Genomic DNA, 115,343 nt, shown 5'->3' on the forward strand with positions numbered 1-115,343 from the left:
TATTGTTTATGAGCTACCCGAAGGCTACGATACTTTTTCGGCCACCGGCGTTGTGACTAAAGACGAAGGATCGGTGGTATTTGGTGTTTTTGTAGATAAGGGGAGCATTGATCTGCCGGCAAAAGCCCATGTATCCGTCGATTTCAATGCTATTGGTATGAAAGGTAAAATCAAAGTGAGGGATCTGTGGGACCATAGGGACCTCGGGGTTTTTGACAAAAAATTTGGACGCGATCTACCATTACATGGTGCTGGTCTGTATCGCCTTACACCGGTAAAAAAATAAAGGTGTACTTCCGGCTGCAATCAGGGTACCGGTTTAGATATTGCAATGATCGCAGTATTAACGCATCTGCTTAGAGAAGTATTAACTATGAGGTTTTCATTCGTGTTTTTGTTTTTAATGAGCGCTTTTGGTGCACTTACCTACAATGCAGGCGCGCAGCAGGCGGTAGTGACATCTCCCAATCAAAAAATCGCAGTAAGCTGCATTACACCGGCCCGCCAGGATGACGGGTTGTGGAGTCTTAAAATTGATTATAAAAAGGGTGACAGAATAACTCAGGCAATACCGGCAATAGAATTAGGATTAGTGCTGAATGGAATGGATTTTTCGCTTGGGCTTCGCCTGGTTAAGGTAACCAAGCCTGTTGTCATCACCGATAAATATGCCGTTCCGCATGGTAAGAAACTGGAAAGAAACAACTCGGCTAACCAGGTAACAATGTCTTTTGAAAACAGGTCGAAAAAGAAGCTGAACGTTATTGTTCGTGCGTACAATGACGGAGTTACCTTCCGTTATGAACTGGATGAAAAGCAAGGGAATTATATAGTTAACGACGAACTGACCGCTTATTCTATAACGCCCGAAACCAACCGGTGGCTTGAAAAGTGGAATCCGGCTAATGAAGGATTGTATGTCAATATGAGTAATGATAAGGTAAGGCAGGACGAGTGGTGCTACCCGGCGCTGTTTAGTACCAGGGATAGTTCCTGCTGGTTTCTGTTACATGAGTCAGATGTAAATAAAAATTACTGCGGTACCAAACTAAGCAACACGGCTGAGAAGTCAAAATACAAACTTACGTTTCCTAACCCTAAGGATGGCAGAGGCACAGGGGAACCATTGCCTGCTGTAACCCTTCCCTGGCGGTCTCCCTGGCGCGTAATTATTATGGGTAGCCTGGCTGATGTGGTAGGTTCAACGCTCGTGGACGACGTGGCAGCACCCTCAAAAGTTGCCAATACAGATTGGATAAAACCCGGGCTGGTGTCATGGAACTACTGGTCGGACAATCATGGTACGCGGGATTTTAAAACGGTATGCGCCTTTGCTGATTTGGCCGCAGCAATGGGTTGGCCCTACACCTTACTGGACTGGGAATGGGATGCGATGACCAATGGAGGAAACCTGCAGGATGCCTTAAAATATATACATTCCAGAGGTGTAAAACCGCTGATGTGGTATAACTCCGGGGGTGACCATACCTGGGTGGGCGCTACTCCCAAAGATAGAATGCTCACACACGAGAACCGGGTAGCAGAATTTAAAAGGTTGAAAGAATGGGGTGTGAAGGGGGTAAAAATAGATTTTTTCGAAAGCGAAAAGCAAAGCATGATCCAATACTACCTCGATATACTGGAGGATGCGGCCTCTTTCGAAATCATGGTTTACTTTCATGGATGCATCGTTCCCCGCGGATGGGCCAGAACTTATCCGCATTTAATGACTTATGAAGCGGTAAGAGGTGCTGAATGGTATAATAATGGTCCTGAGTTTACCACATCAGCTCCCGAACACAATACGATACTTCCTTTTACGCGCAATATAGTGGGCGCAATGGACTACACACCTGTTACTTTCACCAATTCTCAATTTCCGCATATTACTTCCTATGGCCATGAAATGGCATTGTCCGTCTTATTTGAGTCAGGATTGCAGCATCTCGCAGACAGGCCTGAAGGTTATTATGGTTTACCCGACGCGGCCAGGCATTTTTTAAGAAATGTGCCCGTAGCATGGCACGATCTGAAATTGTTGGACGGGTATCCTGGAAAGGATGTAACGCTAGCCAGGAAAAGGGATCATAGCTGGTATATAGGTGGGATTAGCTCAGAAGGACGGGAGAAGCGAAAGAATATCAAACTTGATTTTTTAGAGCAAGGTGTAAAGTACCGGCTCACATTGATTACCGACGGTAAACACGATAAAGAATTGATAACTGCTTATTCTGTTGTGGATAATAAGGCAAGCATCAATGTAAAAATGTTGCGAAGGGGCGGTTTTGTGGCGGTGGTAACCCCCCTGTAGACGAATGTGTGTGTAGCTAATATTTAATTATTATAAAAAATGAATCTGTTAAAAAGGCGTTGTTCGACAAAGATGGCATTGTCGATAGCCGTGTGTTGCCTGTCTCTCTTGCTGCGGGCGCAGTCTTATCAATCACATGTGATGCAAAAGGGAAAGCTCTCTATTCAGTTAACCGGGGGAGTGTTATCTGTTGCACCCGTTACTGAAAAAGCTATCAGGGTACAATGGCATAAAGATTTGAAGGAAGAACGGGAATTTGTTCTGATACATACGCCCGCCGCTGTTGCCGCCAGGTTTTCGGAGACGCCGAAAGTGTTAAAACTAAGTACCAGTGCGGTTTCTGTCATTTTTGATAAGAAAAACGGCGCTCTAAGCTTTACTGATAAAACGGGTAAGGTCTTCTTGAGTGAAAAGGGGGGGAGCCGTTTTTTAAAACCCAATACAGTCGAAGGGCAGGCCTGCTATGTGGCAGAGCAATCTTTTTGTTCACCGCCCGATGAATCTCTTTTTGGTTTAGGGCAGTTTCAGGACGGGCATTTTAATCTTCGTAATGTATCCCGTAAACTTACTCAGGTCAATTCGCAAATAGCGATACCATTTTTATATTCCAGTAAGGGTTACGGCTTATTGTGGCACCAGTATGGTCTTACAGAGTTCAATCCGGCTGACCGGTTAATATCCCTTCAAAAGCAGGATACGACTTCGGGAGACAAAGGTCAGATAGAAGTAACTACCACCTCCGGTACCCAGCGTGTATCGCGCCAGCAGGCCGTATACAAGGGAAGTTTTACAGTTGAAAAAGACGGAGACTATACAATGATGCTTGACCTGGGAAATATGGAAAGCCGCCATTTGCTGGTAATTGACGGCATTACGCACATCGATCAATCCAACCAGTGGTTACCTCCCGCCGCAAGTAAAATAATACCCTTAAAAGCAGGCCGGCATACTGTACAGCTTATCTGTAAAGCCAGCAATACACCCAAATTATCCTGGAAGCCGGCAGGCAACGAAACGGTTTTTCGTTCTATCAATGCTAAGGCGCTGGATTATGTGGTTTTTTGGGGCAAAGATGCCGACGAAGTAATTGGCAATTATCGCAATGTGTCCGGTCATGCTCCCATGTTACCGTTATGGGCCTATGGCTTCTGGCAATGCAGGGAACGATATACTTCAGATAAGCATCTGATACAGACCGTTGAGGAGTTCAGGAAAAGAAAGTTGCCGCTCGACGTGATTGTACAGGATTGGCAGTATTGGGGTAAGTATGGTTGGGGAGTGCCAAAATTTGATGAGGCCAGTTTCCCCGATCCCGATAAATTCATTAAAAAATTACACGATCTGAATGCAAAATTCTCGGTTTCGGTTTGGGAGAATCTGGATAAGAAATCAGAAGTGGCTAAGCCATATCTGGATAAAAATCTGTATATCGCTAATAGCCCGTGGATTGATATTTACAATCCTGAAACACGGCAAACCCACTGGAATGCGCTAAATAATAACTTATTTAAAGAGGGAGTTGATTCGTGGTGGATGGACGCTACCGAGCCGGAGAATGATGCACTGGTGGGGAAACAAACCTATTACGGGTTGGGCGATTTTTACCGGTTAACCTATCCTCTTTTTGTAAGCCAGGCCGTGTATGACGGGCAGCGAAAAACAGATCCGGGTAAGCGGGTAACCATTCTTACCCGTTCGGCATTTGCGGGCCAGCAGCGTTTCGGCACTATTAACTGGAGTGGTGATATCGGCTGGGACTGGGATGTGTACCGGCGCCAGATCGTTGCCGGGCTCAACTTTTCTCTTACCGGAATGCCATACTGGACTACCGATATCGGAGGTTTCTTCCGCCCCGGGAGAGAGCAATACACAGATAAAAATTACCATGACATTTTAACCCGTTGGTTTCAGTGGAGCACCTTTAATACCATCTTTCGCATGCACGGTTACCAAACGGAAACGGAACCATGGAAATATGGAGCAACGGTAGAAGCGAACATGCGTAGCATGCTCAACACCCGCTATCAGTTGCTGCCCTATATCTATTCCTCGGGATGGCAGGTGTCGAGCAAGGGTTCAACTATTTTAAGACCATTGATTATGGACTTTAAAGAGGATGCAAAAGCTATCCTCCAGCCCTATCAGTATATGTTTGGGAAAGCCTTGTTAGTAGCCCCGGTAACAGAAGCAGGTGTATCCCAATGGGAGGTCTATCTGCCCAAAAATCAGGGGTGGTTCGATTTCTGGACGCATCAGCATTTTACCGGGGGACAAACGGTGAAAGCAGCTGCTCCCCAGGATAAAATTCCGGTGTTTGTAAAAGCGGGCGCCATATTGCCAATAGGAAAAGTAATGCAGCATAGTTCAGAGAACCCAGGTGATACACTGGAGCTCCGCGTTTATAAAGGTGCTAACGGGCAGTTTGAGCTTTATGAAGACGAGGGGGATAATTATAATTATGAAAAAGGCCAATATGCCACTATCCCTTTCCAATGGGAGGAGGCGTCTGGTACGTTAACAATAGGCGCCTCTGCAGGCCACTTTAAAGGGCAGTTGAAAACGAGGATCTTCAAGGTAGTTTTCTTCGGTGGGCGGAATACCCCGGGCAAACCTGCAGCCAGGCATATTATTTATAAAGGCAAGCCCATACAGATCAAAGGATAAAGCGGATTATCATAAAATTTAATTGGTAACAATACATATATAAGTATGACAAAAAATAGATCTTTTTTTAGTACAATAGCGTTGCTATTAGTGGGCGGGTCTTTAACGGCTCAGAACCCCGTTGTTCAAACGAATTATACACCCGATCCGGCGCCCATGGTATATAAGGGACGCGTTTACATGTATACCGGCGACGATATACCCGGCTTTGATTTTTATTATATGACAAAGTGGAGAGTATATTCTTCTGCCGATATGGTAAACTGGACAGATCATGGAGTGCCTATCGCCCTGGAGTCTTTTACATGGGCAAGGGACAGAGCCTGGGCTGCGCAGTGCGTGGAGCGCAATGGCAAATTTTACTGGTATATCTGTGCACAAACCATCAATAATGATATGGCTATCGGGGTAGCGGTAGCCGATAGTCCCACAGGTCCTTTTAAGGACGCCATCGGTAAACCACTGATCAGCACCGGCAGCTGGTCGAATATCGATCCTACAGCGTATGTCGACAATGACGGCCAGGCCTATTTATACTGGGGTAACGGAAGCCTTTCTTATGTTAAGCTGAATAAAGATATGATATCTTATTCGGGAGATATTGTAGAAGTGCCACAAACGCTCGAAACATTTGGCGGCGTAAGAAGACCCAGAGGTGGACAGAACAATCAGAATGCCCAGGCAGCGCCGGCGGTACCCAATAAGGATATGTTTGTAGAAGGTCCATGGTTTTATAAACGCAATGGCACCTATTACCAGATGTTTGCCGGCATGGATAAGGGAAAGGAGACCTTGTCTTATTCCATTAGCAACGGTCCGATGGGTCCGTGGAAATACCAGGGCAGGATTATGGCAGATCAGCCAACCAATAGTTTTACCAATCACGGCGGCATTATTGATTTCAAGGGCAATTCATATCTTTTTTATCATACAGGTTTGTTAAAGGGAGGGGGCAGCTATGGCCGTTCTTCTGCAATAGAAACCTTTAAATATAACAGCGACGGTACCATACCCCCGGTTACCATGACTAAGGAAGGCGTTCAACCGGTGGGCACACTCAATCCCTATAATCGGGTGGAGGCCGAAACCATCGCCTGGTCGGAAAAATGTACGACAAGCGAAATGGGAAAAACGGGCGTATATGTTTCCGGAATTCGCACCGGAGGCTATATAAAGGTACGTTCAGTTGATTTCGGAAAAACAAGTCCCAAAAGTTTCTCGGCTGCTGTTGCCGCAGGGCTTGATGGTGGTATTCTTGAAGTACGCATTGACAGTGTGGGCGGAACCCGGCTGGCCACTGTGAAAATACCGCGTACCGGCGGCTGGAAAACATGGAAAACGCTTACAGAAAACGTAGTAACACCCGTAACAGGTGTCCGTGATGTGTACCTGGTGTTTAAGGGAGAGAATATCACTGCGGGGCGGGAACTGTTTAATTTTGACTACTGGATGTTCAATAAATAAGCTATACTAGTGTAAAGAATACTAAGTTATATTAGTATATTTGATTTAAGAAGATGGCCAAACGTCAACCTTTAGAGATAAGCGAAGAGGAGTTATTGGAATTAGAAACGATATCCCGCAGCAGTAAAGCGGAGAAGCGTATGGTCGAAAGATCAAAGATTATCCTGCTATGGCAATCCGGGAGTAGTTTTGCACAAACACAGGCAATTCTTGGAGTAAGTCAAATGGTTGTAAATAAGTGGCGCAAGCGATTTATTAAATACCGGATAGAGGGTCTGCGAGATGCTCCGCGGAGTGGTAAGCCCCCGGTGTTTTCAGCAGCGACAAAGGCAACAGTAATTAAACTGGCCACTCGTAAACCTAAAGACGGATATACATCATGGAGTCAGCGTCGCATAGCAAAGGAAGTGGGTATGAGCCAGGGCAAAGTGCAGCAAATATTAAAACAGGCCGATTTAAAACCCCACAAGGTGGACTATTGGTGTGGGAAGAGTACGGATGTGGAATTTGAGAACAAAATGTTGAACATTGTTGGCCTGTACATGAATCCGCCTGAAAATGCCCTTGTATTGAGTGTTGATGAGAAAACACAAATACAAGCTTTGGATCGCACTCAGCCCTTGCTGCCACTAAAAACAGGACGGCCTAAAAGATTGACTTCAACTTACAAACGTAATGGAACAGTTGCTCTATTAGCTGCCTTGTCGGTACATAAAGGAGAAGTTACGGCCAGAACAGTAGATAAAAATAACGCACAGAATTTCCTTTTGTTTTTGAAGGATTTGTACCGCAAGTACCCAGGTAAGCACCTTCATGTAATTGTAGACAACCTCACGGTTCATAAGCACAAAATGGTTGTGCAATGGGTGACCTCCAAGAGGAGGATGACCCTACACTATACACCAACCTATTCATCCTGGTTGAATCAAATCGAAATATGGTTCAATATTCTGACAAAAGATGTATTAAAGGGAGGTGTTTGGAAATCAAAAAAACAGCTTGTTGATCAGCTAATGGAATACGTGAAAACTTATAATGAGCAGAGAGCAAAACCTTTTAAATGGACTTATACTGGACAACCCCTCGCTATTTAATACTAAACTAATTTAATGATCTTTACACTAGTTCACCCTACAATAAAAAAACCGGTTGTAACCGGGTACCGGCAGTGGGTAGTTAATCTTGGTTATTTACTTGCAAATTGGCAAGCATTACTAATTGAAATAGCAATCAGCCTTTGCGATTGCCGCAAAAGTGTAACTGAAATTTTTAAAAAATAAATATAAGATGATGCGTTTTTGGAGTAAGATAGTGATAGCCGCAACGATAATGTGTTGTGGACTACCCGGCTTACGGGCTCAAAACCCGATTATACAAACCATGTACACGGCGGATCCGGCGCCAATGGTATATAACAACCGGTTATATGTGTACACCACCCATGATGAAGATGCTTCCACCTGGTTTACAATGAATGACTGGAAGGTGTATTCAACCAATGATATGGTTAACTGGACCGACCATGGTGTGATCCTGTCTTATTCCGATTTTGAATGGGGTAAGGGCGATGCCTGGGCTGCACAGTGCGTAGAAAAAAACGGTAAGTTTTATTTGTATGTTCCGATGATTTCGAAAATCAATAACCGGGGGGCTATCGGCGTTGCCGTAGGCGACAGCCCTATGGGGCCCTTTCACGACCCGTTGGGAAAACCTTTGGTGCAAAGTGAATGGGGCGATATCGATCCGACGGTTTTTATTGATGATGACGGGCAGGCGCATATGTATTGGGGCAACCCCCAACTCAAATATGTGAAGCTAAACGAGGATATGATCTCTTATTCGGGTGAGATTGTGGAAGTACCTATGACCGAAGCGTCTTTTGGAAAGCGCGACGGAGATCCCAAGCGGCCTACGAAATATGAGGAAGGTCCCTGGCTTTACAAACGCAACAGTCTCTATTACCTGTTTTGGCCGGGAGGCCCCTTGCCCGAATTTATTGGTTATTCTACCAGCAAAAGTCCGCAGGGCCCCTGGAAATATGGCGGCACCGTAATGCCTGCGGAGGGAAAGTCTTTCACCAATCATCCTGGAGTCATTGATTTCAGAGGTAAAACCTACTTCTTTTACCACAACGGGGCTTTACCGGGCGGCAGCGGCTTCACCCGTTCGGTTTGTGTCGATGAATTGAAATTCAATAAAGACGGTTCCATAACTCCTTTTAAAATGACCGAAGGCATTACAAAAAGCATTGCGCCATTAAGCCCTTACCAGATGGTGCAGGCAGAAACGATATCCTGGTCTGAAGGGGTCAAAGCCGCCCAGAATCAAAAGGTAGGGGTTTTTATCACCGCTACGAAGAACGGCGCTCACAGCAGTGTTAAAAATGTGGACTTTGGTACTACCGGAGCCTCGTCGTTCTCAGCAAGGGTAGGTACCACACATAACGGGGGTGTTACAATGGAGATCCGGCTCGACAAACCTGATGGTCCGCTGGCCGGAACTTTAAAAATACCCATGACAGGAGGAAGCGACCGTTGGGCGATAACCGACCTGAAGCTCGAGAACAAAATAAATGGGGTGCACGATCTGTTCTTTATTTTCAAGGGCAAAGCGCCTGTAAATATCATGTATATCGATTACTGGCGGTTTATACAGTAATCATAATCAGCCTTTCGGGTGAAAAAGCATCTATTTTAAAATTTATTGAAATCGATATCATTTTATTAAATATTAATCTTGCTTACTGTGCGTTATTATACCTATAATTTAATGTTTTCTAAAATTGCAATCGATTTCTATTTTTATAGAGAAACGGGCGAAGGGATTGGCAGGTTTCAGCGTCAAACCGCGTAACACAAATTTTATGAGACTTGCTGGATTTTTCTTGTTTATGATGCTTGGCATTAGCGGATATGCGCAAACTATAAAAGGTACTTTGATGGATCCTGTGGAAGGGATTGCGGTAAAGGGCGTAACAATTCAGTTACTGAAAGCTTCAGACAGTGCTACGCTGAAGACAACAATGTCCGATTCTTCGGGCACCTTCCTGTTTGCTAACCTCGAACCGGGTAATTATGTGTTAAGGACAACAGCAATAGGCTTCGAAGCGTTTGCCAGGGCTGTTTCATTAACAACGGCCGAGCCATCGGTTGATATGGATGATGTTTATATACCCAAAAAAACAACAACACTGGAAGGAGTGGTCATAGTAGCGAGTGCGCCGGCAGTAAGTCAGAAGGGCGATACCACCCAGTTTAGTGCATCTCAGTATAAAGTAAATCCCGATGCTACCGTTGAGGATCTCATTAAAAAAATGCCGGGTATAACGGTAGGCAGGGATGGAACGGTAACAGGGCAGGGGGAGCAGGTCAGGAAAGTAACCGTTGACGGTAAGGACTTTTTTGGCGATGATGCCAATATGGCCTTACGGAACCTGCCTGCAGAAGTAGTAGATAAAATACAGCTTTTTGACCGGCTAAGCGATCAGGCACAGCTTACCGGGTTTGATGACGGCAATACCCTGAAGTCTATCAACATTGTTACGCGCGGAGGCATGCGCAACGGGCAGTTCGGGCGCATTTTTGCGGGCTATGGTACCGATAATACTTATACCGCCGGAGGAAATACCAGCTTCTTTAAAGGCGACCGGCGTTTTACCCTCATCGGGAATTTCAACAATATTAATATTCAAAATTTTGCACAGCAGGATTTATTGGGTATGATGAGCGGCGGTGGACGCGGTGGACGTGGCGGATTTGGTGGAGGAGGCTTTGGCGGCGGTTTGGGTGGCGGTATGTTTTTTGGCCAGGCCGGCGGCATCAATACTACCAATGCATTCGGTTTGAATTACTCCGACAAATGGGGTAAGAAAATAAATGTAAGCGGTTCTTACTTTTTCTCGAATGGAAGAAATGTAAATGAAACCGAGACCTTTTCACCTACAATTACCCGGGACGGAAGGGTATTGAATCTTACCACCAGAAACGCTTCTGAGTCTAATAGTAACAATCACCGGTTCAATATGAGGTTTGAGTATAAACTCGATTCGAGCAATACGATTACATATATCCCCAGCTGGAACTTCCAGGATAATACCAGCCGCTCCACGAATTATACTTCGGCTATCTATGCCGATGGGGATAGCTCTTACATCAGCGATGCCTCCGGCAATTCCAACCGAAATGGTTTTAATATCGGGAATAACCTGATGTATCGCCGCGCTTTCAAAAAGGCAGGAAGAAGTTTCTCTTTATCATTGCAGGCTAATTTCAGTAAAAACGATGGAGAGAATTTTAATCTGACTAATATAGACAAATACGAAGAAATTAACCTGCCCAATGTGCGCGATCAGTACCGTACCAATCCAACCAACAGTGCCAGCTATTCAGCCCGTATGAATTTCACCGAACCTTTAGGCAAGAATGGTATATTGGAATTGAGCTATACACCCGCTAAACGTATTAATAAACGCAACCAGGAAACTTTTGATTATGATGGCGCCGGTTATACTTTACCTAATATACCTCAGTCCAACCAGTTTGAGAATACGGTGGTGACGCATAACGGAGGCTTTAATTACCGCCTGGGCCGCGGAAGAGATAATCAGCTTTCGGCAGGATTCGATCTCCAGTATTCAAACCTGTATAGTGAAAGGACAAGACCTACTATAGGTAAAGTGGATCAGAATTTTTTCGCTTTTCTTCCGAACCTGATGTGGAATAAAAAGGTAGGCAAATATGGCAATGCCCGCGTTTTCTATCGTTCGGGCACCGATTTTCCTTCTATAGACCAGCTGCAGGATGTTATCGATAGTTCCAGCCAAACCAGCATTATTGTGGGTAATCCCAGTTTGCAGCAGGCTTACAACCACCGTGGTACCCTGCGGTATATATATGCTAATACAAAAAATAGTAACAGTATCACGGCTAATGTATCGTTCAACCTCATCGATAAGTATATTTCTACGGATGTGGTAAATGACAAGGGTATTACTAATACGACCTATATTAACCTGGACGGATACCGTAATTTTTCCGGTTTGCTGGTGTACGCTTTTCCCGTTAGGTTCATCAAGTCAAATTTCAATATAACCAGCAATTACAGTTATGGAAAAACGCCCAGCAAGTATAACGGCGTTACGGGCTTCGTAACCCGTAATACCTTTGGCGGCGGCGTTGTGTTAAGCAGTAACGTTAGTGAATTCGTAGACTTTACAGTGAATTACGATATTAACTACACGCAAACCTCCAGTACGCTCAATAATGCGAGTGCCGGTCAAAATTATCTTCAGCAAAGTCCGGGCGCCAACCTGAACCTGCTGTCAAAATCAGGTTGGTTTTTTAATTCAAGTATTGCTTATCAAAATTATAAGCTTGAAAATGCGGAAGGGGTGGAATATACCTTGTGGAATGCCGCAATAGGTAAAAAATTCCTGTCCAAAAAACAGGCGGAGCTAAAGCTTTCTGTATTTGATATCCTAAAACAGAATAATAATTTTAGCCAGACCCTTAACAATTTTAACCTGATTCAAACAACAACAACGCGTGTGTTACAACAATATTTTATGCTGACGTTTACCTACAGCCTGCGCAACTTCGGTAAAGCTAATACTGCTGCACCAGGCGGTGACTGGAGGGGCGGGAGTAGCCCATTTCCCGGAAGGCCACAGGGAGGACCGCCATCATTCCGGGGTCAATAAATATTTCTTCATATAGCAAAGCAAAGGGCCGGGGGTTTTCTAATCAGCGGCCCAATTTTTTATACATACATAAGTACGCACTTTCTCAATGGGAAAAGCAAGGAATAAAAAAATCAGCCTCAATAATGCAATCGATTGCATTATTGTTTTATCTTTATTTGTCTGTAATACAATTAAAGTTGTTGCGGAAGGAAGAACGATGTTGATGCAATATGTAGTACAGCAGCTGGTCGATCGCATGCGACCTTGTTTGCATCCGGCAGTTTTGAAGTGAATGCGGCAAACGTTAAAGATTAAGATAACACGATACAACAATATGAAAAGATTAAAATTCCGGTTTAAAGAACCAGCTACAGGTATTCTCTTTGCAACAGCGGTTTTGTTTTCTGCCGCGCCTACCCACGGTCAAAAAGCCCCTGCCTCTAAGAATACTCCCGCCAAATTTGTGCATAAAGCTGCAGGGAACCCGTATTTGCCCCTGTGGGAGCATCTACCTGACGGTGAGCCACGTGTATTTGAAGATCCTGATAACCCCGGAAAATTCCGTGCTTATATTATAGGATCACATGACCTGAGGGTGAATAGTTACTGTGGCCCCGATATCAGGATATGGTCAGCGCCGGCAGAAGACTTAAGCAGCTGGAGGGATGAAGGCCCGGTTTTTACCTATCCGATCGACGGGCAATGGGATGTCATGTATGCCCCCGACCTGGTGGAGGTAAAGAGAAAAAACGGCACCAAAGAATATTACCTGTATCCGCACAGCCGGGGCCGTAACCGGGAAGCGATGGTTGCGAAAGGAAGCCGCCCCGATGGCCCTTTTACGCCTGTGAATCTGACACCTGATGGGAGAAGTACTGTTGCGGGAAGCATTTTAGGTTTTGACCCTGCGATCTACATCGATTATATTACCGATCCCAAAGACCCTGATTATGAAATTGGCTTCAGAGCCTATGGTTATTGGGGCTTCCAGGGATCGGTAGCGGCTGAGTTAGACCAGAATACTATGTATTCTTTGAGACCCGGCACCACTATTTCAAGGCCTTTTTTGCCTGCAAGCGTAAGATATGGAGGGCCTCTTCGTGAACCCGCCGGTACGCAGTATCCTCATATTTTTCCCGGCGAAGACCTGGGCACCTTTAATTTCTTTGAAGCTTCTTCTATACGTAAAGTAGGCAATAAATATGTTACCGTATACAGCGGCTACTCCGGTCCGGACTACGGTATGGGGAGTTCTAATTCTACCTTACGCTATGCCTATGCTGATTCTCCTTTGGGCCCCTGGAAGAGCGGGGGTGTGCTGGTTGATTCCCGCGCCCCGGTACTGAATCAGGATGGTACTGCTATACAGGGAACTAACGCCGGACATAACACGCATGGAAGTATACAGGATATCAACGGCCAGTGGTATGCGTTTTATCACCGCCCTCCAAGAGGATTTGGCTTTGCACGCCAGGCCATGGTGGCTCCGGTCACGGTGACATGGGATGAAAAGAAGGTAGCTGACGGCGGTACTGTTAGCATCAGAGCTTATGACCCTTATGCAAAAGATAATTTATGGACTGCAAAAGATAAAGAGGGGCGGGAATACAAAGGTGCAGAAGTAACATCAGAAGGCTTTCACTTTTACGGACTTAATCCATATGATTATTACTCGGCGGGTTATGCCTGTTATCTTTCCAATGTTGGTCTTCAACAGGATTCATGGGATGTATGGGACAACCATATGCCAGTGGACAAAGTAAAGAGTGGTCATATTATCGGGTACAAGTATTTTGGCTTTGGTGGATTGAAGCAGGATAAAAATGGATTGAAAGCCTTTGAAGGAACAAAGGCGGGAAATCAAACTGCGTTCAACCTGTTTCTGACGCCTAAAACAACGAAAAGCTTCAAGGTAAATGTTTGGCTCGACGGTCCCTGGGATAATGTAACCTGGAAGGGTAAGAAAATAGGCGAAATCATTGTACCTGCTAATGCAAAGGCTGAAGTGACCAAATTTACCATAGATGTAGCCAAACATGTCGACCATCTCGGTGGAAAACATGCTATTTTCTTGGTAGCCGAAGGTGAAGGTGTTGACGAACTTTTTGATTTGGCTGGTCTTGGATTCAGCTCCGGCAAAAAGAAAATAAATCGGCCTGTTGTTCCGGCTGTGAAGATCGCTGTCAATGGAAAGGATATTGTTCTGCCTTCTACTCCGGTCCGATCTACCAATGCAAACGGTATTACGGGATATGATATTTACGAAGCTGTTTATAAGGTGCCATCCGATGCGACAACGCTACCTAAGGTAACCGCGTCTTCCAATAATCCCGCTGTAAAGGTAAACGTTACGCAGGCTTCAGCAGCTTTGGGCAAAGCAATTGTAAAATTTGATTATAACGGTGTTGTAAAAACTTACAATGTGTTATTAAGTTCTGAAGGATAAGGTTGAAACCATACCCTGCAACTGCTTGTCGTTGCAGGTAGCAGGGTATAATAAGTATTTTTCGTATAGCAAAGCAAACAGGGCGGCGATTGTCTAATCATTGCCCTTTTTTATTTGCCTGATAGAAGCGATCGATACTTTGTTAAAACGGGTTTTGAAGAAGTATCAATAGTGGATATCACTGACCATTCAGAGGTGAAGTTCAAACTTTATTCTATTAACTACCACTCTGCCGAATGTTTCCCGGCCTCCATGTTTTTTCTTTACTGTAGTTAATGATGTTTACTGCGTTCATATCTGTTACTTTTGTATTATCTTCTTTGAAGGTAGATGAATAAAAATAATAGTTCAAGTTGTGGGGTGTCCTAAATATGAAGTCAATACTGCTTATTAAATCTTTGCTGATTTCCGCATTAAGCCTGGTATTATGTCATCCCGGTTTTGCGCAGCAATTTGTTTTTTCTCCTTTTGAACGCAGCGCTGATTTAAATGAAGATCAGATCAGGTTAGTGAACCAGATACCGGACGGGAGGTTGATCATCTTGACGGAAAGTTCCACGAACTTATACAATGTAGGATCTGTAAAAAATATCCCACTCGATACCGTCAATTTTCTGCCGGTTAATGATTATACCAATAACCACTTTTGTTATGTCGATGATAAATGGGTCTGGATAAAAAATCAGCGGAGTTTAAGTATACTAAATATTGTATCTGAGAAATATGAGGATAGTCCTGGTAAACTCTTACAAGAGTTGGGCTTTTCTGAAAAGCCAAAAAATCTGTTCCTGGATGAACAAAAGAACATCTGGTTGCTATCGGTAAACGATGAACTGTATTGCTATGATCGCGGCCTTAAGACAGTAAGTCTGGCTTTGCCTGGCGTTAAAGTTCGTCGTAATAATGACCTGGTGAATAATGTAACCAGCTGGGGTGAGCAGGTTTTTCTCATTTACAGGTCGGGTCTGGTGAAGTGCTATGCACGGACTGATTTTAAGGAACTGTACTCCATCAATATTAATGAGCAAAGAAAAATTGCATCTTGGTTGAGTTTTGTGGTTGCATCCGGAAAGTTTTTGTATTTAACAACAGATGACTCTGGAGGCGGTTGCAGCCTGATAAAACTTGATGTCCAAACCCGGCGGCAGACTGCTTTGATCAATAACCATAAGCAAAGGGTGAATGGCCTTACGTTTGATAAACGTGGCGGGCTATGGGTTGCCGGTACAGAAGGTTATTGGTATTTTGAAGCCAGCGCTGTTTCGGGTCAATTCTTTTCAGGAATTCTACTTAATGACGGGCAGCAGGTGCATAGCGGCGTCTCGAATGTTTTTTGCGACAACCAGGAGGGTACGTGGATGAGCACCAACAAGGGACTATATTATTATAACCCACATAGGTTTAGCTTCTCCGGCTTTAATACATCTTTTTTTCAGTTTAGAGGAACGGACGATCTGAAAGTGTTTTGTTTTGAAGAACAGGCAGACAGGTTGCTGATAGGTACGCTGAACGGCATTTACACAAAAGATGTTGATAAGAACAATGAGTCGAAAATCAGGTTGTTGGTTCCCGGTTTAAGATGTCACGCATTATTCAGGAGTAAATCGGGCATTGTTTGGATTGGTGCCGAAGATGGTTTGTATGCCATGCGGCCCAATGGTTCTGTAACCAAAGTGCTGGATGCATATGCCTATTCAATTATGGAGCCGGTGCCGGGAACGCTGGTAATCGGGACCTCTAATCAGGGGTTATTACAATTTGAAGAGAGCTCGCAACGTGTAACAACGCTGTTTGCTCATAGTTTTTTACCTGATATAAGGCAGGTTTTAAGTTGGAACGGGTATTGGGTGGGCTTTTGTAATAACGGGTTGTTTTTTATTGATCCATCAAAAAAGGTATTAAAATATGCGAATGAAGATCGCAGTCGTTTAGCCGCAGATCTGCCGCCAGATGTGCGTATTTTGGTTTGCTTATTCGCAGATAAAGAGGGCCTTTTGTGGCTGGGCACTTATGGCGGATTGTATGCCTGGGATCCCGTGAGCGCACGGATGTATCGATTTGGCACACCCGAAGGACTGGTGAACAACAGCATTAAGGCCGTCATTCAGGATGCGGATCATTCGATATGGGTCACCACATCAAAAGGGATCAGTCGTATTGAGAAGAAACGCCTGGGGGCCGACTATAAATTTACGATCCATAATTACAACGAAAATGATGGAGTCAGCAAACATGCTTTTGTTGGAAGAGCCAGTTTTCTGTCGAAGACTAACCAGCTGTATTTTGGTAATTTGGACGGGTTGAATTATTTAAAGCATTCCATTGAGCCGGACACTCCGAAAATTCCGGTAGTTATCTTTAATTTTAAACTCTTCGGCAGACCTGTTGAAGAGAATATGTTGTATGATGGAAAGGTTTTATTGAACACCTCCTTGTCGCATACCGGTCAGATCACTTTAAATCATCATCAGAATTTTATCAATATCCAGTTTTCGGGATTAAATTATATAAATCCCGAAAAGACATACTTTAGATACCGGTTGTCGGGTGTTGATAAGCAATGGAGGGAGGAGTTGCCCGGCAAGCATTTTGGAGAAGCCGTTTATACGAACCTCGCGCCGGGCGAATACAAATTCAGTGTGATGGCAAGCTTCGACGGCCATCGTTGGCCGGTAACTGCTAAAGAGCTGATTATTTCGATTCAGCCACCGGTATGGGCAACGATTTATGCCAAAATATTGTACACACTTTTACTGATCGGTATATTATACTGGCTGGTTAAAAGATACAATACAAGGCAGAAAAAGATCAGGTCGCAGCAGCAGGCCGAAGCTATAGAAAGGGAAAAGTCACGATTTTTAACCAATATCAGCCACGATCTGAGAACACCGTTAACATTAATTATAACTCCTTTACGGTCTTTGATCCGGAGCATATCCGATACTGAAATAAAGGAAAATTTGAAGCGTATTGAAAGCAACGCCGACCTGTTATTGGACACCGTCAATCAGTTGCTGGAATTTAAGAAAATTGACGAATCGGGTGAGCTGCTCCATGCAAGCTATGTTGAGAATCTGTCATTCTTATCTGGGGTCGGACTAAATTATGCCCAGCTTGCAGCGGAGAAGCAAATTGATTTCAAAGTAAATGTAGCTGACACAGCAGGTGTTTGGCTTGATAAAAAAAAGGTGATTCGTATGGTGATGAACCTGCTATCTAATGCCTTCAAATTTACTCCTGATGGAGGAAGTATTGTATTGGATGCATTTGTGAGGGGAACGGATGAACTGATAATAACTGTAGCTGACACCGGTATTGGCATTCCCGCATCCGAAAAACAGGCAATATTTGACAGGTTTTACAAAGCCCGTAACCAGGACGAAGCGAATACCGGAAGCGGTATAGGACTTTACCTCGTTAAAAAATATGCAGAATTGCATGATGGATATGTAGTCATTGATGACGATGAGCAGTATTCAACTGTTTTCAAGGTTGCTTTAAATGTAGGACGTCTGGAGCAAAAAGCAAATGAGCCTGCTTCGGATGTTAAAAAATCCATCCTTATTGTTGAAGACAACAACTCTTTTTTGACCTTTTTAGAGACAGAATTGGCAGCCTATTATACTGTTTTTACTGCCAATAATGGTAAAAAGGCGTTGGAGCTTGCAATAGATAAACAGCCCGATCTCATCATTACTGATATGATGATGCCTGAAATGAACGGTATCGACTTGTGTTTGTCTATAAGGAAAAATATTAATATATCTCATACGCCTATTATTATGCTTACTGCCCGTGCTTCTGACGAGGCGCAATATGAAGGATATGAAGCGGGGGCAGATGCTTATCTGGTAAAACCTTTTGATATGGAGATGCTCAAATTACGTATTCGTAAGTTGATGCAGATGTTTTTAGACAGGCAAAAGCTGTTCAGCACTGAAAAAGATGTAAAATCTGACACAATCACGACCAATGCCCTTGACAGAGACCTGCTGGATCGTGCGTTAAATTGTGTAAATGGCAACCTGGCCAATACAGAATATACCGTCGAGAAATTTAGTGCTGATATGCATATGGATCGTACCGGCCTTTACAGAAAACTGATGGCTTTAACCGGGCAGTCTCCAAGAGACTTTATAAGAACCATTCGCCTCAATAAGGCTGCCGAATTATTAAGCCATCCCAATGCTATAGTAAGCCAGGTGGCAGAGGAAGTTGGCTTTAGTAGTGTCTCTTATTTTTCTAAAAGCTTCCAGGAGAAATTTGGGGTTTCTCCCAGCCAATATGGTCAATAGCCTGATTTTTAGGTTGTTTAAGTAGAAAATCAACATGAGTTACAATTGTTTCAACATGGGTTTTTCAACTTTTTGATGTGGTCCTGCACTTTTGTTGACAATAAACGATTCGACGTGTCAAACAAAAGCCATATCACTCAACAACCCCAAGTTGCAGTTTTTGATCTTCTCAATCTGGTACTTAGTGAACGTAGTGTTGGGAGGGACTGCAAATTTCAACCAGCCAAACCCGGGCGGCGTAAAAGAAGTCGCAGAGCCATTTGGTCAGTTGGCGGTCAACCCGCAGCTCTTGCTTCTGCCGGTGCTCCGTTAGGATCTCCATCAGCCAGAATTGCTGTATTGGTTGAAAGCCTTTCAGATCATCATACAACTAAAATTATTTCGGGTATTGAAGTGGCGGCGGAAAAAACGGGGTATGAAATTGCGATCTTAAATGTATTAGGCAAGCGGCAACCACTGATCGGCCTGGATAGTTTTGAGGGATTTATTGCCTGCTGTTCAGACGAGACCGCTGTTGATCCCGATTTCTTCGAAAAGCTCGGCAAACCTGTTATCGTGGTGGGTAATGTAGAAAATGTCAGGGGGGCTCATTGTATAAAAACCAACTATCAAAAAGGAGCCCGGCTGGCTGTCAATCATTTAATCGACCAGGGTTGTCAGAATATTTTAATGATCGCACCCGCGGGAAACAGGGCAGTCGACCTGGACAAATACCTGGGTTATCGCGATGCATTGAAAGATTTGGGGAAGAACTGGATGGAGCCGCTAAGTGTTAGTGAGGCCAGTATAGAAGCAGGAATGAATATGGCAGCCCGGATGTTTGAAAAAGGCGAACTGCCAGATGGCGTATTCATTACTAACGATTGGATAGCAGCAGGCTTTGTAAAATATTTGAAAAAAAAGAAGGACTGCCTTGAAGCAAAAACAGTTGTAGTAGGTTTTGGTAATGAGTCATTATGCGAAATCATCGAGCCTGGTTGGTCTTCAATAGATTTTCGCAAAGAGGTGGCCGGCTCAACGGCGCTACATGTTTTATTTGAGCACTTAGGTGACCTACAGCGGTCAGCCGGAGACGGGCTTACAGTAATTGAACCGGTTTTGGCAATAAGGGTTTGAAAAATAAGATCATCTTTAATTAGCCAAACTGCTTCCGCCTGTTGTGGCGATGCAATTTGGAAAAGGGTCCTTATCGTATAGAGGATTCCCTTATAACTAACCGGGCGGGTAAAACAGTTTTAGATATTTTCGGCATTTCAGGGTTTTCGATCTGCAGCAATATATTTTGAGCGGCTACGCGGCCGATCTCATATCCCGAGTAGCTGATACTGGAGAGATTGGGATCGATAAGGGTAGCAACGGGCTCGTCATTAAAACCTACAACCGCTATGTCTTTGGGAATATTGAGTCCTCCTTTTTTCAGACCGGCTATGCAGCCGGCTGCACAATGATCATTTTCAAAAAACAAACCATCCGGGGGCTTGTTCATTTTTAAGATATGATCAGCTACATGTTTACCAGATTCGATGCTGCCCAGATCTTCGAAAACTAAAAGTTCTTCTTTTAGTCTTTTATTGCTTTCCAACAGTGCTTTTTTATAACCGGCGTATTTGTCTGCACAAATACCATGGCTGATACCGGTAGTTACATGAGCGATCTTCTTACAGCCAGCTTCGATCAAATGCTTAGTGGCAATATATGCAGCCTGGGCATGATCTATTACAATGACAGAACTATCTGTAATGTCAGGTACGCTATCAAAATATATTAAAGGTATTTTCTTTTTGGTAAACGGATCAAGATGTTCGGGGCTTTTAGTTTGGTCGGACAAAGACACGAGCAATCCATCAACCCGGTTGTCCATTAACATTTTTAAGGCCGAAATTTCTTTATCAATTTGTCCGTAGGTTTGACCGATAATAATATTGTATCCTTTGATACTTAGCATATCTTCTAAACCTGATATAGCGGAGGATACAAAATGATTGGTGAGTCGTGGTATTATAATCCCAATCAGGTAGCTTCTTTTATTCCTCAGGCTGCGGGCAAACGGGTTACTCTGGTATCCCATTTTTTGCGCCATCTGGTGAACTTTATTACGTGTTTTGAGCTTAACTTTTGGGTCGTTCTTTAAAGCACGGCTAATGGTTGAAGACGCCAGATCCAATTCCCTTGCGATATCGTATATAGTTACATCTTTTTCTTCCATAAAAACTTATATATAAAAATACTCTTTTTTCCATGTTCTCGAAACAGAATTATCGGGAATTGAGCATCCGGGACCGGATCAAGGGGTTTTTAATAATTGTGAAATTAACAATTATTTTTGTTGTTTTGGATAAGTTTAAAGGTTGAAGGGGGGAAGTTAGTCCGATGAAAACCGATGCTGTCGGCTTGCTCTATTTGCTGATAGTAAACCCCGGAATATTACTCAGGCTATTTTACTTTAAACTGATGCCGGGTTCTGAAAGGACGTTTACTTCAATTCCGTTGTCCCAAATATTGAAAACAATCTATAACTATTAAACTTGTTTAAGCTTTTGGAATAAATGATAATATGTCGCCTCTATGAGGCTTAATGTTCTTAAATGGTTTTTTGCCAATATATGTTTTTTTCGGGACTTTACATTGGTACAACACTACTAAACGAGTTCATTAGAGTCCCGTAGGTACAGGATACAGGAAGTTGTAAACAAGTTCCTTATATATTCACCTGACGTTCCCTTTATTTTTCAGGCAGGACCCATCAGGTAGTAAGACACTTTGCCATAGATAATTAAAACTGTCTTATCTTGGAAGCTTTAACGATAAGCAAAGCTCCGGATATTGTATGACTTTACAATTACGTTTTCAACTTTCCCTGATGATGTTCCTGGAATTCTTTATGAAAGGCTCCTGGTTCGTTACACTGGGCACTTATTTAAAAAACAACCTGGGAGCTTCAGCGCTGGAGGTTTCAAATATTTTTTCAACGCAGTCCCTGGGTGCTGTGGTGGCCCCGTTCTTCATTGGTTTTATAGCAGACCGTTACTTTAATGCAGAGCGTGTCATGGGGGTGTTGCATCTTATAGGGGCCGGTTTATTGCTGATGATGTACAGGGCCGGTAGCGCTGCTGCTATCTATCCCTACGTACTGCTTTATTTTATCGGTTATATGTCTACCCTGGCCCTTACCAGCTCTGTCGCGTTCAGGAATCTAAAAGATCCTCAAAAACAATATCCATCCATACGTATTTTTGGTACCATCGGGTGGGTGGTTGCAGGCTTCGCCATCAGCTACCTTTTTCACTGGGATGCTAAAGACGCCGTTGCAGCGGGGGCATTGCAACAGACCTTTTTGCTGGGTGCAGCCTGCTCAGTAGTGCTGGGGCTGCTTTGTTTTCTGCTGCCGGCTACACCACCTTTAAAGAAAAATCAATCGTCTTTTCATTGGCAGGACGCCCTGGGTTTACAGGCGCTGAAATTATTACGTCGAAAGAGCTTTCTGATCTTTTTCCTGACGGCCATCGTTATCTGTATACCTATTTCATTTTACTACCAGCATACCAACCCCTTTCTGGTGGCAACCGGTTTGCCGAACCCTACGGCTAAAATGGCATTGGGGCAGCTTTCCGAAGCTCTGTGCCTCTTATTGATCCCATTATTATTTGCAAGACTCGGGTACAAAAAAATGATCCTGCTGGGTATCGCCGCCTGGGCGTTGCGTTATCTCTTCTTTGCCTATGGCAACGGTCGGGATCTTTCATTCATGCTGATCCTGGGTATTGTATTGCATGGGATCTGTTATGATTTTATGTTTGTGGTAGGACAGATCTATACCAATAAGATTGCGGGTGAACAATACCGGTCCTCTGCCCAGGGCCTGGTTACCGTGGCGATGTATGGGGTTGGCATGTTGATCGGATTCTGGATAGCTGGTTTTGTAGCAGAGGCGCTTAAAGCGTATGGAGGAGCCCGGTATTGGCGTTACCTGTGGTTAACCCCGGCAGCAATGGCAACAGTGTGTTTGCTGCTTTTTGCCGGATTGTTCAAAGAGCAACAGCCGGGGGCACGATGGCTGAATACAAAAAGGAGAAGATAGAAATCCCCTCCGTGACTAAACATGAGAAAGTGTTAAATATCCTGGGTTAGCAGCAACCTTTATTGATAAGTTTTAGCGGTTGTCCGCTAGGGATGTTCTATAATAATGGGGACGATCCACCAATTGCCATACCAGGCAAGTATTTCCGGGTCGCCGGGAATAAAACTAACCTGGGCTGTACCTGTAGCTTGCTTGGGGTGCATACCGAATTGAGGCTTGAGGTTTATATTTTCTCTCATCAGTACAGGAGCTCCGTTTTCAAGTTTGATTTCAATCTTATACCTTCCAAGTGGAATATTATTGATGTAAAGTTCAGTACTCTCAATAACTTTTCGTATCGTAAAACTTATCTTTTCATCTGCATGAACCAGGTCGAGTGGGGTGAGCGAAATAACTATAATCGATCCTACAGGAAAGCTGCCTGGCAGCGGTAAAGATTGCGTACGCAGGATGTAAGACAGGTGAATAGATGCGCCAAGATAGCTGCTGGGCCAGTAGGGGCCCTTGCCGATCTCATCCGGTCTTCCCTGTCCGTATGGTAATAATATAAAATTTTTTACAGCGCCGCTGGTGGAGTTAAAACTATTGAGATTACTATCTGCCGGGAAAAGCGACACCGGGGCTTTTGCAGATTCGTAGTCCATAAGATATTTAGCGCCCCAGATCTCTATATTTCCAACCGGTAACAGAATTTCATAGAATCCGTTGACATCGCTGATAGCACTGGCTGAGCTGTAGCTGCCACCAATAATTGAAGATCTTACGCCTATTTGTGCACCCGCTAATGGCCTGCCGTATATGTCTTTTACATGGCCTTTTAAGGAACCTGGCTTAACGTTAGTCCGTTTAAATGCCGGCAGTTTCGGGCGCTGCCTGCCCATAAGATCTACATAAAACTGAGGACCCAGGATAGTAAACTCCCGGCTGGTGGCTGGAAGTTTATCATAGGGTATGGGGGACCTGGTTTCATTGCCTGGATTTTCATCTCCATCTTCAGCAGTTTTATCGGCTTTGGAACACGCCACTAAAAGCAGCGACGCGAAAAGCGCTCCTATACAAAGGTAAAGAGGTTTCATTTGCGATCTTTTAAAATGGTAATAATTTGAAGTGTGAATTGATATTAGCTGAGTTTAAATAATAATATAAGTCTGCGTTTATGGCCTGAAAGAGCCATTATAAATAGGGGCAATAGGATCAGAACGATTGCCGGGTTTACTTCGTCAAAAATGTGGTATAAGACGATGCTTGCAACTATAGGGGTGAGCGCCAGCAAAGCAGCAAATTGCATTTTACCGGTCAGCAATAATATAGCAGATATAAATTCTACTGTTTTTTGAAGCAGGAAAATATATTTTGTGTTGGCAAGTGCCAGTGCCAGTTCGGATCCGCGGTTCACCGGGAAAGGTGCTTTAAGGCCCAGAATGTACATTACGCCGTTAAACGCGCCAAACAGAAAGACTAAACCCAGCAGTAACTCAGCGCTTTTGGAGAGTCTCTTCATTTTTATTGTCATTGGGGTTGAATGGCTTTTAGTAATTCCTCAAGGTCGTCCTGGTTCAGGCCCGTACCATCTGTCAGTTTCCAGAATTTGTCTTGTATTTCGCTGTAGGGCTTCATCCATTCCGGCTCTTTGTAGTCTTCATTCATCCTCTCCCATGGATTGTAATGACGGGTGAGCTTGAGATGTTTTTTATCGTTTAACAATGATAAAAACTTGAGCACTTCTTTATTCGTGGTTATTACATACGGCTTATGTGTACCTTTGCTGATAGGGTAATAGCGATCATCTGTGCCAAAGTTATCGGCCCATGGCATTCCTTTTCCTGCATTCATACAAGCTACTCCAAGATATATAGTAATGGTGTCTCCTCCGCTGGATGGGTTGTGAGGAGGAGCTGTCACCGGTTCTCTGTCTAAAAGCATACCGTTCTGTATACGGCTGGGCGCGACATTTAGTACCACCAATCCTTCCGGGAATACAAATTCTCCTCCGCCCCAGGTGCTGTCTGTAGCAATGTGCACGTCTATGTAAAACGTGTTTATAATACCCTTTAGTTTACTAATGTCTGGATTAAATGGATAATTAGGACGGTTTACTAAGTGCAGACCTTTAGGCAATTCAAAAGGCCTGCCTTCGGGCAGCCCGTCGCTGTCTCCAAAGCCGGGCAAATGGCTGACACTTTCAATCCGGTTAAAAGAAAGTTGTTCGTCCTTAAGCCGGGTATCTTTTTTGCTGCACCCCCACAGCCCGGTAATGGTCAACCAACCTGAAAATATAAGTAAGGTCTTATTCATATCCGAAATTAGCATCGGGTACTCCCTGCAATATTAATAATCGCCAAACGACTTAACAGAGCGGTGAATAGCTAATAGAACGGATGAATTGCAGCGGCGTTTCGGATAAGGGAGTGCTGGCTGTTGAATGAACAGGGTAGCGAGAACTGTACTTTTACGTCGTTGCCTTCGGTAGCAACCAATAAGGTTTCATTAAATTGGTTTTTCAGTCGTTTTGCTGTATTAGGTAAACCCAACCCGGCACCTGTAAACATTTGCTGAATGGTCTTCATGCATGGAGCGCCCGAACTCTGTATCTCTATAACCAGCCTTTTATTTTCCAGTGAACAATTGATGGAAATGGTACCTCCGACTACCGAAGGTTCAATGCCATGACGGATAGCATTTTCAACCAAAGGCTGCAATAACATAGGCGGAATAAGCGCGTGAGCAATATCTGGTGTTATATCTATTTCGTACCGGAGCCGGTGACCAAAACGCTCTTTTTCAAGACTGAGGTAATTGGCGATAAATTCCAGTTCCTTTTCCAGGGGCACCAATTCCTGTTTAATGGAATCAAGCCCGTAGCGGAAAATGCCGGCCAGTTTTGCAATCAGCACCCTGGCGTGTTCTTCGGTTGGAGGAACCGAAGCGCTGATACTGTTTAGTGTGTTAAACAAAAAATGCGGCTGGATCTGTGCTTTTAAAGCATTAATCTCTGCTCCATGTGCCAGATCCTGTAATTCCCGCTGCTTTTGGAACTGGGCTTCCCTTTCCCTGAAAAACAGGTCAATATGTAATGAACTAAAGACTTGAATATAAAAAAGCAGATTTGGGCCACTGTTTTGAAGTATTTGCGTGCCGGTCATTCGGGGAAGTCCTGCCATTTGGTTATAGACCATGTAAAGTAATATCCATAGTATATAATATAAGGGCGCTGTCAGCAAGTGCAGCATAAACCTAAGCTGCATTTTAAGTTGAGCCCATTTCCTGAAATGGAGCCACCATACCGGGAGGCAGGCCATCGTCATGATAATGCAGTCAATGAATATTTCTTTTAGAAAAGCAGCGGTGATGCCATGAGAAAATAAACGGGGGGTACCGTAGAGGATACTCATTACCAGTAGTATGAATATAAAAAGACTAATCTCTCTTCCGGCGATTTTCTCTTTTCGTAACGGTAAGTTCATCTCGAAGGATATTTTTAAGTTTGATTATGGGAATCAAGTCCCGGCCTGGTAATGAAAAATCTTTGCAAATCTATGTATCTTGTAGCACTAACTAAAGCCATGGTTTATGTCTAAACGGTCCGTATTAATTATTGATGATGAAGAGCCTGGAAGAAGGCTGGTCAGGCAGTACCTTGAGCCATACGCTAATTTCAGGGTAATAGGAGAGTGTGCTAATGGTCTGGAAGCCGTACGTGATATTAACTTCATGGAGCCTGATCTAATTTTTCTTGATGTACAAATGCCAGGCGCCGGTGGCCTCGAAGTGTTGAAGCGTGTTGAACATATTCCTCATGTGATATTTACGACTGCTTATGACCGATATGCCATAGATGCTTTTGAAGCGAATGCCGTCGATTACCTGCTAAAACCTTATACCAGGGAGCGTTTTGAAAAGACGATGACCCGGCTCGAGCAACAGGATTCATCTCCGGCAATTGATGTTATTAACAACCTGCTGCCCCAGGAAGGGTTTGCAGATCGTATACTGGTAGAACATCGAAAGCGATACAAAAATATTCCGGTCGCTGAAATTTTATATCTTAAGGCATGTGGCGATCATACAGAAATATATACTAAAACGGTGACCTATTTAAGTTCAATGGGTATCAGCTCTTTGGCTGAAAAGCTCAACCCCAGGTCATATGTGAGACTGCATCGTTCAACCCTGGTAAACATGAATCATGTAAAAGAAGTATACCGGGATTTGGGAAAGATATTTGTGGTGATGCAAAACGGCGTAGAATTGAGTGTTGGCCGCAACTATCAACCGCTAATCAAAGAACTCATGGTATAATTCTCTACGCAGCCCTTATTCCCTGTGTGATTTCGGTGCACCGGCTTCTGAAAAGGAAGTATGCTGAGATCCTGGTGCAGGTGTAACCATAAGTTTAACCCGATTCCGATTGTTGCCTGTGAAACCCTGGGCGTTAAGATAACGGCTGCAGCAGTTGCTACAGCTTATCCTGATTGTTTCCGTACCTGCTAATGCAATTGCGGAGTACATGATTCCATTATTTTTCATCATTTACATTTCTTCCAAAACTAGTTGGGGCATGTATTAGGTTCGTTTATAATCGATGAACAACCTTATCGGCCTGCGAGATACTCAGAAAGCAGCTGAAATTGAATCCCGTTTATGGGGCAACATACTTTAGCCTGTACTCTTTAATGGCTAGTGTATCACGCGCGCCCAGTGTTTTTATAAACAACTCATTGAATTGGTTGTGCACCTTGCCAAAAGCCAGGTCTTCGCGTTCACCCTGATCATTATAGCGAACCAGTTTATAATAGAGTAATGAAACTTCAAGCGATTGATCAGTTTCATTTACAACATACTGGTAATTATAAGTACCGTTTGAATTGATGTCAAATTGATATTTGAAAAGTTCAGACTGTACAATCGGATCCAGATCCACCCGGTTGGTAACCTTGGATTTCAGGATAGTAATATCATTTTGTCTTTTGATTTCAATGATATCAACCACATATTTGACTTGCTCATAGCTGTTGTAGGTAAAAGAGGTATTCTTGTAATTGTTGGCATCGGGTTCTATAAAGCCAGATTGGTAGTGAATCGTCCCAGTCCCGGTGTTGGTAGTGTATTTTCTTTCCAGGAAACTTTGCAAACTCTGTTGATTACTACCCCCATTAAGTTCTACACCTCCGACAAAAAAGCGCATCTCGGATACAGGACTCAGCTGATCAAATGATAATTGCACCGGGAAGTCGGGAGCTGCAATTTCTTTCTCTTCTTTGCTGCAGGAATTTACGGCAAAAGTCAGGCATAAAAAGAATGATATTAAGTATAAGTAACGAAATGATGCGATCAAAAGTGAATTCATGTGTAATAATTTTGAATCTATTATTGGGAACCCGGTAAAAATAACATAATTATCCTTTACCATTGGTTCAGTCAGTGGAGAGTGATTATCGATGTACAGGAAGCGTCTATTATATGTTTTATTGGAGTTAGCAATACCGACGGCGTTCTTTGAACTTAAGAAAGTGTAAGCTTTATTACAGTGTAAGGCTTTAATAACGGTTCGTTAGCACCGGCCTGCACTTATTTATCGGGAACTTCGTAAGACTGATTATCAAGAATAGCGAAAATGGCGTTGTTGAGACGATTTAAATCAACATCGAAGTTATTGCAACGCAAAATAATTAGCCGGTCCTCGCTAACTGCGACAGGAAAGTGGTTGAGAAAAATAAGACTCACACACATTTAACAATTCTACAGGGCAATGCATGCATTCTTGGTATACCTTTGGATTACAGCCTTTTTTGTTTTCCTTCATTAGTCCTTGACTGATGATGCAGGAGAGATACTTGAATCGTAAAACCAGACTATTGAAATTACTATTATGATTTTATTTTGGCTAACCTTGCTGTTGTTGGTTACAGTCTTGATAGCGTTTCTTATTTACCAATACCGGCAATTACAGCTGGCGCGCGTCCGTATCCGTCTGTTGGAAGCTTTAGAGTCAGAAAAGGACAAATTATTTACTGTAATTGGGCACGACCTCAATGGATTTGTTAACATGGGGCATGCGGGTTTACAACTATACCGGTTGGGAAATTTGACGCAGGATGATAAGCAAGCTCTATTGGATGAACTGGAAGAGAAATTCTATACGGCTTCCGTAACGCTCCAGAGTCTGCTCAACTGGGGGAAATCACTTTTTAAAGGCTTAACTATTAATCCGGGTGTATTTGATGGCACTGAGTTAATAGAAGCTGAACTCAATCTGGCAAAAGCAACCATAAAAAACAAAGCTATTAGGGTAATCAACAAAATGCCCGTTCCACAGCCGGTATATACAGATATGGATCATTTTAAATTTATCATCCGGAACCTTGTATCAAATGCTGTAAAGTTCTCCCGAACAGCCGGGGCAATTACTATTGGTACGATTGATAAAGGTCAGGAGGGTTTTGTGGTGATCGTAGTAACGGATAGCGGCATTGGTATGGCAAAGGAAAAATTAAAACAGGTGTTCTTTCCTTTTGGACCCAGTACAGAGGGAACCGCTAAAGAAAAGGGGAATGGTATAGGACTCATGCTGTGCAGGGAGTATGCCCGGCAGAACGGGGGCGAACTGTGGGCGGAGAGCAGGGATGGGGCGGGTACTTCGTTTTATTATGCTGTAAAAGTTCATTTGCACCACCTGAAATACCCGGTTCGACTGGATTAGTATACACATGGAAACCCAGATAAATAAAAAATCTTCAGCATACTACTACAGTGTGTTGATAGCTTGCCTGGTGTATATTATAAAATTTCTTTAGTTGTGGCACGATATTGTATATATTCAAAACAGTGGTAATCTTGTGGAATTGACGGATGTTATTGGTTATTTTCAAGACTACAACATGAGACTTCTCTTTAATCAGACTTAAACATTCAAGATATCAAAGAGCGTGTTAGTAGGGCTAATACGAACCCGGCATGTTGTTGCCGGGAGGGCTTATACCTCCTGTTTCTACAGGAGGTCTTTTATAAGAATATCGCCGGCCTGATTCATTATGTTGCGTTTAAGAATAGAAACCGGACTAAGAGCAATGGCACATAACATACAAAACTGACAATCCCAAAACAATAAAACAAGCTGCATAAGAACCGTTTTTTCATTTTTCAAGCCAGCCCCATCAATCGCAAAATAAAATCCGATAAACTTGCCGGCTCCAAAATCAAAAAACCGTCCCAAATACTTTTGAGACGGTTTCGTTGAACCTCATTTGCTAGCAGGGCTTGCTATGAAACTACATAAGGCAGTTTCCACGAGATCCTGTGTTAAGGGCTAATCCTCGGGCTATACCAATTAAGGTTATATAAATTATCAAACTATGTTTTATATATTGGTCTCAATCTATGCGCCAGCTTAATTTCAATCATATGCAATCCTATTGATGGTGGAGTACTCCGGTATCTTTCTGCATACAAAGCCTCCATTATTATGCCATACCTCGGTTTTTAAATAATTTATATGCAATAATGATAAATATATAGGCTATAAATATATCGGGTTATAAAAAATACCAAAAATGTGTCCCCAAAATTCTATTGATACGGTAAATGCTTACATCAATAAAAGCAACTTATGTTGTAAGTAACCCGAATTATATCTTGCATTGGCTTAATACTTATCCGTTTACTTCCTGTTTTGCAGGGTAATACTACTATTCCGGCAGCCCATCATGTAGTGGCCGTTACAAACTTATTATTTCATAATTCCACAATTATAAGATGTTACAAAACATTCACATATACTGCGCGCTTTTGCACAATCTTTGCAAATAGTATATTATCACCAACCTTAAAATTTAATATTATGGCAGACGACAAAAACAAAAAATGATGCCCGCGATCGAAACCAGGTAGCTGGTGGTGAGTCTTACGAAGTTGACTATATCGCGAGGAAGCATGGTGTAACGCGGGAACAGGTGGAAGAAGCTATCAAAGCAGTAGGTAATCAACGCGATAAAATTGAAGCTCATTTAGCTTCCGGTAAAAAATAAAGTTGGCTTCAAAGTAAATAAGAACCACGAGGGTGTTAAACGGTAGCACTCTCTAACCGGTAAGGCGACAAGCTTTTTCATTAATATGAGAAAGCTTGTTTTGTTGTATGCTGTTTTACTCACAGAAAGCAAAATTTCTTTTATCAACCGAGTTTGGTATGGTTTTCAGAGGTTATACGCAAATTTCGTTTATGGTTCAATTCAATAGATTATTCTTATTCATGTGCTGTAGTGCGGGTATACTCTTTATATCAGCAGGCTGCAAAGATAAACTCGGGAGCAGCAATAATTATACAACTGATGAAGTGAAACAGGCAGCAGCTCTACCCTCTGCAGACAATATTGCTTTTACCTTGCCGGTACTGGACGCATTATTTTTTGAAGATGGATTTGAGGCGCAGATAAAAGAAGAATTGAAATTAACGGATGATCAGTTGCGTCAGCTAAAATCAGTGTCAGGATCTTATGTAGCGGCCCTTACGGAAGAGGGTAATAATTTGGGCTCGGCGAGGCAGGCAAATAGTTCGGCGCTCGCTCAACTAAAGAAGATTATTGGGGAGCAGAAAGCCAGCACTCTGTTGAATATAGTAGCTGCGCGATATGCCAACGGTGATATCGCAGCTCTGTTACCGGTAAAGCCAAACGCAGTGCCTTCAGACACAAGAATTGTCGTCAATGCGCCTGCCTTTCGTATGGACGTTTATGAAAATGGTGAATTACTAAAAACCTACCGGATCGGAATCGGTTATCCTGAATTCCCGCTTCCAACAGGCATGAGAGCCATTACTAATATTATTTTTAATCCTACCTGGACACCTCCGGATGAAGCCTGGGTGAAGGGTAAATTTAAACCGGGCCGCAAGGTTTCGGCTGATAGTAAGGATAATCCTCTCGGTGTGATCAAGATTCCGATTGGTATGCCTTCATTAATTCATGGGGGAAAAGTAACAGAAAAGCTGGGCAATTTTGCATCGCATGGTTGTGTAGGGCTTACCAATGACCAGGTTCAGGATTTTTCAGCATTGGTGGGACAGATTTCCGGTACGCCAATTACATTAGACAGTATAAAAAGCTTCGAAAAAAATAGGGCAAAAACAAAAACGGCTAAACTTAACAGGTTAATACCGGTAGAGCTGCGCTATGAAACCATAGTTGCAGAAAATGGCCGGCTTATTATTTATCGCGACGTTTATGAACGTGGCACCAATACGCTGTCTGAAGTGGAGAAAATATTAGGAATCTATGGTATCAGTTTGCAAAGCCTCCCTCAGCCCGAGCAGCATGCTATACAAACAGCGCTGCAGGAAATGAATCTGGATGCGAATGGAAAGCCCATAGCAAACCTGGGTATCAATCCTGATAGCACAAAAAACATTTCGGATTCAGACACAGAGCACAGCGTAAAAAAAGGTAAAGTAACACGTTCTGTTAAAGGGAAGACACAGGTAGTGGTAGCTGTTGCGGCATTACATTCAAAAGGATATCCCGCTCCTGTAAATCTGGATGCGGGGAAGCTTACTCATCAGTAAGGATAATTAGCACCCAAAAAGCTTAACCAGACGAATTAAAAAGATAATACACCACGACCCCAATAAGAATGTTGGTAAATCAGATCTGCCAAGGATCTATTGTTGCACCAAATTAACCCGGCAAATCAAGAGCTCTAAATTTTCATTGGCTCTTTATTCAATTTTATGTAGGTTTGCTGAAACATAGCACGGGGTGCCTTTGAATGGCTGAGATCATACCCGTTACCTGATTTGGATAATGCCAACGTAGGGATGCAAGTTGAAATATCTGTTTCAAGCTCCATCGTTTGATATCTGTCAGGTGATGGTCTTAAAAAAAAATGAAATGGATATCAAAAAATTCTCCACAGACTTAATACCGCGGGAACAGCAGAACTGGCAAGGCAGGCCAGAATGGTTTTTCAATCGTGAACATACTGATACCTATGAGCAATGGTATGAAGGACGCTATAAACGCGCTGAACTGTGGCAGAAAAAAGTTATGGAACAATTGGTTGGTGCCGATCGGCGGGTAAAAACATTGCTGGAGTTTGGCTGCGGAACAGCTCGTTTTACCCGGTGGTGGCAGCAAATAGGTATAGAAGCCACCGGAGGCGATCTTTCTCCGCTGATGCTCTCGCAGGCTAAACATCTTTTTCAGGGCGACCTGGTTATGGCAGACTCCCATCACATGCCTTTTAAAGACCATAGTTTTGATGCCCTTGCATTTATTACCACATTTGAATATTATAAAGATCCTGTGAAAGTTATTCGCGAAGCAGCAAGGGTGGGCAGGTATGGTATAGCAATGGGCATGATGAACCGTAATTCTACCAAAGTAGCAAGACGTCGAGTTCAGCAATTATTCGGTAAAAACCCTTTTTATATCACAGCTACTTTTTATACCCCAAAAAAATTAACGAATATTATTCATAGAGCCCTGGAAGGCCGGGAGTATGTTATTCGCTGGACCTGTACCGGGCTCCCGGGTTGGTTTCCAGTTCAGCAATGGGGGCTTCCCCTGGGTGATTTTTTTGGCTTGTATGTACAGTTTAAAGATGTAGCCTGATGAGTGAACAGCAGGGTAAGGTAAACCAGCAGGTGTTTGAAACATTTATTCATCACAACTGCGGCCGGCAGCGTGAAGAAGTTCTCACAGGCCCCGGATTTGGTGTAGATGTATCTGTTATAGATTTAGCTGCAGGCATGGTTCTGGCACTTACCAGCGACCCTTTGTCTCTAATCCCTTCACTTGGATTGCAGGAGTCGGCATGGATGTCGGTTCATTTAATGGCCAATGACATGGCCACTACTGGTCATGCACCCATGTATGGACAATTTGTACTTAATCTTCCGTCCTCCTTCTCAAAAAGCGACTTTAAAATTTATTGGGAATACATTCACCAATTTTGCCTCGAAATAGGAGTCGCCATAACCGGTGGACACACAGGTTTCATTGAGGGTCAAAATTCTTCTATTGCGGGAGGGGGTACTTTGGCAGCGGTGCTACCTAAGGATCGGTTACTATTGTCTCAACTGGCGACGCCGGGAGATGTTATTTTAGTAACCAAAACCTGTGCACTGTCATCGTCGGCTATACTGGCAATGAGTTTTCCTGAAACAGTCAGGAACAGGGCTGGAGCGGAGCTGTACCAAAAGGCATGCGAATCGTTTTATCACACCTCATCATTGCCGGATGCTTTATCGGCTGTAAACTCAAATGGCGGTAATGCGGGTGTTACTGCTATGCACGACGTAACTGAAGGCGGTGTGTTGGGTGCTATTTATGAACTATGTGTTGCGTCCGGATGCGGAGCGGTTATATACAATGATAGCCTGCCTGTGGATGATGCTCCTGCCCGTATCTGCGAAGTTTTTGATTTGGACCCGCGTTATTGCGTAGGTGCGGGAGCAATGATCATTGCCTGTAAGAAAGAGTCGTCGGGCGAGGTTATTGCCAGGTTGGCCAGTCGTAATATTCCCTGTGTGGAAGTTGGTGAACTGCGCGAAAAGCAAAACGGCATCATCCTCGTCGAAGGTGATGAAAAAAACAGGTTGACATATAGAGAAGCTGACCCATATTGGGAAGTATTTTATAAAGCATTGAAAAGCGGCTGGAAATGAATCGGAAAATTCAAGGCGAGATTTATCTTATTGTTGATCCCTCAGGCAACCAGGATAAATTGTTAAATAACCTGGAAAAAATTGTCAGTGAGAAAATTGCAGCGGTTCAGATATGGGATAACTTTCTTCCCAACGAAACTCCGCTACAGTTGATAAAACAGGTGCGTCATTTGTGCCATTCCCAAAACATACCGGTGCTGATCAATAACCGGTGGGAATTATTAAATAGAATCAATCTGGATGGTGTTCATTTTGATAAAAAGCCGCATGATATTGTTCATTTAAAGCGGAAAATAGGTCGGGACCTGATTATTGGTATTACATGCAACAATGACCTGTCTACTGTTCGATGGGCAGATGAAAACCGGCTTGACTACATTTCATTTTGCTCTATGTTTCCTTCTTCAACCGCTAATAGTTGCGAGTTAGTAAACTTTGATACAATCAGAAGCGCACATGCGATAACTAATATGCCGTTTTTTCTGGCAGGCGGTATCAATCCTGACAACATACATACACTGGCTGCATTGAGTTATTCAGGTATTGCTGTGGTCTCAGGAATAATGAATGCCGCAGATCCCCTGGATCAACTAAAAAGCTATCAGGTTAAAATTAAAGAAACTAAAAATGCGATTAAGTACTATTGAAAAACTATGTTGTTCCTTTGATAAAGCTGAACTCGAGTTAACAGTCATTACCAGGGACATCGAAGATCAGGTTATAGAAGGTATATTATGCTGCAGGCATTGCAGGAGAGTCTATCCCATTGTATCTGGTATACCTATTATGAGTCCGGATGAATACCGGGAGCAAAAGCTGGAGCAACCTTTACTGGAGCGTTGGGGGAAAGGTAATGTCATGCATAATTTCCGGCTCCCCGGAAAAGCTGAAGATGATATGTCTGAGGGAGATCCGGCCGTGTTGGTGGGCTAAATACGGTTATAAGTTAGCGGTATGGAGATACAATTGGTTGCCTGCGATCGTTTGCCATAAAGAGTAAGCGATTTTTAAACCGACCAGCTGCGCCATCGTGGTCCGCCTGGTTGTCTTTGATATCTGGTTTGCTGCTTTTGGAACATTAAAGTGTTCCTTATCGTGGATTTGCATAAAAAATGCAGGGATAGTAACTCGTTAAGTTTTTCAGATTTCTGGCTTGCCGGTATATGAATTTTATTGATCGGTATATTCTCATATCAGGCCTGTCTGAGGTAATGTGCAGAGACGTTGTTTATTGAATAGACACACAATCTCCGTTGTCCTTGTAGGGCGAGGCAATACAGCTTCCGTTTGCAATTGCTCAGGGCTTGAGAACAGCTGCAATACGCGGTTTATATAGCACTAACCTTGACGTCAGAGCAGAATATAAACAGCTGTAGTCACTACTACAGATCAGGCTTGAGATGAAAACAGGCTTATGTTACGCGCCTGCAACCGCATAGGATATAACGGGCTTTAACCGGAATCAACGATTAATGCTTTATCACGGCGCTGCACACAAACCTCTCTGGATAATTTTCTATAATTACGGTTTAGCCGATTGGCATAATTATCCAATTCAGAATTAAATTACCAGGTATTTAGTTTCTTGAATATTATAGTTTGTTTTAAAATTCATTATTGATTTAAGGGCTTTTCTTGAAGAATTTTGATAGTTGTATTAAAGAGCACTAAACTTCGCTGTTGATTAATAGAGCAAAGCTTGTTTGAAATTCGCCTTATTAGTATTCGCTGGTTGTTCTCGGTTCATGAGGGCTTTCATGTGGTTAGAGATACCTGCGGCTAACAGATTCAAATATACAAATTGTCGGCGAACAAAAAAAATGGTGTGGGAAAACAATAGCTAAATTATTGTAATCATGCATATTGTCACTATTGGGTGAGTTGTATATGGATAGCTTTTTTTTGGCGGATGCTACATGCATCGGTTACGATAATTTATAAGCAGGTAAGACACTATAATTCCAGAAAGCTATTCAGTTTCCAAAAGGATTAGAACCTGAGTTAATCATTTTCATTCTGTCGGGTGATTGGAGATGTGAAAATATCGCGGATCGGGATACACAAACTCGTACCCCATCTCGTCAGTTATTTTTTGAGACAGGACAAGTTTACCGCCCGGCTTTGGCAATGGCAGGACATTGAGTTCTGTTTGCCAATTGATGACAGCTCTCTTCGAGGGGTGTAAGGGAGCTACAAGATTGTAAAGCCCCGAACGCGTAGCATTCACAATGAGCAGCTCAACCACCTTGCAGATATCGAGAAAGTGTATATGATTGACTTCTGTGTCTAAGTCAGCGACTTTATATTTATGAAGTAAACGTTCATCGCCCATTAATCCTCCCAATCTCAGTATATTTACCTGTTTGAATAATTGTTTGATTTCCTTTTCTCCTGTGCAATTTTCAGCCGGCAACCTTTCTTCTGTAACTTCACCGGTTAAGTCTTTATATACCCCGATCGAACTCATTAAAATAAGCGTTCCTTCAAATTTTAATATAAAACCGGATAGGTTCCGTATCCTGGTATTTAACACTTGCTGTTCCGCTCTCTTTGAAAAAATGGGTACTGTAATAATGATATGATCGAGGTGCGATAGCTTCTGCCAGGGACTTTGTTGGGACTCCCTGTTATGTGTTTCAAAGTTGACAATTTCAGGATGAAATCCTTCTGCCCTTAAAAGCTCGACTTTATTTTCGGTAGTCACCGTGGTATGTATCTCGTAATCATTGCTCAGGTGTCTGGCTATCCGGTATCCCAGCCAACCACATCCTATGATGCCCACTTTTCCCTTTAGCATAATCTGTTTTTTGAGTCAATATTACGTATGAAATTGGACGCATTGCGACAATAGTCTTCCGGAGCAGCAAATTATGCCTGGTGTCTCGTAACCTGGCTGATGATCATACGCTAATTTGAAGCAGCACTGGTTCCTAAAACAAAGCTAACTGGCTCCGGGTCTGTGGTACCCTTATGGCAGCTGACTTATTACCGGAAATTGCATAAACAGGTGTTTCCTGGTAACGGGATGCGACTATGATATTAGTACCACCGGCCTGTTCCATAAACAGATCCCGAACGAGATCCGGATGATTATTATCGGCAGAAAGATGAGAAAGAAGCAGGTGGCTCATATACGCTGGTTTACAGGACAGAAAAAGAGCCAGGGCTTCTTTATTGGACAGGTGCCCGCGACCACCGCGGATTCTGTTCTTTAAATGATAAGGATAACGTCCGTTCTGTAACATTACTTCGTCATAGTTGGCTTCCAGAAAGGCGGCATGACATCTTTTAAAGTGTGTACTTAGATTATTACAAACTTTGCCAATATCTGTGAATACCCCAACACAGGTGGCGCTGCTCTCTACAGTAAAACTGTGTGGGTCTGCAGCGTCATGATTTTTTAAGAAAGAATTGATCAACAAACCGCCAATAAGAATAGCGGTGCCTGCTACCAGTGGGCGGACCAGGTTGGGATCCAGCTTTAAACCAGCGTGCTGAAATGTAGTGGAAGAAATGTATACGGGCAGCTGATGTTTTCGGGAAAGTACTTCGAGGCCGCGTATATGGTCGCTATGTTCATGAGAAATAAATATGGCTTTAACTTTTTTCATAGCGAGGCCCAGCCGGTGCATTCTTTTTTCGGTTTCTCTGCAGGACAGGCCGGCATCAATTAATACGGCATCTTCATCGTTACCGATATAATAACAATTACCATTACTGCCGGAGTTGAGAGATGTTAAATAGAGACTGGACACGCTGCAAATTAGTCTTTTTATTGAAACAGGGTAAACTAAAAATGGAAAAAAGCCGCATACCGGCTTACAATGTATTCATAAAACTGATAACTAGTAAAAATCACCTCCAAAAACAAAAACCGCCTTATAGCGGCGGTCTTTGTGAGCACGTCTTACGTCTCAATACTTTTTACCCGGCATAACCTCATATTCCCTTTCACTGTAAAAGTTACGATCTTGTAAGCGCCGCTTCGTTCAGGGAGAGCATATTTTTGAATCTAAATCTCCCTGTTTTCTTCTTTCTTTGGAGAAAACTCTTTGGAAGTGATGAATTCTTCACCAGTAATAGCATACACCGTTGGAGAGATAGAAGTCCAACGGGAATTTAAGATGGCAGTGGAATTGTTTCCTTTAACAACCCGGTTTAAACTGTCTTTAGGCATTTTCCTGTCTTTTTTAGATCTTTTTTTGTCCCTTGGCATTCGGGTCGTATCGTCGGGTATCGGCCTGCCCACTGTGTCGGGTACCGGCCTTCCGGTTGTATCAGTTTGAGCAGAAGCTGATCCTGCCAATAACAGGGTACAGGCCACTAGCGCCATTTGAGTTGCAACTTTTTTCATTGTACAAAATGTTTAGATGTTATTAATAGGACAAGATTGTCCGGTTTAGATCAGGTATTGTAGGTTTGACGTAAAGGATTAATTTGTTTTAATACACGTCCGGCTTCCTCAAATTATAGAAGATAGAAACTTGTTGTAAGATCGCCTGTCGTTGATGATGTTCTTGATCTTAACTGCAATACCTGTGCCCGCCGCTATTCGATTTATAAATAATTGAAAAGTAATAAAGCAGATTTTGAAGGCGCGATATTAATCTATGTAGTGTGCATATAATTACTCTGCTTAGTGGAATTTAATATACGATCCCATGTCATTATCTAAGAAGCAACCAATTGTATACTTGAGGCACTACTGAAAAATATAAGAAGGTAAAATGACCCTTAAAACCTGGTATAAATCAATAAATAGATATGTTGTTAAAGGCTTTTGTTGAAGCTGATGTACTTTCGATTTGTCTTCGAAAGGGTACCATAATGTTAGATTTGACTGAAAATAGCGGTAAGTATCGATAAAAGGAGGCACCTGGTAAATCATCAGTAAAGAACCTTCTAAGTCAAACCTGGATTAGTTACGAAAGCTGCTGTTGCAACTATATTAACTGAGGTGCTGTACCAGGAACGGACAGTTGCGGTTAGCGCAGACTCCATTTTTAGAAATTTGGAAAAGTGATCCCGTGCAAACCGGTTGGAGGCTTTCATCCGCAAAGGTCAGGAAATCGGGGTCATGAATGTAAAAACAAACCAACTCACGGATAGTAATGCTGTCCCCGCGAAAAAATTTGCGGTACAAAAGGCACGGTTAGTACCGCTACTCAGGAAATTACCTTCCTGTAATTAAGCTAGTAAAACAGAATGAAGATTTATACAATCTATTGGTTGTTATAAAAAAGGTAGCTCATTAAAAGCTACCTCTCTCTTCGAAATATTTATCTGTTTAATTTACTTCGAGTTTTCTATAGTTTGTACATGGTCCAAATGAGTTCGTAGTACAGGAAGCGTTTTGTCGATGAACGCCTTCAACTCAGCATCTTTTACATTTTTTTGTCCATCCTCAAAAAGTTCGACAGTTTTTTTGTGGTCTTTTACCATTTGGTCAATATAAGCTTTGTCGAAGTCCTTACCGGTCTTTGCATTAATGTCTGCCGCCTCTTTTTGCATTTCTTCACTCGGTGCTGCAGGCAGTGTAATACCTTTAATGCCCGCAAGCGATTTTAATTCGTCATTGGCTTTTGTATGATCGGCGACCATCATAGCGGCAAATTCTTTGACCTTAGGGTCAGTTGCTTTAGCCTGGGCTGATTGTCCCAGCTGTACTTCAGCTAATCCCCCGTTAGCCGCTTCTACTGCAAATTTACTGTCGGCTTCGGCAACGGCAGGTTGAGTGCCCGAAGTAGAAGCGTCTTCTATTCTGGCCTCATTAGTGCTATCAGCCTGTTCTTTGGGATCTGAGTTGCCTGCGTTGCCGCAGCTTGCCAAAATAAATGCCAGCGCAACAGCGGGTATTGTTAAACGTTTCATAGAATGTTATGGGTTTTAAAATGAATAAATACAACTAATTACTATCTTAAAGAATATACCTCCGACCTGTCATGCACGAGTAGTTCCAATCTTTTTTCTCTCGCTTTCCGCTTTGCCTCAGTGACTGTTTCACAGTTGCCAGTCAGGTATTCTTCCAATTGGTCTGAGAGAATCAAACGGATATGCCCTTCTGTACGATCAATTTTGAAAATAAGAGACCTGTCTGTGGCTATTTCTATAGAGCCATGGCGGCGCCAGTTTAACGGAGATATATGGTCATTTTTCATAAGACGTGATTTTGTAACGATTCATTGATACTTACAGAGACGCCGGTTTAGTTTTCTGTCTCAGCAATTCCAAAAACATGCCATACTGGTGGTAAAAAAGATGAGATAAGCCAGTGTGCTCAGTGCCAGAGCTATTATATCGTATAACGCTGCGTGGAGTCGTTCATATAATTTTCTTCTTAACCCGTTGATGTGGCAATAATTTCCAATATGTAGAACCGAATACACATTGCGGCTTAAACTGCCTCCAAAATTCCATATTAATTGTTTGCTGATTAGAATTTGCCAATGTACCTTTAAGTTCAGTAATCGAATAATAATCCGCCTGAATACATATGACCTATTATTCCAAGGAGATAAGCAGAATAAAAAAAATATGCTACCATAACAAAGCCCAGGTGAACGCAATTGTAAATGTTAAACAATATATTGACAGCAATATGAGCCACGAGTTGAATCTGGATTTACTGTCGCAACACCAGTTCATATCAAAATTTCACCTGCTTCGCCTTTTTAAAAGATATTATGGTCTGTCGCCCAGACAGTACCTGCTTAACAAGCGGTTCAGTTATGCCAAAAAGTTATTGTTTGATGGTATAGCTATTTCCGAAGCGTGCTATGCTGCAGGCTTTACAAGCCCGGCTTCTTTCAGTACCCTTTTTAAAAATACGTTTGGTTATACTCCTGGTGAATTTCAAAAAAGAGCAATATTTACAAAGTCCTCACGTTGCTGAATCCCGAGCTTTATGGCACATTTAAATTCAACAGCATGAAAATAAAGATTATCAGTATTCCCGTAAAAAGCCAGGAAAATGCGCTGAAGTTTTATACCGAAAAGCTAGGGTTCATAAAAAAAGTCGATGTACCACTAAGTGAGAATAATCGTTGGCTAACAGTGGTGAGTAAAGAAGAACCGGATGGCACGGAAATATTGTTGGAACCTTCACCACTTCATTTTGAACCTGCAAAACAGTATCAAAAAGCACTTTTCGAGGCCGGGATACCTTACACACAGTTTGATGTAGAAAGTGTGCAGAAGGAGTATGAAAGACTCAAAAGCCTGGGGGTTGATTTTAGCGTGAAACCCACTGATATGGGTACCGTTATGATCGCCGTCTTTAATGATACCTGCGGTAACAATATTCAGATAGTAGAAATGCTGTAATGGGTTTGCCAGGAACGCTTCGAAAAACAGTAAATCCGTACAACCGTTTCTTAATCCATTACGCATATCATTATATATCATAGTTTGTGGCGCATGCAAAGCCCGATGATTTAGCAATACCGGCGAAGCACGCGCTAGTATAGGTTGCAGCGTTCAGAGCTTAGTCCTCGCTATCCCGGGCTGGCTGAGGTTTACTCCTATTTACCTATTTTTGAATGCAAACATTGAATATGACCTTACCTGTACTTTCTATCCGTTTAATCGACGCGTATTCCGGTAGAGGAAAGTTGGATAACCAATTTCATGTTACCAGAACAGATGAATTGCCTTTTCCAATACATGATGTACCGGTTAAAGGTGATCATTTTGTAATTGTACTTTCTTTGACGGGAGAAACCAGGGTAAAGTACAATCTAAAGGAATATATACTGAGGCCACACGATATGTTTATACTGTCTCCCGCAGTAACACATCAGTTTGAGGCCACAGACAGCGGGCTCCTGCTAGGCGCTGGTTTTACTAAAGATTTTTTTTCAGAAGCGCTGATCCATCAAAAGCAGGTAAACTTATTCGATTTTCTTTCACCTGATATGGATCCTCATTACCGTCTCAGTGCTGAGGAAGCCGAAAACATGCACCGGCTGATGCTAATGTTGCGAAATTACTATTACAATAAAGAGCATGCCTTCCGGAAAGAAGTTTTATTTCATAGTTTCAACCTGTTTATGCTTGAAGCAGCCGCAATCATCAGGAAATACCGGCTTGAAAACGATGGTCACTCCACCCGAAAGGGAGAACTGCTTACTTCTTTTCTGCAATTGTTGTCCGTGCATTACAAAGACCAAAGAAGCGTTCAGTTCTATGCCGACAAGATTTTTGTCAGTGCAAAACATTTGACCAGAATGATAAAACAGCTGACCGGCAAAACAGTTTCGCAGCTGATTGACGAAATGGTTCTTGCTGATGCCAAAATACTTTTGGACCTGCCGGATCTAACCGTTGCTAACATCGCCGGTCAGCTCAATTTCAGCAACCAGTTTATATTTTCGAAATTTTTCAGGAGAAATACCGGGATGTCCCCCTCACAGTTTCGGTCTAAAGTGAAGTAGGCGGTTGCCTGCTTTGAGTAGCTTTGCAAAAGGTGCCAGGCTATAATGTTCAATATGCTCCGAAGGTTTACCGGTTAAGTTAACAGGAGCAGGGCCTGATGCCGAATTGCTGTTACCCGGTACTTTAGCCCTATAGTACCAATAACCTCTAAGAATGAAATGAAAAGCGTAAATTGGACATATTTATGCCTCTTTTAGCCATAGATTTTTGCGGTTAATTGTTAAATTTTGGCGCCAGAAATTCAGAGATGGTTGAACGGGAGATATAAGGGTCTATACTCTGTCCGTTCGGATATCAGATTCATATAAGACAAAAAACTACAGGAGATCTCACAATGCTTGATATCGTTATACAGGCCCGCGAAGCTAATATAGTTCCGGGATTTGCTGTCCGGCGTATACTGCCTTACCAATTAAGAAGAATGGTTGGCCCGTTCATCTTCATGGATCATGCCGGACCCGTTAATATCAGTTCGAAAGAGGTCCCCGATCTTGACGTTTTACCGCATCCGCATATTGGACTTTCAACGGTAAGCTATCTGTTAAGTGGTAATGTTACTCATCGGGATGGTCTCGGTATTGAACAGGTTATAAAGCCGGGTGAAGTGAACTGGATGACTGCCGGTAAAGGCATATCCCATAGTGAGCGCTTTGAAGATCCGGCTATGCTGGCCGATGGGGCGCTCGAGCTAATGCAAACATGGGTGGCGCTACCCGAAAGGGATGAGGAAGCCAACCCCTCTTTCATGAATTATAAGGCGGAAGAATTACCCGTGTTTACAGAGAAGGGTATATGGATGCGTCTGATTGCGGGCGAAGCTTACGGGCTGAGCAGCAAAGTACAAACCTCTTCTCCATTATTTTATGTTCATGTGGTACTTGACAAAAACACGCGTTTTGGACTACCAGTGGGACATTCTGAAAGGGGTGTTTATGTAGTAAAGGGGAAGGTAGAGGTAAACGGTGTTAGCTATGCCAGGGGGCAGCTGCTGGTTTTTTCAGTGGGCGTTGATCCTGTTATTACTGCCAAAGAAGCTTCAACTTTAATGATGTTAGGTGGAGAGCATCTGGGCAAACGTCATATCTGGTGGAACTTTGTATCGAGCCGCAAAGAGCGTATTGAGCAGGCGAAGGAAGATTGGAAACAGGGGCGCATCATACTGCCTCCCAATGACAATCATGAATTTATACCGCTACCGGAAGATCAATACAGGCCGGGAACTGAGCCGCCACCCAATACATTATCATAAATAAAAGAATAAATATATAATACCCATGGAAATAGGAATAGACAGTTTTGCCTCTGCAATGTATGGAAATGATGAGTTGAACGCGGCAGATGCTATGGAGCAGTTGCTGGACCGCATTGTAGCCGCGGATGAAGCAGGGCTTGGTTTTTTCGGCATTGGGGAGCATCATAAAAAAGAATTCCTCGATTCTGCACCGGATGTGATTCTTGCAGCAGCAGCAGCCCGTACCAAACAGATCCGCCTGGGCAGCGCGGTCAAGGTCTTGAGTACCGATGATCCGGTAAGAGTTTATCAGGGCTTTGCTACACTTGATTTAATCTCTAAGGGCAGGGCGGAGCTGGTTGTAGGCCGCGGCTCCTCGGTTGAAGCTTATCCGCTTTTCGGCTTTGATCTGAAAGATTATGATGCGCTCTTTACCGAAAAGCTGCATTTGTTACTCCAGGTGCGCGATCATGAATTTACGACCTGGTCGGGTAAGTACCGGCCGCCGATACCCAACCGTCCTGTTTACCCCAGGGCTTTACAGGAGAAATTGCCGGTATGGCTGGGTGTGGGAGGCACGCCGGAATCTTTTATAAGGGCCGGTTCTTTAGGCCTGCCGTTAATGGTAGCGGTTATCGGAGGAGAGACGGAGCGTTTTCGCCCGCTTGTCGACTTGTACCGGGAAGCAGGACATAAAGCGGGCTTCCATCCCGGGCAATTGAAGGTCGGTTTACATTCGCCTGGCTATGTGGCCGGTTCACGAGAGCAGGCCATAGCCGATTATTTTCCGGGCTATGCTGAATTATGGACCCGATTAGGCAAGGAGCGGGGCTGGCCGCCGGTTACACGGTCGCAATTCAATTATTTGACAGCACCGAAGGGATCCCTTGTGGTAGGTGGGCCAGAAGAAGTAGCCGAAAAGATTTTGCGGCATAGTAAAGCTCTCGGAGGTATCGACCGGTTTGCATTCCAGATGGATAACGCCGGCCTTTCGCATCAGCAATTGCTACAATCTATTGAATTGATTGGCAAGAAGGTTATCCCTCTTATTCAACAAGCACTGTAGTGAATTGTATCAGGCATTCGGCATTTGATATTTCAGGATTGTTTATTCACATGAATTAAAATATGGGGAATTAATGTTATGGAAGTTATTGTAAAAGAGTTGGACGGTAAAGGATATGCTATGGCGAGGGAAAATGGAAAAAGGGCAGGGATGATGACCTACTCCATCGCCGGGGAGGCCTTGATCATAGTTGATCATACCGAGGTAGAACCCGACTTCAATGGCAAAGGGGTTGGTCAGCAAATGTTGTATAAAATTGTTGATATGGCAAGGGAAAAGCAGATAAAAATAATTCCGCTTTGTCCGTTTGCCGCAGCCATGTTTAAACGGACTGATAATATCAAAGACGTTTTAAAAGGGTAATTGTGAATAATGATGGAAATACTAAAGAAGATACCAGAAGCGATTGTAGCATCATTTAGCAACCGCGGTTCTGCACGCTTCGGTATCTGTTAAAAAACATTTCCGCAAGTGTACAAGAGTGATCGCTCCCTTACGCCACTCCGGGTTAATGCATCTGTTGAAGAATTAAGGCCCCGGATTGCAACCTGTCCCTTGGTAGCATTGTTGTCTAAGCTTTCCTAAACGTTTTTTTACATTGCCAGTTAGTTCAGGAAATCAGCCAGGTTAGAAAATGCTGAAGTTGACCTCAGTTGTAGGCATACGCTGCTCTAATGCAAATCAATATACTTCCGGTTTAATAACCCTAATGTTTATCTCAAAGAGCGCAACGTTTTTGCAGAGCTTCGATGGTACCGGTAATATTATATCTCCCTGACTATATAGAAAATAATACAAAGATCATAACGCTTATCTTTATGCCAATACCGACTTGGGGAACGGGAGATAAGCGATTATTTTTTATAAAGAATAAATTGAGTTTTGCAAAAAAAATAAATGAAAATCAGATTTATATGCAATAGAGAAAAACCTGTCGCCTGGCCGTTGACTACAGTTCTTTTGCTGGCGGTACTTTTATTATCAACAGGATTTTGCAGCTGTAAATCTTTAAAACTGCGGAAGAGCGATGAGTATCATATTTCCGCTAATTTAAAACTAGGCTACCCAACCCAGATCAAATATTTCCTGGTAGGTAAACAAAAGATACGGTGCTTAACTACCGGTAACCCGGATGGAAAAAATCTGCTGCTGGTTCATGGATCTCCCTCTTCCTTATCTTCCTGGATGCCGCTGTATGCTGATTCTGCATTTATGAACGCCTTTAAAATGATCGCGGTTGACAGGCCGGGCTATGGCTATTCCGATTTTGGAAAGGTGGAAACCAGTATTGCCAAGCAGGCTGAACTGGTAGAGGCCGTCATGGATTCATTGAAGCTATCGGCTACAATATTGTTAGGTAATTCTTATGGCGGACCCATAGCCGCGCAAATTGCCATGCGGCGACCCAAAAAAATAACGCATCTGGTACTACTCTCTGCATCAGTAAAGCCTACAGCCGAAAAGACTTACGGCATCAGTCACTTAATGATAGCGCCTGTTGTAAAGTATCTGTTCCCTGCCATTTTCAGGATGTCTTCTGAAGAGAAATTTTCGCACGCCGCAGAGCTGGCCTTGCTTAAAAACTGGGACTCGATCGGGTCACCCACATCGATCATTCATGGAGACCAGGATCGCCTGGTATATTTTTCCAATGCCGAGTTTTTAAAAGAAAAGATACCCCATTCCAAACTATATGTAATGGAGGGTAAAGGACATGCGCTGATGTTTACGGATCCGGTATATCTAAAGCAGATATTGTGGAACGTATTGAATATAAATGACTGATTTTAAAACATGAAGCTTACCGTACATAAAAATTTTTGTAAAATATGTAAATGCTTTTAGATCACTTGATTAATAAAATTAAATAAACTTATTGTTAATATAAATAGACTTCTTATTGGCTATTAAATAACCACAAAATGGCACCAGCATTCCCGCTGATATGCCGGCAAAAACCTATTGATTGCTATAAAGGTTTAATGATCGGTTAAAGTCTTTAGAATAAATTACATATTGTTAACATTTGCAGCTTTTTCACCTTCCAGATACTGAATAAATGTTGAGGGAGACAAGCCAGTGTAAGTTTTGAAAATATTAGTAAACTTACTATGAGAAGAAAAGCCGGCTTTTTCAGCAAGGATGCTGATCTTGTACTTTCTCCATTCGGGATCTTCTTTCAGGCTTTTTATGATATAGTTAATACGCAGATCGTTGATATAGCGGGTGAAGTCTTTTTGTTTATACTGCCTGAGTATATAAGAGAGATACTTAGAATTGGTATTCAGATGCGTTGAAAGAAAAGATAAGGAAATACTGGCAGCGGTAAAGAGATGTTGTTCTTCAAACAAATTCAGGCCTGCCAGTATTCTTTGCTGGGTTTCTTCCGGCATAACCTGTTGATTTGCCTGTTTCCTGGCCAGTGGCTTTGCTACCTCGTTCTGCAGATCATTTGTAGCATCGTCAGCTGCAACAGTTGTTAGCTCCGGCTGCAAAAGGGGGGGGATAAAATCGGGCACTGATGAGCCCGCGCCCCCGGTTTTTCCTTCTCTTTCAAAGTCGGCCATGAACTGGCTGAATCTTCTTTTTTGACGTCTTCGGTAAAAGTAAAAATAACTCGTGCCTGCGATAATGAAGATCGCTCCTAGGGCAATCGGAATGTTCCTGGCTTTGATAATGCGCTGAGACTCCAGGTTTTTGTTTTCCATTTTGATAAGGGCGCTGTCCAGGAACTTGGCACGGCTCGAACTGATTTCATCTCTTACCGAATCCTGCTGTTGCCTTACCTTCTCGTAACCTGACAGATCTTTTACCTTTAAATAATATTGTTGTGAGGTTTTGTAAATCTCATTTTTTAAAGGCAAATGCCGGGAGTCTCCGGCAACTTTCCCGGCGCTGTCCAGGTACGGTTTTGCCCTGGAAAGGTTTTCCTTTTGGATATATACTGCTGCAATACCATTATAGCAAAGGCCCTTGGTAATATTATCCGGCATATTGCTCATTAAGTTCAGGCTTTTTTGATAATGATGCAGCGCCCGTTTATAATCTGCCAGGTGAAAATAATTAAGGCCTAATAACTGTTCATTATCGGCAGTAAGGTACTCCTTATTCTGAGAGATATGGTCAAAGTTCTTTTGCGATTCCCTGATATATTGCAGGGATGCGTGATAGTCCTTCACCGCAATAGCATTATAGGCCAGCTCCTGGTAAATGAGGCCCATCGTACTTTTTACCATTTCGGGGTTATTGATTCTGGGAACCATGGCAAGTGCGCGATCACAGTATATTTTGGATTTGCCATAGAGCTGCAGCATCCTGTATTGCGTGGCCAGGAACCCGCTGATCCGAACCATCCAGTTATAGTCGGATGTCTTGCCGATGATTTTATAGGCCTCTTCCGCCAGTTCAGCAGCTTTGGTCAGGCTTTGCTGCTGCTGGTACAATGATGCGGAAAGCATCAGGCTTTTTGTTTTAAATAACGGTGTCGTTGAAACAGCAAAAAGCGAATCTGCCATTTGTAACGCCAGCTGCATGTCTTTTGGAGAGATCTCCAGGTACACTTTCGTATATAATTTGTTATAGGCATCAGGATCCTGGGCTGCTGCTTTAATTGAAAAAATACTGCAAACAGTGAGAAGCAGAAGGTAGAAAAATTTTTTCATAAGATGAGTGAAGTGGCAACGCTATTGTTGCCAAAGAACATGTTTAGATCGTAAATGTAGAACTTTGTTGGGGTTAAGTATTGTCAAATATTTAAAAGTCAATTAGTTGTCTGTTCGTTTTCCGGAATTTGACAAACGGGAAGAAGTGAAACTTCCATTTATCATATAAATGTAGTCACCCTACATTCTAACCCCGGCATATTTATTTTTTTAAATTAATATTTATACTATCTGTTTTCCTGAATACAGCCACACAACTATTTTTTTCGCAGGTAACCGGTTTATACTTTCGCCTCCGCCAATCAGAGTGGCTGTAACCTGATATAGCGTATCCCCCATGTCATAGAATAAGGTCCCAGTTAAGTCTGTAAACAACAGGAATTTAAATAAATTCTAAACAATAAATACCTCTCAAATGCGAATTAAAATTCTGGCACTGATGACGTTATTATGCGGAATTCAGTCCCAAGCACAGAACCCGACACCTGTAAATTGCCTGGACGGACTGGCTTATATACTAACCAATGGAGAAGGTGGCCCCAGCCTGTATTCGATGGCCCTTTCAGCTACATCTCCAACTTTGGTTGGATCCCTTGGCACAACCGCCTTTAATGCTATCGGTTATAATGCGTCCGATAATTTCATGTACGCCATCAACCAGGCTGGCGAAGTATACCGGATCGGCGCCAATAGTTCCCGTACTGCTATCCCTGTATCTGATCCTAATAGCCTGTTAGGTCCGGGTTATACGGCCGGCGATATTTCGGCTAACGGTGTATATTATATTTATAGCAATACCTTACAGCGATTTGTATCCATCGACCTTGCTTCGAGCACTCCCGTTGCCAATCTGGTCAATTATACTATTGCTGCGGGACAAACATTAACAGGAACTATCGACGACTTCGTTTTCCATCCATCCGATGGTAATATTTACGGGGTAACCAGTACCCGACAGTTGTTCACCTTTAATGTTACCACGAACCTGCTTACGATCAAAGGCAATGTAAGCGGTACACTGACTGCTACCGGAACCAAAGGCACCACTTTTATGGATGCTGCCGGTAATATGTACGTTGGTCAAAACAGTAACGGCACCTTATATCGCATAGGGAACCCGGCTGTCGGCAGCTCCTGGACATCTACCTCTTTTTCTACTGCACTTGCCAGCCTTGATGGTCAACCCTTTGATGGCGCCCGTTGCGCCAGCGTAGTACCGCCGGCAGCGAATAACGACGAAAGAGAGCTGACCGAATTTGCTCCGGTAACACTGGATGTTATCAACAGCAGCACCCCGGGTATGGGTAAAGACGGGCAGGGAACCTATCCACTCGATGTTACTTCAGTTGTTCTTTACCCATCAGAAAACGGGGCCGCCGCAGGATCAAACACTATAGAGCTTACCGGCAAAGGCACATTTACTCTCAACCCATCTACCGGTATTGTAACATTTACGCCGCTGTCAGGATTTACCGGTGAAGCGGTTATCTGGTACACTGTTGAGGATACCAATGGTAACATATCCAACCGGGCATTTGTCAGAACTTTTGTAGCTGACGGAACAGTGTTGCCCGTTCGCTTCGATGCTTTTTCGGCCCTCTTAACACAGGGACATTTACAGGTAAATTGGACCACCCTGTCTGAAACGGAAAACAGTCACTTTGATATCGAAGTGTCAGCAGATGGCGACCATTTTAAGTCAATCGGTACTTTGAAAAGCCAGGCCCAAAATGGCAACTCAGATGCTGCATTACAATATCAGTTTACGCTAGATTCCAATCAAACAGCTGCATTGTTAGGTGTATCCCTTTCACTGTCCATTCTCGCATTTGCCACTGGCAGAAGCCGGAAGAGAAAATGGGTATTATCCGCTCTTACAGCCATTATGCTCATAGGCTATGCATCCTGTTCAAAGCAAGACACCACGGTTACCGGCGATCAAGCCTTATTCGTGCGCATCAAACAAGTAGATAAAGATGGAAAATATACTTATAGCAAGGTAATCCGCGCGGCGATAAAGTAGCCGGCCGTTTGCCAACCCTAAAGCCGTTTCAAGAAATTGAGACGGCTTTTTCGGGGTGCTATACAGTTCATTTCCTGTTTTAAAATATCAGCCACGAGTATAGTAAGTTTATAATGGCACTGTTGCTTGCCGGCACTATACAATTGTCATCTTTTTGCACAAAAAAACTCAAAAGCTCAATACTTTTTGTCTTTTGAATACCATAGTTATATAATTTAAGTAATAGAAAATATTTACAGAGCAAAGCAACTAGTAATTGACAAAAGTGAGCATGATCAGTGGCAGGAAATAAACTGACAGCCATCATTTTCAGTTAACTGAGAAATCCAGAGCCTTCTAAATTGAATGAGCGCCAAAAAATTGATCCTTATCGTAGACGATGATTACGTTTACAAGCTGGTTACTTCGCGGATGATACATCTTTGCTGTACCGAAGCTAAAATTATATGCGCGACAAACGGGCTGGAAGCCCTGGAAATTATTGAGTCCCCACTACACAATAATTCTGTTCAAATGCCGGATATCATTCTGCTGGATATAGAAATGCCCGGGATGAACGGGTGGGAATTTTTACACGCCCTTTCATCTTTTTCGCAGCGACGTGTGGAAAAGCCCGATATATACATAGTTAGTTCATCTATCGATGAGGTAGATGAAGAAAGAATGCGAATTTATCCGGCGGTAAAAGAATTGCTCGTTAAACCATTTTCAGCGGCTAAACTGGGATGGATCTTAAATCAAAAAACTTGATGGATCCCGCATCCATACCAGTCTTTACTATAAGACCGAATGCCTGGTAAAGTATTGATCCGGTACTTTATCTGATGGTGCTTATACTTCGTAAACAGGCTTGCAGGCTATGTTAATAATTTTATGCAGATACACACTACTATCACCGGATCTATTTTAAGGTAGGCTCGTTAGGATAAAGCTACTACCTATTATTGTTGTTAGCTGACGCTATAGCAGTTTTTGCAAAATTATAATAAATCAGCTGCATCAGGCTACAAAACCGGTAATGCCGAATTAAATAATTGTTGCCCGCCCTAAAAGGCCAATCTGATTTTTGGTTTATAAAATAAAAAATGCAACTTTGTGGCAAATTTTGAAAAAGCCTGTTTTGTATAATAATGTATGGATAAAAAAAGCAACGGGAATATTGTTCCTGGTGGTGCTGCTTTTTTCATACAGTGTACAGGCCTTGCACCATCATAGTGAAGCATCCCGAAATAATACCACAGGTTATAAGATCTCGTTTGTTAAAGGAGACAGCAATCGACATTGCGACATTTGTGATCAAATCGAGCATCAGCCAACTTTTGACCTGGCCTTTAATGCTTCATTAATATGCTCTCTGAGTCCCGGAGACTCCGTTCATGGCGGACGCTACCGTATCGGGTTTAATACATCCATCTTACAGGGATTCTCCAATAAAGGGCCACCCTTTACCCTGACTTCATAGAGAGTGCTCATAGAAGCGGTCACTCCGGTATTTTAGCGAGGCTAACTAAGGCGGAGAGCTGTTTAGGTTTTTTTTGAAGACTGCTTCCAACCCAGTGGTTATATAATTGTGGTGGCCATTATAGAAAGTAGTTTGAAATGTATGGCTATGCAAGCGGCTTTCAGTCTTTCGAGCCTTCCTGGCAGATGCGGCAAGGCTCCTGATTCCAGTTGTTGATCCAGCCCAATCATTCACATCAAATATAAGCCGTAGATGGGCGTTAGTGTACTGAAGCGTGCAGCGAGCGATAATATGTAAGGATTTCCTAACGGAGCACAAGTCCTTACAAATACCACACAGGGTAACTTCCCTGTATACAATTTAGAATTCGATCAGACCGGCAAAACCATGTTTTATCAGTTGCATTTAGACATGTAGTGGTTTTCATTTAACAATGTTATTGATTCATCTGCTCAACAAATTATACAGACGGACAATAAAATTCTAATTCAGAAAATATAAAATGAAAAGAAAAGATTTCTTTAAGACTTCATCCCTCGCGTTTTTAGGAACAGCGTTAACTCCGTCAATTTCCGCCAACTCCCGTACCGGAAAAAGGAGCTTTCAAACCGCGAAAAATATCATATTTCTTGTAAGTGATGGTATGAGTAACGGTACCCTTTCTATGGCCGACCTGTTGATGCAGCGCCAATACGGGAAAAGAAGTACCTGGTTAACTTTATACGACGAGCATTTGGTATCCCGCGCATTGATGGACACAGCGTCAGCCAATTCCTTTGTAACTGATTCAGCGGCCGCCAGCAGTTCATGGGGTGGTGGCATAAGAGTCAATAATGGCGCATTGAATGTGAATGCGGATGGGTCGGAAAATAAGCCCATTCTACAGAAATTTAAAGACGCCGGAAAATCGGTGGGTTGTGTTACAACCGTGCCGATAACCCATGCAACACCTGCCGGTTTTTGTGTTACCAGTAAAAAAAGAGATGACCAGTCCGAAATCGCCTTAAAATATTTATCGCTTCGTTTTGATGTTATGATGGGAGGCGGGTTGGAATACTTTAGTAAGGAAAAAAGAAGCGATAGACAGGATGTATTCAAGCTTTTTAAGGATAGCGGTTTCGCAGTAGTGCGTGACAAAAAAGCAATGCTTGAATTGGATCATAACAAACCGGTATTGGGCGTTTTTCACGAAGCAGGCCTTCCCTTTGCTTTGGATGCAGCCCATCAGCCGGAGAAGAGCAATCTGCCTACCCTGGCTGAAATGACCGGGAAAGCCATTTCAATCTTAAGCAGGAATCAGAAGGGTTTTGTTCTGCAGGTGGAAGGAGGAAAAGTAGATTGGGCGGCCCATGCCAACGACTGTGGCGCCCTGCTTTACGATCAGCTTGCTTTTGACGAAGCAGTAAAAGTGGCGTTCGATTTTGCGCAAAAGGATAAAGAAACCCTGGTGGTTATTACTACCGATCATGGCAATGCCAATCCCGGATTATTCTATGGCAGTAAAGCAAATAGCAATTTTGATACTATTATAAAACACAGGTTTACCAATGAATGGATTTTGAATGGAGTTAATAGTCAGACTTCGGCTACTTTGTTAAGGGACCGGGTGATGGAGGCTCAGGGATGGATTTTGACAGATGAAGAAGCCAGAGAACTATTGGCTTACTACGTCCATCTATCCGACGAGGGACTATACAATCCCCGCCATCTCCCGTTTAAACGGTTTGCCCAACTCCAGGAAAAGCACACATCGGTGGGATGGGGCTCAATGGATCATTCGGGAGATTATGTAGAGCTGGCCATGTACGGTCCCGGCCGCGAACTATTGCAACCCTTTATTAAAAATTACGAATTGCATCAGCTGATGCTTGACGCGACAGCAATAAAACACTATAGCTAAATTAATATTCTGCATCCTTCAATCTGATTGAAATGATATTTACAAAAAATCTGTATTTCTCTTATAATGATATAAAATTTGATTTTCCGGATATCCATGTTTCTAACGGAAACGCTCTATTGATCACCGGGCCTTCGGGTAAAGGCAAAACAACTTTATTGCACCTGCTTGGCGGGTTATTGAAAGCTGATTCCGGACTGGTAGGTGTCCGGGGAACCGATATAACTGCTTTAAAAGGAAAGCATCTTGATCAGTTCAGAAGGAACAATATAGGCATCATTTTTCAGCAGGCGCATTATATAGCTTCCGTTTCAGTTGTTGATAATTTACTGCTGGCTTCCAACATTGCAGGCAAAAAACAACAAAGAGAACGGGCTATGCAGTTGCTCAACTTGCTGGGAATAGCAGAAAAAGCAAAGAAAAAGCCAGGGGTGCTTAGCCTGGGCCAGCAACAGCGGCTTTCCATTGCAAGGGCTTTAATGAATTACCCGAATTTTCTGTTGGCAGATGAGCCCACTTCAAGTCTGGATGATAACAATTGCCTGAAGGTAACCGAACTGCTACTGGCTGAATCGAGGCATAGTAATGCAGCCCTTATCGTGGTTTCTCATGATCAGCGCCTGCAATCCTTATTCAATCAAAAAATAGTACTTCAATGATCAGGCTGGCTTTTAAGAATCTAATACATAACGGGCTGAGTTCAGCTTTAAGCTGGATCTCTTTGTCTTTAAGCGTTTGTATTGTATCGATACTGATGGTAGTACAAAACAATTATGAAAAACATTTTTTAAGAAGCATAGACGGCATTGATATGGTGCTGGGCGCAAAAGGCAGCCCGCTTCAGTTAATATTGTCTTCGGTTTTTCATATGGATGCCCCAACCGGCAATATTTCTTTTGAGGAAGCTCAAAAATGGATGAATCATCCGTATGTGAAGCAGGCAATTCCATTAGCTTACGGCGATTCATATAAGGGCAGGGCCATCGTGGGCTCAGATCCGTCGCTGCTACGACACTATGGAGGCCGCATAACCGGAGGACGCATATTTGCCCAGGATTTTGAAGTGGTGATAGGGAGTAACACAGCGCAAAAGCTACTGCTACAGCCGGGGCAACAATTTTATGGTGCTCATGGCCGGGACGAACATGGTGAGGAACATAAGGAGCACCCTTACACGGTTACAGGTGTGCTGGCTCCAACCGGAACTGTTTTAGATGATATAATTGTTAGCAATATTGAAAGCGTATGGAAAATACATGAACCCCATAGCCATGATCATCAGGTGCAGGCTACTCCCGGACAACGGTTGCCGGGATCCAGCCCTGGTGCGCATCAGCACGGTGAAGTGGACAGATCAGGTGGGGCAAAAAAAGAACTGACTGCTGTTTTAATCCGCTTTAAAAATCCAATGGGAATAGTACAGCTACCCAGGATGATTAACACGCAAAGCAGCTTGATGCCGGCTATCCCGGCCATTGAGATCAACCGTATGTTTTCTACCCTGGGTATTGGAATTGATATACTGACTTATATTGGAGCAGGTATTATGCTGTTGTCGGCTTTCAGCATCTTTGTGTCACTCTACAATTCGTTAGCAGCAAGAAAATACGAGACGGCTTTACTTCGTGCAACCGGTACCTCCAGATGGAAGATTATTTTATTGTTTTTAAGTGAAGGGCTCCTGCTGGGTTTAGGAGGGGTTATTGCCGGCATATTTCTTAGCCGGTGTCTTTTGCTTTTTATAACAGGTTATTTCTCTACAGCTTATCACATGAATATCGCGGTTGCAGGGGGGCTGCTCAACCGGGAGTTGTATTTGATGGCGGGAGCGATGCTCATTACCCTTTTTGCTGCAATGATACCTGCATTAAAAGCCGGTTTTCTTAATCTTTCAAAAGCTCTGGCTCATGGATAAAATTAACAGGCCAATCATCTGGACGGCAGTAATCCTTTTGTTGATGACTACTGATTTTTCTTCCATGTGCAGGCATGAAGTAAAAGGTGCAAATGCCTTTACTTATCATATTGGTGGGGCGCCACCCGGTCGTAATGATCCAGCTCCCGGGTGGGACCGGTCACAAAACACAGCTGGTAAAATAAGCTGGAAACAACTTGCTGATGTAAGTTATGTCTTAAAATATAATAAGCAGTTTGACGGAGATATTATGCATCCGGTATTTGGCGCTGCTGTAAAAAAACTGGCCGGTAAAGAGTGGATGATAGAAGGGTATATGATTCCGCTGGATATAAAAAGCGGGCTGTATGCAGTGTCCGGCAATCCTTATGCCGCATGCTTCTTTTGCGGCGCAGCAGGAGTAGAGTCTGTTGTATCCTTAAAATTTAAGAATATGCCAAGACGTTACCAGACCGATGAGTATTGTTTAATGAAAGGGGTTTTGGCGCTCAATGATGACAATGTAAATGATTTTATATACCTGTTTAAAAATGCTGAAGAGGTTAGAAAATAGTGCCGCTGACGCGTTGTGAAATGGATGTGGTCAGAAATAACCTCTTTACCCGGGCTGAACAACCTGCATGTTACACCTGCCGTAAAATGATGCTGGAACTTTTATTAATGTTGATGTGGCCTTGTCGCATTACGATATTGAGCATCGATACAACCCAGATTTAAGCGCATAACCATATACTGTACTTTGCAGACATTTGTGAAGAAAGGTATTCTTTAAATCATTCCGCCCTGAATAGCTGTACGCTTACACACTTAAGTCAGTTTGCAATAAAGAACGGCGGCAGCATATTTATTGCTGTGTACCAATTTGCCGGAAAATCACCTTTGTCCGTTACAGACAGTCATGGAGTAAAGAATCACCGGACAGTTCTGCCGCGCGAAATGAACCCCTGATAGGAGGGGAGTGTAGTAGCTGTGTTAACAAGAGGAAGGATAGAGAAAAATAATTATTGCAACAATGATGCAATAATTAAAAATCCTCTATATTTGCAACATTGTTGCATAAAATAAAGTTTGTATTATGAAATCAAGGATGTTTGACCTGTTAGGTATTTCTGCGGCTGTATTATGTTTGATACACTGCTTGCTGTTTCCTGTATTAATGCTGATTCCTTTTGGGTTTGCTCATGACGCTTATATCGATTTGGGTTTTTTGTTAATTGGTACCGCTGTTGTTTATAATGTTACCCGCAATATATCTTCCAAAAGCTTAAAAATCGCCTTTTGGCTGGCTATCGGGTTAATTTCAATTTCGGTTCTGTTGCATCTGCTTTTTCACATTCATAGCCCTCTTATTTATGTCGGGGCAGTGGTGTTGATAACCGCTCACCTCATCAATTTTAAAAATCATAGGCACGGCCCTTCCCGGTCCTGAAAAGGAGGTCCTGCTAACGGATCTTATACCAGGATAACAAAGCCATTGCTCCTGCTAATATATGCTTAAGGCAGAACAGGAATACCGGTGAGACGCCTGGACTTATCATGCACTAACGCCAGTCCCGCTAAAATTTGGTCTCGTAATTCATCCGCCACAGTTAATCCTGTCGCGATGATCATACCCGGCTATAACTAAATATTCATATACTTTATGACACAAAACCGTAAATCCATTTCTCAGCAGCTCAATAAATCTCTTTTAAAAAAGCTTCCAGTAACCGTGTTGAGCGGTTTCCTGGGCGCCGGTAAAACTTCTCTTCTTAATCATATTCTACACAATAAGGCAGGGTTAAAGGTAGCGGTGATTGTAAATGATATGAGCGAGGTGAATATTGATGCCCGCCTGGTAGAGCGCGAAAATACTTTATCCAGGACAGAAGAAAAACTGGTAGAAATGAGTAATGGCTGCATCTGTTGTATGCTTAGAGAGGACCTCATGGTAGAAGTTGGAAACCTGGCCAAAGAAGGAAGATTTGATTACCTGCTAATTGAAAGCAGCGGGATCAGTGAGCCGGTACCGGTTGCGCAGACTTTTTCTTATATCGATGAAACCAACGGTATCGATCTATCGCGTTTCAGTTATATTGATACGATGGTAACAGTGGTTGATTGTTTTAATTTTTTGAGAGATTTCAGCAGCACAGCATCCTTAAAAGACAGGCACCTTACTGATATGGAAGGCGACGACAGGTCTATCGTCAACCTGTTAACCGATCAGATTGAATTTGCCAACGTCATTATTTTAAATAAGATTGATCTAATTGATAAAGACACAATAGGCGTATTGACTGCTGCAATAAGCAAACTCAATCCTGGTGCCAGAATTATTCCAACCTCATTTTGTAAAACAGACCCCGCCAAAATTTTGAACACAGGTCTTTTTAATTTCGAAGATGCAGAAAAAGCTGCTGGCTGGCAAAAGGAGTTACAGGCTGAAAGTCACACAGCAGAAACCGAAGCGTACGGCATTAGTTCCTTTGTGTTCAGGGATCAGCGCCCTTTTCATCCTGAACGGCTCTGGGCCTATTTAAAGGATCGGTACCCACAAGGAGTGATCAGGGCCAAAGGGCTTTTCTGGCTTGCTTCCCGGCCGGATGACGCCCTGAATTTCTCACAGGCAGGCGCCGTGTCAAATGTGGAAAACGCTGGTGTTTGGTGGTGCAGCATGACATTTCAGGAACGGATACGTTATGCGGCTTATGTTGATAACAAAGATATAATTGAAGGACGCTGGAGCCGGCAGTGGGGCGACCGTATGAATGAGTTGGTGTTTATCGGACAGGATCTGGACAAAGAAAGCATGATCCTGGATTTGGAACAATGTCTTTTACAGGACGATGAACAATATTTATTTGATATGCGATTCCGGTTCAGAGATCCATTCCCCTTAAAATTTCATTAAATGCCGTGTCTGCAGTATGTGCGTGCGTAGGTTTCCAAAGATGTCTACAATTATTGAGTAGATTTTCGAATATTAAGTGCAGAAGGAAGAACAGCTTTGTAATCGTTGGTAATGCTATGTTTCTTCTTTTCAATCATGGTGATCAGCGTTTCTGCGCTGTGTTTACCGATATCGAATGCGGGTTGCGATATGGTGGTCAGCGATGGGTTAAGCAGGGGCGCTGTCTCCAGCGTTGAAAAGGCCAGTACTTTAATACGGTCGGGGATAGGAATATTTTGGTCCGCACATACCAGGAGCGTTTGTATCGCCAGTTTTTCTACAGATGCTACGATGCCATCAATTGCCGGGAACTTTTCAAGGATGGAGGCAATCTGGTCGTAGATGTTTTTGTCGTTGCTGCAATTAATGATAAAAGGGTAAGTGGCAATTTCATTTCGAATCTTGTTGATCTCATTTGCAAAGCCCGAGAACCGGTTTTGGCAGATAGCCAGGGCATCAGAAGTAGATAGAAAAACCGGGAAACGACAGCCTTTGTCTAACAGGTGCTTTGCTGCCAGTTCTCCACATTCATAATCATTAGTAACTACTTTAGGAGCCGCATAACCCTCCAGCTCCCGGTCAAAAAATACGACCGGTATATTTTTACTTCTTAAGCTAGAAATATGGGCGGTGTCCCTGGTTTCGCTTGATACAGAAATGAGTACACCATCTACGCGGCCATTATTGCAATGGTTGATGGCCTTTTTTTCCAGTTCGAAACTTTCATGAGAAAGATAGAACAGCACATGATAACCTTTTGCCAATGCTACCTCCTGTATACCATTAATAGCAAGAGAAAAAAAACTGTCTGCTACTTCCGGAAGAACTACGGCTATAGTTTTACTCTGTTGTTTACGCAGGCTGCTGGCATATGGATTAGGGCTATAGTTTAACTCATTGGCCAGACTGACAATCTTCTTTTTGGTGGCATCACTGATCTCGTAACTATCTTTAAGTGCTTTTGAAACGGTTGCAATAGAAAGGCCGAGCCGCTGCGCCAATTCTCTTATTGTAATATTACCCATGAGCCACCGTCTTTTTGGTCTTTTTTCTGAAATCCATTACAATTTTACGAAAACGGTTTCGTAAATAAAGATTTTCGAAATAATAAAAATTACAGTTAAAACATTGACTTTTGAATTGAACTTCGAAAACGATTTGCATAAACAACATACAAGGTCACTTTAGTGCTGTACAACCAGCAGGAAAAGACCAGCAAAGCGTTTCCTTCTGCCATTAATAAAACAACAAATTGCCAGTTATGAATAATGAAAAGTTTGAGGCAGTACCTCTGGGTAATCTCGATGAATGGGAAGATGATCTTTTAAGACGCTATCCCGATCCGGACGCAATCGCCACTGCAAAGGCTACAGATGAATACAGGAATTATGAAACGCCTGCACGCGATACGGTAAAAGAGTTTTACCGGCTCAATCATAAACACCAGACTTTTGACTTTGTTCTGCAAAAACGAAATGAATTTCTTCAGTTCAACAAGCGGGAAATGACTGTATGGGAAGCCTTTGACTTCCTGAATCAGCTGGTTGACGACTCCGACCCGGATACCGACCTGGACCAGATGCAGCACCTGCTGCAGACTTCTGAAGCAATTCGCCGCGATGGACACCCCGACTGGATGGTATTGGTTGGATTAATGCACGACATGGGTAAAGTGCTGTGTCTTTTTGGTGAACCACAGTGGGCAGTGGTAGGAGATACGTTCCCGGTAGGATGCGCCTTTTCCGATAAAGTTATTTTTCCCGAGTTCTTCTCCCAGAACCCCGATAATACCAACACTGCATATAACAGCAAATTTGGAGTATATGAGCCTAATTGCGGTCTTAGAAATATTAATATGTCCTGGGGACACGATGAGTATGTGTACCAGATGCTGAAAGATTATCTCCCTGAAGAAGGCCTGTACATGCTGCGTTATCACTCCTTTTATGCCTGGCATCGCGAAGGTGGGTACGATCATTTGCTGGATGATCATGACAGGAAAATGTTAAAATGGGTACAGCTTTTTAATCCTTATGATCTCTATTCCAAGAACCCTGAGCCACCGGACTGGACGAAACTAAGGCCTTATTATGAAGACCTGGTATCGAAATATCTGCCATCCACTTTAAAATTCTAGTAGCAACCATCACTAATACTGTTTTAAACCTTAATTAATTTTTTTCAAGTCTTAAAAACTGCATATGATACAAACCTACAGGCGGTGCCAATGCACCGGCTACCTTTTTAGTGCCCTAACGGTTATAATCCTTATCTTTTCCGGACTGTCGGCAACAGCACAACAGTCGCAGATTTCAGGAAGTGTAACCGATGATAAGGGTGCTGCACTTCCCTCGGTAACTGTTTCCGTAAAGGGAAAAGGTATTTCTACCAAAACCAATGAAGAGGGACATTTTGCCATAGCTGCCCGCATCAATGATGTGCTGGTATTTTCAGCTGTTTCCTACCTTACCCGGGAGGTAATCATAACTGCTGCAACCGAATACCAGGTGGTATTGGCCACTAATGCGGTTGCCATGAGTGATGTAGTGGTAGTGGGTTACGGTAAAAACTCCAAGCGAACGCTTTCCAGCGCTATTACTTCGATTAAACCCGAAGACCTCAACCGGGGCGCTATCGGGGATGTAGGCCAGTTACTGCAGGGTAAGGTGCCCGGGTTGAATGTTACAGCCAGCGGTGATCCCAATCGCCCGGCCGCTATGATCCTGCGCGGCCATTCTACCATCAACAGTCCCGGCGGCCCTTTTTATGTAATAGATGGAATACCAGGAGCTGATATTAATGGCGTTGCGCCTGATGATATTGCCTCCATGGATATTTTAAAAGATGCATCGGCAACGGCTATCTATGGAAACCGGGCCTCCAATGGTGTGATCATGGTTACAACCAAAAAAGGAAGAGCAGGCAAATTGCAGGCAGCATATAATGGCTATATAGGATTTGAGAATGTAAGCAGCAGCCTGGACCTGATGGATGCGGCTGCATTAAGAGCTTATTCTCAAAAAAATAATTATACGCCCAGCACTAATGATGACAAGGGGGCTAATACTAATTGGATGGAAGCCATTCAGAAAAAATCTGCTTTATCACATAACCACAACATTTCATTTAGCGGTGGAACTGAGAAAAGCATGTATAGCGCCAGCCTTAACTATCTTAAAAAAGAAGGGATCATACTGCAAAGCGACCTGGAGCGCGTGATCGGGAGGATCAGCGCAGAACATCATGCACTCAACGACAGGCTGACATTAGGTTTAAACATCATGAGCAGTAACAGCAAGGCGTCCAATGTACCCTTGCAAAATATGGTGTTTCAGCAGGCGGTGAAGTATAACCCCATGTCCCCCGTATATAACGAAGACGGAACATTTTTCGAGAACTTTAATAATACACAGTATTTTAATCCTGTTTCCATTATTAAGAATGCGGTTGACGATACCAAGTACGGATCTTTACAAGGTAACTTTACTTTAGAAGCGAAGCTGCCTTTTAATTTAACATACAATGCCAACCTGTCTTACCAGCGCAGTACCTGGCTGCATGGCGAATATTATAATAGCTACTATTCTCAAAACTACAGCACCGGTAGTTTTTATACCAATGGCGATCCGGGTGGTGGCCGAAGCCTGCGGAATTTTTATTCGAATGGCCTGGCTTACCGCAATTACTATCAAAATACTTCCAAAACCTTCGAAACCTTCCTGACCTGGGGTAAGAAATTAGGGCTGCATAATTTAAAAGCGGTGCTGGGTTATAGCTGGCAGCGAAATACCAATAACGATGGTTTACAAACCAGCCAGACCAATTTCATTAATGATTATACCACTTATTACAATCTCCGGTTGGGTAACTATCAGACTGTAAAAGGCTTTGCCGTGGATTACGGTGGTTCTATTTATGAAGAAACCAATTTTATTTCAGACTTCTTCCGTTTGAATTATGATTTCAATGAAAGGATCTTGTTACAGGCGTCTATAAGAAGAGATGGAAGTTCGGTGTTTGGTAAAAACAAAGAGTGGGGCTATTTTCCTGCAGCCAGTATCGCCTGGCGTATTTCAGAATCAGCGTTTATAAAAAATGCCGGATTTATCAGCGATCTGAAGCTTAGGTTGAGCTATGGTGCAACCGGTAATGCATTCGGGTTGGGCGCTTATAATGCACAGCGTCTTTATGACAAATCCGGTACTTACTACAGCGATGGGGTGTTCGCTGCATCCTTTAGATCAACGCAGGGCTCTAACCCTGACCTGCAGTGGGAAGTTACAGCTACCAAAAACGCAGGCCTCGACTATGGCTTTTTAAAAAACAGGATAACGGGTGCTATTGATATTTATGAAAAAACTACAACAGACATGCTGTTCCGTTACAATGTAGCGCAATCGATAGATCCCAGCGGGTGGTTATGGCTTAATGTTGGTAAAATACGCAATCGCGGTATTGAATTCAATGTTAATATTGCCGCGGTTAACAAGAAGAACTTTACCTGGACTACCGGCTTGAATCTGGCCAGCAATAAAAATGTAATTCTTGACCTGAAAGGTCCTGAACAATATGGCGTAAATGCAGATTCTACTTACTACACACAGCTCGATGGCCCCGGCGCTACCGGCAGTCGTTTACAAATACTGACGGTGGGTGGTCCTTTAGGACAGTTCTATTCGTTTCAATATCTGGGCAAAGATGCTTCAGGAAATTCATTATTCCTGAAAGGTGACGGCACCGAAACCACAAATCCTACCCAGGTTTCAGACTATCATTATCTCGGCAGCCCACATCCCAAATTGATGTATGGGTTTAACAATAGTTTCCGTTACAAAAATTTCGATTTGAATTTATTTTTGAGAGGTGTAATAGGCAACAAAATATTCAATGCTACCCGAGCCGATCTCTCGTATGTATTTACTGCCGGCCAAACCAATATCAGCCCGTACGCAGCTGATGATGCCAGAACGGATTCCAGAAATAATAATTATTCATCAAGATATGTAGAGAACGGATCTTACCTGCGATTTGATAATGCTACATTAGGTTATCGCTTTAACTTAAAAAGCGATTACTTCAGCAACCTGAGATTATATGGTACCGTAAATAACCTGTTTGTTATTACAAAATATAAAGGTATTGATCCCGAAATTAATCAGGGTGGCGCATCGTTAGGGGTAGACTATAACAGTTTTTATCCTAAAACACGTACCGTTCTTATCGGTGTATCTGTTGGTTTTTAACGATTAAAAAGCATTTTATGAATAATATTTTACAACGATTATTAATAGTAATAGCGGCAGGTTTAATTATGAGTTCCTGTCATAAAATTGAGGTAACCCCTAATTCATTATATACTGAAGATGTGTTTCCGAAAACAGACGCTGAATTTCAGTCGGTATTAGGCACCATTTACACCAGTCTGCGGGGTCATTATTCGCTTGCTTATTGGTTTGCCCAGGAGCTGAGCTCCGATGAGGCAATATTGCCCGTGTATGGCGGCAACTGGTTCGACGGTCAGGGTTATATACAACTGCACCGGCACGACTGGAACAAAGACCATGGGTGGATCACCACCGTATGGAATGATGCCAATTCTATAGCCGGACTTTGTAACCAGACCATGTATATATTTAAAAATGCTCCTGAAGGCGAAAGTAAAAATACGGCGATTGCTGAGCTGAAAACACTGAGGGCATACGCTTACTGGGAGCTGCTTGACATGTTTGGCAATGTGCCCCTGGATACGATTTACCCCAGTCCGGGTGTACAGGCTAAAGCTACAAGAGCCGAAGTATATAACTTCGTAGTGTCAGAATTGCAAACAGCCCTGCCATTTTTGAAAACGACTACAGGAAGTACAACATATGGGAAGGTGACCGCCTGGATGGCCAATGCTTTGCTGGCCAAGATCTACCTGAATGCTGAAGTATACGCTGGTACTGCAAAATACAATGAATGCATTGCGGCTTGTGATGCCATTATCAGCTCAGGAAACTTTGCGGTAGAGCCAAGGGTATCCTACTTAAGCCAGTTTTATCCCACCAACGGTCCGGCTTTCAAGGAATTTATCTTTGCCATACCTTACGATCCATCTACCGATAACGGGTATTTATATCATGCCCGCTATGATCTTAACCGCAACCTGGGTATCAAGTACCGTTATTCCGGAAGCACACCTGGTAGCTATTCCTTTAGCCAGATCATACTGAACCAAACCACCGGCAACGGATTGATCAATGCCAGGCCAAGCGGGCCACGCGCTACGCTCTCCAGCTTTTATAATAGCTATTTTAGAAATGATGCGGGTGATATTCGTAAAGATCAATGGTTGGTAGGTAATCAGTTTTGGTCGGACGGTAGCCCGATGATGGTGAGAACCACCAAGAAAGGATATGATCAGTTTTACACCGGCGCTGATGGTGGCGACGCTTATACTTATCAGTTGTATATAGATTCTGTTATCAGAGCAAGGCAAACCTTGGTGTCTATAGACCTGGGTAACGATGAAATAGCCTGGAATATGGGTATACGCAATATCAAGTTTCTTCCCGACGTCAATTCGTCCAGCCGCAATCAAAGTAATGATGCACCTATATTTCGCTATTCGGATATTTTGCTGATGAAGGCTGAAGCTATTCTTCGTGGCGGTGCAGCTACTTCCGGTCACACCCCTTTGTCTCTGGTGAATATGGTGCGCAGCAACAGAACCACTTCAACCCCCTGGACCTCTGTTACTCTGGACGATTTGTATGCAGAAAGGGCACGTGAATTTACCTGGGAGTGCTGGCGCCGTAATGATATGATCAGGTTTGGCAAGTATGAAAATGCTTATGGTTTTAAGAGTAATGCCGATACCTACCGTCGTATTTTCCCCATTCCCACCCAGGCCATGAATACTAATCCGAAATTGGTGCAGAACCCGGGCTACTAATCATAAGCAACTACAGGAGGTTCCGGGTGTGAAGGCGGGGAATCTTCTTATTTAGTATATTTAATTGAGGTATTTGTTTGATGATGAGGTTTTCATAATCATTAAGATATGGTTACGGCCGCAAGTAACAGCGGAGTTATTATAAGTAAGCAATAAAAAATAGTTATTGAAAAATATCGATAATGATCAATCAATCATTCCGGGCAAAAGGCTTTTGTCTCTCGATGCCTTAAGGGGATTTGATATGTTCTGGATTGTTAGCGGCGAAGGTATATTCCATGGAATTGCCGAAGCTATACAGCAGAAGAATGGATTGGTGCAGGATTCGCATACCTGGCAAATTGCCATAACCAGCAATCTCAGTTTATTAGAAAAGATGCTGGTGGGCATTAGCAACCAGTTACACCACTCCGTGTGGAATGGCTTTACTTTTTACGATCTTATTTTCCCGTTGTTTATTTTTATTGCCGGCGTTAGCATGCCATTTTCGTACGCCAAACAATTGGCTGCCGGACCAGGAGCTAAGCGAAAGATTTATAGGGTACTGATAAAACGAACGCTCTTGCTAATATTGCTCGGCATGATCGTGAACGGGTTATTGCAATGGAAGCCTTTTGAAGAAACCCGTTTCGCCAGTGTGCTGGGACGTATAGCTTTGAGTTGTTTTTTTGCAGCTATTATTTATTTGAATGCATCGTTTCGCTGGCGTATTGCATGGCTTATCATTATTCTTCTGGGCTATTGGACGGCAATGACGTTTATACCGGTTCCGGGCTTTGGCGCCGGCATGTTAACTCCCGACGGTAATCTGTCAGCCTATATAGACCGGTTGTTCTTACCGGGAAAACTGCATCGGGGTGTTTACGATCCGGAAGGGTTGCTATCGACCATTCCTGCCATAGCTACGGCTTTGCTCGGCATCTTTACCGGAGAAATGCTACGCAGTGTCCGGTATACAGCTACAAAGAAGGTATTGATTTTATCTCTTGCGGGCATTTGCATGATTCTTACCGGATTGGCATGGAATACCGTGTTTCCTATCAATAAAACCATCTGGTCCGGCTCATTTGTTTTATATGCGGGAGGATGGAGTTTGCTGCTATTGACCCTGTTTTATTTTGTAATAGATGTACAGGGTATTAAAAAATGGGCCGGGCCTTTTGTTTGGCTGGGTTGTAATTCTATATTGATATATATGGCGGCACACGGCCTGGTTAATTTCCTGTCAACCTCAGAATTTATACTGGAAGGGATAACCCGGCGGATGGATGTCAGGTGGCATGATGCAATGTTATGGACGGGCGTTGCACTCATTCAGTTTGCTGCGCTTTATGGCCTGTATAAGAAAAAGATATTTTTAAGATTGTAACAACGATAAGCTTCACTCATGCATACACTATTGCCTGCCGACTATGTGGTTTTCTTTGTGTACTTTATAGCAGTAGCTGCTTACGGCTATTATATCTATCATAAGAAAAAGTCGGGAACGATGAGTTCTAATGACTTTTTCCTGGCCGAGGGATCGCTCACCTGGTGGGCTATAGGTGCGTCATTGATCGCATCCAACATTTCGGCCGAACATTTTATAGGAATGAGCGGCTCAGGCTTCGCGTTGGGCCTCGCTATATCCACTTATGAATGGATGTCTGCCGCTACACTTATCATTGTTGCCGTATTCATTATTCCGTTGTACCTGAAGAATAAGATATTCACGATGCCGCAATTTTTGGCTAAGCGGTATAGCGACCAGGTTAGTACTATTATGGCGGTGTTTTGGCTGCTGGTATATGTGTTTGTAAACCTTACCTCTATCATCTACCTGGGCGCATTGGCCATATCTTCCATTTCACCGGTGAGTTTTGAGTGGAGCATCGCGGGATTAAGTGTCTTTTCTGTTATTGTTACTTTAGGGGGCATGAAAGTGATCGGGTATACCGACGTGATACAGGTACTGGTATTGCTGATAGGCGGTTTGGTAACTACCTACCTGGCACTCTCTTTACTGGCAGACAAATTTGGGTTGGAAGGCAATGTACTTGAGGCGCTCGGTATATTGCGAAAGGAAGCTCCTGATCATTTTCATATGATATTCGATAAAACCAGTCCGCATTATAAAGAGCTGCCCGGTATGTCTGTTTTAATTGGGGGCATGCTCATCAACAACCTGGCGTATTGGGGTTGTAATCAGTATATCGTTCAGCGTGCGTTGGGTGCTGATTTGAAGACAGCCCGCAATGGCATTTTGTTTGCTGCTTTTCTGAAACTTTTGGTACCCCTTATCGCCGTGCTACCGGGTATCACCATGTATGTGATGCATCAGAATGGCATGTTCCAGGAGGAAATGAAAGATGCAATTACGGGCGCTGTTAAACCCGATCACGCCTACCCAACGCTGATGAATCTCCTGCCCGCCGGTTTAAAGGGAGTTGCTTTTGCGGCACTCACCGCGGCTATAGTTGCGTCGCTTGCCGGCAAAGCCAATAGTATATCCACTATATTTTCTTTGGACATTTACAAAAAGTATTTTGATAAGAATGCCTCTGATAAAAAGGTGGTGCGGGTAGGCCGGTACGCCGTTATTATTTCGATGTTGATGGCTGCTATCGTAACACCTGCGTTAAAATCGCTTGACCAGGCTTACCAGTTCATCCAGGAATATGTCGGCTTTTTTTCTCCGGGGGTGCTGGCCATATTTTTGTTAGGCATGTTCTGGAAGCGCACCACGGCAACCGCCGCCTTATCAGGAGCATTGCTTACTATCCCGGTATCCGCTATCTTAAAATTCCTGCCCGTATGGACTCAGGGCGCGTTCCCTGACTATCCTTTCCTGGATCGGATGGCCATTACTTTTTTTATAATAGCGATCTTGATGATCGTGATTAGTTTACGAAGGCCCGCAAGCCAGGATAGTAATGCTATCAGGGTTGATAAAAGCTGGTTTAAAGTGTCCACAGAATTTGTAATCGGCTCTATATTTATTGGCGGTATTTTGATTGCTTTATACACGGTTTTCTGGTAGCAGGTTTTTCTTTAAAATAAAAGCATGAAGAGAAGTGATTTCTTAAAAATAGGAGGAATGGCTGCATTGAGCCCATTCATTGCAAAGGCTTCAGGCGGCAATGGCCCGATATCTGTAGACACCGTGCTGATGGGCAGATTGATCCGGGCTAATGACGATCAGGCAGCGCTATTGATGAAATCAATCGAAAAGGATAAGCTTCGGTTTAGCCGGCTGATCGCCTACAATATCGCAACCTTAGCAGCGGCATATAGTGCAAAAGACTCTGTCTATTACCATCATAAGGCTGTTGTTGAAAAACTGGATATCCTGGTCAAATTTCTCGCAGCTGCACAGTCGGAAGATGGAACCGTTAATGCAGGTAACCTGGAGTCGCCGCCGGATACCGCTTTCTTAATAGAAATACTGGGCCCTGCCGCTTCTATAATGCGAAGGGATCATAGCAGTGACCTGCAAGAGGTGCAGCAGGAGTTAAAACAAATAATGCTAAGGGCAGGCGAAGGATTAGTGACAGGAGGTGTTCATACCCCCAATCATCGCTGGGTGATTTCAGCAGCATTGGCCCAGATCAACCACTTATACCCGAACCGGAAATACCTGGACCGTATTAATGACTGGTTAGGAGAAGGTGTGTTTACAGATGCTGACGGACACTACCCCGAGCGGAGCGGTATTTATTCAGGCGTTGAAAATGCGGCGTTGATAACGATAGCCAGGCTAACCGGCAAAGCTTATCTGTACCAAGCCATAAGAAAGAATTTATCAATGTATGCTTATTACATCGAAGCCAACGGAGATCTGGTTGGTAACGACTCAAGAAGGCAGGATCAATACGAGTTTGCGGCGAAGCCTGCCACAACGCTTTATTTGTCCTACCGCTATATGGCTATTCACGACCAGGATAAGCATTTTTCAGCTATTGCCCGAATGCTTGAAACCACCGACTCCTTTAATAAAGATATTTTGAGCCGGGCGCTGTTTAACTTTCTGGAAGATGCAATATTGCAGCAGCAATTGCCTGCGGCGACACCCTTACCTGATCGGTACGAGAAATTATTTTCGACCTCGCATTTATTAAGAATAAAAGATAATAATACATCTGTCACATTATTTGGTGGTGTGGACTGGCCGTTGATTATAGCTTCCGGACGATCCAATTCTCCCGATTTTTTTTCCTATAGAAAAGGGAATGCTATTCTGAAATATATGCGATTGTCATCCGGTTTTTTCAGTATGGGGTATTTTTATAGCGATGGGCTTAAAAAAGAGGGAAATAGCTACGTGCTTAGGAAAAAACTTGAAATACCCTATTATCAGCCTTTGCCTGGGGAAAACCGAAAAACAGATGGCAATTATGAATTATCTCCCAGTATCGACGGACGTTTCTGGAATAAAATGGATTTCAGTAAGCGGCCGGCCAGTAATGTGAAAACATTGGAGACGATAGTTCGTTTAACTGAGAATAAAGGTGTCGTGCAACTCGAATTCCAGGTAAAAGGAATGCAAGGTGTGCCGCTTACCATAGAAATGTGTTTTAAAGAAGGGGGGGCGCTTACCGGCCTGCAGGCTGCAGATGTCAATGGGAACTTTTTTTTAGAGCAGGGCATAGGCGAGTACCGTAATGGCAAAGATCTTATTAAGTTTGGACCCGGCACGGTTAGTCATAAAGGAGTAACCCATCTTGAAGGTGAACGTTATAGCACTCATTTCGGAACCTTACGAACTCCCGGCGAGCACGTTTATATTACAGGTACAACGCCCTTTAAGCACATCCTTATTTTTAGTTAGAGAATTTACCAAGCCGTTTTACAACTAAAAAAGCTACTGTTAATGGTCACTAACAGTAGCTTGCGTGTTGATCTTCGCGGGGTACGGATCAGGAAATAAGATTAAAGTACTGATAGTTCTTCTTCCAATACTTCGTTAAGGGGTAAACTCCACGCTTCTGCAACACCCTTGTACAATACCTTCCCATTAGCAATATTCAATCCTTTTTCCAACTCTTTATTCTCTCTGCATGCAGTTTGCCATCCTTTATCTGCTAATTGCAATGCGTAGGGCAATGTAGCATTGGTTAGTGCAAGAGTAGAGGTGTAGGGTACGGCGCCGGGCATATTGGCTACGCAATAATGAACGATATCGTCAATAATAAATGTCGGATTTTCGTGCGTGGTAGGTGTGCAGGTTTCAATACAGCCACCCTGGTCAACAGCAACATCAACCAGCACGGTTCCGGGGCGCATCTCCTTGAGCATCTCCCGCGTGATGAGTAATGGCGCTTTAGCCCCCGGGATTAATACTGCCCCGATGATCAGATCCGCATCCTTTATCATAGTCCTGATATTATAAGTATTGGACATCATCGTAGTTACATTCGCAGGCAGGATATCAGCAAGCTGGCGTAGCCGGGGTAAGCTGATGTCCATGATAGTAACCTGCGCACCTAATCCTGCAGCCATCTTTGCAGCCTGGGTGCCTACTACGCCGCCGCCTAAAATCAAAACCTTGCCCGGGGGAACACCTGGTACGCCGCCTAGCAGCACTCCACGTCCCTTCAGTGGTTTCTCAAGGCTTTTTGCTCCTTCCTGAACAGACATACGACCAGCAACTTCAGACATTGGTATTAATAGGGGCAGGCTTCCGTCCTTTTTTTCCACTGTTTCATAAGCCAGGCAAACCGCGCCGCTTTCAATCATGGCCATAGTCAAGGGTTCAGATGAGGCGAAGTGAAAGTAAGTGAAGACCAACTGGTCTTTTTTGATCAGGCTATATTCCTGCTTAATAGGTTCCTTGACTTTCATGATCATTTCCGCAATTGCATACACTTCTTCAATAGAATCCAGGATGGCAGCCCCCGCAGCTATATATTCATCATCGCTAAAGCCACTGCCCGTCCCGGCATTATGCTGTACATACACTTCATGACCGCGACCTGTCATTTCGGCCACACCAGCGGGAGTTAAAGCTACCCGGTTTTCATTATTCTTTATTTCTTTAGGAACCCCTATGATCATATTTGAATTAATTTGATACAAAATTATTTACAGATAAAAAGTTTCTTTATTATTTTAAAAAAATAATTATTTTTTTCTGATTAACGGTATCAATTAAGAAAAAAAATCTAAATTTATAGGAGAATAGGATACGAAAAAGAAAAAATGTGACTACCGTCTTTTAAAACAAAAATGCATTTAATGTATGATGCCCGACGAAACGGATAAAAAAATCCTGCGTCTTTTACAGGAAGATGCTCATCTTACTTATAAGGACATCGCCAGGAAGATCAACCTATCTTTGACTCCGGTTCACGATCGCATCAAGAAGCTGGAACGGGAGGGCGTAATTCAAAAATATGTGACAATTTTAAATAAAGATAAACTAGGCAAACAGCTGATGGTGTATTGCCAGGTAAGTCTGGCCAAGCAAACCTTTGATATCTCCGAAGTATTTAATGCTGCAATCAGAAACCTGCCTGAGGTGGTAGAGTGCAACCTGATTTCGGGAAACTATGATTACATGTTAAAAATAGTAGTGCCGGATATGGAAAGCTATCATACCTTTCATCAGAAAAAGCTATCCACGTTATCTGAAGTTTCCCTGATTAATACCGTTTTTGTAATATCTGAAGTAAAGAATTCCTTTGCATTACCCATTTAGTATTTGATTTGCTTATAATGGAAGGCAATATATGCAGTTCATAATTGAATAAGAAGATCCTGTAAGTTTTAAGGCAGTCGAATCATAAATGCAAACGCCTGTCACCGCCACGATTTGTACTACTTTTACCTGTGAATAATAAATTAATGACTGCTTTCTAACCCCTTTTTACAATGATAAAAGATTTAATAACGATGGTGCGTGTCCTGAGGCAGGTAATGATACTTATGTTACTGGCGTTTTCATCAGCGGTTTATGCACAGTTAAGCACGCCCGGGGTGTTTTAACTCAGCATGATTTTTCAACAAGGTGTCAGAGTTCCTGTTTGGGGGTCATTGAAGAAAACGCAGTATTGTATGCCATAATGTTGTAGTGGGTGAGGTTTGGGTTTGTTCGGGTCAGTCCAATATGGAATATCGTATGCAGCGTTATCCAACCTATGCTCAACCCTTGAAAGGAGCTAACCTGGATGTTTTAGAGCTGCGAAAGCCGGAGAACGCCTCGATAAGAGTTTATAACCGTTCGCGCAACGGAGGTAGAACATCATGGAGTAATGCTAATGAAGAAAGTTTGAAGGCAGCATCTGCCGCAGGTTATTTTTTTTCCAGGACTATACAGGAAAAGCTTAATACACCAATCGGTATTATTACAGCTGCTGTTGGCGGTACCCATATTGAAGCATGGACGGCCCTGAGCGATTACCAGCGGTCGCCCATATTTAGACCGATGCTGGAAGCAAATAGTGGACTGGTTGACGGGCAAATGCCGGGCGCCTGGTATGACGTAATGATAGCTCCTTTGATACCGTTTGCTGTCAAAGGATTTTTACGGCTTGAGGTGGTTGAAATAGCCGGGTCTGATCATCAGTTTCATCCTGCTTTGGCAAAAATTCGGGGTAAGAACGAAGTACTTGTATTTCATCCGGAGATAAAAGATCCGCTGAAAGTTCGTTTGGGTTGGTACGAAACTGCAGTACCCAACCTGGTCAACGCTGATCAGTTACCGGTTACTCCGTTTAAGACAGGTTTCCAGGGGCGGTGAAAAGCTACTCAAGTTGTTTGCCCTCATCAGTTCCGTAAGAAATTAATCCCTTTTACGAAACTATGACTCCTTTTTACGGTAAGTGAACTGCCCGCTCGCGGCCATTTTTGCAAAAAAAATATTGTAAAAATGAGAAATCGCAACTTCAGCTGGCTAAGATTATGCACAGGTCTTATTTTCGGACTTCCCTATATCTGTATTGCTCAAAGCAATGACATTGAAATGAATGTAAAATTTCACCCTGTTTCAAAATATGTTCCTCCGCTGGATAGCGCTGCTAAAACAGGTAGCAGCAGGCTTATTGAAACGGCGTTTAGCGCTCATTTTGGTTTATATCAAAAGATCGACACCACTAACGGAAGGCTAAAACTATTGAATGGAGCGGTCTTCGGGAAGCACACAGCACTGTCTAACACTGGATTTAATGAACAGGTCCTTCCCGAAGACCTTTATTCCGTTAGCGCTGCTGTTTCCTTTTATTCAGTTTTGAACCGGAAATGGGCTTATACATTATTTCTGAATTCGGCGCTTAATTCAGATTTTCTTTCAGTGGACTATAATGATGTCTTTCTTACGGGAGGGATACAGTTTATCAGGAACTTCTCGCCAAAACTCAGGTTGGGATTTGGCATTATTATTCATAATAACCTGGGCAAACCGATGTTCTGGCCCGGATTGTCTGTTTACTGGCGTTTTGGCGGGCGATTCAACTTTGATATACGTGTGCCCGATGAAGGACAGGGATTGGCCTATACCGTTGCAGCAGGCTACCAGTACAATGATAGGCTCAGGTTTGCTTTTGCATTTAAACCTCAGAATATTTCCTACGATGTAAAGATGAGAAAAGCTATAAATAACCGGCTGATGAATTTCTGGCAGCTGCCATTTGAATTGTCCGGTACTTATACTAAAGGACATTTTGGATATACAGCAAACCTTGGTTTCTCTGCTCTCAGGAGCTTTGCCTATGCGGAAAAGGACCTAAGAAATATGTTTACAAAATATCCTTATCATGGCTTGAATGCAAATCTTACATTTGGTGCAGGCGTAAGATATACTTTCTAAATATTATTGAGCTTTATGACAGATGAAAACCGTGAGGATACAGATAATATCTTTAGGATAGAAACTGATTAATCCGCAATTGAAATAGAAAACGTGATTTGTTATATGCAGTACTTAGGTTACAGTTGTGAGCGATTAGGGTAGCTATTTAAAACAGCCTATAAAAGAACAGTACAATAAATTTTAATAAAAGGTATTGATTTTAAAATACACCATATGGAGCATCAGCTAGTTGCCTATTACAGGCTTGAGCTGGCTATTTCACATCAACAGGAAGTAGAAGAATGGATGGCTCAAAGCGCCTGTCATCAGAAAATATATGCGCATACTATTCGTATCTGGAAAGAAAGCAGGATAGATTTAGGCAGTGTGTCATACTGTAAAGAGCATGCCTGGCGAAGATTGCAACAGGTAATCCATCAATTGCTTTGATGCTGATGGTACTATTCATCTTTACAAGCGCCTGCACGGGCAACCGGATGAAATAGTTTTTATTTTACGGGGTCCAGAATTGCTTTTTTTACTTCACACAACATATTCCATCGTTGTGTTGCGATAACCGGTATGAGTTGTTTTGATTTGAGCAACGCTAGATTTTCCTGTACAAACAACGGCGCGTTGGTGTAAGTGGTAGCTGCGTCGATCTTCACTACCTGGGGAATAGTAATTTCATTAAAGAATTTCTCAATTTCAAAAAGTTGTATATCGGTAAATGTCATGGCTGCAAGATAAGGAACGAGGGGACTTGTTACGCCACTTTGGTTAAATTCCCGCTAACTATTCTTAATATTCTTACAGCAGTATACAATCCTTAATACTTCAACCGGGTGAATGCATCTTTATTGTACCACGAATGACTTGCAATAAGTGGTTTATTGACCTGTTATTGCACGTAAAGTGTTGGATACAGGGTTTCCGGTAGTACCTAGGTGACGCTGTTACTGCCATGATACATTATAAATCCTCTGTCCTTGCTAAGGTATTGCTTTATTTTTTCAAAAGCCATTTGCAGATCACCGGCAATTACTTCTTTCAACTCATCGCAATCCGGCATAAACCCAAGAATCCAGCTCTTAGCATCTTTGACAAGCTTTGTCAGCAATTCAAAAAAAACACCTTCTTCTTCAAAAATAGCTACCGGTGAAAGAAGATCCCCGGTATCTTCGTGTCGTCATAATCAATAGAGATAGATGGCCATTGCTGATGCCGGAGATCTTGTGGCAGATGAGTAGAAACAAAAAAAGGAAACACTCCCTGCGTTAAATTAAAATACCCATACTGTGCCTGTACGAGGTCCTGCGGGTATAGTAAACCCTGCCATTGAAGTACCTCTCTTTTAAAATGGATATCCGGAATGATATGATTATCCGTTAATGCCGTTCGGGCTATGACTGGGTGTATCTGTAAAGCATTATTTCGCAACAGGGTAATAACCATCCCGTGATCCTAGGTAGTTACGGCTCTTTTCCGAAAAGTAGTGCTGGTGAAAAGAGCAAAATAGCCTGCAACCTGTAACTTTATCGGATGTTAATCAAGTTGAAGCGTTTCGTTTTTTTGCTGATATCCTTGTTTTGCGCAGTTGTCACGCGGTCTCAAACAATAAACGGAGATGGAATAGATCCTGCCCGATATATAGGCCGGGACGTTTCCTGTTTCATAGATACTACGGCACAACTAACATTGCTACAGGTACAAGAGGCATATAAAATTAAACAATTCAGAAAAGGGCGTACCGATATATTAAATCTTGGCAATACTTCCGCAGCCATATGGGTACACTTTTCGTTAAAAAGAACGCAAAAGATCGCCAACTACCTGGTGGTAGATTATGCTAACATAGAACAGGTAGATTGTTATATCAGTTGGGATAGTCAATGGAGCCATTACAAAGCAGGGTCATTAACCGATGCCTCCAACGGAGTCAGGTCTACCAGTCAGTATATTTTCCCGATTAACTTACCTGAAGACCAGGAAACAGCAGGAATATGGCTTCGGGTTAAAAGCAGGAATATAATGCTCCTGCCTTTGCAACTGGCCCGGGCCGACAATTTATACCTTATAGAAAACTCAGGTAACAGGGTGGTAGAACTTTGCTTTGTAGGCTTTCTCTTTGCACTATTGATCTTTCACTTGTTCCTCTACCTTACTGTCAGGGATCCTGCCTACCTCTATTACTGCTTGTATATATTATCCCTGGGTATTTATACAATTGGTTACCTCAGCGGGCATATTTACCTGCTGGGCGATTCTATTAAGAATTTCGTTTATAATTATCCGCACATTTTCTTTTCCATCGGCTTTGCAACCTCCATTTTAATCACCAACAGGTTCTACAATATCCGGTCGATATCGCTGAATCTTTTCCGATGGACCAATATATTGCTTGGCGGCCTCTCTGGCTTGCTGCTACTAAGCGCTTTTGGATTTAAAGCCCAGGCGGCTATGGGGGCTCAGGTTTTTGGCCTGCTGGTGCCCTTAACTTTAATTATTACGAGTGTGTACGCTTACTGCGCTGCACGTAAAGCTGTTGTTTACCTGGGGGCAGCCTGGTTAACCTTTGTAGGTGCGGTTATTTATTACGTGCTTTGTCTCCAGGGAATATTGACGTTTCACCCTTATAGTCCTCTGATCCTTCAAAGCGGCGTTTTGCTGGAATTTATGCTGCTGGCGCTGGCGCTGGGCCGTCGATACCAGACTATCCTTGAACAACAAAGAAGGGTTGAGGCGGATCATTTCAAACTGATGCAGATACATAATAATGAACTGGAGCAGGAAGTATCTAAACGTACTGAGAATTTAAAGGAAGTGATCAATCAGCTTAAAGCTTCTGATGAAGTCAAGAATAAACTTTTTTCAATTATTGCGCATGATCTTAGAACACCTTTTAATAGTTTGCTGTCGATATTGTCAACAGATGTCATCGATCTGCTGGACGAAGCCGAATTGAAAATGGTGCTTCGTTCCAATAGCAACCACTTTCAGCAGCTAAAGATAATGCTGGATAATATTCTTCATTGGGCCCGGTCCCAGATGGAGGAAGTACAGATAAACAAAGAGCATTTTGATATCATCAAAACAACCAACTTTCTGGCAACTGTTTATAAACCGATAGTGGAAGCAAAAGAAGTAAGTATACAGATAAGTAGCCAAACCGGATCTCAATTTTGTATAGCAGATAAAAATCATATCCGTTTAGTACTCAGAAATTTGCTGGATAATGCAGTTAAGTATACCAATCCCTCCAGTAGTATTTTAATAGAAATTGATCAGGTATCAGACGCGGTACGTTTTAGCATTCAGAACAGCTTTATAGAATCCAATAATGACGGCCAAAAGGCGAGAACCACAGGATTGGGAATTAAGTTGTGTGAAGATTATCTAACCAGAAACGGAAGCTCGCTTAAGAAAGAAGTACTGGGTAACATTATAAGATTTAGTTTCCTTCTGCCTTCTGCTGACTTGAATTAAACGATAGCTAAAATTTATAAGGATACCTGATTTTATATCACCGGAAGGTATTAGAAAAAAAAATTCAATGCTCTTGGGAAAGATAAGGTTACCTTTGGCTGGCAAAATATGAGAGCCCTTTATTTGCACCTTCTAAATACAAATGAACGTCAGTAAGCTTATTCTTATTGTAGACGATGATTACGTTTACAAATTAGTTACGCGAAGGATGATTAGTCTCTGCTGCAGCAATGCAGAAATTATCTTCGCTGAAAATGGCCGAGAAGCCATCGATATACTCCAGGGAATGATTCAGGGTCCGTCTCAGCGCCTGCCGGATATTATTCTGCTGGATATTGAAATGCCCGAAATGAATGGATGGGAATTTTTGAGAGCTTTCTCTTCACTACCCGGGCAGGCAGTTAAGGATATTAAAATATATGTGGCCAGTTCTTCAATTGATGATCTGGACCGGGAGCGAACGCGAATTTACCCCGCCGTAAAAGAACTGCTCGTTAAGCCCTTTTCTGTTAATAAAGTATCAGGCATCATCAACGGTGGAAGCTGATTCCCGTTATGTTAAAGTTTCATTTGCGACGGCAATTGAGGAGAACAGGACCTGAGATGCTTTAAGAGAATGATTGCCCCGGTTGAAGTTGATCAGCACTTCCTTCATCATTTTTCACATTTTTATCTTGTTCGCTAAGATAGCCGGTACGCGCTATTTTGGCGGTTTGATGATGGCCGGTATGGCTCCACCCCGGAGGCATAATAATATATAGCAGTTTATTTTTTATACCGGGTGCTTTAACAATATCTTTCCACAAACATACAATTTCACCGAAGTAAGCATCCAGTATATTGTTTTGGTTGATCTTCCTGGTAATGCCATATTCAATTTTGATCTCACTCTTTTCATCCTGGTAAGTTTTGAACACCTTATCCCATATATTTAACAGGTTGCAGAAATTGGTATCCATATATAAAGGATTGCGCGCATGGTGAACACGATGGTGAGAGGGAGTCAGCAGGAATTTTCCTAAAAAACCTAAACGCCCGTTTTTAATGATATTTTCACCAACATGTATAAACGATCCCCAAAGCCCATCAATAAACATTATCAAAAATAACAACGGCGGGCTCACGCCCAGTATGATGCAAATTGAAGTGCGGATAACATCGGCATAAGGTGCTTCCAGGAAAAAATGTGCAAAATTTACGAACAGGTTCATCTGCTGCGGTGCGTGATGGGTGGAGTGGAGGCACCATAATATCCTTACCTTATGTGCCAGAAAATGATAGACGAAATGGGCAAACTCCCAGATCACATATCCATATAAAAGCCAATACCAGGTGATATCTGTTTTGAAAATGGCCCATTGCTCGAAAAGGCCAATACAAAACCCCACGGCTGCTATGGAGATAAACCTGGATATAAACCGGTTAAGCACAAATACCATAAAGGATAGCTTATAATCTTCGATCTTAAATCGTTTGTACACAATGGCCCTGACAACTTCTATCAAAAGCAGCAGCGGTATGATGGGATAGATCAGGTTTTGAATTCCTGCCCAGGTAGTGAGTGAGCTGTAATCATTTTTCTTCACCATTTCTATGATTCCGCCAATACCAAAGAAACCGATGAACTCATTGTACAATGTTTCAAAAATATTCATATGCATAGCTGTTATCGCCTCACTAATTTAACCATTGTTTCAATAAATAACAAAAGGTGCCTTTTTGAGACACCTTTTATTAAGTATAAAATGATATTACCACCATCTCGGATCGCCGATGGTCCTTCCCTGAGCATTGGCTCGTAAGGGGCTCGTTGCATTTACAGTGAAGTCTCCGTTTTCTTTGTCCTTGTATTGGGGATCATATGAAAAAGGATATTCTTTTATAGAGTTGGGATTAGCGTGATTGGCATCATTCATAATAAAACCTGGCGTCACTTCAGTCCAGACAGTATTGGGGTGCCTGAGTTCCCAGGTATGTATTGGCATGTTAGATGAGTTGCTGCCATATATAGTTGACTTGGATCGGACCTTAAAAAAGTTGGTGAAGGCTAATCTCTTTTCAAAATTGTTAGCGGTATAAGCAAAATTAAGGAAGAAATTTCCGCCAGATGTCAGGTTTGAGAAAATGTTGTTTTCGAAGATACATTTAGATGGAGCTTTAACCGCTTTAAAATCGAATCCGCCCGCGGTGAAACTGCTGTCAACCGTATTGTTTTTGAATGTGAAGTCGATAACATTATTGGGATTTCTTTCTGCATCAATCGCAACAAAGATCTTATTAGCCAGGTAAAACGTTGAGTTGCTGATTACTGCTTTCTTAAGCTGTGCAGCTCCTATATTTAATACTCCTGTTTCGTTATCTGCACCTAAATGATGAAGAATAGAATTATTGATAGTTACCGATTCCATCACTTTACCAGTGCCACCATTCAGGTTAAATAAGCCCGTATGGTAATTACGAACGATACAGTCGTCTAATTTCAGCGAAACCAGGCTTTGACTGTTGCTGTGATTGACTACCCAGTCGTTCCATTGATGGTCAGCTGCGTCAGGTAGCTCCTGCTTATAATTATCCAGCCTTGCGCCTGAAATTTCAAGGCCTTCCAGATTAAGGCCGGAAAGAGCTCCCTGCAACGACAACAATCTTGTGTAGAATCTGGGTTTGGCTTTTACTCCTTCAGCAGCTTTAATAGTAATGATTTTATTGTCGATGGGGATTTCTATGGTTGCATAATTATAAATGCCTTCGCTGAGTAAAAGAATATCGTTGTTCCTGGCCGCTTTAATGGCATGAACCAGGTTGCTGTAAGGTTCCAGCTTCCAGGTGTTACCTTCAGGCTGTGCATGAGTTGCAAAAGTTTGTGTACCTAGAGGAAATTGGTCATTATAGATGGTAGCAACATATTGCATGTTGGCCGCCAGCGACGATACGGATGTTTGCCTGGCATTGAGATCCTGTGCTGACAGGTTGTGCCTGATTACTGCACCTTTAAATGGACGAAGTTCCATATGAGTTATCTTCCGGGATTGGCTACTACCTGACTCCTCCAGGTTGCTCCAGTTGAAGGTTACACCATTGGCTGTTACTTTATCCTCTGCAATCGAGTACAGAATATTATTTTCAACCGTTTCAAAGCTAAGCGTGGTCCAATCAGAGAATAAGCCATGCTGGCCTGAAGCTGCCCGTACCCGTACATGGTAAGTTTCTCCAAGGGGTAGCCGCCAGAAACTATGTTGATGGATGTCGCCATTAACTTCAATGTTTTCATTGATCACCGAAAAATCAGCCATACGCGACAGCTCCAGCTGAAATGCATCATAACCACCACCTGATGGCTGCCAGGTAAGGTTAACCCTGCCATCAGATATGGCATATTGCAGGTTGCTGACAGGCTCGGGCTGGAGCGGGGTCGATACTTCTTTCCGGCAGGAAAAAAGGGACACAAAAAGACATAGGTACAGCGCAAGGCTGTTTAATTTTAGATATTTCATATGTAAATCGTTTTGCTAAAAGTATCGCGAGCCGGCGGGCATTTCAATAGAGGAAATCGTGCAAGAAATGTAAATTATTCCTACATATTAAAACAAGATTAAGAAACCGGAATCTCCATTAGAAAACAGGATAAATATGCTGCGTTTGATTTGAGAAAAGATTGAAAAGGGCATATCGCGGCATTTGTTTTAGAGCAGATTTATAAAAACTAACACCTGATTTGATCTGCCGGGTGAACAAATAGGTCATAAGGCAGGACAAGGCAGGTTAGCAATGACGAAGCAATGTGCTAAGTTTATACCTATAATTAATACGGTTGCTGCAACTTCAGTGGTATAGCGCTTTAGGTTTATTTCCTGTGTCGTATAAAGCTGAGGATGCTTCAGTTACACATTATGTCAAACAACTGTTGATGCTTCAGAGGTGTGAGACAGTCAGTATAAAAAATATCAAAGAACAACGTTAAACAAAATAATAACTATGAAAGGGCTGATTTCACTATTGTTTTTTCTTGCATTTCGCTGTTTGGTTTATGGGCAAGCTGCCCTCTCAGATAGCAGCGTGTGCGCTGGTATATCATTGGAGACAATAGAAGCTACATCTTTTCTTGGCCGCTGTGATAGCAACAAAAAAATCCCGTTGATCATTCCAAAGGGTGAGACCTTCATCATTACCGCGGTGGATTCCTGTAAATCCCAATCGGCTACCCGATTCCTATATGTTATCCGGTACAAAAAAGATTTTTTTGTGGTAGATACTACATTGGTTAAAACAATAAATCCTAACGTCTTTAATCAATTCAGGTTAGTCAGAGATAAGTTTAAGTCTATGATGTATGGTGTATTTGCTGAGCATGTTCTTTTGAATCCACAGGATCTGGATAAGATCGATGAGGTAGATAAGAAGTTCCTCATTGCAACAATTGATATCATAAAGCGTCAAAAAAAACGGCTACTATCAGAGGGAAGTGACATAAACTAATGCTTATAAAGCATCCTATAAATGCTTCCGTTAAATACTAATTTCAGCGTCCCGGATCAGTCCCCCGCAGATACTGGTTCATCGGGCATTCACCTCCTATTCTTTTCATCTATTCTGCTGCTCAGGAAGGTAATGGCGGAGATATTGACCTAGGGAAAACACATTCAGGGTTCTATACCCTGTGTCCTATGCCATATACCAATTGTCAGTAGTTTTTACAGTATCCTCCTTCATCGGGCCGTTGTTTTATGGAAAGCAATTAGCTGGGTGAGTGGGTATGACTGTCAATTGAATAGTCTAACGTTATCACAGATTCCGGAATATTTTCAGATTTGGCTTTTAAGTTTGTAAAGTTGTGAAGTGTTAAATGTCGTCAGGCCCCGATAAAGAAACCTTTAACAGATATTGCCGGTTTTTCATAACAATATGTATAGTTTTTGCAGGCAGCCGTTAACGTCGAAACACTTCAATCCATTAAAAAAGTATAAAAACGAGAGATTACAAAATATTCTAAAATGCAACGATTGAAATTACATGCTATAGGTTTATTCGCAGCTTGTTCCTTAGTTCAGCCATGTTTTTGCCAGACAGGAACACAGAAAGAAGTGGCCGGTATAACACAAACCAATGCAACCACCAGCAGGGCAGCTGAAATAACTCAGAAACTAACAACACTTACTGAAAGTGACCGTTCCTCCATACAGGCTATATTGAATAATCATTTCGAGGCGCTTCAGGTCATATTTGACAACCGAAAAATTGCTATGAAAAAAGCTGAAGGGAGTACGACAGATAAAGAACTGGCCGCCGCCAGGCAGCAAACAGCCTGGAATGCAGCAGTCGGCCAATTAAATAAAGCTTACGTGAATTTTTTGGGCAGTATATCCCGGCACCTGGGCGAAGAACAGGTGGAGGAGTTAAAAGATTTGATGACCGAAGGCGGCCTGCAAAATGAGTTTGACAGGTTTTTGGTACTGTTGCCCGGTTTGAAAGAAGTACATAAGGCGCAAATTACAACCTACCTAAAAGAAGCAAGGGAAAATGCTATGGTGGCCGAAACTGCTGATGTGCGTAGTGATTGGTTTATTAAATATAGGGGTCGAGCCAATAATTACCTGGCCGCGGCCGGCTTTGATTTGCGTAAAGCAACTGAAGATCTGGAAGCCAGGGGAAGAGTGATCAAAAAATAATGATCTCCTTTTAATTGAAGTTAAAAATCATTTTTGTTATGTCTAGTATGTCAGGGAGGATCACGTTGTTCATATCGATTGTTTTTATTACAATATCAGGCCAGGCACAATCCTTTGATAGCAATTATATAAGTGTTGTTAATGACAGGGCTTTTAAAATTGCCCGGGAATTAAATATTGGAGATTCCACGAAGTTTTATATCGTAAGAGACAAAATTGCACGGCAATATATCAATGTAAGAGTACTGGATGAAAAGCTGGAAAAACAAATAAGTACCATCAAAACAAAGACGGCTCAGTCATCTTTGCTACAAACAGAATTGGAGGCAGTTCGTAATGAAGCAGGGAAGGAACGGAAAGCGATCAATGCTGCATTCGTTCAATCTTTATCAGAACAGCTCAATAGTCAGCAAATTGATAAAGTAAAGGACGGGCTTACATTCGGTTTGTTTCATGTAACCTATCATGTTTTTATGGATATGATCCCGTCTCTTAAAAAAGAAGAAGAGGCGTATATTTTCAATTCGTTAATAGAAGTACGGGATCTGGCAATGGCATCCGGATCCAGCAAGCTAAAAGAAACATTATTTGAAGAGTGCAGGGCAAAAATCAACAGCTATCTTACCACGAGGGGATATAACCTGAAACTAGAACGGAAGAACTGGTACACAAAAACGGATGCACTGGTAAAATAACGTTGGAAACATTACAGGCAAACACGGTTAATCAACAACACAATTATAAATTTTAATGAAAAAATCTATCTTCTGGCCGCTGGCAGCAGGACTGTTAATTTCTATGACGCCAGGTGTTAAGGGACAGAATGGTCTGCCGGCGAATCCTGATAAAGCGGTGTCAGGGCAAATTCCTCCACATCCGCCTGTACTTCCGGAGGATGCTATTCCGGCTTTTCCCGGTGCATGGGGAGGTGGTATGTATACCAAAGGAGGCCGTGGCGGTAAAGTTATTACTGTAACTAATGTTAATGATGCCGGCCCGGGAAGTCTTCGGGCTGCATTGGAATCTAAAGGTCCGCGGATTATCGTTTTTCGTGTGGCGGGCACCATAAAGTTGAAAGATGACCTTTTTGTCAACGACCCTTACGTGACGATTGCAGGTCAGTCAGCTCCCGGTGATGGCATTTGTATAGCAGGAACCCTTAATATCAATACGCATAACGTGATCATAAGGCATATCCGTGTACGTCGTGGCGTTTCAGAAGGCGGCCAGGGGGATGATAATATTGGAGGGTACCCCGAACATCACATTATTATAGATCATTGTTCAACCAGTTGGGGTATGGATGAAAATATTTCTCTTTACCGGTATATGGCGCCATCAAAAGACGGCAAAACAAAAATTAAAACCAGCATCAGGAACCTTACTATTCAGTGGACCATTTCGAGCGAGGCGCTTAATGCCAAGAACCATGCATTTGGGGGTACCTGGGGCGGCAACCCTGCTACCTTTCATCATAATTTGTTTGCGAGCAATACAGCCAGAAATCCATCCATTGGTATGTCTGGCCCCTTTGACTTCCGGTATAATGTTATCTTCAACTGGCGTCATCGCTCTATCGACGGGGGAGATGAAACCTCTACCATTAATATAATGAATAATTATTTCAAGCCCGGTCCTGCAACCCTGGATGATGTACGTGGGGCATTTGCGCGCCTGGAACTGCGTAATGGCCTGTCACCGGCTGGCAGTTTAACAAAGGGCACCTGGTATCCAAAAGAGGAACCAAGGCCTGGAAAATGGTATGTGGCCGGCAATATCATGGATGGAAATGAAGCTGCAACCGGCAACAACTGGTTTGCAATCCAGCGCACCAGGGAGCCTGGTAAAGGCGGCAATATCGACGGCGACGAGCTTAAAGCCCTGGCGAGGGTAAATACACCATTTGAAGCCTGGCCGGTGGCACCCCACCAAACTGCAGATGTTGTGTATGAAGCGGTGTTATCGAAAGTGGGAGCTACATTACCCAGGCGGGATGCAGTCGACAGGCGTGTAACAGAAATGGTACGTACAGGTAAACCTTTGACCGAAACAGGCATTATTAAAGATATAGCAGAAGTAGGTGGTTACCCAACGCTTACATTTAAACCGTCGGAACTAGCAGCTGACACTGATGGCGATGGAATGTCTGATGCATGGGAGCTCAAATACCAGCTAAACCCCAAAAATGTTAAAGATGCGGCTTTGGACACGGATGGCGATGGATATACGAACGTGGAGGAATTTTTAAACGGAACCAATCCGCGGGAAAAAATCGACTACCGAAATTTAGACAACAATATCGATACTGTTAGTTAAGTTAATTTCAGTTGACCTTCAAATACTGAAATAGATACTTTAGATAATATTAAGACTGTTATTGGTCTCTAAATCTCACATTCATCGCTTTCAGCGAACTGATTGTGAGATTTATTTTTTTGCTATATTTGCCCCGCATAACTTAAAGAAAATGAACATCAATGCAGTCTATCCTGACTTTCAGCACGAAGCCCATGAATTAAACAGGTATATTGAAGCTTCCGGAATTTTCAGTATTTTATTAAAGTGTGGTGACATTATTCATCACAGACCGATGCATGTAGAGGATTTCCGTAACTGGTTGAGCAGCCATGATATTGTGGATCTGCGTAGTAACGAAGACTGATCGATAGCGGTCAGGTAACCTTCGGCTCCGATATTTTTGTATAAATGATCGGTATGATATCTCCTGCAAAAATTCGGGGAACAGGCAGCTCATTGCTGGCGCTATTTATATCTTGTTTTTTATACGCAAGACCAGCTTTGTTATTATTTCCTGCCGGGGATAAATTGTTTTTTACTGTTGACACACTGTTGTCACAGGCAGGGTGGAGTTTTGTGTTATCAATCATCAAAAAACAAAAGATATGAGCACTACAACTACAATCGAACGCCCCATTATCAGCGCTGAAGAGTTATTGACCGCCTGGCAGGGGCACCGCAATCTTACCCGTAAGGTTATCGAAGCATTTCCGGAGAAAGATATGTTTACTTTTTCTGTAGGTGGCATGCGTCCTTTCGCAGACCTGATCAAAGAGATCATTACCGTATCTGCCGTAGGGTTAAAACAAATTGTAACGGGTGTTATCACTCCGTTTGAAGATGCCATGCCGCAGATCAAAGAAAAAGCTGATTTGTTACAGGCATGGGATGAAGCGAGCGAGCAGATCAATGTTTATTTTCCGCAGATCAGCGCCGAAAAATTTCATGAGGATATTAACCTCTTTGGTGAGTATAAGTTTCCTGCAATAGAAAATATCCAGTATTTCATTGACAACGAAATTCACCACCGTGCGCAGGCTTATGTTTACCTGCGCGCCCTGGGTATCGAACCTCCTTTCTTCTGGGATAGGTACTAAGGTAATAATGGTGACAAACCCTCAGGATAAGGGTAGGAGAGATCATATTAAGCGGAGACAGCCTTCATTGCAACGGGTGTCTCCGCTTTAATGCATTTACATGACGGTACTTTTGTCTGGTTAAGGGCAGTGCAAATATCTCACTTCAAGTATCCGATATCCGGCATCTAACATGCAATATCTGGTACCTGATCTCCTTCTTTCAGCAACCTACATACTTTTGATCCGTTTGTCAATATTCTGTGTAAGCTCTTTTAGCCGCTGTTTCAGACTTTCGGGCTCAATAATATCCGATTTATCGGCCAATACAATAAACCAACGAAGGAAATACTCAGGTTCATGAGGAAAGTGAAAGGTCATCTCCGTTTTGCTGCCCAGTTTTTTTTCAGAAATAAAACCATATTGCTGGCGGCTATGCTGAACATATTTAACGTAATTATTGTCCATCATAATTCTGACCACTTCGTAAGTATCGAATTGTGGCTTTTGGAGATAAGCGGAAAGTTCTTTGTGTTGTAAGGTAAAGTCCGCATCCAGGCCGGTTATTTTAATAATGCGATCTGACCTGAAATTTCGATGTTCTCTCCTTAAATGGCAATAGGCCACCAGGTACCAGTACTCTTTGTCGTGATATAAACCGATAGGTTCAATATTTCTTTCTGATGGCTGACTTGCATCAAAGGATTGGTACCTGATATACACCTGTTTCTTATTAACAATACCATTCATCAGTATTTCTAATGCATTCGGTACCTCTTTATTAAACAGGTTTTTTTTGGGAGATACATGAATATTGGCATTAAGCTCATTTATACGGTCTTTATCGGTCCAGCGTAAAACCGATTTCACCTTGAACATAGCCGACTGGAAAGCGTTGCCCAAAGAGCGATCGGTAAAATGCTCCATCAGTTTTTCTGCTGCTACAAAACTTACAGCTTCTTCCCGGGTAAACATGACAGGGGGGAGTTTATACCCTTCCACAATAGAGTAACCAACACCAGCTTCCGAACTGATGGGAACACCAGAGTTCTCCAATGTTTTAATATCCCTGTAAATAGTGCGGAGGCTCACTCCAAAACGATCAGCCAGTTCCTGTGCTTTTACAATGCGTTTGGACTGCAGCTGGGTTAATATAGCCACTACACGGTCAAATTTCTTCGGACTATCATCGTGTATTTCATCATCTATTGCGGCCATCTTTTTTAATTGTGCTGCAATTTAGAAAGCTAAGTTGAGGATTGCAAATCTTTATAGACACAGGGACATTGCCGTAAAAAGAACAACCGCAGCACCCAAGGGCCCCGCGGTTGTTATAGTTGGGTAGATGTAAGGCTGTTAAATGGTTTTTGGCGTATATATAGTTACCATGCCATCGCCTTCGCTGCTAACAATCAGTAAGGACTTTTTGGTGGGGCTCATTCTTGCAGGAACAAACAATACGCCTTCAGGAGCATCGCCGGTTTTTACTAATTGTAAAAACCTGGGGTTTTGAGGGTTGGTAATATCATACATAGCCACAGCATCCACTCTTTCCATACCTACAAATGCCACATTTGTTTTACCTACTTTCCCGATCGTAATGCCTTCGGGTTCTACTGATTTATCATCGCTTCTGCCATCATCATAAGTGCCGAATTCATTTACCTTAACGTCCAGTTCATTTTTACTGTCAAAAACCTGTGCACCGGTCAGGCCATTCCATACGCTGAAAGAACGTGCGCCAAAAGAGTATAATTCATCAAAATCGCCATCGCCGTCTTTATCTCCCAATGTAGTGGTAATGTTTAAGCGTCCCAGGGCCGTTTCTTTCTTCAAATCTGCTGCATTCGGGAATACGGTAGGATCAAGAATTACGTTTTTACTACCAATTCTTTTCGCCTCAACAAATATTTCTTTTTCAGTTGCATCTATATATTCCCGTGCATCTCCTTCATTAGCCGTAAACAGGTAAGGGATATTGTTCTGTTCTAAAACCGCAATAGCATCTGGCATATAAATACCTTTTACATTCCAGGTAGTCGCTTTATAGCCATTGTCTTTATCGCTGGGATCTATTTCATTTCCTGCCAAAGAATAATCTTTAAAACCAAGCGGAAAAATGTCTGTAATCGCTTTGCCGGTGATGTTTACTTTAGCTATCGCGTTATTTTCCTGTAAAGTAACCCAGGCGGTTTTTGAATCGGCAGATATCGTAATATATTCCGGTTCGATATTCGAAGCAAAATCGGGATTGATTTGAGGACCAAAGATCCGGAAGCCTTTTGCCTTCAAAGCTGTTGCCTGGCTGGCAAATCCATCAAAATATAAGGTGGTTACAGCGTAATTATTTTCTGCTTCTATAATTGAGATGCTTCCTTTAGGATCTATTGAGTAATCAGCATTAGGCTCGCCTTCATTAGCGGTCATAATGAATTTCCCGTCAGGAGAAATGGTAACCATGTCCGGAAGGGCGCCCACTGTCACAGATTTGATCTCGCTATAATCGGTTGTTTTAAGCAGAGCAACTTTCCCGTTATCTGTTTTGTTGGTAGATTGTATAGCCGCTGCTAATATACTGTTATGAACACTTAGGCTATTTACAGCGCCGCCATAGGGTGCCATGCTGATGGACCGGATAAACGCAGGATTAGCTGGATTTTTAAGATCCACTACGTCGATCCGGTTCACTGCTCCGTCGGTTCCTTCGTTGTTTACAACAAATAGGCGCTGCGTAATACTATCATAGGCTGAAATCTCGGCTGCTGCTGCGCCGCCGACCTTTAATTTACCAATTTCAGCAAATGTTGCCGGATCTTCATTTACAAAGAATTCGGGCTCAGGAGTTAGAGAATTGTTGTCATTCTTTTTACAGGATGCCACAGCTATAATTGCGGCAATAAGCAGCTTGCTACTATGCTTCATGATCTGGTTTTTAGGATGAAGCGCGAAAGTATTGGTGCAATGTAAAGAAATTGTGAACTTAGTTTTAAGCAATTGTTAGCATCTGTTGACTATCCGGGTCTTATTCAACAATTGCATAAGGATGCTACTATTACCTAAAATTTGTACATTGCTGTTATGGAGCAACAATTTCCTTTTATGCTGGAGTCGATCCTGGATAATGATTTTTATAAGATTACCATGCAATGCGCTGTGATCAGGTTGTTTCCTGATGTAAAAGCTGGCTATAACTTCATTAACAGGGGTGTCCATTTGTTCCCCGAAGGATTTGGAGAAGAACTGCAATATCATGTAAATGCGATGGCAGGGTTGTCGCTGACAAGAGAAGAAAAACAGTTTCTTGCTTTGCGTTGCCCTTATCTGAACCCGGCCTATCTCGATTTCCTGCAAGGCTACCGCTATGATCCGGCCGAGGTGACTATTGTACAAAGAGGGGCAGAGCTGGAAGTAAAGGTACAGGGCTATTGGTATCGTACCATTTTATGGGAAGTTCCGCTGCTGGCTTTGATCAGCGAGCTTTTCTACAAAATGCAAAAGATGGAGCGTATCAGTGACCAGGCACTGGTGCAACGTACAGAAAGCAAAATGGATGTCTTTAAAGAATTGAGGGTTACCGTTGCCGAATTTGGTACACGCCGGCGTCATTCTTACGAAGTGCAAAAGAATGTAATAAATGCGATGATGGGCTATTCCGATGGAGCCTTCGTAGGGACGAGCAATGTACACCTGGCGATGGTGTATGATACAAAGATCATTGGCACTCATGCTCATGAATGGTTTATGTTTCACGGAGCCCGTTACGGCTACAAAATTGCCAATGCCTTTGCCTTAAAAAGCTGGGTGAAGGTATTTAAAGGCGACCTGGGTATCGCATTAACCGATACCTATACCACCGGGGTCTTTTTTACACAGTTTAATAAACAATTTGCCAAATTATTTGATGGCGTAAGGCATGATAGTGGTGATCCTGTACTGTTTGCCGAAAATACAATAGGGCATTACCAGCGTTTAGGCATCAACCCGCTTTATAAAAGTATTATATTCTCCGATGGCTTAAACCCGGAAAAAGTAGCTACTATTGCCCGCGCCTGCAAAGACAGGATCGGCATTTCATTTGGTATCGGCACCAATCTCACCAATGATGTAGGACTACAACCCATGAATATCGTTATGAAGCTGGTGGAAATTGCGGCACCGGATATGCATTGGACACCCACGGTGAAGTTATCTGACGAGCCAGGTAAACAAACCGGCGATCCTCGGATGGTTCGATTGGCCCGGGAGTTGCTGGGCATTTCCGTTGATGAGATATAAATAAACAGGATATTGGAAACAACAGTTACTGCTACAAACAATATTAAGAAGGTATTACCGGCCATTCTGGCAACGGCTATTTTTATGCAGATGCTGGATTCTACGATATTGAATACATCGCTGCCATCGATAGCTAAAGACTTAAATGAGTCTCCGCTGGATATGCAGAATGCCATTATAGGCTATGTGTTAACCCTGGCATTGTTGATGCCTGTAAGTGGTTTTCTGGCAGATAAATTCGGTACTAAAAAGGTTTTCATTTTTTCTTTGGCCATGTTCAGCATAGGATCTTTGTTTTGTTCGCTCTCACAAAATCTTACCCAGTTGGTGATCTCAAGGGTGGTACAGGGAATCGGAGGCAGCCTGATGACACCGGTAGGTAAGCTGGCGTTGATCAAAACCTTTCAGAAAAAGGAACTGCTGAAAGCAATGAACTATGCCATTATTCCTGCGTTAATTGGCCCGGTGCTAGGCCCATTGGTGGGGGGATATATGGTAGATTATTTGTCCTGGCATTGGATCTTTTTAATTAATATACCCATTGGTCTTATTGGTATTCTACTCAGCCTGAAGTTCATGCCGGTTTATAAATCGCCTATCATCGATTTTGACCTGAAAGGATTTCTGATATTCGGGGCAGCCTCATTATTATTATCTATCGCACTGGAATTATTTGGCAATACGGTAACCAATACACCCGTGCTGCTGATTACAGTAATGGGTTTTTTGATGGTTTATTTTTACTACAGGCATGCCAAAAAAGATAATAATCCCATTTTCCCTTTAAACTTATTTAAGGTAAGAACCTTTAGAGTAGGGATACTGGGTAACCTGGCTACACGTCTGGGTATAAGTTCTATTCCGTTGCTGCTACCCATGATGATACAGATCGCCTACGGGCGATCGGCCGTAACATCCGGCTGGATCATAGCGCCCATGGCCCTGACAGCAATGTTTGGCAAGTCAACCGTGATCCGTATACTGAACCGGTTTGGCTACCGTACTACATTAATGACCAACACTTTTGTGATCGGTATATTAATCTGCAGCCTGGCCATCCCGGATGTACATAATTCTATCTATTGGTATATACCCATCATCGCCGTTTTAGGATTTTTCAACTCGGTACAATTTACTTCTATGAACACTATTTCCATTGCAGACCTACGGGCTTATCATACCAGCAGTGGTAATTCTCTTATATCCGTTAATCAGCAGCTGGCGATAGGCTTTGGCGTAGCGTTTGGTTTAATAGTATTGAAGATATTCCAGGGAGATACCAGTCTGATTAAAAATGAGATCCATAATGCTTTCCGGTACACTTTTGTAGCAGTAGGGGCTTTAACCATTTTGTCGGGTTTGGTATTCAGAAGATTGCATCCAAAAGATGGATTAAATATGCGTACAGAAGAATAACAACAGTTGGTAAAGCCAGTCGTTGGGTTAAGACATCTTAGGTGTATGGCATTGACCTAATAATTATTTTTGCCGGGTAATGGGAAGTCAATTAAAAAAACTCCTTGCAGGTGAACATGGTGGCGACGCTTTGCGGAATACGCTGGCAACGATCATACCTGGTGTAGTAGTAGCCTGTTTTTGGAAGCTTGACGTAGCCATTGTGGTAAGTATTGGTGCGTTGCTGGCTTCGCTAACCGACATGCCGGGCAGCCGTGCTGATAAATGGCTCTCCGCGAAATGGTGCATCCCGTCCTTTTTTATAGTTTCGGTTACAACGGCTGCCGGTTTACATCATTCCTGGACTTTGGTACCCTGGTTAATGGTAGTTGCTTTTGCGGGAGGCCTGTTGTTTGCGCTTGGCCCGCGGGTATCCTTGGTAGGTATACTCAGTTTAATTGTTGCCTGTTTTACGATTGGCTTGTGGCCGGTTCATGCACTCTTTTATGGTTTGGGGATTACATCTGGTGCAGGATGGCATTTTTTGATCAGCCTGCTTTTAGCCTATTATGCTCCCTACCGGTCTTTGAAACATGCTTTACAAAGAAGTATGGATGGTGTTGCCGCTTTGCTAAAGACCAAGGCTTTGTTTTATGATGCCCATACATCGGTAGAAAAGGCTTATGAAGAATTAAGCGCAATTCATATTTTAGTAAGCGAGCAGCAAGATCAGGTAAGGCTCTTGTTACTGAGAGAATCGGATCTCCTGCGTAATGAAAATAAGCAAGGACAGCAATGGTTGCAACAGCTCTACTGTATGATTGATTTATATGAAGTTTTAACGGCTATTGATCATGACTATGATACCATAAGAACTTCGCTAACTGAAAACGAAGCCCTGGAACCTGTTCAAAAGATCATATTACTACTTGCGGATCGGGTTCAGATGATTTCGGAAGGGAGAGTGGCCGTTGCAGCCGCAGCTAATCAACAGGAATTGAAAAAATGTCTCAACCGGCTTAATGGTTTATTAAACAACACACACACAGCTGCTGGCGAAGTTTTATCGGCTACCATGGCTAATATTCACCAGATATTAGATAAGATTGATCAGATTGGGTTCGTCGCTAATAGGGGTGATAAAAATATTTTATCGACAGAGACTGTTGATTATACCCACTTTATACCGGCTGGTTCCGTTAGCTGGAAAGTCTTAAGCAGCCATTTCACAAGGAAGTCGGATGTTTTTCGCTTTGCCCTGAGATGGGCCTTGCTATTTGGTGCGGGAGGGGTGGCCGGCTTCCTGCTTCCTGATTTCAGGTATACGTACTGGGTATTGCTAACCATTGCTATTGTTGCCAGGCCTACGTTTGCTGTTACACAGCGTAGAAACTTGCAAAGGATAAAAGGGACTATTATTGGGCTTATGATCTGCCTCCCGCTTATTTACTTTATCGATAGTACTTGGTTTCTCCTGGCAATTGCGTGGCTGGCGTTGTATGGTTTCTTTTTGTTTAATCAGCCCAACTATACCATTAGTGTGGTGTTTATTACCATTACTGCAATCGTTTTATTAAATATACACCAGGGTGCGTTTCAGGAGCTACTGGGAAGCAGAGCGGCTTTTACTTTATTAGGCGCGGCGCTGGCAATCCTGGGCTGGTTCCTGCTTCCCGTAAAGCAAAGCCACCAGTTTAGCAAATTGAAAAAGGCCGTAATACAAACCAACCAGGATTACCTGGATATAATTGTCAGCTGCGTGAACGATCAATACGTCAATAACCAGGACATACGCCTGGCCCGTAAAAAGGCCCATGCTGCATTGGCTTCTTTCTCAGAAGCGTTATACCAGTTACGCAGGGAACCCGGTAGCAGTAAAAATGACTGGTCACGGGAATTACAATTTCAGTCTATAAGCTACAGGGCTAATTCTCTTGTAGTAGGAATCGCTCTTTCTTTAACAGGCAGTCGTTCAGGTACCAATGCATTGTCACAAATTCGGCCACGCATTGACTATTTGAAGTCGCTTTTTAGGGAGCTGGAATCTATGCAGCAGAATAGTAGGAATATTATTGAAAACCAAACATACTTAACAAATGAAGGATAATCAAGGCTTACTTCCCTTAATTTCTTAATGTTTTACTCCTAAATATAGTTCCTATTATATATATATTGATACTGATTACTTTCTGACTCTTATATCCTTTGTTTTTTTAACGAAAAACCGTAGATAGACCATTGATAAAGCTGGCAGTGCCAAAGTCTGGAATAAAAAGACCGCCAGGGAGGGAAGGCCTTGCAGCTGAAGATCATTTACCCGTACCAGTATTTGATGGCCTAAGGGGCCGTTGGAGAAAAGGATGATATTAGCCAGGTTCCATCCCAGGTGAAGCCCAATGGGTAAATAGAGTGAACCTGTTTTGGCAAAAGCCAGGGCGATCACATAGCCGAAAATACCAGTCATCAGGAAGATGATAGCCATTTGATCCGGATTGCTGAAAGCGTTGTAGGAAAACCAATGGTATATACCAAATGCAACAGCCGAAAGCAGGCAGGCCTTTTGAACACCCAGTTTTCTGATAGCGATGAAGAGCAGGGCGCCCCGGAAAATAAGTTCTTCAAACAATACCGATTTCAAAACCCACCAGCTATTAAACAGGAATCCCTTAAAGGTATAACTTCGGTTGTAGTACCAGCTATTATCAATAAAAAGTGTTCGCAGTATATGATAGACGAAACAACAACCGATTGACAATAATACAGCCCAACCAAGCTGCTTCATTCTCTTATCAGTTGGCACCATGCCGAGGGCGGTAAAATGTTTTTTTCTGCGAGCCAGAGCAGGCACCAGGAAATAAATAAAGCAATTATAATTCCGGTCATTATTTAGTTTAATCTTTCTTTTGTTTTTTAAATATCCCAACCGCCTGTAGCTGTTACTTACTAATAGCACTTTTCCATTCATGCTCCACCTGAGTCATCAATAAGGCATTGTCAAAAGCTATCGAGCCATCAGGAAAAATATCTTTATTTTCAAAAAAGCTTGATTTTACATTAGAAACCTCCAAAGGTTGGACCTCCCATTTGTAAGCTTTGAGCTGTAATCCATCAAAGTTACTCCCGTTGGGGGAATAGCCCAGATCACCTTTCTCAAAAAACAGGGAAGCATTTTCAAGGGTTTCGAATATAGATTGCTGATTAAACCGGGTTGTTTTCCTGGCATCAATTGAAATTTCAGTGGCATCAGAACTCTTGAAACTTACGTGATAGTTTTCATCTTTTTCTTCTACATTAAATTTAGCCAGGTAATGCTTTCCCGGGAAGAATCGCCCTCCGGCAATGGAATTGAGTTTAAGCGAAGTGTCTCTCCGTGGAATATAGACGCCGGATTTAATTGCTCCGTCCTCATCCCATTCCACTGCAATTCTATGCGCCCCGTTCTCCGAATTCACCCCAACCAGGTCGGGTAGTCCTTTAGGTTTGATATGTTTCAGCCTGATTAGGCAAATTCCTACAATAGCTTTGCCCCTGTAAATCTTTGGTCTGAATGGAGAAGGAACAATTCTCTCTACGACATCAGGTTCGGCAACAAAGTTGATCAGGATTCTTCTGTCAATGTATCCATGTATCGTTGGTATCCTCATCGTTGGAAGGTTTTGTTAATACTATAACTATTGCATCGGTCCTGCTTTCTAATTATTGGGGATATAAATATAACAAACAAAGGGTTTGAGCCCTGCTGAAAAAGATGTCGACTCCGTTAAAAGCGTATTTGCTCAAATCATCCTGTAATTACCATACTCCATCATCAACCAGGCGGCAATCTTTAATAGGAAAAAAATCCATCATATCAACCAAAACCACCATGACGTTGAAAAAGCCCTTTGGTAAATTTACGGTTTCTAATAATTGATATGCATCTGCCAGTGAAACGATTGTATAAATTCGCTTTTCTTTTAATATTGACAACGGCAACTGCTGTGGCAGGAGCACAGGTATATGTTTCACCAAATGGCAGTGACGCCAATGCCGGTACCAAAGAACAGCCTAAGTCGAGCCTGCAATCAGCATTGCGCCAGGTAAGGGAATTCAGGCGTTTAAATGAAGCCGTAACCCAAAAACCGGTACACATTATTTTGCAGGAAGGTATTTATGTGCTGTCTGAACCGGTTGTGATCAGGGCTGAAGACGCAGGTACCCTTCAAAGTTCTACTTATATTGAGGCTGCGCCAGGTGCGAAGGTGACTTTGAGCGGTGGCGCAACTATTAGCGGATGGAAAAAAACGACCGGACCAACTGCGAATTTGCCTTCTACCGCACAATCCAATGTATGGGAAGCCCCTTTACCCGAAACTTTTGAGGATCTTCCGGGTTTCCGGCAGCTTTGGATAAATAATATAAAGGCTACGCGTGCCAAATGGCCCAACGGTGGGGCAATGGAGCGTATCATCAGCTGGAATAAAAAAGATGAGTCCTGCCAGATACCTAAACCACCCGTTGCTATAAAAGATATCAGCGGGATCGAAATGTTTATTCACCAGTGGTGGGAAATAGCCACGCTACGGGTAAGACAAATGGATATAGCCGGCGATAGCGCGAAATTACTCTTCAAACAGCCTGAAAGCCGGATCCAATCCGAACATCCCTGGCCAGCGCCCTGGATTTCCAGGGAGACGGGTAATTCAGCCTTCTATCTTTCCAATGCAATTGAATTTTTGGACGAACCGGGCGAATGGTACTTAGATAGAACCAGTAAAAAAATATACTACTGGCCCCGGAATGGTGAAGACCTGACCACTGCGCGCGTAACAGCACCTTTACTGGAAAATCTCGTTAGTATTCAGGGAACTATTGACCAGCCCGTAAGCCATATACATTTTAAAAATATTGCCTTTGAGTATGTGGGGTGGAACCGCCCTTCTTTACAGGGACATGTACCGCACCAGGCCGGCATGCCCATGACAGAAGCGTACAAATTAAGACCATCCGGCACTCCTGAAAAAGCCTCCCTAGATAACCAGGCCTGGATCACCCGCCCAGGCGCTGCGGTTACGGCTTCTTTTGCACGTAATATATCTTTTGATGGCTGTCGTTTTGAACATATCGCATCCACAGGCTTAGACTATCATATGGGCATAAAGAGCAGTAAAGTGATGGGAAGTGTTTTTAAAGATATTGGCGGTACCGCGATACTGGCTGGTTCTTTTGCAGACGAGGGCATGGAGATTCACTTGCCTTATAATCCAAAGGATGAAAGAGTGGTGGTAGATTCAATCACGCTAACCAACAACCTGGTTACCGATGCCACTAACGAGGATTGGGGCAGTGTAGGTATAGGTTTAGGGTATACCCGTAATTCAACCATTGCGCATAACGATATCGAGAACGTCAATTATTCAGGCATTAGCATGGGATGGGGTTGGAGCCCTAAACCTAATGTGATGCGTAATAATAAAGTGTTTGCTAACAAGATCCATCATTTCGGCAAACAGAATTACGATTGTGCTGGTATTTATACATTAAGCGCGCAGCCTGGTTCGCTCATCAGCGAAAACTATATTGACAGTATTTATAAAGCGCCTTATGCACATCTGCCTTCTCATTGGTTCTACCTGTATACTGATGAAGGATCTTCGCATATCACTATTAAAGATAACTGGACGGCAACGCAAAAGTATTTACAGAACAATAACGGTCAGGGTAATCAATGGATCAATAATGGCCCGCAAGTCAACGAGGCGATCCGTTTAAAAGCCGGTTTGCAGGATAGCTATAAGCACCTGTTAAAAGAAAGTACTTATAAGAGCATTGGCCTGCCGGTTAATTCAGAGCATGAAGAGCTGGTAGAACTGGTAGTGGACAAGGGAAAGTTGAACCTGGTTCAATTACGTAATTTCTTAAAAGAAAATAAGGTAGATCCGAACAGCATCTATCAATGGAAAAACCGATATGTGATCTTTGACAAAGTACAGGACCTGTCTGTATTCCAGGGTAAATTAAAAAAGGCTTTCCCTGATGTAGTGGTAAGACCTTATTACGACATGTATTACCAGTTTGACAGGAGCCGGTGTGATAATAAGCAAACCGCCGGGGAATGGGAGCATATCCTGCTGACCGCGAACCTGGTGGCTGATACTAAAAAACAAAAGGAGTATTTGAATTATCACGCAACTCAGTTTGAGCAATGGCCTGAAATAGCCAAAGGCTTCTGCAATGCCAGTTTCCAGCGATTGGTAATGTTCCGTAACGGCCGGCAGTTAATGTTGGTGATCAGTATTCCAAAAGGCAAAACCCTGGATGAGCTGAATCCGAAGACAACAGAGAATAATCCGCGGGTAGATGAGTGGAACAAGCTGATGGCGCAATACCAGGAGGGGATTGAAGGGACTAAGAGGGGTGAGGTTTGGGTGTTTTTGAAGAAGGCGAGTGGTAAGTAGTGAGTAGTTAATAGGGAGTAGTTAATAGTTAATGGTGAATAGGGAGGGAGAGAATGTGTCTTGTCCTGGTATAGGTTGACAGTTTTTATATTAAAAAACTGACAGATGACGAAGATATCCATTAGAGAACAGGTTCGGTATAGTATTAGCTTTAAGCAAAAAGTTGTCAGAGAAGTGGAGAAAGGGTTATCAGTAGAGTCTGTTCGCAGGCGGTATAATATCGGCGGGGGCAGTACTATTCAAAATTGGATCAGACAATTTGGTAAACATCATTTATTAAGTAAAGTGTTAAGAGTGGAGACGCTTGAAGAAAAAGACCGTTTAAAAGAATTGGAAGCTGAAGTAAAAAAGCTGAAGCTGGCCTTGGCAGACAGCATGTTGGAGAAGCAAGCTTTGGAGACACTAATCGACATAGTGGATGAGCATTATGATACAGATGTAAAAAAAAATTTCGCACAGCAGTCATCCGCATGTGTGGGGAGAAAGGGCAAAAAGTAAATCGGCTGTGTTTGTACTTTGGTTACAGCCGTTCGGGTTATTATAAATCGCTGAGAACAATTATTCAATCGGATTTAACAGAGGCTGTAGTGGTAGATTTAGTAGGTTCGGTTCGGCGTTATCAGCCGATGATAGGAGGTAAAAAACTGTATTCGTTATTAAAAGCTGATTTGGCAAAACCGGGCAGTAGAGTTGGTCGCGATAAGTTCTTTGATATACTACGCAAGCAGAAGTTGCTGATAAAAAGAAGAAGGAGGTATGTTACTACAACGGATTCTTATCATCGCTTTCGCAAGTATAACAATAAGGTTAAAGATCAATTACTTACAGGACCCGGCCAGGTAATTGTAAGTGATATTACTTATTTGAGGACGTCGAGCGGGTTTGTATACCTGTTTTTGCAAACAGATGCCTGGTCTCGAAAGATCACCGGCTGGCATTTGAGTGAGAGTTTGGGTATTGCTGGAGCACTAAAAGCTCTTGAGATGAGTATCAGGCAGTATCCTTCGACGCTGGGAACGATCCACCATTCCGATCGGGGCATCCAGTATTGTTGTGATGCTTATGTGTCAGCACTACAGGAGGCCGGAATGGAAATTAGCATGACTGAAGAAAATCATTGTTACGAGAATGCACAGGCAGAAAGGGTAAATGGGATATTGAAACAGGAATTTCTTTTAGATAGTGTATTTGCCGATAAGCAGGAAGCATTTAAAGCAGTGAAAGAGGCCATATATACTTATAATTACCGCCGTCCCCATTGGTCTTTAAATTTAAGAATACCTATACAGTTACACAATGCAGCATAGTATGTCAAACCAGGAAGATGCGCTCGCCGCGCGGGCGGTGTAATTCTAAGGTTAACTTTTATTAAATAATGAAATTTGAAACAATATTATTAACAAGAAAAATGTCCACTTTTTTCAGGACATGACAATGGGGGAAGAGTATTTTATTGGTTCCGTCATTTCGAATGTAGGAAAATGAGACATCTATGAAGGAGGACAAACGGGTTGAAAAAATTTAGAATATAACAATGAGATTTAACGATACAAGCAAAAAAGAAAATATTCTGGTGTTAGGCATACTGGGCCTTGGTGAAGGACGTAGCCTCATCAGTGGTGCTTTGGAAAGCAAAAAGCTCGCGTTAAAAACGCTTTGCGATATCAGTGAAGCTGCCTGTAAACAACGTAGTAAAGAGTTCGGCTTTGATCATTATACCACAAGGTATGAGGATATGCTGAACGATCCTGATATTAATATTATCGCCATTTACACCCCCGATCACCTGCATGCGCAGCATGTAACGCAGGCTTTGCAGCATGGCAAGCATGTGGTATGCACCAAGCCTTTTATTGATAATTTGGGAGATGCAAAGGCACTGCTGGATCTGCAGGCACAGACCGGTAAAAAAGTATTGGTAGGCCAAAGCTCCCGTTTCTTCGAGCCGGCTAAACGTCAGCGTAAGGATTTTGAAGCCGGAGAGATCGGAGAGCTGATCACTATTGAAAGTAGCTATCATGCCGATCACCGCTGGTTTTTGGAAAAGAAATGGGCATTGGAAGATGCATTTAAATGGCTATACGGAGGGTTAAGTCACCCCGTTGATTTTATAAGATGGTATCTGCCCGATGTAGAAGAAGTAATGGGATATGGAATGATCAGCGCAAACGGCAAAAAAGCGGGTTTAAGGAATGAAGATACCATGCACTTTATATTTAAAGCCACTGACGGAAGAATAGCGAGGGTGAGTGGCGTATATACTTCGCCAATCCAGCCCGCATATCGTGAGAGCGGTATGACAACTGTGTTACGCGGTACGGAAGGCGCCAGCCAGGCTGATTATCATGAGCTGCGTTACGCCATTACTGACAAAACAGGCGAGGAGAAAACCATCACCTGGGGCGATAGTACGTTGAAATATTATTTCCGTTTTGAAGGCCAAAGCCATCATGCGGGGGAGTACCAGAATTACCTGGAATATTTTGTGGATTCCATTGAACAGGGCTTTACAGCTTATCCTGATATGAAAGAGGGTATTGGAACGGTGGCTTTATTGCAAGCCATGGACGAAAGTTTGAAAACCGGTAAGCCCGTATCTGTAAAAGAATTGCTGAAGCGTTACGACCTGGATCTGTAGATGATAGTTAACAACCATACTACGATGTCACTCTGAGCCTGACAGCATCATTAAGAACACATCACTCATTATTTAAAAGAAAGTGAACAAAATATACGATAAAATAACAGGGATTGATCTGGCAATAGTAGCAGTATACTTGATTGCCTTACTGGTAATTGGATACCTGGCCAGTTTTAGCGCCCGCAAAAAAAACGAGACGCTGTTCCTGGCTAATAAATCCCTCAACTGGTATAATATCGGTTTTAACATGTGGGGCACCAATGTAGGGCCGTCATCCCTGCTCACTTTTGCCATGATCGGTTTCACCACCGGTATTACCGGGGCCAACGTAGAGCTCTATGCCTTCCTGTTCCTTTTGTTATTAACCATGGTATTTGCACCCCGGTATATTGCCAGCAAAGTAGCCACCATGCCGGAGTATATGGGTAAACTTTTTGGCGACAGTACGCAGAACATCCTGGCCTGGTATGCATTGGTAAAAATACTGGTAAGCTGGTTATCATTAGGATTGTTTAGTGGCGGTGTTTTGGTAAGGCAGATCCTGGGAATCCCGATGTGGCAGTCGGCGATTGTGCTGGTTGCATTTTCCGGATTGTTCACCTTCGCCGGAGGTTTGAAAGCTATTGCAAGGGTGAACGTGTTCCAGATGTTATTGTTGATCACGGTGTCTATTATTATATCAGTAGTAGGATTGCAGCATGTAGGTGGATTTTCAGAACTGATGGCTAAAACTCCTGCAGGATATTGGGAGCTCATCAAACCCGCTTCGGATCCCGACTTCCCCTGGCCTGCTGTATTATTAGGATACCCGGTGGCAGCTGTTGCTTTCTTTTGTACCGATCAGGCGATGGTGCAAAGTGTATTGGGTGCAAAAAACCTGCAACAGGGTCAGTTGGGTGTTAACCTCATTGGCTGGCTGAAAGTATTGGCTTTACCTTTATTTATACTGCCGGGCATATTGTGTTTTGTTTTGTTTCCGGCGGCTCAACCCGATGAAGCGTACATGACGATGGTTACCCAGCTACTGCCCACCGGTGTTATCGGGTTGGTGATATGCGTATTAATAGCAGTATTGGTAGCTACTATAGGTTCTTCTTTAAATGCCTTAAGTACGGTTTTCACTAATGATATTTATGTAAAGAAGATGAATCCCGAAGCATCTGTAAAAAAACAAATACAGGTAGGAAGAATAATAGTAGTAGCAGGTTGTGTTATTGCAGTATTAATGGCCATCGCTCTTGATAATGTAAAAGGGCAAAGCCTTTTCTATATTTTCCAGTCTATACTTGGATTTTTGGCGCCCTCTTTATCGGTGGTATTTTTATTAGCTGTTTTCTGGAAAAGATTAACCCGTTTAGCGGTAAATTTTACATTAAGTTGGGGATCGGTTTTCAGCCTTACAGTAGGATTGATCTATTTATGGATATTACCTAAAGACGGGAATCCATATTTTACCTGGCCGCATCCTTTTATGATTTCCTTCTACATTTTTGCCATCTTGTTCGTGCTGGCTATTATCATATCATTATTGGGTAAAGCACCTGAGCCGAAAACGATAGAAGCAGAAGCGATTCCACCTACCAGCAGCAAAGTGAAGTGGTTATTTGGCTTATTAGGGGTGGTTATAATTATTATTTACATTTTATTCTAAAAATATAACGGTTACTTTTTATGAATACAGGGTTACAGAATTTAAAATTCAAAATTCAAAATTTAAAATGGGCAATCTCGTTTATTGCTTTCTTGTCTTTGTGTCAAACAGCACTGGCCCAAAAAGCCGAGTGGGTCTGGTATCCGGGCGACTATGAAATATGGTTGTCTAACCAGATGCAAAACCGTCGCACCGAAAGAGGCGTATTTTTCCCGGTATTCTGGAAGATCGATAACCATTATCCGTTAATTGATTTTCATAAAGTATTTGAGCTGACTGAACCTGAAGAAGTGGAGATCTATGTACAGGGGCAATATAATGTAAAGCTGGATGGAAAGGCTTTTGAAGGATATCCGAGAAAGATAACCGTTCCGGCCGGCAAACACAAGATCAATATTAAAGTGTTCAACCAGGCACAGGTTCCGGCCATATTTGTAAGAGGTAAGAAAATAGTAAGTGACAGTACCTGGCTGGTGACTTTTGAAGATAAGGAGTGGATTGATGAAACCGGTAAAACCTCTGATGTTTCTACTACCAAGTGGATGAATGCCGGTATGTGGAATTTTTACGATCCTAAGCAATTGCCTTCTGATTTTAAACTCCCGGTAAAACCTGCGGAAGCGGCAACCAGTACTAAAGAATCAGGTGGTACATTAATCGATTTTGGAAAAGAAACCTTCGGCTATATTAAGCTCCATAATTTAAAGGGAAGAGGTAAACTGGCTATTTATTATGGCGAAAGCCGTGAAGAGGCACTTGATACCGCACATACAGAAACTTATGATAAATTAAATATTGATCAAACCGGCGGAGATTATACAGTTGATTTATCCAAGGCGTTCCGTTTTGTAAATATTATTGCAGATGCAGGGATTAGTTTTGATAAAGCTTCGATGTTATACGAATACGCTGACCTGCAGGATAAAGGAGGTTTTAAATGTAATGATGAAGAGATCAACAAAATCTATGATGTAGCCAAATACACTTTCCATTTAAGCACCAAAGAATTTTTTATAGATGGCATTAAAAGAGACCGTTGGGTATGGAGCGGAGATGCTTACCAAAGCTATCTGATGAACTATTATCTTACTAATGATAATGGTACCGTAAAAAGAACGACTTTATCCTTAAGAGGGAAAGATCCTGTAACCAGTCATATCAATACCATTATGGATTATACCCTGTACTGGTTCCTGGGTGTGTACGACTATTATCTCTACAGTGGGGATGCTGCATTTGTGAAGGATAATTACGATCGCATGAAATCGCTAATGGCTTATGTATTGGGACGCCGCAATAAAGATGGTCTACTGGAGGGCTTGCCCGGCGACTGGGTATTTATAGACTGGGCTGAAGGACTGAGCAAGCAGGGAGCCGTTAGTTTTGAGCAATTACTATTTGCTCGCAGCCTGGAGACGATGGCGCTGGTGGCAGATCTGGTTCAGGAAAAAGAAGATGCCGGTATGTATGCGGGCCTGGCTAAAGATGTTAAGAAGAAATTGTTTGACTTATACTGGAACGAACAAAAACAGGCTATTGTACACAGTTATGTAAATGGCAAGCCAACAGATCATGTAACGCGTTACGCTAATATGTTTGCTATCTTCTTCGATTACCTAAGCGATGCGCAGAAGAAAAATATTAAGAATACAGTTCTGTTAAATAATAGTGTGCCGCCTATCACAACACCCTACATGCGGTTTTATGAAATGGAGGCTTTATGTGCTTTAGGTGAACAGAACTATGTGACGAAAGAAATGAAATCTTACTGGGGTGGTATGTTAAAGCTGGGAGCTACTTCTTTCTGGGAAGAGTACAATCCTAAAAAATCAGGCGCCGAACATTATGCGATGTACGGCCGTAAATATGGTAAAAGCCTTTGCCACGCATGGGGCGCCAGTCCGCTGTACCTGTTGGGTAAATACTATCTAGGCGTAAAGCCAACCGGAGCCGGCTATAGCACGTACACGATTGAACCGGCATTAGGTGGCTTGAAATGGATGGAAGGAAAAGTGCCGACACCGGCCGGTAATATTGAGCTGTATTGCAGTACTAATAACATAAAAGTTAGTTCACCGGTTGGCACGGGCAAGCTGGTGCTGAAAAGTAAAAAAGCGCCGTCTTCAAAAGAAGGCAGCTTCGTCAATAAAGGTAATAACGTCTATGAGCTGACTTTAGAGAAGGATAAGAAGTATGAGATAAAGTATCAGGCGTTGTAGTGGATGAAGAGTGAGTAATCAATAGTGAATGGATTTGAAAAAAATATACGCATGAAAAAAGGATTTAAATTATTAGTAGCAGGTATAGTTTGTAGTGCGTCGGTAAAGGCACAGAGTGCACTGGTAAACACTTCTCAAAGTAAATATGCTAAGCTGTCTGGCGTTGGGTTAAGCGATGTGCAATGGACCAAGGGCTTTTGGGCCGAACGTTTTGATGTATTGAAAAATTCTATGGTGCCTGCATTATGGCGCACTTATACCAGCGACACCATTTGTTATTCGTTCCAGAATTTCAAAGTAGCAGCTGGTTTACAGGAAGGACGGTTTAGAGGGCCTTCTTTCCACGACGGAGATTTTTATAAAACCCTGGAGGCTGTGGCATCCTTGTATGCATCTACCAAAGACCCTAAATTAAATGGTTGGATGGAAGAAGCCATTGCGGTGATTGGCAAAGCTCAAAGGGCTGATGGTTATATTTATACCAAAAACATTATTGAGCAAAACAAAACCGGCGAGCAGAAAATGTTCGACGATAAGCTGAGCTTTGAAGCCTATAATTTTGGTCACCTGATGACCGCCGGTTGTGTCCATTACCGGGCTACAGGAAAAACCAATTTATTGGATATTGCCAAAAAAGCATCAGACTTCCTGATCGTTTTTTATACCAAAGCAACGCCCGAACAGGCCCGCAATGCCATCTGCCCCTCACACTACATGGGACTGGCCGAAATGTATCGCACCACCAAAGAAAAGAAATACCTCGATCTCCTAAATAAGCTGATTGATGTAAGGGGAACGGTAGAAGGTACCGATGATAACAGTGATCGTGCTCCTTTCAGGGATATGAAAAGAATTGTTGGGCACGCAGTAAGAGCCAATTACCTGATGGCGGGTGTAGCAGACCTGTATGCAGAAGAGGGAGATAAAACTTTACTGGCCACCCTGGATACTTTATGGAATAATGTGATCAATACCAAAATGTATGTAACCGGTGCCTGTGGCGCTTTGTACGACGGCGTTTCAGTTGACGGCACTTCTTATATTCCTGATACGGTTCAGAAGGTACACCAGTCTTATGGCCGGGATTACCAGCTGCCTAATTTTAGTGCGCATAATGAAACCTGCGCCAATATCGGTAATGTGCTGTGGAACTATCGCATGTTCCTATTAACCGGAGAAGAGAAATATTTTGATATTGTTGAGTTAGCATTATATAATAGTGTGTTGAGTGGCATCAGCATGGATGGTACTAAATTCTTTTATACCAATCCACTCGCGCATACCGTTGACTACCCCTATCATTTGCGTTGGGAAGGTGGCCGGGTTCCTTATATCAGCAAGTCGAATTGTTGCCCACCTAACGTAGTGCGCACGATTGCACAGGTTAGCAATTACATGTACAGCACCGGTAAAGATGGTTTGTATATTAATATGTATGGTGGTAATAAGCTGCAAACCGTATTAAATGATGGCAGTAAACTGGCACTGCAGCAGGTGAGTAACTACCCCTGGGATGGTGCCGTATCTCTTTCGATAACGGAAGCGCCTGCAAAAACCTTACCCGTTCATCTGCGCATTCCAGGCTGGTGTAATAAAGCATCGGTAAAAGTAAACGGCAAGCTGGTAAATGGCGCTATCAATGGTGGTCAATATTTTACTTTAGATCAAAAATGGAAAAAGGGGGATAAAATAGAATTGGTGCTGGATATGCCGGCTGCTTTGATCGAATCCAATCCAATGGTGGAGGAAACCCGTAACCAGGTAGCAGTAAAAAGAGGCCCTGTCGTTTATTGCATTGAATCACCTGATATGCCGGCTCAAAAAGTATTCAATATTGCGATCCCCTCTAACATACAATTAAAGCCAGTACCTGCAACTATTGCCAATGGTAATATGATGGCGCTTACCGGTGAAGCCAGGCTTCTAAGCAATGGTGACTGGACCAGAACCCTGTATAAAGAAATCAGCAAAAAACAAACGCCGGTAAACATTAAATTAATTCCTTACTATGCATGGGCCAACCGAGGAGAAACCGATATGAGTGTATGGATGCCATTAGTAAGATAGCCCATGAAAAGTTGGAAGCTTCAGTATTAGCAATAAATAAACAAGATGGAGAGAATTATCGGAACCTACTATATAGAAACGCCTTATGATCCGGAGAAAGCTGCCGCAGTATTGGCAGGAGAGCAGTCCTCAGGAACCTTTGTAGCAGTACCTGGTGAAACAGAGGAACTGAAGCAACGGTTTGCCGCCAGGGTGGAGGACGTGGCTTTGTTAGAGACCGTTGATCTGTCGGCCATTCCCGGTGCGGTTAGCAGTACAGGTAAATATCATAGAGCCAGGGTGAAGGTTTCCTGGAGCATTGAAAATTTTGGCTATAACTTACCCGTAATGGTGTCTAGCTTGCAGGGCAACCTGTATGAGATTACTCAATTTACCGGCTTAAAGTTAATGGACATCGAATTGCCATCTTCCTTCGGCCAGCAATTTAAGGGCCCTGAATTTGGCATTGCAGGCTGCAGGCAATTAACCGGGATAGCAGAAAGGCCGTTAATCGGCACCATCATCAAGCCTTCTATAGGCCTGACCGTGGTGGATACTGCGGCTATGGTGCAAACACTGGCTGATGCCGGTATTGATTTCATAAAAGATGATGAGCTATTATCTTCTTCCGCAAATTCGCGTTTCGAAGACAGGGTAGCCGGTATTATGAAGGTGATCAACACACATGCAGATAAAACAGGCAAAAAAGTGATGTACGCTTTTAACCTGAGCGGGGAAATGGATGAAATGTTGTCGCGCTACGAAACAATTGTAAAGCATGGTGGTACCTGTGCCATGATCAGCATTAACAGTGTCGGACTAAGCGCTGTTAAAAAGATATGTGATCAGCGCCAGCTGGCCATACACGCGCATCGTAACGGATGGGGTATGTTGACAAGACATCCGTTATTGGGTATTGATTTCAGGGCTTATCAAAAAATATGGAGATTGGCGGGTGTGGACCAATTACATGTAAATGGTATAAAAAACAAATTCTGGGAAACGGATGATAGTGTGGTGAATTCTATTGAAGCCTGTTTAACTCCATTATTCGATCAAAAAAATGTGATCCCGGTTGTCTCCTCAGGCCAATGGGGGGGGCAGGCTTTTGAAACCTGGAGACGCACGCAAACACAGGATCTTTTATATATGGCAGGTGGAGGTATTATGGCCCATCCCATGGGGGTTGCTGCAGGAGTTGCTGCTTTGCAGCAGGCATGGTCTTCGGCAGTGGAGGGATTGACATTGGAAGAAGCGGCAGCCACCTACCCCGAATTTGCAAAGAGTGTAGAGAAATTTGGTGATAAATAATATGCCGGCTCAACCTCAAATACAGTTGGCCTTCTATGGCGATGATTTCACCGGATCTACCGATGCACTGGAGTTTGCCTGCAGGGCAGGAGCTAAGGCCATTTTATTTATTGAACCTCCCAACGTATCTGCATTAACCAGGTTCCCGGGCATTAACGTCATCGGAGTAGCAGGTAAAACAAGATCGTTGGGTCCAGATGAAATGGAGCAGGTGTTAACAGAGGCATTTAGTCAATTAAAGCAATTCGGCCCGAGGCATATACATTATAAAGTATGTTCTACTTTTGACTCTTCGCCTTTAGTAGGAAGCATTGGGCGCGTGATGGATGTTGGGGCTGCTGTTTTCGCGGGTAAGCTGATACCTGTTTTAGGAGGTACTCCTTCTTTAGGCCGCTATTGTGTGTTTGGGAATTTGTTTGCGAGAATGGGAATTGGTAGCAATGGTGCGATCTATCGTTTAGACCGGCACCCTTCCATGACCAAACACCCCGTTACACCAGCCGATGAAAGCGATCTGCGTTTACATATACAAAAGCAAACCAGCAAACGGCTGGCATTGATCGATATCGTTCAAATGCAAAAACCAATAACCGAATGGGATCAGGCGATACAAGATGAAGATGCCGTATTAGTGGATACTTCCGAAGAACAACAGTTGGGAAAAATAGGCGATTGGCTGGACGCGAAGGCCAACGAAAATGAACCCTTGTTTTCAATAGGGTCTTCAGCCGTGGAAGTGGCTTTGGGCACTGTATGGAATAAAACGGGCGATGGAAAAGTCTTACCCGAATGGATTGAACCAGGTAAGGCAGAACCGTTATTGGTAGTTTCAGGAAGCTGTTCACCAGTAACTGCAGGCCAGATAAATTGGTCTAAAGAAAATGGATTTAAAGAGGTCATATTAAATGCTATTGCTGTTTGTGATGACGGAGTCACCGAGTCGATCATCGAAGCTGTAAACAGTTTGTTAAAGAGCGGAAAGAACGTAGTGGTACATACCGGCTCTAAAGATGGAGCCAATCTATCCTCCGAAAAACTGGGGACAGCCTTAGGCAGTATTGCAAGAAGCGCCGTAGAAACCTGTTCACTAAAACGGGTTGTAATTGCGGGCGGCGATACCAGTAGTTATGCAGCAAGAGCGATGCAAATTGAAGCAGTGGAAATGATTGCCCCATTGGTAGCAGGAGCGCCTTTGTGTAAAGCCTATTCACAAAACCGGGCCATTGATGGACTGGAAGTGAATTTTAAAGGAGGACAGGTGGGCGCGCCGGATTATTTTGGTGTGCTGAGAGAGGGGAGAATGATGAATAATGAATAGTCAATTGTGAATGGTGAATGGTGTCTTGTCCTGGTATAGGTTGACAGTTTTTATATTAAAAAACTGACAGATGACGAAGATATCCATTAGAGAACAGGTTCGGTATAGTATTAGCTTTAAGCAAAAAGTTGTCAGAGAAGTGGAGAAAGGGTTATCAGTAGAGTCTGTTCGCAGGCGGTATAATATCGGCGGGGGCAGTACTATTCAAAATTGGATCAGACAATTTGGTAAACATCATTTATTAAGTAAAGTGTTAAGAGTGGAGACGCTTGAAGAAAAAGACCGTTTAAAAGAATTGGAAGCTGAAGTAAAAAAGCTGAAGCTGGCCTTGGCAGACAGCATGTTGGAGAAGCAAGCTTTGGAGACACTAATCGACATAGTGGATGAGCATTATGATACAGATGTAAAAAAAAATTTCGCACAGCAGTCATCCGCATGTGTGGGGAGAAAGGGCAAAAAGTAAATCGGCTGTGTTTGTACTTTGGTTACAGCCGTTCGGGTTATTATAAATCGCTGAGAACAATTATTCAATCGGATTTAACAGAGGCTGTAGTGGTAGATTTAGTAGGTTCGGTTCGGCGTTATCAGCCGATGATAGGAGGTAAAAAACTGTATTCGTTATTAAAAGCTGATTTGGCAAAACCGGGCAGTAGAGTTGGTCGCGATAAGTTCTTTGATATACTACGCAAGCAGAAGTTGCTGATAAAAAGAAGAAGGAGGTATGTTACTACAACGGATTCTTATCATCGCTTTCGCAAGTATAACAATAAGGTTAAAGATCAATTACTTACAGGACCCGGCCAGGTAATTGTAAGTGATATTACTTATTTGAGGACGTCGAGCGGGTTTGTATACCTGTTTTTGCAAACAGATGCCTGGTCTCGAAAGATCACCGGCTGGCATTTGAGTGAGAGTTTGGGTATTGCTGGAGCACTAAAAGCTCTTGAGATGAGTATCCGGCAGTATCCTTCGACGCTGGGAACGATCCACCATTCCGATCGGGGCATCCAGTATTGTTGTGATGCTTATGTGTCAGCACTACAGGAGGCCGGAATGGAAATTAGCATGACTGAAGAAAATCATTGTTACGAGAATGCACAGGCAGAAAGGGTAAATGGGATATTGAAACAGGAATTTCTTTTAGATAGTGTATTTGCCGATAAGCAGGAAGCATTTAAAGCAGTGAAAGAGGCCATATATACTTATAATTACCGCCGTCCCCATTGGTCTTTAAATTTAAGAATACCTATACAGTTACACAATGCAGCATAGTATGTCAAACCAGGAAGATGCGCTCGCCGCGCGGGCGGTGTAATTCTAAGGTTAACTTTTATTAAATAATGAAATTTGAAACAATATTATTAACAAGAAAAATGTCCACTTTTTTCAGGACATGACATGGTGAATTGCGGTATTTGAGCCAGCTACCAGCCACTCGTCAAAAAATAAAAATATGGAAAATAATAAGAACACCTCTTCCGGGGTTGGGAGTAAAACGTTAGGATTGGTTCATACATCGGCTACATTGGTACCCGTGTTTGATGAGCTTTGTAAAAAGCATTTACCGGGTGTAAAAGTCTTTAATATTGTTGATGATAGCCTGATCAAAAACACGATCGCCTGTGGTGAGCTGACACCACAAACGGCTAAACGTGTGGTAAACTATGCTAATTCGGCAGAAGAAGCAGGTGCTGATCTTATCATGTTTACCTGCTCATCAATTGGCGCTGCTGTTGAAACGGCCGATACTTTGACCGGTGTGCCGGTACTGCGTGTAGACCAGCCCATGGCTGATAAAGCAGTTGCATCGGGCAGTAAAATAGGAGTGGTGGCTACTTTGTCCACCACATTAGAACCCACCAGCGACCTGGTAAGGCGACGTGCCATTGTTGCAGGTAAAAATATTGAGCTGGTTTCCCGTCTTTGTGAAGGAGCCTTCGAAGCCTTAATGAGCGGCGATGCTCAAAAGCATGATGATATTGTGGGCGCTGCATTAAAACAATTATCACTGGAAGTGGATGTAATCCTGTTGGCCCAGGCTTCTATGGCCCGCGTGGTCGGGACCTTGTCCGAAGAAGATAAGAAAGTACCGATATTGGCTAGTCCGCCTTTGGCGATGGAATATTTAGCCAGAGTATTAAAATAAACGAAACGATTGCTGCCATGATTAAATTATATCGGATCAGTTTATGGGTTTGTATTGTTGCTGCGGCTGGGTTATTGATGAGCTTATTGTTGCATCAACCTGACCTGAGTAAAATACTTGCAGTTGTTACAGCTGTTTCACTGGCATTAGGTTTAGGCTCGGTGTCGGCGCTTAAAGGTTATCAATATACGGCATGGATTATTGCCGCCGTGGTGGCCGGAATGGTGTACCCACAGGCTTTTATGAACTGGGGACCTGTGAACCTGAGGGACAAGACTTTGATACTGGTCATTATCCAGTTGGTGATGTTTGGGATGGGTACGCATATGAGCCTGAGAGATTTTAAAGGATTGGCGAGTACGGGCAAAGGTGTTATTGTTGGTCTGCTGTGTCATTTTTCCGTAATGCCTTTAATGGGAGTATTACTCACTAAGGTCTTTGATTTTGAGCCGGAGATCGCGGCCGGTATTATATTGATCGGCAGTTGTAGCAGTGGGCTGGCGTCTAACGTAATGGTTTACCTGGCAAGGGCCAACCTGGTGTTGTCGGTTATTGTTACAGCTATGGCTACATTGGCTGCTCCTTTTTTAACGCCCTTATTGATGAAGACCTTTGCAGGTACATTAATAGAAGTGAAGTTCATTGATATGATGATCGAGATTATTAAGATCGTTATCGTACCCATAGGTGCAGCCTTATTACATGATTACCTGAAAGGGGCCGGCAAAGCCAGGGCGAGAGGTATCATTGTAGCAGCAGTGATTTGCGCTGTTTACGCGCTATCGGTTTTATTGTGGCTGTATCCCAGTATCGCAGCAAGCGGGGCATCACATGCGGCTTTACAGTCTTTAGAATTATCGGGCTTCCTGGCGGCCGCAGTTGTGGCAGGTACCCTGTATCACCAGTTGTATAAAGTGTATCCAAAAGTAGATCAGCTGATGCCTTTTATCTCGATGTTTGGTATCATCTACTTCACTACCGTTACTACAGCAGCAGGCAGGGATAACCTCATGAAAGTTGGTTTTTTATTGTTCATCGCATCGGTGGTCCATAATGCGGCGGGTTATTTCTTTGGTTACTGGTTCAGTCGCTTTTTCGGGCTCGACAGGAATTCCAGTCGCACCGTGGCTTTTGAAGTAGGCTTACAAAACGGGGGAATGGCAAGCGGTCTTGCCGGATCGATGGGGAAGTTGGGCACGGTAGGCCTTGCGGCTGCAGTCTTTAGTCCCTGGATGAATATAAGCGGAAGTATATTGGCTAACTACTGGAGGAAGAGGCCTGTGGAGCCTTCAAAGGAAAAAGAACCCGAGGAGAAGTGAACCGCAGAGAAAATAAGTACGCGGAGCAATGCGCTGAGTTATAAATGAAGATAAGATCTCTCTGCGTTGCCTCTGCTTCTCTCTTTCTCCGCGGTTAATAATATACAGAGCCTCGATGCGAGTACTAATGCAAAAGGGTGTATAGAATTAAGTAAAATATTTCAGAAGTTAAACAAGCATGATTCAAAAGATTTCAATTAAGGTATACCGTAGTTTTTTTATAAGTATGATAGGCGCTTTGGTTGTTTCAAAAGCTGAAGCACAATTGGTTGATAAGACGCCGGCTGCTGTTCCCAGCGCGCCGGCCATTTATCAAACGGAACCCTATGAAGATCCATTAATCAGCGGTATTAATCGCGATTTGTCTAGGGCTACCGCTTATTCATTTGGCAGTGTTGCAGAAGCGATAGAAGGAGACCGGGAAAAGAGTGGCCGTTACCTTTCTTTAAATGGTAATTGGGATTTTAAATTTGCCTTAAAGCCGGGCGATGAGCCCAAAGATTTTTACAAACAAAGAGTATCCGGATGGAAACAAATACCCGTACCCTCGAGCTGGGAGATGCAGGGGTATGATAAGCCAATCTACAAAAGTGCCGTATATCCGTTCCGGCCTGTTAACCCGCCTCTGGTGCCAAAGGACTATAACGGAGTAGGGTGCTATCAACGTTCTTTCGCGGTGCCTGCAGACTGGAAGGATAAAAATATCACGCTGCATTTTGGTGGCGTAAGCTCTGCTTATAAAGTTTGGGTGAATGGTAAGTTCCTGGGCTATGCAGAAGACAGTTTCCTGCCTTCAGAATTTAATATCACTCCTTATTTGAAAGATGGGGAAAATATTGTTTCTGTGTGGGTGATCCGTTGGAGCGATGGTAGTTTTTTGGAAGACCAGGATCAGTGGCGTTTGAGCGGTATTCACCGCGAGGTTTATTTAATGGCAGAACCTAAATTACGCATTGCTGATTTTTTTTACCAGGCGAAATTGGATAAAGAATATAAAGACGCTGTTTTAAGCATTCGTCCGCGGTTAGAAAATTTAACCGGTAAAGAAGTACCTGGCTATAAAGTGAAAGCCCAACTATATGATGCGGCCAATAAAGCCGTTCTAAAAGATGAATGGAGTATCAGCGCTGATGCCATCATCAATGA

General features: G+C 42.9%; 92 protein-coding genes and 1 riboswitch (2 of these 93 running past the window's edge). Of the genes, 70 read left to right on the forward strand and 22 right to left on the reverse strand.

From position 1 onward, the window contains the following. From U0035_RS01175 to U0035_RS01220, 10 genes are all read left to right on the forward strand, one after another. On the forward strand, positions 1-286 hold the 3' end of the coding sequence (locus U0035_RS01175) for an NPCBM/NEW2 domain-containing protein (RefSeq protein ID WP_114792674.1). The gene continues 1,508 nt to the left of window position 1, outside the view; 286 of the gene's 1,794 nt are visible here — the last part of the coding sequence; its start codon lies beyond the left edge, outside the window; the stop codon is at positions 284-286. Between the two features lie 45 nt (positions 287-331). Continuing rightward, on the forward strand, positions 332-2,311 hold the full coding sequence (locus U0035_RS01180; protein ID WP_245957819.1) for a glycoside hydrolase family 97 protein: 1,980 nt from the start codon (positions 332-334) through the stop codon (positions 2,309-2,311). Positions 2,312-2,350: 39 nt separating this feature from the next. Then, positions 2,351-4,975 (forward strand): glycoside hydrolase family 31 protein, encoded by a 2,625-nt coding sequence (locus tag U0035_RS01185; RefSeq protein WP_211316534.1) that lies wholly within the window; start codon positions 2,351-2,353, stop codon positions 4,973-4,975. Positions 4,976-5,020: 45 nt separating this feature from the next. Continuing rightward, positions 5,021-6,439 carry a glycoside hydrolase family 43 protein gene (locus tag U0035_RS01190; RefSeq protein WP_114792677.1) on the forward strand — a complete coding sequence of 473 codons (1,419 nt, stop codon included), beginning with the start codon at positions 5,021-5,023 and terminating at the stop codon, positions 6,437-6,439. A gap of 53 nt (positions 6,440-6,492) precedes the next feature. Continuing rightward, complete coding sequence (locus U0035_RS01195; protein WP_114792678.1) at positions 6,493-7,533, forward strand: IS630 family transposase; 1,041 nt, start codon at positions 6,493-6,495, stop codon at positions 7,531-7,533. A 193-nt stretch (positions 7,534-7,726) separates the two neighbouring features. Beyond that, positions 7,727-9,097: a glycoside hydrolase family 43 protein gene (locus tag U0035_RS01200; RefSeq protein ID WP_114792679.1), complete on the forward strand. Its 1,371-nt coding sequence runs from the start codon at positions 7,727-7,729 to the stop codon at positions 9,095-9,097. Between the two features lie 205 nt (positions 9,098-9,302). Then, entirely contained in the window at positions 9,303-12,137 is a 2,835-nt protein-coding gene (locus U0035_RS01205) for a TonB-dependent receptor (RefSeq protein ID WP_114792680.1), read from the forward strand. Positions 12,138-12,453: 316 nt separating this feature from the next. Then, a complete protein-coding gene (locus U0035_RS01210; RefSeq protein WP_114792681.1) occupies positions 12,454-14,565 on the forward strand; it encodes a hypothetical protein in 2,112 nt (703 codons plus the stop codon). A 371-nt stretch (positions 14,566-14,936) separates the two neighbouring features. Further along, positions 14,937-18,860, forward strand: a complete 3,924-nt coding sequence (locus U0035_RS01215) for a hybrid sensor histidine kinase/response regulator transcription factor (RefSeq protein ID WP_114792682.1) — start codon at positions 14,937-14,939, stop codon at positions 18,858-18,860. Between the two features lie 114 nt (positions 18,861-18,974). Further along, positions 18,975-19,976, forward strand: a complete 1,002-nt coding sequence (locus tag U0035_RS01220) for a LacI family DNA-binding transcriptional regulator (RefSeq protein ID WP_162817990.1) — start codon at positions 18,975-18,977, stop codon at positions 19,974-19,976. Between the two features lie 70 nt (positions 19,977-20,046). Here U0035_RS01220 and U0035_RS01225 read toward each other — a convergent pair whose 3' ends face one another. Next, positions 20,047-21,066: a LacI family DNA-binding transcriptional regulator gene (locus U0035_RS01225; RefSeq protein WP_114792684.1), complete on the reverse strand. Its 1,020-nt coding sequence runs from the start codon at positions 21,064-21,066 to the stop codon at positions 20,047-20,049. A gap of 621 nt (positions 21,067-21,687) precedes the next feature. On the opposite strand from U0035_RS01225, the gene U0035_RS01230 reads away from it, so the two are divergent. Further along, entirely contained in the window at positions 21,688-22,938 is a 1,251-nt protein-coding gene (locus U0035_RS01230; protein WP_114792685.1) for an MFS transporter, read from the forward strand. A gap of 86 nt (positions 22,939-23,024) precedes the next feature. On the opposite strand, the gene U0035_RS01235 is transcribed toward U0035_RS01230, so the two are convergent. From U0035_RS01235 to U0035_RS01250, 4 genes are all read right to left on the reverse strand, one after another. Beyond that, positions 23,025-24,014, reverse strand: a complete 990-nt coding sequence (locus U0035_RS01235) for a carboxypeptidase-like regulatory domain-containing protein (RefSeq protein WP_114792686.1) — start codon at positions 24,012-24,014, stop codon at positions 23,025-23,027. A 44-nt stretch (positions 24,015-24,058) separates the two neighbouring features. Next, complete coding sequence (locus U0035_RS01240; protein ID WP_162817991.1) at positions 24,059-24,439, reverse strand: hypothetical protein; 381 nt, start codon at positions 24,437-24,439, stop codon at positions 24,059-24,061. Between the two features lie 8 nt (positions 24,440-24,447). Then, positions 24,448-25,233 (reverse strand): hypothetical protein, encoded by a 786-nt coding sequence (locus U0035_RS01245; protein ID WP_162817992.1) that lies wholly within the window; start codon positions 25,231-25,233, stop codon positions 24,448-24,450. Between the two features lie 71 nt (positions 25,234-25,304). Beyond that, on the reverse strand, positions 25,305-26,402 hold the full coding sequence (locus tag U0035_RS01250; RefSeq protein ID WP_114792689.1) for a sensor histidine kinase: 1,098 nt from the start codon (positions 26,400-26,402) through the stop codon (positions 25,305-25,307). A 106-nt stretch (positions 26,403-26,508) separates the two neighbouring features. Between U0035_RS01250 and U0035_RS01255 the strand changes: the two genes are divergently transcribed. Further along, positions 26,509-27,237, forward strand: a complete 729-nt coding sequence (locus U0035_RS01255) for a LytR/AlgR family response regulator transcription factor (RefSeq protein WP_114792690.1) — start codon at positions 26,509-26,511, stop codon at positions 27,235-27,237. Between the two features lie 340 nt (positions 27,238-27,577). Here U0035_RS01255 and U0035_RS01260 read toward each other — a convergent pair whose 3' ends face one another. Next, positions 27,578-28,285, reverse strand: coding sequence for a hypothetical protein (locus U0035_RS01260; RefSeq protein WP_114792692.1), 708 nt, complete (start codon positions 28,283-28,285; stop codon positions 27,578-27,580). A gap of 522 nt (positions 28,286-28,807) precedes the next feature. Between U0035_RS01260 and U0035_RS01265 the strand changes: the two genes are divergently transcribed. The 7 genes from U0035_RS01265 to U0035_RS01295 all read left to right on the forward strand — a co-directional run bounded on the left by U0035_RS01265 (position 28,808) and on the right by U0035_RS01295 (position 35,527). After that, positions 28,808-29,638, forward strand: a complete 831-nt coding sequence (locus tag U0035_RS01265; RefSeq protein ID WP_114792693.1) for a sensor histidine kinase — start codon at positions 28,808-28,810, stop codon at positions 29,636-29,638. A gap of 1,132 nt (positions 29,639-30,770) precedes the next feature. Further along, complete coding sequence (locus U0035_RS01270) at positions 30,771-30,962, forward strand: DUF3606 domain-containing protein (protein ID WP_114792760.1); 192 nt, start codon at positions 30,771-30,773, stop codon at positions 30,960-30,962. Positions 30,963-31,153: 191 nt separating this feature from the next. Next, on the forward strand, positions 31,154-32,491 hold the full coding sequence (locus U0035_RS01275; RefSeq protein WP_162817993.1) for a L,D-transpeptidase: 1,338 nt from the start codon (positions 31,154-31,156) through the stop codon (positions 32,489-32,491). Between the two features lie 179 nt (positions 32,492-32,670). After that, positions 32,671-32,761: riboswitch (TPP riboswitch) on the forward strand. 55 nt (positions 32,762-32,816) lie between these two features. Next, positions 32,817-33,539: a class I SAM-dependent methyltransferase gene (locus tag U0035_RS01280; RefSeq protein WP_114792696.1), complete on the forward strand. Its 723-nt coding sequence runs from the start codon at positions 32,817-32,819 to the stop codon at positions 33,537-33,539. After that, positions 33,539-34,594, forward strand: coding sequence for an AIR synthase family protein (locus tag U0035_RS01285; protein ID WP_114792697.1), 1,056 nt, complete (start codon positions 33,539-33,541; stop codon positions 34,592-34,594). The genes U0035_RS01280 and U0035_RS01285 overlap by 1 nt, the downstream gene beginning before the upstream one ends. Next, positions 34,591-35,241 carry a thiamine phosphate synthase gene (locus U0035_RS01290; protein WP_114792698.1) on the forward strand — a complete coding sequence of 217 codons (651 nt, stop codon included), beginning with the start codon at positions 34,591-34,593 and terminating at the stop codon, positions 35,239-35,241. Before U0035_RS01285 ends, U0035_RS01290 begins: the two co-directional genes overlap by 4 nt. Further along, a complete protein-coding gene (locus U0035_RS01295) occupies positions 35,222-35,527 on the forward strand; it encodes a Trm112 family protein (protein ID WP_114792699.1) in 306 nt (101 codons plus the stop codon). The genes U0035_RS01290 and U0035_RS01295 overlap by 20 nt, the downstream gene beginning before the upstream one ends. A 1,078-nt stretch (positions 35,528-36,605) precedes the next feature. Here the strand turns inward: U0035_RS01295 and U0035_RS01300 are convergent. The 5 genes from U0035_RS01300 to U0035_RS01320 form a co-directional block, all read right to left on the reverse strand. Further along, positions 36,606-37,391 carry a 2-dehydropantoate 2-reductase N-terminal domain-containing protein gene (locus tag U0035_RS01300; RefSeq protein WP_114792700.1) on the reverse strand — a complete coding sequence of 262 codons (786 nt, stop codon included), beginning with the start codon at positions 37,389-37,391 and terminating at the stop codon, positions 36,606-36,608. 133 nt (positions 37,392-37,524) lie between these two features. Continuing rightward, complete coding sequence (locus U0035_RS01305) at positions 37,525-38,349, reverse strand: MBL fold metallo-hydrolase (protein ID WP_114792701.1); 825 nt, start codon at positions 38,347-38,349, stop codon at positions 37,525-37,527. 257 nt (positions 38,350-38,606) lie between these two features. After that, complete coding sequence (locus U0035_RS01310; RefSeq protein WP_114792702.1) at positions 38,607-38,948, reverse strand: hypothetical protein; 342 nt, start codon at positions 38,946-38,948, stop codon at positions 38,607-38,609. Positions 38,949-39,886: 938 nt separating this feature from the next. Next, positions 39,887-40,465: a DUF4142 domain-containing protein gene (locus tag U0035_RS01315; protein WP_114792704.1), complete on the reverse strand. Its 579-nt coding sequence runs from the start codon at positions 40,463-40,465 to the stop codon at positions 39,887-39,889. A gap of 41 nt (positions 40,466-40,506) precedes the next feature. Beyond that, the gene (locus tag U0035_RS01320; protein WP_114792705.1) at positions 40,507-40,752 is read right to left on the reverse strand and encodes a hypothetical protein; all 246 of its coding nucleotides are present in this window, start codon (positions 40,750-40,752) and stop codon (positions 40,507-40,509) included. A gap of 398 nt (positions 40,753-41,150) precedes the next feature. On the opposite strand from U0035_RS01320, the gene U0035_RS01325 reads away from it, so the two are divergent. From U0035_RS01325 to U0035_RS01355, 7 genes are all read left to right on the forward strand, one after another. After that, entirely contained in the window at positions 41,151-41,486 is a 336-nt protein-coding gene (locus U0035_RS01325) for a helix-turn-helix domain-containing protein (protein WP_162817994.1), read from the forward strand. A 35-nt stretch (positions 41,487-41,521) separates the two neighbouring features. Further along, positions 41,522-41,917 carry a VOC family protein gene (locus tag U0035_RS01330; RefSeq protein WP_114792761.1) on the forward strand — a complete coding sequence of 132 codons (396 nt, stop codon included), beginning with the start codon at positions 41,522-41,524 and terminating at the stop codon, positions 41,915-41,917. Between the two features lie 230 nt (positions 41,918-42,147). Then, on the forward strand, positions 42,148-43,026 hold the full coding sequence (locus U0035_RS01335) for a helix-turn-helix transcriptional regulator (protein ID WP_162817995.1): 879 nt from the start codon (positions 42,148-42,150) through the stop codon (positions 43,024-43,026). A gap of 335 nt (positions 43,027-43,361) precedes the next feature. Next, positions 43,362-44,276 (forward strand): pirin family protein, encoded by a 915-nt coding sequence (locus tag U0035_RS01340; RefSeq protein ID WP_114792708.1) that lies wholly within the window; start codon positions 43,362-43,364, stop codon positions 44,274-44,276. Between the two features lie 25 nt (positions 44,277-44,301). Continuing rightward, positions 44,302-45,324 (forward strand): LLM class flavin-dependent oxidoreductase, encoded by a 1,023-nt coding sequence (locus U0035_RS01345; protein ID WP_114792709.1) that lies wholly within the window; start codon positions 44,302-44,304, stop codon positions 45,322-45,324. 78 nt (positions 45,325-45,402) lie between these two features. Further along, a complete protein-coding gene (locus tag U0035_RS01350) occupies positions 45,403-45,687 on the forward strand; it encodes a GNAT family N-acetyltransferase (protein WP_114792710.1) in 285 nt (94 codons plus the stop codon). Positions 45,688-46,221: 534 nt separating this feature from the next. Then, on the forward strand, positions 46,222-47,109 hold the full coding sequence (locus U0035_RS01355) for an alpha/beta fold hydrolase (protein ID WP_114792711.1): 888 nt from the start codon (positions 46,222-46,224) through the stop codon (positions 47,107-47,109). A 224-nt stretch (positions 47,110-47,333) separates the two neighbouring features. Here the strand turns inward: U0035_RS01355 and U0035_RS01360 are convergent, their stop codons facing one another. Next, on the reverse strand, positions 47,334-48,986 hold the full coding sequence (locus U0035_RS01360) for an AraC family transcriptional regulator (protein ID WP_114792712.1): 1,653 nt from the start codon (positions 48,984-48,986) through the stop codon (positions 47,334-47,336). 415 nt (positions 48,987-49,401) lie between these two features. On the opposite strand from U0035_RS01360, the gene U0035_RS01365 reads away from it, so the two are divergent. The 9 genes from U0035_RS01365 to U0035_RS01400 all read left to right on the forward strand — a co-directional run bounded on the left by U0035_RS01365 (position 49,402) and on the right by U0035_RS01400 (position 59,179). Further along, the gene (locus U0035_RS01365) at positions 49,402-51,009 is read left to right on the forward strand and encodes a DUF6923 family protein (RefSeq protein ID WP_162817996.1); all 1,608 of its coding nucleotides are present in this window, start codon (positions 49,402-49,404) and stop codon (positions 51,007-51,009) included. 345 nt (positions 51,010-51,354) lie between these two features. After that, positions 51,355-51,759: a response regulator gene (locus U0035_RS01370; RefSeq protein WP_114792714.1), complete on the forward strand. Its 405-nt coding sequence runs from the start codon at positions 51,355-51,357 to the stop codon at positions 51,757-51,759. Positions 51,760-52,102: 343 nt separating this feature from the next. Continuing rightward, entirely contained in the window at positions 52,103-52,471 is a 369-nt protein-coding gene (locus tag U0035_RS01375) for a hypothetical protein (protein WP_162817997.1), read from the forward strand. A gap of 502 nt (positions 52,472-52,973) precedes the next feature. Further along, on the forward strand, positions 52,974-54,371 hold the full coding sequence (locus U0035_RS01380) for an alkaline phosphatase (RefSeq protein ID WP_114792716.1): 1,398 nt from the start codon (positions 52,974-52,976) through the stop codon (positions 54,369-54,371). 32 nt (positions 54,372-54,403) lie between these two features. Then, complete coding sequence (locus U0035_RS01385; protein ID WP_114792717.1) at positions 54,404-55,030, forward strand: ABC transporter ATP-binding protein; 627 nt, start codon at positions 54,404-54,406, stop codon at positions 55,028-55,030. Beyond that, positions 55,027-56,286, forward strand: a complete 1,260-nt coding sequence (locus U0035_RS01390; RefSeq protein ID WP_114792718.1) for an ABC transporter permease — start codon at positions 55,027-55,029, stop codon at positions 56,284-56,286. Before U0035_RS01385 ends, U0035_RS01390 begins: the two co-directional genes overlap by 4 nt. Next, positions 56,279-56,839, forward strand: a complete 561-nt coding sequence (locus tag U0035_RS01395) for a hypothetical protein (protein ID WP_114792719.1) — start codon at positions 56,279-56,281, stop codon at positions 56,837-56,839. The genes U0035_RS01390 and U0035_RS01395 overlap by 8 nt, the downstream gene beginning before the upstream one ends. Before the next feature lie 534 nt (positions 56,840-57,373). Further along, positions 57,374-57,715, forward strand: a complete 342-nt coding sequence (locus U0035_RS22895) for a MerC domain-containing protein (protein ID WP_394365431.1) — start codon at positions 57,374-57,376, stop codon at positions 57,713-57,715. A gap of 213 nt (positions 57,716-57,928) precedes the next feature. Then, complete coding sequence (locus U0035_RS01400; RefSeq protein WP_114792721.1) at positions 57,929-59,179, forward strand: GTP-binding protein; 1,251 nt, start codon at positions 57,929-57,931, stop codon at positions 59,177-59,179. A gap of 50 nt (positions 59,180-59,229) precedes the next feature. Here the strand turns inward: U0035_RS01400 and U0035_RS01405 are convergent, their stop codons facing one another. Further along, the gene (locus U0035_RS01405) at positions 59,230-60,243 is read right to left on the reverse strand and encodes a LacI family DNA-binding transcriptional regulator (RefSeq protein ID WP_114792722.1); all 1,014 of its coding nucleotides are present in this window, start codon (positions 60,241-60,243) and stop codon (positions 59,230-59,232) included. A gap of 236 nt (positions 60,244-60,479) precedes the next feature. Here U0035_RS01405 and U0035_RS01410 point away from each other — a divergent pair, with 236 nt between their 5' ends. The 6 genes from U0035_RS01410 (at position 60,480) to U0035_RS01435 (ending at position 70,959) form a co-directional block, all read left to right on the forward strand. Further along, on the forward strand, positions 60,480-61,355 hold the full coding sequence (locus U0035_RS01410) for an inositol oxygenase family protein (protein WP_114792723.1): 876 nt from the start codon (positions 60,480-60,482) through the stop codon (positions 61,353-61,355). Between the two features lie 64 nt (positions 61,356-61,419). Then, positions 61,420-64,461 (forward strand): SusC/RagA family TonB-linked outer membrane protein, encoded by a 3,042-nt coding sequence (locus U0035_RS01415; protein ID WP_114792724.1) that lies wholly within the window; start codon positions 61,420-61,422, stop codon positions 64,459-64,461. A gap of 17 nt (positions 64,462-64,478) precedes the next feature. Continuing rightward, positions 64,479-66,152: a RagB/SusD family nutrient uptake outer membrane protein gene (locus U0035_RS01420; RefSeq protein ID WP_114792725.1), complete on the forward strand. Its 1,674-nt coding sequence runs from the start codon at positions 64,479-64,481 to the stop codon at positions 66,150-66,152. A gap of 166 nt (positions 66,153-66,318) precedes the next feature. Beyond that, the gene (locus U0035_RS01425) at positions 66,319-67,521 is read left to right on the forward strand and encodes an acyltransferase family protein (RefSeq protein WP_211316535.1); all 1,203 of its coding nucleotides are present in this window, start codon (positions 66,319-66,321) and stop codon (positions 67,519-67,521) included. A gap of 18 nt (positions 67,522-67,539) precedes the next feature. Next, the gene (locus U0035_RS01430; RefSeq protein ID WP_114792726.1) at positions 67,540-69,171 is read left to right on the forward strand and encodes a sodium/sugar symporter; all 1,632 of its coding nucleotides are present in this window, start codon (positions 67,540-67,542) and stop codon (positions 69,169-69,171) included. 24 nt (positions 69,172-69,195) lie between these two features. Next, positions 69,196-70,959: a hypothetical protein gene (locus U0035_RS01435; protein WP_114792727.1), complete on the forward strand. Its 1,764-nt coding sequence runs from the start codon at positions 69,196-69,198 to the stop codon at positions 70,957-70,959. 101 nt (positions 70,960-71,060) lie between these two features. Here U0035_RS01435 and ald read toward each other — a convergent pair whose 3' ends face one another. Next, entirely contained in the window at positions 71,061-72,185 is a 1,125-nt protein-coding gene (gene ald, locus U0035_RS01440) for an alanine dehydrogenase (protein WP_114792728.1), read from the reverse strand. 184 nt (positions 72,186-72,369) lie between these two features. Here ald and U0035_RS01445 point away from each other — a divergent pair, with 184 nt between their 5' ends. From U0035_RS01445 to U0035_RS01460, 4 genes are all read left to right on the forward strand, one after another. Next, positions 72,370-72,828 carry an Lrp/AsnC family transcriptional regulator gene (locus tag U0035_RS01445; RefSeq protein WP_114792729.1) on the forward strand — a complete coding sequence of 153 codons (459 nt, stop codon included), beginning with the start codon at positions 72,370-72,372 and terminating at the stop codon, positions 72,826-72,828. Positions 72,829-73,200: 372 nt separating this feature from the next. Beyond that, positions 73,201-73,869 (forward strand): sialate O-acetylesterase, encoded by a 669-nt coding sequence (locus U0035_RS01450; protein ID WP_162817998.1) that lies wholly within the window; start codon positions 73,201-73,203, stop codon positions 73,867-73,869. 129 nt (positions 73,870-73,998) lie between these two features. After that, positions 73,999-74,934 (forward strand): DUF6268 family outer membrane beta-barrel protein, encoded by a 936-nt coding sequence (locus tag U0035_RS01455; RefSeq protein WP_114792731.1) that lies wholly within the window; start codon positions 73,999-74,001, stop codon positions 74,932-74,934. Between the two features lie 216 nt (positions 74,935-75,150). Then, complete coding sequence (locus U0035_RS01460; protein WP_114792732.1) at positions 75,151-75,366, forward strand: hypothetical protein; 216 nt, start codon at positions 75,151-75,153, stop codon at positions 75,364-75,366. Positions 75,367-75,425: 59 nt separating this feature from the next. Here U0035_RS01460 and U0035_RS01465 read toward each other — a convergent pair whose 3' ends face one another. Then, positions 75,426-75,653 (reverse strand): DUF6965 family protein, encoded by a 228-nt coding sequence (locus U0035_RS01465; RefSeq protein ID WP_114792733.1) that lies wholly within the window; start codon positions 75,651-75,653, stop codon positions 75,426-75,428. 415 nt (positions 75,654-76,068) lie between these two features. Continuing rightward, positions 76,069-76,371, reverse strand: coding sequence for a hypothetical protein (locus U0035_RS01470; RefSeq protein WP_114792734.1), 303 nt, complete (start codon positions 76,369-76,371; stop codon positions 76,069-76,071). Positions 76,372-76,458: 87 nt separating this feature from the next. Here U0035_RS01470 and U0035_RS01475 point away from each other — a divergent pair, with 87 nt between their 5' ends. Next, positions 76,459-78,402, forward strand: a complete 1,944-nt coding sequence (locus tag U0035_RS01475) for a sensor histidine kinase (RefSeq protein ID WP_114792735.1) — start codon at positions 76,459-76,461, stop codon at positions 78,400-78,402. Between the two features lie 142 nt (positions 78,403-78,544). Beyond that, the gene (locus U0035_RS01480) at positions 78,545-78,949 is read left to right on the forward strand and encodes a response regulator (protein ID WP_114792736.1); all 405 of its coding nucleotides are present in this window, start codon (positions 78,545-78,547) and stop codon (positions 78,947-78,949) included. Positions 78,950-79,010: 61 nt separating this feature from the next. Here U0035_RS01480 and U0035_RS01485 read toward each other — a convergent pair whose 3' ends face one another. Next, on the reverse strand, positions 79,011-80,057 hold the full coding sequence (locus U0035_RS01485; protein WP_114792737.1) for a sterol desaturase family protein: 1,047 nt from the start codon (positions 80,055-80,057) through the stop codon (positions 79,011-79,013). Between the two features lie 96 nt (positions 80,058-80,153). Continuing rightward, positions 80,154-81,893: a fibronectin type III domain-containing protein gene (locus U0035_RS01490; protein ID WP_114792738.1), complete on the reverse strand. Its 1,740-nt coding sequence runs from the start codon at positions 81,891-81,893 to the stop codon at positions 80,154-80,156. 640 nt (positions 81,894-82,533) lie between these two features. Here U0035_RS01490 and U0035_RS01495 point away from each other — a divergent pair. The 6 genes from U0035_RS01495 (at position 82,534) to U0035_RS01520 (ending at position 87,460) form a co-directional block, all read left to right on the forward strand. Then, positions 82,534-82,875, forward strand: a complete 342-nt coding sequence (locus tag U0035_RS01495; RefSeq protein WP_327138716.1) for a hypothetical protein — start codon at positions 82,534-82,536, stop codon at positions 82,873-82,875. A 515-nt stretch (positions 82,876-83,390) separates the two neighbouring features. Next, complete coding sequence (locus U0035_RS01500) at positions 83,391-84,065, forward strand: DUF3826 domain-containing protein (RefSeq protein ID WP_114792740.1); 675 nt, start codon at positions 83,391-83,393, stop codon at positions 84,063-84,065. Positions 84,066-84,103: 38 nt separating this feature from the next. Continuing rightward, positions 84,104-84,760, forward strand: coding sequence for a DUF3826 domain-containing protein (locus tag U0035_RS01505; RefSeq protein WP_114792741.1), 657 nt, complete (start codon positions 84,104-84,106; stop codon positions 84,758-84,760). 55 nt (positions 84,761-84,815) lie between these two features. Further along, on the forward strand, positions 84,816-86,381 hold the full coding sequence (locus U0035_RS01510; RefSeq protein WP_114792742.1) for a polysaccharide lyase: 1,566 nt from the start codon (positions 84,816-84,818) through the stop codon (positions 86,379-86,381). Positions 86,382-86,532: 151 nt separating this feature from the next. Next, entirely contained in the window at positions 86,533-86,727 is a 195-nt protein-coding gene (locus U0035_RS01515; RefSeq protein WP_114792743.1) for a hypothetical protein, read from the forward strand. Positions 86,728-86,968: 241 nt separating this feature from the next. Next, entirely contained in the window at positions 86,969-87,460 is a 492-nt protein-coding gene (locus U0035_RS01520) for a DinB family protein (protein ID WP_114792744.1), read from the forward strand. Positions 87,461-87,670: 210 nt separating this feature from the next. Here the strand turns inward: U0035_RS01520 and U0035_RS01525 are convergent, their stop codons facing one another. Continuing rightward, the gene (locus U0035_RS01525) at positions 87,671-88,657 is read right to left on the reverse strand and encodes a helix-turn-helix transcriptional regulator (RefSeq protein WP_211316536.1); all 987 of its coding nucleotides are present in this window, start codon (positions 88,655-88,657) and stop codon (positions 87,671-87,673) included. 138 nt (positions 88,658-88,795) lie between these two features. Next, entirely contained in the window at positions 88,796-90,361 is a 1,566-nt protein-coding gene (locus U0035_RS01530) for a choice-of-anchor I family protein (RefSeq protein WP_114792745.1), read from the reverse strand. Between the two features lie 156 nt (positions 90,362-90,517). Here U0035_RS01530 and pncB point away from each other — a divergent pair, with 156 nt between their 5' ends. The 3 genes from pncB to U0035_RS01545 all read left to right on the forward strand — a co-directional run bounded on the left by pncB (position 90,518) and on the right by U0035_RS01545 (position 95,216). Further along, on the forward strand, positions 90,518-91,714 hold the full coding sequence (gene pncB / locus U0035_RS01535; RefSeq protein ID WP_114792746.1) for a nicotinate phosphoribosyltransferase: 1,197 nt from the start codon (positions 90,518-90,520) through the stop codon (positions 91,712-91,714). A gap of 12 nt (positions 91,715-91,726) precedes the next feature. Then, entirely contained in the window at positions 91,727-93,130 is a 1,404-nt protein-coding gene (locus U0035_RS01540; RefSeq protein ID WP_211316537.1) for an MFS transporter, read from the forward strand. A 79-nt stretch (positions 93,131-93,209) separates the two neighbouring features. Continuing rightward, the gene (locus U0035_RS01545; RefSeq protein WP_114792747.1) at positions 93,210-95,216 is read left to right on the forward strand and encodes an FUSC family protein; all 2,007 of its coding nucleotides are present in this window, start codon (positions 93,210-93,212) and stop codon (positions 95,214-95,216) included. A gap of 75 nt (positions 95,217-95,291) precedes the next feature. Here the strand turns inward: U0035_RS01545 and U0035_RS01550 are convergent, their stop codons facing one another. Then, on the reverse strand, positions 95,292-95,891 hold the full coding sequence (locus U0035_RS01550; RefSeq protein WP_211316538.1) for a CPBP family intramembrane glutamic endopeptidase: 600 nt from the start codon (positions 95,889-95,891) through the stop codon (positions 95,292-95,294). 154 nt (positions 95,892-96,045) lie between these two features. Then, entirely contained in the window at positions 96,046-96,753 is a 708-nt protein-coding gene (locus tag U0035_RS01555; RefSeq protein ID WP_114792748.1) for a DUF2071 domain-containing protein, read from the reverse strand. Positions 96,754-97,035: 282 nt separating this feature from the next. On the opposite strand from U0035_RS01555, the gene U0035_RS01560 reads away from it, so the two are divergent. The 14 genes from U0035_RS01560 to U0035_RS01625 form a co-directional block, all read left to right on the forward strand. Next, complete coding sequence (locus U0035_RS01560; RefSeq protein WP_245957821.1) at positions 97,036-99,546, forward strand: L-rhamnose mutarotase; 2,511 nt, start codon at positions 97,036-97,038, stop codon at positions 99,544-99,546. A 105-nt stretch (positions 99,547-99,651) separates the two neighbouring features. Continuing rightward, a complete protein-coding gene (locus U0035_RS01565) occupies positions 99,652-100,044 on the forward strand; it encodes a transposase (protein ID WP_114793349.1) in 393 nt (130 codons plus the stop codon). An 11-nt stretch (positions 100,045-100,055) separates the two neighbouring features. After that, a complete protein-coding gene (locus U0035_RS01570; protein WP_162818026.1) occupies positions 100,056-100,853 on the forward strand; it encodes an IS3 family transposase in 798 nt (265 codons plus the stop codon). A gap of 227 nt (positions 100,854-101,080) precedes the next feature. Continuing rightward, the gene (locus tag U0035_RS01575) at positions 101,081-102,184 is read left to right on the forward strand and encodes a Gfo/Idh/MocA family protein (RefSeq protein WP_245957857.1); all 1,104 of its coding nucleotides are present in this window, start codon (positions 101,081-101,083) and stop codon (positions 102,182-102,184) included. Between the two features lie 82 nt (positions 102,185-102,266). Beyond that, on the forward strand, positions 102,267-103,838 hold the full coding sequence (locus tag U0035_RS01580) for a sodium:solute symporter family transporter (protein WP_114793341.1): 1,572 nt from the start codon (positions 102,267-102,269) through the stop codon (positions 103,836-103,838). Positions 103,839-103,858: 20 nt separating this feature from the next. Further along, positions 103,859-106,057, forward strand: a complete 2,199-nt coding sequence (locus U0035_RS01585) for an alpha-L-rhamnosidase-related protein (RefSeq protein WP_170138324.1) — start codon at positions 103,859-103,861, stop codon at positions 106,055-106,057. 51 nt (positions 106,058-106,108) lie between these two features. Then, positions 106,109-108,124 carry an aceric acid hydrolase gene (locus U0035_RS01590; protein ID WP_114793340.1) on the forward strand — a complete coding sequence of 672 codons (2,016 nt, stop codon included), beginning with the start codon at positions 106,109-106,111 and terminating at the stop codon, positions 108,122-108,124. A gap of 45 nt (positions 108,125-108,169) precedes the next feature. Beyond that, positions 108,170-109,414, forward strand: a complete 1,245-nt coding sequence (locus U0035_RS01595; protein WP_114793339.1) for a ribulose-bisphosphate carboxylase large subunit family protein — start codon at positions 108,170-108,172, stop codon at positions 109,412-109,414. A gap of 1 nt (position 109,415) precedes the next feature. Continuing rightward, on the forward strand, positions 109,416-110,732 hold the full coding sequence (locus U0035_RS01600) for a four-carbon acid sugar kinase family protein (RefSeq protein ID WP_114793338.1): 1,317 nt from the start codon (positions 109,416-109,418) through the stop codon (positions 110,730-110,732). 70 nt (positions 110,733-110,802) lie between these two features. After that, entirely contained in the window at positions 110,803-111,195 is a 393-nt protein-coding gene (locus tag U0035_RS01605) for a transposase (RefSeq protein ID WP_114793349.1), read from the forward strand. Positions 111,196-111,206: 11 nt separating this feature from the next. Beyond that, positions 111,207-112,004, forward strand: coding sequence for an IS3 family transposase (locus tag U0035_RS01610; RefSeq protein WP_162818026.1), 798 nt, complete (start codon positions 111,207-111,209; stop codon positions 112,002-112,004). A 181-nt stretch (positions 112,005-112,185) separates the two neighbouring features. Beyond that, complete coding sequence (locus U0035_RS01615; RefSeq protein WP_114793279.1) at positions 112,186-112,878, forward strand: aspartate/glutamate racemase family protein; 693 nt, start codon at positions 112,186-112,188, stop codon at positions 112,876-112,878. 17 nt (positions 112,879-112,895) lie between these two features. Beyond that, on the forward strand, positions 112,896-114,197 hold the full coding sequence (locus tag U0035_RS01620) for a bile acid:sodium symporter family protein (RefSeq protein ID WP_114793278.1): 1,302 nt from the start codon (positions 112,896-112,898) through the stop codon (positions 114,195-114,197). A 178-nt stretch (positions 114,198-114,375) separates the two neighbouring features. Beyond that, positions 114,376-115,343 carry the 5' portion of a glycoside hydrolase family 2 TIM barrel-domain containing protein gene (locus tag U0035_RS01625; protein ID WP_245957853.1) on the forward strand. 2,293 nt of this gene lie beyond the right edge of the window, so 968 of the gene's 3,261 nt are visible here — the first part of the coding sequence; its start codon is at positions 114,376-114,378; the stop codon falls past the right edge of the window.

It is taken from the genome of Niabella yanshanensis, from assembly GCF_034424215.1.
GTDB lineage: Bacteria > Bacteroidota > Bacteroidia > Chitinophagales > Chitinophagaceae > Niabella > Niabella yanshanensis.

Bases quoted from the DNA above. Each gene is read 5' to 3' on its own strand.
- U0035_RS01180 (WP_245957819.1), top strand. From the start codon at position 332: ATGATCGCAGTATTAACGCATCTGCTTAGAGAAGTATTAACTATGAGG.
- U0035_RS01185 (WP_211316534.1), top strand. From the start codon at position 2,351: ATGAATCTGTTAAAAAGGCGTTGTTCGACAAAGATGGCATTGTCGATA.
- U0035_RS01190 (WP_114792677.1), top strand. From the start codon at position 5,021: ATGACAAAAAATAGATCTTTTTTTAGTACAATAGCGTTGCTATTAGTG.
- U0035_RS01195 (WP_114792678.1), top strand. From the start codon at position 6,493: ATGGCCAAACGTCAACCTTTAGAGATAAGCGAAGAGGAGTTATTGGAA.
- U0035_RS01200 (WP_114792679.1), top strand. From the start codon at position 7,727: ATGATGCGTTTTTGGAGTAAGATAGTGATAGCCGCAACGATAATGTGT.
- U0035_RS01205 (WP_114792680.1), top strand. From the start codon at position 9,303: ATGAGACTTGCTGGATTTTTCTTGTTTATGATGCTTGGCATTAGCGGA.
- U0035_RS01210 (WP_114792681.1), top strand. From the start codon at position 12,454: ATGAAAAGATTAAAATTCCGGTTTAAAGAACCAGCTACAGGTATTCTC.
- U0035_RS01215 (WP_114792682.1), top strand. From the start codon at position 14,937: ATGAAGTCAATACTGCTTATTAAATCTTTGCTGATTTCCGCATTAAGC.
- U0035_RS01225 (WP_114792684.1), bottom strand. From the start codon at position 21,066: ATGGAAGAAAAAGATGTAACTATATACGATATCGCAAGGGAATTGGAT.
- U0035_RS01230 (WP_114792685.1), top strand. From the start codon at position 21,688: ATGACTTTACAATTACGTTTTCAACTTTCCCTGATGATGTTCCTGGAA.
- U0035_RS01235 (WP_114792686.1), bottom strand. From the start codon at position 24,014: ATGAAACCTCTTTACCTTTGTATAGGAGCGCTTTTCGCGTCGCTGCTT.
- U0035_RS01240 (WP_162817991.1), bottom strand. From the start codon at position 24,439: ATGAAGAGACTCTCCAAAAGCGCTGAGTTACTGCTGGGTTTAGTCTTT.
- U0035_RS01245 (WP_162817992.1), bottom strand. From the start codon at position 25,233: ATGAATAAGACCTTACTTATATTTTCAGGTTGGTTGACCATTACCGGG.
- U0035_RS01250 (WP_114792689.1), bottom strand. From the start codon at position 26,402: ATGAACTTACCGTTACGAAAAGAGAAAATCGCCGGAAGAGAGATTAGT.
- U0035_RS01255 (WP_114792690.1), top strand. From the start codon at position 26,509: ATGTCTAAACGGTCCGTATTAATTATTGATGATGAAGAGCCTGGAAGA.
- U0035_RS01260 (WP_114792692.1), bottom strand. From the start codon at position 28,285: ATGAATTCACTTTTGATCGCATCATTTCGTTACTTATACTTAATATCA.
- U0035_RS01265 (WP_114792693.1), top strand. From the start codon at position 28,808: ATGATTTTATTTTGGCTAACCTTGCTGTTGTTGGTTACAGTCTTGATA.
- U0035_RS01275 (WP_162817993.1), top strand. From the start codon at position 31,154: ATGGTTCAATTCAATAGATTATTCTTATTCATGTGCTGTAGTGCGGGT.
- U0035_RS01280 (WP_114792696.1), top strand. From the start codon at position 32,817: ATGGATATCAAAAAATTCTCCACAGACTTAATACCGCGGGAACAGCAG.
- U0035_RS01285 (WP_114792697.1), top strand. From the start codon at position 33,539: ATGAGTGAACAGCAGGGTAAGGTAAACCAGCAGGTGTTTGAAACATTT.
- U0035_RS01290 (WP_114792698.1), top strand. From the start codon at position 34,591: ATGAATCGGAAAATTCAAGGCGAGATTTATCTTATTGTTGATCCCTCA.
- U0035_RS01295 (WP_114792699.1), top strand. From the start codon at position 35,222: ATGCGATTAAGTACTATTGAAAAACTATGTTGTTCCTTTGATAAAGCT.
- U0035_RS01300 (WP_114792700.1), bottom strand. From the start codon at position 37,391: ATGCTAAAGGGAAAAGTGGGCATCATAGGATGTGGTTGGCTGGGATAC.
- U0035_RS01310 (WP_114792702.1), bottom strand. From the start codon at position 38,948: ATGAAAAAAGTTGCAACTCAAATGGCGCTAGTGGCCTGTACCCTGTTA.
- U0035_RS01315 (WP_114792704.1), bottom strand. From the start codon at position 40,465: ATGAAACGTTTAACAATACCCGCTGTTGCGCTGGCATTTATTTTGGCA.
- U0035_RS01320 (WP_114792705.1), bottom strand. From the start codon at position 40,752: ATGAAAAATGACCATATATCTCCGTTAAACTGGCGCCGCCATGGCTCT.
- U0035_RS01330 (WP_114792761.1), top strand. From the start codon at position 41,522: ATGAAAATAAAGATTATCAGTATTCCCGTAAAAAGCCAGGAAAATGCG.
- U0035_RS01335 (WP_162817995.1), top strand. From the start codon at position 42,148: ATGACCTTACCTGTACTTTCTATCCGTTTAATCGACGCGTATTCCGGT.
- U0035_RS01340 (WP_114792708.1), top strand. From the start codon at position 43,362: ATGCTTGATATCGTTATACAGGCCCGCGAAGCTAATATAGTTCCGGGA.
- U0035_RS01345 (WP_114792709.1), top strand. From the start codon at position 44,302: ATGGAAATAGGAATAGACAGTTTTGCCTCTGCAATGTATGGAAATGAT.
- U0035_RS01350 (WP_114792710.1), top strand. From the start codon at position 45,403: ATGGAAGTTATTGTAAAAGAGTTGGACGGTAAAGGATATGCTATGGCG.
- U0035_RS01355 (WP_114792711.1), top strand. From the start codon at position 46,222: ATGAAAATCAGATTTATATGCAATAGAGAAAAACCTGTCGCCTGGCCG.
- U0035_RS01360 (WP_114792712.1), bottom strand. From the start codon at position 48,986: ATGAAAAAATTTTTCTACCTTCTGCTTCTCACTGTTTGCAGTATTTTT.
- U0035_RS01365 (WP_162817996.1), top strand. From the start codon at position 49,402: ATGCGAATTAAAATTCTGGCACTGATGACGTTATTATGCGGAATTCAG.
- U0035_RS01370 (WP_114792714.1), top strand. From the start codon at position 51,355: ATGAGCGCCAAAAAATTGATCCTTATCGTAGACGATGATTACGTTTAC.
- U0035_RS01380 (WP_114792716.1), top strand. From the start codon at position 52,974: ATGAAAAGAAAAGATTTCTTTAAGACTTCATCCCTCGCGTTTTTAGGA.
- U0035_RS01385 (WP_114792717.1), top strand. From the start codon at position 54,404: ATGATATTTACAAAAAATCTGTATTTCTCTTATAATGATATAAAATTT.
- U0035_RS01390 (WP_114792718.1), top strand. From the start codon at position 55,027: ATGATCAGGCTGGCTTTTAAGAATCTAATACATAACGGGCTGAGTTCA.
- U0035_RS01395 (WP_114792719.1), top strand. From the start codon at position 56,279: ATGGATAAAATTAACAGGCCAATCATCTGGACGGCAGTAATCCTTTTG.
- U0035_RS22895 (WP_394365431.1), top strand. From the start codon at position 57,374: ATGTTTGACCTGTTAGGTATTTCTGCGGCTGTATTATGTTTGATACAC.
- U0035_RS01400 (WP_114792721.1), top strand. From the start codon at position 57,929: ATGACACAAAACCGTAAATCCATTTCTCAGCAGCTCAATAAATCTCTT.
- U0035_RS01405 (WP_114792722.1), bottom strand. From the start codon at position 60,243: ATGGGTAATATTACAATAAGAGAATTGGCGCAGCGGCTCGGCCTTTCT.
- U0035_RS01410 (WP_114792723.1), top strand. From the start codon at position 60,480: ATGAATAATGAAAAGTTTGAGGCAGTACCTCTGGGTAATCTCGATGAA.
- U0035_RS01415 (WP_114792724.1), top strand. From the start codon at position 61,420: ATGATACAAACCTACAGGCGGTGCCAATGCACCGGCTACCTTTTTAGT.
- U0035_RS01420 (WP_114792725.1), top strand. From the start codon at position 64,479: ATGAATAATATTTTACAACGATTATTAATAGTAATAGCGGCAGGTTTA.
- U0035_RS01430 (WP_114792726.1), top strand. From the start codon at position 67,540: ATGCATACACTATTGCCTGCCGACTATGTGGTTTTCTTTGTGTACTTT.
- U0035_RS01435 (WP_114792727.1), top strand. From the start codon at position 69,196: ATGAAGAGAAGTGATTTCTTAAAAATAGGAGGAATGGCTGCATTGAGC.
- ald (WP_114792728.1), bottom strand. From the start codon at position 72,185: ATGATCATAGGGGTTCCTAAAGAAATAAAGAATAATGAAAACCGGGTA.
- U0035_RS01445 (WP_114792729.1), top strand. From the start codon at position 72,370: ATGATGCCCGACGAAACGGATAAAAAAATCCTGCGTCTTTTACAGGAA.
- U0035_RS01455 (WP_114792731.1), top strand. From the start codon at position 73,999: ATGAGAAATCGCAACTTCAGCTGGCTAAGATTATGCACAGGTCTTATT.
- U0035_RS01460 (WP_114792732.1), top strand. From the start codon at position 75,151: ATGGAGCATCAGCTAGTTGCCTATTACAGGCTTGAGCTGGCTATTTCA.
- U0035_RS01465 (WP_114792733.1), bottom strand. From the start codon at position 75,653: ATGACATTTACCGATATACAACTTTTTGAAATTGAGAAATTCTTTAAT.
- U0035_RS01470 (WP_114792734.1), bottom strand. From the start codon at position 76,371: ATGGTTATTACCCTGTTGCGAAATAATGCTTTACAGATACACCCAGTC.
- U0035_RS01475 (WP_114792735.1), top strand. From the start codon at position 76,459: ATGTTAATCAAGTTGAAGCGTTTCGTTTTTTTGCTGATATCCTTGTTT.
- U0035_RS01480 (WP_114792736.1), top strand. From the start codon at position 78,545: ATGAACGTCAGTAAGCTTATTCTTATTGTAGACGATGATTACGTTTAC.
- U0035_RS01485 (WP_114792737.1), bottom strand. From the start codon at position 80,057: ATGAATATTTTTGAAACATTGTACAATGAGTTCATCGGTTTCTTTGGT.
- U0035_RS01490 (WP_114792738.1), bottom strand. From the start codon at position 81,893: ATGAAATATCTAAAATTAAACAGCCTTGCGCTGTACCTATGTCTTTTT.
- U0035_RS01500 (WP_114792740.1), top strand. From the start codon at position 83,391: ATGCAACGATTGAAATTACATGCTATAGGTTTATTCGCAGCTTGTTCC.
- U0035_RS01505 (WP_114792741.1), top strand. From the start codon at position 84,104: ATGTCTAGTATGTCAGGGAGGATCACGTTGTTCATATCGATTGTTTTT.
- U0035_RS01510 (WP_114792742.1), top strand. From the start codon at position 84,816: ATGAAAAAATCTATCTTCTGGCCGCTGGCAGCAGGACTGTTAATTTCT.
- U0035_RS01515 (WP_114792743.1), top strand. From the start codon at position 86,533: ATGAACATCAATGCAGTCTATCCTGACTTTCAGCACGAAGCCCATGAA.
- U0035_RS01520 (WP_114792744.1), top strand. From the start codon at position 86,969: ATGAGCACTACAACTACAATCGAACGCCCCATTATCAGCGCTGAAGAG.
- U0035_RS01525 (WP_211316536.1), bottom strand. From the start codon at position 88,657: ATGGCCGCAATAGATGATGAAATACACGATGATAGTCCGAAGAAATTT.
- U0035_RS01530 (WP_114792745.1), bottom strand. From the start codon at position 90,361: ATGAAGCATAGTAGCAAGCTGCTTATTGCCGCAATTATAGCTGTGGCA.
- pncB (WP_114792746.1), top strand. From the start codon at position 90,518: ATGGAGCAACAATTTCCTTTTATGCTGGAGTCGATCCTGGATAATGAT.
- U0035_RS01545 (WP_114792747.1), top strand. From the start codon at position 93,210: ATGGGAAGTCAATTAAAAAAACTCCTTGCAGGTGAACATGGTGGCGAC.
- U0035_RS01550 (WP_211316538.1), bottom strand. From the start codon at position 95,891: ATGAAGCAGCTTGGTTGGGCTGTATTATTGTCAATCGGTTGTTGTTTC.
- U0035_RS01555 (WP_114792748.1), bottom strand. From the start codon at position 96,753: ATGAGGATACCAACGATACATGGATACATTGACAGAAGAATCCTGATC.
- U0035_RS01565 (WP_114793349.1), top strand. From the start codon at position 99,652: ATGACGAAGATATCCATTAGAGAACAGGTTCGGTATAGTATTAGCTTT.
- U0035_RS01575 (WP_245957857.1), top strand. From the start codon at position 101,081: ATGAGATTTAACGATACAAGCAAAAAAGAAAATATTCTGGTGTTAGGC.
- U0035_RS01585 (WP_170138324.1), top strand. From the start codon at position 103,859: ATGAATACAGGGTTACAGAATTTAAAATTCAAAATTCAAAATTTAAAA.
- U0035_RS01590 (WP_114793340.1), top strand. From the start codon at position 106,109: ATGAAAAAAGGATTTAAATTATTAGTAGCAGGTATAGTTTGTAGTGCG.
- U0035_RS01595 (WP_114793339.1), top strand. From the start codon at position 108,170: ATGGAGAGAATTATCGGAACCTACTATATAGAAACGCCTTATGATCCG.
- U0035_RS01600 (WP_114793338.1), top strand. From the start codon at position 109,416: ATGCCGGCTCAACCTCAAATACAGTTGGCCTTCTATGGCGATGATTTC.
- U0035_RS01605 (WP_114793349.1), top strand. From the start codon at position 110,803: ATGACGAAGATATCCATTAGAGAACAGGTTCGGTATAGTATTAGCTTT.
- U0035_RS01615 (WP_114793279.1), top strand. From the start codon at position 112,186: ATGGAAAATAATAAGAACACCTCTTCCGGGGTTGGGAGTAAAACGTTA.
- U0035_RS01620 (WP_114793278.1), top strand. From the start codon at position 112,896: ATGATTAAATTATATCGGATCAGTTTATGGGTTTGTATTGTTGCTGCG.